General features: G+C 69.5%; 116 protein-coding genes (2 of these 116 only partly in view). 53 read left to right on the top strand and 63 right to left on the bottom strand.

The features are described from left to right. On the top strand, window positions 1–451 hold the 3' portion of the coding sequence (locus tag ACZ1DY_RS18240; RefSeq protein WP_465485057.1) for a dienelactone hydrolase family protein. 362 nt of this gene lie to the left of the window's left edge; only the last 451 of its 813 coding nucleotides appear in the window; its start codon lies off the left edge, out of view; the stop codon is at window positions 449–451. Between the two features lie 38 nt (window positions 452–489). Continuing rightward, window positions 490–984, top strand: a complete 495-nt coding sequence (locus ACZ1DY_RS18235; RefSeq protein ID WP_465485056.1) for a GNAT family N-acetyltransferase — start codon at window positions 490–492, stop codon at window positions 982–984. Window positions 985–1,144: 160 nt separating this feature from the next. Here the strand turns inward: ACZ1DY_RS18235 and ACZ1DY_RS18230 are convergent, their stop codons facing one another. Continuing rightward, window positions 1,145–1,921, bottom strand: a complete 777-nt coding sequence (locus tag ACZ1DY_RS18230) for an endonuclease I family protein (protein ID WP_465485055.1) — start codon at window positions 1,919–1,921, stop codon at window positions 1,145–1,147. Between the two features lie 160 nt (window positions 1,922–2,081). Between ACZ1DY_RS18230 and ACZ1DY_RS18225 the strand changes: the two genes are divergently transcribed. Beyond that, a complete protein-coding gene (locus ACZ1DY_RS18225) occupies window positions 2,082–2,513 on the top strand; it encodes a PPOX class F420-dependent oxidoreductase (protein ID WP_465485054.1) in 432 nt (143 codons plus the stop codon). Between the two features lie 401 nt (window positions 2,514–2,914). Next, a complete protein-coding gene (locus ACZ1DY_RS18220; protein WP_465485053.1) occupies window positions 2,915–3,337 on the top strand; it encodes a hypothetical protein in 423 nt (140 codons plus the stop codon). Here ACZ1DY_RS18220 and ACZ1DY_RS18215 read toward each other — a convergent pair. Both ACZ1DY_RS18215 and ACZ1DY_RS18210 read right to left on the bottom strand, forming a co-directional pair. Further along, window positions 3,334–4,515: an FAD-dependent monooxygenase gene (locus ACZ1DY_RS18215; protein ID WP_465485052.1), complete on the bottom strand. Its 1,182-nt coding sequence runs from the start codon at window positions 4,513–4,515 to the stop codon at window positions 3,334–3,336. The two genes, ACZ1DY_RS18220 and ACZ1DY_RS18215, sit on opposite strands and share 4 nt — an antisense overlap. 27 nt (window positions 4,516–4,542) lie before the next feature. Beyond that, complete coding sequence (locus tag ACZ1DY_RS18210; protein ID WP_465485051.1) at window positions 4,543–5,985, bottom strand: MFS transporter; 1,443 nt, start codon at window positions 5,983–5,985, stop codon at window positions 4,543–4,545. A 99-nt stretch (window positions 5,986–6,084) separates the two neighbouring features. Between ACZ1DY_RS18210 and ACZ1DY_RS18205 the strand changes: the two genes are divergently transcribed. Further along, a complete protein-coding gene (locus tag ACZ1DY_RS18205) occupies window positions 6,085–6,714 on the top strand; it encodes a TetR/AcrR family transcriptional regulator (protein WP_465485050.1) in 630 nt (209 codons plus the stop codon). 112 nt (window positions 6,715–6,826) lie between these two features. Beyond that, on the top strand, window positions 6,827–7,729 hold the full coding sequence (locus ACZ1DY_RS18200; protein WP_465485049.1) for an alpha/beta fold hydrolase: 903 nt from the start codon (window positions 6,827–6,829) through the stop codon (window positions 7,727–7,729). A 6-nt stretch (window positions 7,730–7,735) separates the two neighbouring features. Here ACZ1DY_RS18200 and ACZ1DY_RS18195 read toward each other — a convergent pair whose 3' ends face one another. Further along, window positions 7,736–8,398, bottom strand: coding sequence for a response regulator (locus ACZ1DY_RS18195; protein ID WP_465485048.1), 663 nt, complete (start codon window positions 8,396–8,398; stop codon window positions 7,736–7,738). Continuing rightward, the gene (locus ACZ1DY_RS18190; protein ID WP_465485047.1) at window positions 8,395–9,513 is read right to left on the bottom strand and encodes a sensor histidine kinase; all 1,119 of its coding nucleotides are present in this window, start codon (window positions 9,511–9,513) and stop codon (window positions 8,395–8,397) included. The genes ACZ1DY_RS18195 and ACZ1DY_RS18190 overlap by 4 nt, the downstream gene beginning before the upstream one ends. A gap of 369 nt (window positions 9,514–9,882) precedes the next feature. Here ACZ1DY_RS18190 and ACZ1DY_RS18185 point away from each other — a divergent pair, with 369 nt between their 5' ends. Together ACZ1DY_RS18185 and ACZ1DY_RS18180 are read left to right on the top strand one after the other, a co-directional pair. Continuing rightward, window positions 9,883–12,192: a PQQ-dependent sugar dehydrogenase gene (locus ACZ1DY_RS18185; protein ID WP_465485046.1), complete on the top strand. Its 2,310-nt coding sequence runs from the start codon at window positions 9,883–9,885 to the stop codon at window positions 12,190–12,192. A 161-nt stretch (window positions 12,193–12,353) separates the two neighbouring features. After that, complete coding sequence (locus tag ACZ1DY_RS18180) at window positions 12,354–12,932, top strand: hypothetical protein (protein ID WP_257487485.1); 579 nt, start codon at window positions 12,354–12,356, stop codon at window positions 12,930–12,932. A 2-nt stretch (window positions 12,933–12,934) separates the two neighbouring features. Here the strand turns inward: ACZ1DY_RS18180 and ACZ1DY_RS18175 are convergent, their stop codons facing one another. From ACZ1DY_RS18175 to ACZ1DY_RS18165, 3 genes are all read right to left on the bottom strand, one after another. After that, window positions 12,935–13,369: a VOC family protein gene (locus ACZ1DY_RS18175; RefSeq protein ID WP_257487486.1), complete on the bottom strand. Its 435-nt coding sequence runs from the start codon at window positions 13,367–13,369 to the stop codon at window positions 12,935–12,937. Beyond that, the gene (locus ACZ1DY_RS18170; RefSeq protein WP_465485045.1) at window positions 13,369–14,355 is read right to left on the bottom strand and encodes an aldo/keto reductase; all 987 of its coding nucleotides are present in this window, start codon (window positions 14,353–14,355) and stop codon (window positions 13,369–13,371) included. The genes ACZ1DY_RS18175 and ACZ1DY_RS18170 overlap by 1 nt, the downstream gene beginning before the upstream one ends. A gap of 62 nt (window positions 14,356–14,417) precedes the next feature. Then, complete coding sequence (locus tag ACZ1DY_RS18165; protein WP_465485044.1) at window positions 14,418–14,972, bottom strand: cysteine hydrolase family protein; 555 nt, start codon at window positions 14,970–14,972, stop codon at window positions 14,418–14,420. Window positions 14,973–15,033: 61 nt separating this feature from the next. On the opposite strand from ACZ1DY_RS18165, the gene ACZ1DY_RS18160 reads away from it, so the two are divergent. After that, on the top strand, window positions 15,034–16,875 hold the full coding sequence (locus ACZ1DY_RS18160; RefSeq protein ID WP_465485043.1) for a cellulase family glycosylhydrolase: 1,842 nt from the start codon (window positions 15,034–15,036) through the stop codon (window positions 16,873–16,875). A 7-nt stretch (window positions 16,876–16,882) separates the two neighbouring features. On the opposite strand, the gene ACZ1DY_RS18155 is transcribed toward ACZ1DY_RS18160, so the two are convergent. Together ACZ1DY_RS18155 and ACZ1DY_RS18150 are read right to left on the bottom strand one after the other, a co-directional pair. After that, a complete protein-coding gene (locus ACZ1DY_RS18155; RefSeq protein WP_465485042.1) occupies window positions 16,883–17,305 on the bottom strand; it encodes a VOC family protein in 423 nt (140 codons plus the stop codon). Window positions 17,306–17,310: 5 nt separating this feature from the next. After that, a complete protein-coding gene (locus ACZ1DY_RS18150) occupies window positions 17,311–17,868 on the bottom strand; it encodes a PadR family transcriptional regulator (protein ID WP_465485041.1) in 558 nt (185 codons plus the stop codon). Window positions 17,869–17,992: 124 nt separating this feature from the next. Here ACZ1DY_RS18150 and ACZ1DY_RS18145 point away from each other — a divergent pair, with 124 nt between their 5' ends. Further along, window positions 17,993–18,376, top strand: a complete 384-nt coding sequence (locus ACZ1DY_RS18145; RefSeq protein ID WP_257487492.1) for a nuclear transport factor 2 family protein — start codon at window positions 17,993–17,995, stop codon at window positions 18,374–18,376. A 256-nt stretch (window positions 18,377–18,632) separates the two neighbouring features. Here the strand turns inward: ACZ1DY_RS18145 and ACZ1DY_RS18140 are convergent, their stop codons facing one another. Continuing rightward, on the bottom strand, window positions 18,633–19,790 hold the full coding sequence (locus ACZ1DY_RS18140) for an IS30 family transposase (RefSeq protein ID WP_465485040.1): 1,158 nt from the start codon (window positions 19,788–19,790) through the stop codon (window positions 18,633–18,635). A gap of 102 nt (window positions 19,791–19,892) precedes the next feature. Then, window positions 19,893–20,549 (bottom strand): DNA alkylation repair protein, encoded by a 657-nt coding sequence (locus ACZ1DY_RS18135; protein ID WP_465485039.1) that lies wholly within the window; start codon window positions 20,547–20,549, stop codon window positions 19,893–19,895. Between the two features lie 194 nt (window positions 20,550–20,743). Between ACZ1DY_RS18135 and ACZ1DY_RS18130 the strand changes: the two genes are divergently transcribed. Beyond that, the gene (locus ACZ1DY_RS18130) at window positions 20,744–21,145 is read left to right on the top strand and encodes an STAS domain-containing protein (RefSeq protein WP_126730886.1); all 402 of its coding nucleotides are present in this window, start codon (window positions 20,744–20,746) and stop codon (window positions 21,143–21,145) included. Between the two features lie 22 nt (window positions 21,146–21,167). Next, window positions 21,168–22,406, top strand: a complete 1,239-nt coding sequence (locus ACZ1DY_RS18125; protein WP_465485038.1) for a PucR family transcriptional regulator — start codon at window positions 21,168–21,170, stop codon at window positions 22,404–22,406. A 4-nt stretch (window positions 22,407–22,410) separates the two neighbouring features. Here ACZ1DY_RS18125 and ACZ1DY_RS18120 read toward each other — a convergent pair whose 3' ends face one another. Further along, window positions 22,411–22,809 (bottom strand): STAS domain-containing protein, encoded by a 399-nt coding sequence (locus ACZ1DY_RS18120; protein ID WP_257487496.1) that lies wholly within the window; start codon window positions 22,807–22,809, stop codon window positions 22,411–22,413. Between the two features lie 92 nt (window positions 22,810–22,901). Here ACZ1DY_RS18120 and ACZ1DY_RS18115 point away from each other — a divergent pair, with 92 nt between their 5' ends. Beyond that, window positions 22,902–23,840, top strand: coding sequence for a universal stress protein (locus ACZ1DY_RS18115; RefSeq protein WP_465485037.1), 939 nt, complete (start codon window positions 22,902–22,904; stop codon window positions 23,838–23,840). Window positions 23,841–23,850: 10 nt separating this feature from the next. Here ACZ1DY_RS18115 and ACZ1DY_RS18110 read toward each other — a convergent pair whose 3' ends face one another. Continuing rightward, window positions 23,851–24,210: a hypothetical protein gene (locus tag ACZ1DY_RS18110; RefSeq protein ID WP_465485036.1), complete on the bottom strand. Its 360-nt coding sequence runs from the start codon at window positions 24,208–24,210 to the stop codon at window positions 23,851–23,853. Window positions 24,211–24,280: 70 nt separating this feature from the next. Between ACZ1DY_RS18110 and ACZ1DY_RS18105 the strand changes: the two genes are divergently transcribed. Next, window positions 24,281–25,384 (top strand): carboxylate-amine ligase, encoded by a 1,104-nt coding sequence (locus ACZ1DY_RS18105; protein ID WP_465485035.1) that lies wholly within the window; start codon window positions 24,281–24,283, stop codon window positions 25,382–25,384. Window positions 25,385–25,505: 121 nt separating this feature from the next. On the opposite strand, the gene ACZ1DY_RS18100 is transcribed toward ACZ1DY_RS18105, so the two are convergent. The 4 genes from ACZ1DY_RS18100 to ACZ1DY_RS18085 form a co-directional block, all read right to left on the bottom strand. Then, window positions 25,506–25,952 (bottom strand): DUF6098 family protein, encoded by a 447-nt coding sequence (locus tag ACZ1DY_RS18100; RefSeq protein WP_465485034.1) that lies wholly within the window; start codon window positions 25,950–25,952, stop codon window positions 25,506–25,508. Window positions 25,953–26,103: 151 nt separating this feature from the next. Next, window positions 26,104–27,027 carry an alpha/beta hydrolase gene (locus tag ACZ1DY_RS18095; protein ID WP_465485033.1) on the bottom strand — a complete coding sequence of 308 codons (924 nt, stop codon included), beginning with the start codon at window positions 27,025–27,027 and terminating at the stop codon, window positions 26,104–26,106. Next, window positions 27,014–29,038: a CocE/NonD family hydrolase gene (locus ACZ1DY_RS18090; RefSeq protein ID WP_465485032.1), complete on the bottom strand. Its 2,025-nt coding sequence runs from the start codon at window positions 29,036–29,038 to the stop codon at window positions 27,014–27,016. The genes ACZ1DY_RS18095 and ACZ1DY_RS18090 overlap by 14 nt, the downstream gene beginning before the upstream one ends. A gap of 3 nt (window positions 29,039–29,041) precedes the next feature. Further along, entirely contained in the window at window positions 29,042–30,340 is a 1,299-nt protein-coding gene (locus ACZ1DY_RS18085) for an ATP-grasp domain-containing protein (RefSeq protein WP_257487502.1), read from the bottom strand. Window positions 30,341–30,414: 74 nt separating this feature from the next. On the opposite strand from ACZ1DY_RS18085, the gene ACZ1DY_RS18080 reads away from it, so the two are divergent. From ACZ1DY_RS18080 to ACZ1DY_RS18070, 3 genes are read left to right on the top strand one after another with little or no spacing between them, the layout of a single operon-like run. Then, window positions 30,415–31,929: an FAD-dependent oxidoreductase gene (locus ACZ1DY_RS18080; RefSeq protein ID WP_457955568.1), complete on the top strand. Its 1,515-nt coding sequence runs from the start codon at window positions 30,415–30,417 to the stop codon at window positions 31,927–31,929. Then, a complete protein-coding gene (locus tag ACZ1DY_RS18075; RefSeq protein ID WP_465485031.1) occupies window positions 31,929–33,026 on the top strand; it encodes a carboxylate-amine ligase in 1,098 nt (365 codons plus the stop codon). Before ACZ1DY_RS18080 ends, ACZ1DY_RS18075 begins: the two co-directional genes overlap by 1 nt. Before the next feature lie 18 nt (window positions 33,027–33,044). Next, window positions 33,045–34,055, top strand: coding sequence for an iron-containing redox enzyme family protein (locus ACZ1DY_RS18070; RefSeq protein WP_257487505.1), 1,011 nt, complete (start codon window positions 33,045–33,047; stop codon window positions 34,053–34,055). Here the strand turns inward: ACZ1DY_RS18070 and ACZ1DY_RS18065 are convergent. Together ACZ1DY_RS18065 and ACZ1DY_RS18060 are read right to left on the bottom strand one after the other, a co-directional pair. Then, on the bottom strand, window positions 34,023–34,238 hold the full coding sequence (locus ACZ1DY_RS18065; RefSeq protein ID WP_034322975.1) for a CDGSH iron-sulfur domain-containing protein: 216 nt from the start codon (window positions 34,236–34,238) through the stop codon (window positions 34,023–34,025). The genes ACZ1DY_RS18070 and ACZ1DY_RS18065 overlap by 33 nt on opposite strands. After that, on the bottom strand, window positions 34,222–34,914 hold the full coding sequence (locus ACZ1DY_RS18060; protein ID WP_126730861.1) for a methyltransferase: 693 nt from the start codon (window positions 34,912–34,914) through the stop codon (window positions 34,222–34,224). Before ACZ1DY_RS18060 ends, ACZ1DY_RS18065 begins: the two co-directional genes overlap by 17 nt. Window positions 34,915–35,273: 359 nt before the next feature. Between ACZ1DY_RS18060 and ACZ1DY_RS18055 the strand changes: the two genes are divergently transcribed. Genes ACZ1DY_RS18055 through ACZ1DY_RS18045 form a run of 3 tightly spaced genes read left to right on the top strand, consistent with a single transcriptional unit; the run spans window position 35,274 to window position 37,946 of the window. After that, window positions 35,274–35,705, top strand: a complete 432-nt coding sequence (locus ACZ1DY_RS18055; protein ID WP_257487506.1) for a DUF4383 domain-containing protein — start codon at window positions 35,274–35,276, stop codon at window positions 35,703–35,705. Between the two features lie 28 nt (window positions 35,706–35,733). Further along, window positions 35,734–36,699 (top strand): glycosyltransferase, encoded by a 966-nt coding sequence (locus ACZ1DY_RS18050; protein ID WP_465485030.1) that lies wholly within the window; start codon window positions 35,734–35,736, stop codon window positions 36,697–36,699. 29 nt (window positions 36,700–36,728) lie between these two features. Next, complete coding sequence (locus tag ACZ1DY_RS18045; RefSeq protein ID WP_465485029.1) at window positions 36,729–37,946, top strand: glycosyltransferase; 1,218 nt, start codon at window positions 36,729–36,731, stop codon at window positions 37,944–37,946. Between the two features lie 446 nt (window positions 37,947–38,392). On the opposite strand, the gene ACZ1DY_RS18040 is transcribed toward ACZ1DY_RS18045, so the two are convergent. Genes ACZ1DY_RS18040 through ACZ1DY_RS18030 form a run of 3 tightly spaced genes read right to left on the bottom strand, consistent with a single transcriptional unit; the run spans window position 38,393 to window position 41,044 of the window. Then, window positions 38,393–39,298 (bottom strand): glycosyltransferase family 2 protein, encoded by a 906-nt coding sequence (locus tag ACZ1DY_RS18040; RefSeq protein WP_465485028.1) that lies wholly within the window; start codon window positions 39,296–39,298, stop codon window positions 38,393–38,395. After that, window positions 39,288–40,160, bottom strand: a complete 873-nt coding sequence (locus ACZ1DY_RS18035; RefSeq protein ID WP_465485027.1) for a glycosyltransferase family 2 protein — start codon at window positions 40,158–40,160, stop codon at window positions 39,288–39,290. The genes ACZ1DY_RS18040 and ACZ1DY_RS18035 overlap by 11 nt, the downstream gene beginning before the upstream one ends. Further along, the gene (locus ACZ1DY_RS18030) at window positions 40,157–41,044 is read right to left on the bottom strand and encodes a polysaccharide pyruvyl transferase family protein (protein WP_465485026.1); all 888 of its coding nucleotides are present in this window, start codon (window positions 41,042–41,044) and stop codon (window positions 40,157–40,159) included. The genes ACZ1DY_RS18035 and ACZ1DY_RS18030 overlap by 4 nt, the downstream gene beginning before the upstream one ends. 70 nt (window positions 41,045–41,114) lie before the next feature. On the opposite strand from ACZ1DY_RS18030, the gene ACZ1DY_RS18025 reads away from it, so the two are divergent. From ACZ1DY_RS18025 to ACZ1DY_RS17975, 11 genes are all read left to right on the top strand, one after another. Then, window positions 41,115–42,074 carry a UDP-glucuronic acid decarboxylase family protein gene (locus ACZ1DY_RS18025; RefSeq protein ID WP_465485025.1) on the top strand — a complete coding sequence of 320 codons (960 nt, stop codon included), beginning with the start codon at window positions 41,115–41,117 and terminating at the stop codon, window positions 42,072–42,074. A gap of 272 nt (window positions 42,075–42,346) precedes the next feature. After that, window positions 42,347–43,969 (top strand): carbamoyltransferase family protein, encoded by a 1,623-nt coding sequence (locus tag ACZ1DY_RS18020; protein ID WP_465485024.1) that lies wholly within the window; start codon window positions 42,347–42,349, stop codon window positions 43,967–43,969. 15 nt (window positions 43,970–43,984) lie between these two features. After that, window positions 43,985–44,548, top strand: a complete 564-nt coding sequence (locus ACZ1DY_RS18015; RefSeq protein ID WP_185926983.1) for an SIS domain-containing protein — start codon at window positions 43,985–43,987, stop codon at window positions 44,546–44,548. Next, entirely contained in the window at window positions 44,545–45,903 is a 1,359-nt protein-coding gene (locus ACZ1DY_RS18010) for a PfkB family carbohydrate kinase (RefSeq protein WP_465485023.1), read from the top strand. Before ACZ1DY_RS18015 ends, ACZ1DY_RS18010 begins: the two co-directional genes overlap by 4 nt. Further along, the gene (locus tag ACZ1DY_RS18005; RefSeq protein WP_126731341.1) at window positions 45,903–46,589 is read left to right on the top strand and encodes an SDR family oxidoreductase; all 687 of its coding nucleotides are present in this window, start codon (window positions 45,903–45,905) and stop codon (window positions 46,587–46,589) included. Before ACZ1DY_RS18010 ends, ACZ1DY_RS18005 begins: the two co-directional genes overlap by 1 nt. Continuing rightward, the gene (locus ACZ1DY_RS18000; protein ID WP_321183082.1) at window positions 46,586–47,524 is read left to right on the top strand and encodes a glycosyltransferase family 9 protein; all 939 of its coding nucleotides are present in this window, start codon (window positions 46,586–46,588) and stop codon (window positions 47,522–47,524) included. Before ACZ1DY_RS18005 ends, ACZ1DY_RS18000 begins: the two co-directional genes overlap by 4 nt. A 4-nt stretch (window positions 47,525–47,528) precedes the next feature. After that, window positions 47,529–48,827, top strand: a complete 1,299-nt coding sequence (locus ACZ1DY_RS17995; RefSeq protein WP_465485679.1) for a UDP-glucose dehydrogenase family protein — start codon at window positions 47,529–47,531, stop codon at window positions 48,825–48,827. Then, window positions 48,824–49,435, top strand: a complete 612-nt coding sequence (locus ACZ1DY_RS17990) for a flavodoxin family protein (RefSeq protein WP_126730846.1) — start codon at window positions 48,824–48,826, stop codon at window positions 49,433–49,435. Before ACZ1DY_RS17995 ends, ACZ1DY_RS17990 begins: the two co-directional genes overlap by 4 nt. 8 nt (window positions 49,436–49,443) lie before the next feature. Continuing rightward, complete coding sequence (locus ACZ1DY_RS17985; protein WP_465485022.1) at window positions 49,444–49,857, top strand: hypothetical protein; 414 nt, start codon at window positions 49,444–49,446, stop codon at window positions 49,855–49,857. Window positions 49,858–49,955: 98 nt separating this feature from the next. Further along, the gene (locus ACZ1DY_RS17980; protein WP_126730844.1) at window positions 49,956–50,630 is read left to right on the top strand and encodes a DUF6766 family protein; all 675 of its coding nucleotides are present in this window, start codon (window positions 49,956–49,958) and stop codon (window positions 50,628–50,630) included. A 62-nt stretch (window positions 50,631–50,692) separates the two neighbouring features. After that, window positions 50,693–51,256 (top strand): hemerythrin domain-containing protein, encoded by a 564-nt coding sequence (locus tag ACZ1DY_RS17975; protein ID WP_465485021.1) that lies wholly within the window; start codon window positions 50,693–50,695, stop codon window positions 51,254–51,256. 446 nt (window positions 51,257–51,702) lie between these two features. Here the strand turns inward: ACZ1DY_RS17975 and ACZ1DY_RS17970 are convergent, their stop codons facing one another. From ACZ1DY_RS17970 to ACZ1DY_RS17945, 6 genes are read right to left on the bottom strand one after another with little or no spacing between them, the layout of a single operon-like run. Continuing rightward, window positions 51,703–52,374: a phosphate signaling complex PhoU family protein gene (locus tag ACZ1DY_RS17970; protein WP_465485020.1), complete on the bottom strand. Its 672-nt coding sequence runs from the start codon at window positions 52,372–52,374 to the stop codon at window positions 51,703–51,705. Next, on the bottom strand, window positions 52,371–53,108 hold the full coding sequence (locus ACZ1DY_RS17965) for a metallophosphoesterase family protein (protein ID WP_257487520.1): 738 nt from the start codon (window positions 53,106–53,108) through the stop codon (window positions 52,371–52,373). Before ACZ1DY_RS17965 ends, ACZ1DY_RS17970 begins: the two co-directional genes overlap by 4 nt. Continuing rightward, complete coding sequence (locus ACZ1DY_RS17960; RefSeq protein ID WP_126730837.1) at window positions 53,105–53,914, bottom strand: nucleotidyltransferase family protein; 810 nt, start codon at window positions 53,912–53,914, stop codon at window positions 53,105–53,107. The genes ACZ1DY_RS17965 and ACZ1DY_RS17960 overlap by 4 nt, the downstream gene beginning before the upstream one ends. After that, the gene (locus tag ACZ1DY_RS17955) at window positions 53,911–54,966 is read right to left on the bottom strand and encodes an NAD-dependent epimerase/dehydratase family protein (RefSeq protein ID WP_465485019.1); all 1,056 of its coding nucleotides are present in this window, start codon (window positions 54,964–54,966) and stop codon (window positions 53,911–53,913) included. Before ACZ1DY_RS17955 ends, ACZ1DY_RS17960 begins: the two co-directional genes overlap by 4 nt. A 28-nt stretch (window positions 54,967–54,994) precedes the next feature. Continuing rightward, on the bottom strand, window positions 54,995–56,029 hold the full coding sequence (locus tag ACZ1DY_RS17950; protein WP_257487522.1) for an FUSC family protein: 1,035 nt from the start codon (window positions 56,027–56,029) through the stop codon (window positions 54,995–54,997). Next, window positions 56,029–57,393 carry an aldehyde dehydrogenase family protein gene (locus ACZ1DY_RS17945; RefSeq protein WP_465485018.1) on the bottom strand — a complete coding sequence of 455 codons (1,365 nt, stop codon included), beginning with the start codon at window positions 57,391–57,393 and terminating at the stop codon, window positions 56,029–56,031. Before ACZ1DY_RS17945 ends, ACZ1DY_RS17950 begins: the two co-directional genes overlap by 1 nt. A 106-nt stretch (window positions 57,394–57,499) precedes the next feature. On the opposite strand from ACZ1DY_RS17945, the gene ACZ1DY_RS17940 reads away from it, so the two are divergent. The 3 genes from ACZ1DY_RS17940 to ACZ1DY_RS17930 are packed head-to-tail and all read left to right on the top strand — an operon-like array spanning window position 57,500 to window position 62,155. Further along, window positions 57,500–59,605: a catalase gene (locus ACZ1DY_RS17940; RefSeq protein ID WP_465485017.1), complete on the top strand. Its 2,106-nt coding sequence runs from the start codon at window positions 57,500–57,502 to the stop codon at window positions 59,603–59,605. A 40-nt stretch (window positions 59,606–59,645) separates the two neighbouring features. Then, on the top strand, window positions 59,646–61,133 hold the full coding sequence (locus ACZ1DY_RS17935) for an HAD-IIIA family hydrolase (RefSeq protein ID WP_465485016.1): 1,488 nt from the start codon (window positions 59,646–59,648) through the stop codon (window positions 61,131–61,133). Beyond that, entirely contained in the window at window positions 61,130–62,155 is a 1,026-nt protein-coding gene (locus tag ACZ1DY_RS17930; protein WP_465485015.1) for a glycosyltransferase family 9 protein, read from the top strand. Before ACZ1DY_RS17935 ends, ACZ1DY_RS17930 begins: the two co-directional genes overlap by 4 nt. Here the strand turns inward: ACZ1DY_RS17930 and ACZ1DY_RS17925 are convergent. The 8 genes from ACZ1DY_RS17925 to ACZ1DY_RS17890 form a co-directional block, all read right to left on the bottom strand. Then, window positions 62,118–62,972 carry an SDR family oxidoreductase gene (locus ACZ1DY_RS17925; protein WP_465485014.1) on the bottom strand — a complete coding sequence of 285 codons (855 nt, stop codon included), beginning with the start codon at window positions 62,970–62,972 and terminating at the stop codon, window positions 62,118–62,120. The genes ACZ1DY_RS17930 and ACZ1DY_RS17925 overlap by 38 nt on opposite strands. 338 nt (window positions 62,973–63,310) lie before the next feature. After that, window positions 63,311–64,321, bottom strand: a complete 1,011-nt coding sequence (locus ACZ1DY_RS17920; RefSeq protein ID WP_465485013.1) for a TauD/TfdA family dioxygenase — start codon at window positions 64,319–64,321, stop codon at window positions 63,311–63,313. Continuing rightward, window positions 64,318–65,727 (bottom strand): cation:proton antiporter domain-containing protein, encoded by a 1,410-nt coding sequence (locus ACZ1DY_RS17915; protein WP_465485012.1) that lies wholly within the window; start codon window positions 65,725–65,727, stop codon window positions 64,318–64,320. The genes ACZ1DY_RS17920 and ACZ1DY_RS17915 overlap by 4 nt, the downstream gene beginning before the upstream one ends. A 12-nt stretch (window positions 65,728–65,739) precedes the next feature. Further along, window positions 65,740–66,552, bottom strand: coding sequence for a dimethylargininase (gene ddaH, locus ACZ1DY_RS17910; protein ID WP_465485011.1), 813 nt, complete (start codon window positions 66,550–66,552; stop codon window positions 65,740–65,742). Between the two features lie 23 nt (window positions 66,553–66,575). After that, window positions 66,576–67,829 carry an ATP-grasp domain-containing protein gene (locus ACZ1DY_RS17905; RefSeq protein ID WP_257487529.1) on the bottom strand — a complete coding sequence of 418 codons (1,254 nt, stop codon included), beginning with the start codon at window positions 67,827–67,829 and terminating at the stop codon, window positions 66,576–66,578. Beyond that, a complete protein-coding gene (locus ACZ1DY_RS17900) occupies window positions 67,826–68,977 on the bottom strand; it encodes an NAD(P)/FAD-dependent oxidoreductase (RefSeq protein WP_465485010.1) in 1,152 nt (383 codons plus the stop codon). Before ACZ1DY_RS17900 ends, ACZ1DY_RS17905 begins: the two co-directional genes overlap by 4 nt. A gap of 103 nt (window positions 68,978–69,080) precedes the next feature. Next, on the bottom strand, window positions 69,081–70,649 hold the full coding sequence (locus ACZ1DY_RS17895; RefSeq protein WP_126730814.1) for a carbamoyltransferase C-terminal domain-containing protein: 1,569 nt from the start codon (window positions 70,647–70,649) through the stop codon (window positions 69,081–69,083). An 87-nt stretch (window positions 70,650–70,736) separates the two neighbouring features. After that, a complete protein-coding gene (locus tag ACZ1DY_RS17890) occupies window positions 70,737–72,188 on the bottom strand; it encodes an NB-ARC domain-containing protein (RefSeq protein ID WP_465485009.1) in 1,452 nt (483 codons plus the stop codon). Window positions 72,189–72,376: 188 nt separating this feature from the next. Here ACZ1DY_RS17890 and ACZ1DY_RS17885 point away from each other — a divergent pair, with 188 nt between their 5' ends. Both ACZ1DY_RS17885 and ACZ1DY_RS17880 read left to right on the top strand, forming a co-directional pair. Continuing rightward, entirely contained in the window at window positions 72,377–73,069 is a 693-nt protein-coding gene (locus tag ACZ1DY_RS17885; RefSeq protein WP_465485008.1) for a hypothetical protein, read from the top strand. Beyond that, the gene (locus ACZ1DY_RS17880) at window positions 73,053–73,403 is read left to right on the top strand and encodes an MmcQ/YjbR family DNA-binding protein (RefSeq protein ID WP_257489708.1); all 351 of its coding nucleotides are present in this window, start codon (window positions 73,053–73,055) and stop codon (window positions 73,401–73,403) included. Before ACZ1DY_RS17885 ends, ACZ1DY_RS17880 begins: the two co-directional genes overlap by 17 nt. A gap of 428 nt (window positions 73,404–73,831) precedes the next feature. Here the strand turns inward: ACZ1DY_RS17880 and ACZ1DY_RS17875 are convergent, their stop codons facing one another. From ACZ1DY_RS17875 to ACZ1DY_RS17815, 13 genes are all read right to left on the bottom strand, one after another. Further along, entirely contained in the window at window positions 73,832–74,161 is a 330-nt protein-coding gene (locus tag ACZ1DY_RS17875) for an avidin-fold protein (protein ID WP_126730808.1), read from the bottom strand. Further along, window positions 74,158–75,402, bottom strand: a complete 1,245-nt coding sequence (locus ACZ1DY_RS17870) for a glutamate synthase-related protein (protein WP_465485007.1) — start codon at window positions 75,400–75,402, stop codon at window positions 74,158–74,160. Before ACZ1DY_RS17870 ends, ACZ1DY_RS17875 begins: the two co-directional genes overlap by 4 nt. Next, window positions 75,399–76,394, bottom strand: coding sequence for an asparagine synthetase A (locus tag ACZ1DY_RS17865; RefSeq protein ID WP_257487534.1), 996 nt, complete (start codon window positions 76,392–76,394; stop codon window positions 75,399–75,401). The genes ACZ1DY_RS17870 and ACZ1DY_RS17865 overlap by 4 nt, the downstream gene beginning before the upstream one ends. Then, window positions 76,391–77,701, bottom strand: a complete 1,311-nt coding sequence (locus ACZ1DY_RS17860) for a methylaspartate mutase (protein WP_465485006.1) — start codon at window positions 77,699–77,701, stop codon at window positions 76,391–76,393. The genes ACZ1DY_RS17865 and ACZ1DY_RS17860 overlap by 4 nt, the downstream gene beginning before the upstream one ends. Continuing rightward, window positions 77,698–78,162 carry a cobalamin B12-binding domain-containing protein gene (locus ACZ1DY_RS17855; RefSeq protein WP_257487536.1) on the bottom strand — a complete coding sequence of 155 codons (465 nt, stop codon included), beginning with the start codon at window positions 78,160–78,162 and terminating at the stop codon, window positions 77,698–77,700. The genes ACZ1DY_RS17860 and ACZ1DY_RS17855 overlap by 4 nt, the downstream gene beginning before the upstream one ends. Then, window positions 78,159–79,439, bottom strand: a complete 1,281-nt coding sequence (locus ACZ1DY_RS17850) for an ATP-grasp domain-containing protein (RefSeq protein ID WP_465485005.1) — start codon at window positions 79,437–79,439, stop codon at window positions 78,159–78,161. The genes ACZ1DY_RS17855 and ACZ1DY_RS17850 overlap by 4 nt, the downstream gene beginning before the upstream one ends. Beyond that, window positions 79,436–81,199 (bottom strand): ABC transporter substrate-binding protein, encoded by a 1,764-nt coding sequence (locus ACZ1DY_RS17845; RefSeq protein ID WP_257487538.1) that lies wholly within the window; start codon window positions 81,197–81,199, stop codon window positions 79,436–79,438. The genes ACZ1DY_RS17850 and ACZ1DY_RS17845 overlap by 4 nt, the downstream gene beginning before the upstream one ends. Window positions 81,200–81,343: 144 nt before the next feature. Next, window positions 81,344–82,600 carry an MFS transporter gene (locus tag ACZ1DY_RS17840; RefSeq protein WP_465485004.1) on the bottom strand — a complete coding sequence of 419 codons (1,257 nt, stop codon included), beginning with the start codon at window positions 82,598–82,600 and terminating at the stop codon, window positions 81,344–81,346. A gap of 6 nt (window positions 82,601–82,606) precedes the next feature. After that, window positions 82,607–84,226, bottom strand: coding sequence for a class I tRNA ligase family protein (locus ACZ1DY_RS17835; RefSeq protein WP_465485003.1), 1,620 nt, complete (start codon window positions 84,224–84,226; stop codon window positions 82,607–82,609). A 2-nt stretch (window positions 84,227–84,228) separates the two neighbouring features. Continuing rightward, window positions 84,229–84,594 carry a cupin domain-containing protein gene (locus tag ACZ1DY_RS17830; protein ID WP_257487541.1) on the bottom strand — a complete coding sequence of 122 codons (366 nt, stop codon included), beginning with the start codon at window positions 84,592–84,594 and terminating at the stop codon, window positions 84,229–84,231. 23 nt (window positions 84,595–84,617) lie between these two features. Continuing rightward, the gene (locus ACZ1DY_RS17825; protein ID WP_465485002.1) at window positions 84,618–85,931 is read right to left on the bottom strand and encodes a lysine N(6)-hydroxylase/L-ornithine N(5)-oxygenase family protein; all 1,314 of its coding nucleotides are present in this window, start codon (window positions 85,929–85,931) and stop codon (window positions 84,618–84,620) included. A 60-nt stretch (window positions 85,932–85,991) separates the two neighbouring features. Then, window positions 85,992–87,248 carry an ATP-grasp domain-containing protein gene (locus ACZ1DY_RS17820; RefSeq protein WP_465485001.1) on the bottom strand — a complete coding sequence of 419 codons (1,257 nt, stop codon included), beginning with the start codon at window positions 87,246–87,248 and terminating at the stop codon, window positions 85,992–85,994. Between the two features lie 103 nt (window positions 87,249–87,351). Then, on the bottom strand, window positions 87,352–87,837 hold the full coding sequence (locus ACZ1DY_RS17815) for a winged helix-turn-helix transcriptional regulator (RefSeq protein ID WP_192745046.1): 486 nt from the start codon (window positions 87,835–87,837) through the stop codon (window positions 87,352–87,354). Window positions 87,838–87,931: 94 nt separating this feature from the next. On the opposite strand from ACZ1DY_RS17815, the gene ACZ1DY_RS17810 reads away from it, so the two are divergent. Further along, window positions 87,932–88,480 carry a dihydrofolate reductase family protein gene (locus tag ACZ1DY_RS17810; protein WP_257487544.1) on the top strand — a complete coding sequence of 183 codons (549 nt, stop codon included), beginning with the start codon at window positions 87,932–87,934 and terminating at the stop codon, window positions 88,478–88,480. Here ACZ1DY_RS17810 and ACZ1DY_RS17805 read toward each other — a convergent pair. Together ACZ1DY_RS17805 and ACZ1DY_RS17800 are read right to left on the bottom strand one after the other, a co-directional pair. Next, a complete protein-coding gene (locus ACZ1DY_RS17805; protein ID WP_257487545.1) occupies window positions 88,477–88,821 on the bottom strand; it encodes a hypothetical protein in 345 nt (114 codons plus the stop codon). The genes ACZ1DY_RS17810 and ACZ1DY_RS17805 overlap by 4 nt on opposite strands. Before the next feature lie 144 nt (window positions 88,822–88,965). Further along, complete coding sequence (locus ACZ1DY_RS17800; RefSeq protein ID WP_465485000.1) at window positions 88,966–89,373, bottom strand: VOC family protein; 408 nt, start codon at window positions 89,371–89,373, stop codon at window positions 88,966–88,968. A gap of 160 nt (window positions 89,374–89,533) precedes the next feature. Here ACZ1DY_RS17800 and ACZ1DY_RS17795 point away from each other — a divergent pair, with 160 nt between their 5' ends. The 3 genes from ACZ1DY_RS17795 (at window position 89,534) to ACZ1DY_RS17785 (ending at window position 91,188) form a co-directional block, all read left to right on the top strand. Next, on the top strand, window positions 89,534–90,124 hold the full coding sequence (locus ACZ1DY_RS17795; protein WP_465484999.1) for a GNAT family N-acetyltransferase: 591 nt from the start codon (window positions 89,534–89,536) through the stop codon (window positions 90,122–90,124). A 378-nt stretch (window positions 90,125–90,502) separates the two neighbouring features. Continuing rightward, window positions 90,503–90,982: a DUF2975 domain-containing protein gene (locus tag ACZ1DY_RS17790; protein WP_192745050.1), complete on the top strand. Its 480-nt coding sequence runs from the start codon at window positions 90,503–90,505 to the stop codon at window positions 90,980–90,982. Beyond that, the gene (locus tag ACZ1DY_RS17785) at window positions 90,982–91,188 is read left to right on the top strand and encodes a helix-turn-helix domain-containing protein (protein ID WP_034319648.1); all 207 of its coding nucleotides are present in this window, start codon (window positions 90,982–90,984) and stop codon (window positions 91,186–91,188) included. Before ACZ1DY_RS17790 ends, ACZ1DY_RS17785 begins: the two co-directional genes overlap by 1 nt. Here the strand turns inward: ACZ1DY_RS17785 and ACZ1DY_RS17780 are convergent. Next, window positions 91,185–92,498 carry a cytochrome P450 gene (locus ACZ1DY_RS17780; protein WP_465484998.1) on the bottom strand — a complete coding sequence of 438 codons (1,314 nt, stop codon included), beginning with the start codon at window positions 92,496–92,498 and terminating at the stop codon, window positions 91,185–91,187. The genes ACZ1DY_RS17785 and ACZ1DY_RS17780 overlap by 4 nt on opposite strands. A 71-nt stretch (window positions 92,499–92,569) precedes the next feature. On the opposite strand from ACZ1DY_RS17780, the gene ACZ1DY_RS17775 reads away from it, so the two are divergent. Then, complete coding sequence (locus tag ACZ1DY_RS17775) at window positions 92,570–93,190, top strand: UdgX family uracil-DNA binding protein (protein WP_465484997.1); 621 nt, start codon at window positions 92,570–92,572, stop codon at window positions 93,188–93,190. A gap of 1 nt (window position 93,191) precedes the next feature. Here ACZ1DY_RS17775 and ACZ1DY_RS17770 read toward each other — a convergent pair whose 3' ends face one another. Then, window positions 93,192–93,383: a hypothetical protein gene (locus ACZ1DY_RS17770; protein WP_126730779.1), complete on the bottom strand. Its 192-nt coding sequence runs from the start codon at window positions 93,381–93,383 to the stop codon at window positions 93,192–93,194. A gap of 85 nt (window positions 93,384–93,468) precedes the next feature. After that, window positions 93,469–94,431 carry a TIGR03557 family F420-dependent LLM class oxidoreductase gene (locus ACZ1DY_RS17765; RefSeq protein ID WP_257487549.1) on the bottom strand — a complete coding sequence of 321 codons (963 nt, stop codon included), beginning with the start codon at window positions 94,429–94,431 and terminating at the stop codon, window positions 93,469–93,471. Between the two features lie 110 nt (window positions 94,432–94,541). Between ACZ1DY_RS17765 and ACZ1DY_RS17760 the strand changes: the two genes are divergently transcribed. From ACZ1DY_RS17760 to ACZ1DY_RS17750, 3 genes are all read left to right on the top strand, one after another. Beyond that, window positions 94,542–94,874, top strand: a complete 333-nt coding sequence (locus ACZ1DY_RS17760; protein ID WP_126730776.1) for a plasmid stabilization protein — start codon at window positions 94,542–94,544, stop codon at window positions 94,872–94,874. A 199-nt stretch (window positions 94,875–95,073) separates the two neighbouring features. After that, a complete protein-coding gene (locus ACZ1DY_RS17755; protein ID WP_225949858.1) occupies window positions 95,074–95,391 on the top strand; it encodes an ATP-binding protein in 318 nt (105 codons plus the stop codon). After that, window positions 95,388–96,176 (top strand): SigB/SigF/SigG family RNA polymerase sigma factor, encoded by a 789-nt coding sequence (locus tag ACZ1DY_RS17750; RefSeq protein WP_257487550.1) that lies wholly within the window; start codon window positions 95,388–95,390, stop codon window positions 96,174–96,176. The genes ACZ1DY_RS17755 and ACZ1DY_RS17750 overlap by 4 nt, the downstream gene beginning before the upstream one ends. 197 nt (window positions 96,177–96,373) lie before the next feature. Here the strand turns inward: ACZ1DY_RS17750 and ACZ1DY_RS17745 are convergent, their stop codons facing one another. From ACZ1DY_RS17745 to ACZ1DY_RS17735, 3 genes are all read right to left on the bottom strand, one after another. Further along, on the bottom strand, window positions 96,374–96,703 hold the full coding sequence (locus tag ACZ1DY_RS17745; protein ID WP_126730770.1) for a DUF3140 domain-containing protein: 330 nt from the start codon (window positions 96,701–96,703) through the stop codon (window positions 96,374–96,376). Window positions 96,704–96,732: 29 nt separating this feature from the next. Next, complete coding sequence (locus ACZ1DY_RS17740) at window positions 96,733–97,194, bottom strand: hypothetical protein (RefSeq protein ID WP_126730769.1); 462 nt, start codon at window positions 97,192–97,194, stop codon at window positions 96,733–96,735. Window positions 97,195–97,291: 97 nt separating this feature from the next. After that, entirely contained in the window at window positions 97,292–97,753 is a 462-nt protein-coding gene (locus ACZ1DY_RS17735) for an SRPBCC family protein (protein ID WP_465484996.1), read from the bottom strand. Window positions 97,754–97,889: 136 nt separating this feature from the next. Here ACZ1DY_RS17735 and ACZ1DY_RS17730 point away from each other — a divergent pair, with 136 nt between their 5' ends. From ACZ1DY_RS17730 to ACZ1DY_RS17705, 6 genes are read left to right on the top strand one after another with little or no spacing between them, the layout of a single operon-like run. Further along, window positions 97,890–98,303, top strand: coding sequence for a phage holin family protein (locus tag ACZ1DY_RS17730; RefSeq protein ID WP_257487553.1), 414 nt, complete (start codon window positions 97,890–97,892; stop codon window positions 98,301–98,303). Continuing rightward, the gene (locus ACZ1DY_RS17725) at window positions 98,300–98,605 is read left to right on the top strand and encodes a DUF3618 domain-containing protein (RefSeq protein WP_126730764.1); all 306 of its coding nucleotides are present in this window, start codon (window positions 98,300–98,302) and stop codon (window positions 98,603–98,605) included. The genes ACZ1DY_RS17730 and ACZ1DY_RS17725 overlap by 4 nt, the downstream gene beginning before the upstream one ends. Continuing rightward, window positions 98,602–98,868, top strand: coding sequence for a DUF4235 domain-containing protein (locus tag ACZ1DY_RS17720; protein ID WP_126730762.1), 267 nt, complete (start codon window positions 98,602–98,604; stop codon window positions 98,866–98,868). The genes ACZ1DY_RS17725 and ACZ1DY_RS17720 overlap by 4 nt, the downstream gene beginning before the upstream one ends. A 2-nt stretch (window positions 98,869–98,870) precedes the next feature. Then, a complete protein-coding gene (locus ACZ1DY_RS17715; protein ID WP_465484995.1) occupies window positions 98,871–100,166 on the top strand; it encodes an NAD(P)/FAD-dependent oxidoreductase in 1,296 nt (431 codons plus the stop codon). A 13-nt stretch (window positions 100,167–100,179) separates the two neighbouring features. After that, window positions 100,180–100,683, top strand: a complete 504-nt coding sequence (locus ACZ1DY_RS17710; RefSeq protein ID WP_257487555.1) for a hypothetical protein — start codon at window positions 100,180–100,182, stop codon at window positions 100,681–100,683. A gap of 29 nt (window positions 100,684–100,712) precedes the next feature. Further along, entirely contained in the window at window positions 100,713–102,503 is a 1,791-nt protein-coding gene (locus ACZ1DY_RS17705) for a thiamine pyrophosphate-requiring protein (protein WP_465484994.1), read from the top strand. 3 nt (window positions 102,504–102,506) lie between these two features. Here ACZ1DY_RS17705 and ACZ1DY_RS17700 read toward each other — a convergent pair whose 3' ends face one another. From ACZ1DY_RS17700 to ACZ1DY_RS17690, 3 genes are all read right to left on the bottom strand, one after another. Beyond that, entirely contained in the window at window positions 102,507–103,268 is a 762-nt protein-coding gene (locus ACZ1DY_RS17700) for an SDR family NAD(P)-dependent oxidoreductase (RefSeq protein ID WP_465484993.1), read from the bottom strand. Window positions 103,269–103,300: 32 nt separating this feature from the next. Next, window positions 103,301–103,900 (bottom strand): TetR/AcrR family transcriptional regulator, encoded by a 600-nt coding sequence (locus tag ACZ1DY_RS17695; RefSeq protein WP_465484992.1) that lies wholly within the window; start codon window positions 103,898–103,900, stop codon window positions 103,301–103,303. Between the two features lie 362 nt (window positions 103,901–104,262). Further along, window positions 104,263–104,631 carry a winged helix-turn-helix transcriptional regulator gene (locus ACZ1DY_RS17690; RefSeq protein WP_125674622.1) on the bottom strand — a complete coding sequence of 123 codons (369 nt, stop codon included), beginning with the start codon at window positions 104,629–104,631 and terminating at the stop codon, window positions 104,263–104,265. Between the two features lie 79 nt (window positions 104,632–104,710). Here ACZ1DY_RS17690 and ACZ1DY_RS17685 point away from each other — a divergent pair, with 79 nt between their 5' ends. Next, window positions 104,711–105,235 carry a GNAT family N-acetyltransferase gene (locus ACZ1DY_RS17685; RefSeq protein ID WP_192745067.1) on the top strand — a complete coding sequence of 175 codons (525 nt, stop codon included), beginning with the start codon at window positions 104,711–104,713 and terminating at the stop codon, window positions 105,233–105,235. Here ACZ1DY_RS17685 and ACZ1DY_RS17680 read toward each other — a convergent pair. Further along, window positions 105,232–106,308, bottom strand: a complete 1,077-nt coding sequence (locus ACZ1DY_RS17680; RefSeq protein ID WP_465484991.1) for a TetR/AcrR family transcriptional regulator — start codon at window positions 106,306–106,308, stop codon at window positions 105,232–105,234. The two genes, ACZ1DY_RS17685 and ACZ1DY_RS17680, sit on opposite strands and share 4 nt — an antisense overlap. A 106-nt stretch (window positions 106,309–106,414) precedes the next feature. On the opposite strand from ACZ1DY_RS17680, the gene ACZ1DY_RS17675 reads away from it, so the two are divergent. Both ACZ1DY_RS17675 and ACZ1DY_RS17670 read left to right on the top strand, forming a co-directional pair. Then, on the top strand, window positions 106,415–107,605 hold the full coding sequence (locus ACZ1DY_RS17675) for a cytochrome P450 family protein (protein WP_257487560.1): 1,191 nt from the start codon (window positions 106,415–106,417) through the stop codon (window positions 107,603–107,605). 26 nt (window positions 107,606–107,631) lie between these two features. Continuing rightward, window positions 107,632–108,489 (top strand): LLM class F420-dependent oxidoreductase, encoded by an 858-nt coding sequence (locus ACZ1DY_RS17670; RefSeq protein ID WP_465484990.1) that lies wholly within the window; start codon window positions 107,632–107,634, stop codon window positions 108,487–108,489. Here the strand turns inward: ACZ1DY_RS17670 and ACZ1DY_RS17665 are convergent. Further along, window positions 108,464–109,517 carry the 3' portion of a serine/threonine-protein kinase gene (locus tag ACZ1DY_RS17665; RefSeq protein WP_457955645.1) on the bottom strand. The gene runs 344 nt beyond the window's last position, so 1,054 of the gene's 1,398 nt are visible here — the last part of the coding sequence; its start codon lies off the right edge, out of view; the stop codon is at window positions 108,464–108,466. The two genes, ACZ1DY_RS17670 and ACZ1DY_RS17665, sit on opposite strands and share 26 nt — an antisense overlap.

Below are 109,517 nucleotides of genomic sequence, written 5' to 3'. Positions count from 1 at the left end.
CCCCGGGGTCGGCGCGATCGGCCTCTGCTTCACCGGCAACTTCGCCCTCACCATGGCGCTCGAACCCGCCGTCGTCGCACCCGTGGTCAACCACCCGTCGCTGCCGCTGGACGACCAGGGCGCGCTCGAACTCTCCGACGAGGACGCGACCGAGGTCCGGGACCGGATCGCGCGCGACGGCCTGAAGGTGCTCGCCTACCGCTTCGAGGGCGACCGCTGGTGCACCGGGCAGCGATTCGCCGCCTATCAGGCCCTCCTCGGCGACGCTTTCGACGGACGGGTGCTGCCGGACAGCGCCGCGAACACCGACCCGTCACCGTTCTTCCGTGACCTGGTCGGCACGCCGCACAGCGTCGTCACCGCGCACTTCGTCGACTCCGAGGGGCATCCCACGCGGCGTGCGAGGGACGAGATCCTCGCCTTCCTCGCCGACCGGCTGACGGCACGGTAGAAACGGGATGGCGTCAAGATCGTCCGAGAGGGGACCCCATGCCCGAACCGCGCCGAGCCCACGTCTCCGACCACAGCGCGATCGTCGACCGGGTCCAGCGATGGTGGGGCGACTCGCGCACCCCCGCCGAGGCCAGGGAGCTTTCCCTGTTGCTGCCCAAGCTGTTCTTGCAGTTCTTCTCCGGCACGAGCCTGGTCATGGAGGACGAAACCGGAATCAGGGCGTTCCTTGTCGGCTTCCACTCCCCCGACGACTCCGGGGCGTACATCCATTTCGTGGGCGTGGATCCGGAACTCCGCGGACAGGGGACGGCCCGCCGCCTCTACGAGACCTTCTTCCAGCGCGCCGCGGAGGCGGGCCGTACGGAAGTCCGTGCGATCACCTCGCCGGGGAACGCCGGATCCATCGCCTTCCATCGCGCCATGGGCTTCACCCTCGAACCCGGGGACCGAGAGGTCGGCGGCCTCCCCGTGCACAGCGACTACGACGGCCCCGGCCAGGACAGGGTGTGCTTCCTCCGGAAGATCGCCTAGGCCGTGTCCTGCAAGTCATGTTCGCGGTCTCCGCGCCCAGGTGGTCCCTGACGGTACGGGCGGGCTCGGCCGAGTACGACCCGGTACGAGGCCGGCCCGCCCGCACCGTCAGGAACCGCCTGGATCACGAAGCCCATCGAACAGACTTACCGGACACGGCCTAGCCGTAGATGGAGGCGGCCCATTCCGGGTGGTCGATGAACGGGTTGCGGTTGTGCTGGAACTGGTCGTGGATGACCTGGTTGCGCCGCTGCTCGGTGGCGTCGGGCGGGTCCTGGGTGTGCCAGCTCAGCAGTACCGAGATCCGGCCGATATTGGGTTTGGACCCGTTGTCGACGGCGTCGTTGGGTTCGAGATCGGGGAAACCGTCGGTGCCGTCGTAGCGGACGCCCATGTACAGGATCATGCGGGCGACGTCGCCCTTGACCGCGTCGCGCGGCTCGAACGAGTCGTCATCGGTCAAGCTGCCGGGCGCTTCTTCGACCGGGGAACCGCCGGCGTCGAAGTCCTTGTTCCCGCGCGTGCTGTTGACGGACGCGTCCTCCGCGCGCAGGTGGTGCAGGTCGGTACCGGGGCCGACCGCCGTGCCGAAGTCGCCGTGCGACTTGGCCCAGACGTGTTCCCGGTTCCAGTCGTCGACTCCCCCGCCGTTGGCCGTCTTCGCCTGCGAGCGGCCGCTGTAGAGCAGCACGACGTTCGCCTTGTTGGCCGGATCCTCGTCGGTGGCCCTGATCCCGTCCCACACCTGCTCGTACGTCAGTTTGGTGCCGGTGCTGATGATCTTGTGCAACGCCGCCTTGAGCTCGGGCCCGGTCTTGCCCAGCGCGTCCTGGTAGTAGTCGTCACCGGACGGACCCGCGAGGGTCGGCGACGCGAAGGCGATCCCCGCCGTGAGGCCGAGCGCGAGTACGACAGAGATCCGGCGGGCTGGCCGCATGGACTGTTCCTCTCCCCAGAGGCGCCGGCCCGGATCGTCGTCGTCCCGTCTGCCACAACCCCGGCAACGCACAAGTCGTATGGTTGGAAAAATACTTTCACGTGTGTCAAGGGGCGGCCCCAGGTGCGACAATCGTCGCCCCGACCCCCTGGAGGACCGCGTGGCCGAGTTGAGCGAACAGATCCGCGAGTGGGTCGCGGCACCGAGGTTCTGGCATCTGGCCACGGTGAACCCGGACGGTTCTCCCCAGGTGTCCCCCATGTGGATCGACGTCGAAGGCGACCACATCGTGTTCAACACCGCCGTCGGCCGGGTGAAGGAAGAGAATCTGCGCCGTGAACCCCGGGTGTCGTTGTCGTGCCTGGACACGGAGAATCCCTACGACCGGGTGGTCATCCACGGCCGGGTCGTCGAGTTCGTCGAAGGTGACGAGGCCGATCAGTGCATGGACCGGCTGGCGAAGAAGTACGTCGGGACCGACCGGTTCGAATGGCGGATCCCGGGCGAACGGCGGGTCAAGGTCCTCGTTGAGCCGACCCGTTCCCGTCATGTCGTCGGCGTCGAACCTTTCCGGCGTGGGCGGCAGCCGTAGAGCTCCGTCCTTTTTGGACGCGTGAGCGCTGTTCCGCAAGGGGTTGCGAATGGCGATGAGTTCTATTGACGCCGGACCGCGCCCCTCACCGTGTGGATTTCGGTGCGTTGGATGAACCGAAATCCACACAGCCCGGCGAGACCGTCCCTGACACAGGAGGGCGTGTGGAGATAGGGACACTCAACGTCCCGATCTCCACACCCCCAACCGACGCCACCTCTGCCTTACCCCTCGCCAAATCGGACATCGCGCCATCAATCAGGCGTTCGATCGGCGCCGATTATCCTTTGTGGACATTCGCGCGCGGGCAGTCCGTCTCGGGTCGCCGCGAAGACCGGAACGATATCGCTTCGAGACCCGGACGACGCAACCGCGAGCCGGACCCGCTACGTCCACCTCGCATGAGATGGATCGCGATATGCCTCCTCCTGGTCGTGGCGAGCTGTGGCACCGGTACGGCGCAGGCGGAACTGGAGGCGTTCACAAAGCTCGGCTCGGCCGGCGGCCTGGCGGGCTTGGAACCCGTGGAGCTGGGAACGGCCGGCGCTCCAGGGTTCCTGCGAACCCTGGAGCAGGCCAAGATCGCGAATCCGGCCGAAGCCCGTGCCGCGCTGGCGTACGCACCGCCGGCCGATCGGCGCGGTTTCGCCTTCGTCGTGCCCGGTTGCGCCGAGGACGGCGCCGAACTGACCGTCGAAGGCGGCACGCTGACCCCGGAGCTCACCGGCGGCGAGAACGTCAACTGCGCTACGGCGAACTACTTCCTCGCCGTCTTCTCCGTCGAACGCTACTCGATCCCGGCGGCACCGAAGTTGTCGCGCTAGCCCCGCTGCGGTGCCACGATCGCATCGGGCAGGACGAGCGCGGTGTGCGCGGGCCGCCCGGTCTCCGTCGGCAAGGTGGTCAGGCCGCGGAGCCGGCTGTCCCGTCGCGCGAGGGCTTCGGCGGTGACCGGGAAGAGCGCCGCTTCACCCACGCCGACCTGAGCTTGGTTCAGTTCCACGAATTCCCGCGTCTCCTTTTCGTAGGCGTCGAAGGCCGCGGTGGTGGCGAGCGACCTCGCCAGCATGTAGGCGCCGACGAGGGCGAGGCTGGAACCTTGCCCTGTCAGGAACGACGGCGCGTAGGCGGCATCGCCGACCAGCCCGATCCGGCCGCTGGACCAGCGCGGCAGGTGGATCTGGCTGACGGTGTCGAAGAACAGGTCGTCCGCTTCGCGCATGGCGCCGATCATGGCCGGGATTTCCCAGCCGTCACGGGCGAAAGTCGTGGCGATCAGGTCACGTGGCGCTTGCGGATCGTGAAGGACTTCGTACGGCAGTTCGGGGCGCGCGGCGACCAGGAAGCCGTGGACCTTCTCGCTTCCTTTGACCGCGTACAGCGCCGCGCCGCGGCCGGGCGCGTTCCAGATGATGCCTTCCCGCGACAGGCCGAGTTCGTTGGGCATGGTGAAGCCGGCGAAGCAATAGCCCAGATAACGGTGGTACTGATGCTCGGGACCGAAAACGAGTTCCCTGGTGCGAGAGTGCAGTCCGTCGGCGCCCACCACCAGGTCGAAACCGCGCCGCGCCCCGCTCCGAAAGGTCACATCGACACCGTTTTCGTGTTCGGTGAGCGCCTCGATCGAGTCGTCGAAGACGTACTCCACGTCGTCGCGCGTGGCTCCGTACAGGATTTCCGCCAGGTCGCCACGCCGCACCTCGAGGTCGTGCCCGTCGACTCCGCCGGTCACCGCCTGCGGGTTCACCGACGTCACCTCGCCGCCGTCGGCGTCGACGAAGGTGAGCGAGCGTGTCTCGATATGCGCTTCTTGAAGCCGCGGAAGGATTCCCATGCGGCGGGCCACTTCCAGGGCGGTGCCACGGATGTCGATCGGATAGCCGCCACCGCGCAGCGCGCCCGCCTTCTCCACCACCGTCACGGAGAATCCGTGACGGTGCAGCCAGAAGGCGACGGCGGGACCGGCGATACTCGCGCCGGAGACCAGAACAGTGCCTTTCACGATGTTCGTTTCCCTTCTCGGATTCCGTCAGAGAGTCGCCAGTGACGGCGTTTTGGTGCCGGAGCGCGACTTTCGCACCAGCAGGACGACGAGGACCGCGGCGATCGCGAAGGCGACGGACGCGATGGTGATGTAGGTGAAGACACCCGTTCCCGAATTCACCGTCTCGCCGCCGGCGGACACGGCGGTCGACTTGAGCACCGCGGCACCCACGAAGTCCAGCACCACCGAGCCGATCGCGATGACGACCATGACCAGGCTGGAGACGATGCCCTGCCGTTCGGCGGGCGCGAGGCCGCCCGCCAGGTTGAAGCCGGACGTCCCCAGCGCGCCGACCGTGAAACCCAGCAGGAAGGCGAAGAACACCGCGACGGGGAACTGCGAGACACCGAGGAACATCCCGAGGGTGGCCACGGTTCCGAGCGCGATTCCGCCGGCCAGGGTCATCGCCGGCCCGACGCGGGTGGCGAGCATCCCGGCCACCGGACCGCCGATCATGACGCCGATTCCGGGTGCCGCGAGCAGCAGCGCCAGCGTTCCCTGGCCCGCCAGGCCGTATCCGAGTCCTTGGTCCGCCGAGACATCACTGACCAGCGGAATGAGCTGGAGCATGCTTTGGTACGAACCGGTGCCGAGGACGAGCACGAGCAACGTGAGCGCCAAGGGCGCGCCGAGGTGCCGGACGTCGATCAGCGAATCGGGTTTCCGGCTCGAGACGAGGAACCACCTGGCCAAGGCCGCGGCACCACCGGCGAGCAGGACCACCGGGCCGAGGGCGACCCAGCCGAACTCCGAGCCGAGACTGATGTAGCCGAGCACTCCGGCAAGGCCGCCGCCGAGGAGCAGCGCCCCGCCGGCGTCGATCCGGCCCGGCGTCTTGACCACGGATTCGGGAAGGACGCCGCGGACGCAGATCGCCATCGCGATCGCCACGACGGCCGATATCAGGAACAAGATCTGGAAGCCGAACTCCGCGGCCAGTTTCTCGGTGAGGAAACGGGAACCGATGTTGAGCACCGCGGATCCCGACGTCACGATGCCCACCACGATCATCGCGATGCGGGGCGCGCAGATCTCGCGGACGATCGCGACGGACAGGAACAAGGCGGCCACGGCCGCCCCTTGCAACAGGCGCCCTGGCACGAAGACCCAGAGGCTGGGTGCGACCGCGCAGACGAGCGCGCCCGCGCAACTGAGCAGCAAGGTCAGCACGAGCACCTTGCGTTTGCCGTACACGTCGGCGCTCTTGCCTAGCAACGGCGCCCACATCACGCCCGCCAGCATCGCGCTGGCGTTGAGCCAGGCCGTCTGATCGGTGCCGAAGTGGTCGAGCATCTCCGGAAGGACCAGCAGCGGTGCGGTGATGGCCGTGTCGACCATGAAGTTGACGAGCACCAGCACCGCCACGAGGCCGATCAGCCGACCGTTCCAGCTCGCGTGCGGTCCTGCGCCGATCCTGCTCTCCTGCATGAAGGACTCCTTGTGCGGGATTCAGGGAAAGGCGGCTCACCCGCCTCAAAAACTACACTACACGGTGCAGTTTTCTACGGCTGAGAATACGATGAGAACATGGCGACCCCGAGAGCGACCGCGCTGACACCGGGCCGTCGGCTGCGAGCCGAGGCCAAACGAGCGGCGATCCTTGACGCCGCCGAGGCGTTGTTCGTGTCGGACGGCTACGAACTCACCAGCGTCGACGCGATCTCGGCGCGGGCCGGAGTGTCCAAACGCACCGTCTACGACCACTTCGGCGACAAGCAGACCCTCTTCCGCGGCGTGCTCGGCCGCGCCAACGACGCCGTGGTCGCGACCGTCCGCAAGGCGATCGACGAGGAGCTCGCCGACGACCGCGACATCCGCGACGCCCTGCTCGGTTTCGCGCGGCGGGTGACGACGGGGATGTTCCCGACTTCGGACTACGCGACGTTCCGGCGGTTGAGTTCACAGGCCCCCGTGGCGCCACGGCTGCCGGAAGCGGCACGGGACGAACCCGAACGGATGATGGAGGAACGGTTCGCGAAGTTCGCGGCCGACGGCAAGCTCCGGCTGACCGACCCGCGGCGTGCCATGCAGCACTTCGTCGCCCTGACCATGCGCTTGGTCCTCGACGTGACCGACGAGGACCAAGCGGTGGGCAAGGCGGAGATCCTCGAGATCCTCACCGACGGGGTCGACGTTTTCTTGCGCGCCTACGGCTGACGTCCTGTCCCCCGTGCGAGCTACACGCAAGTGCCCTCCGCATGGTGACGATTCCCGGCGGCCGGATCCGTAGCGTGCCGGGTGAATCGTTCCCCTGTACCAGGAGTTCACCATGTCCCGTAAGGCATCCGCTCTGATCGCACTGTGCTGCGCCGTGACAGGCGTGGCACTGTCGGCCTGCGACGAAGCCACGGAAGCGGAACCGGAGGCGCCCGCGAACAGCAGCGCCGCCACTCAGGATCGGGCCGCGTTCACCGGAACGCAGAAGATCAAGGTCGGCGAACGTTCGGTGAACGTGTCGTGCGCCGGTGAGCCGGTCGAGGGACGGCCGCTCGTCGTCCTGTTGCACGGCGGGGGCGACGACGTCACGAAACTGGCCGGGCTCCAGAACACGCTGGCCGCACAGGGCCGGGTCTGTTCCTACGACCGGCTCGGCGCGGGCGCCAGCGACCAGCCCGACGGGCCGCAGAGTTTCGAAACCACCGGCAAGATCCTGACCGGGGTACTCGACCGGGTCGCCGGCGGCGAGCCGGTCGTGCTGGCCGGGCATTCACTCGGCGGGCTGATCGCCGGCAGGTACTCCCCCGACCACCAGGACCGGGTCAAGGGCCTGGTGCTGATGGACGCCACCTCGCCGACCCAGGAGGCCGATCTTCGGCAGCAGATACCGGATTCGGCCACCGGGATGGCGGCCGAACTGCGCCAGCAGACCTTGGCGGTGTTCGCGGGTCAGGGTCCGGAGAAACTGGTGGTCACCGACGGCGAGGTCCGCTCCGCGGGCAACATCCCGGTCGAGGTGATCCAGCACGGCAAGCCGTACCTCACGGCCGTCCCCGAGTACGGCGCGGGCCTGGAGCGGGCGTGGTCGGAGGGCCAGCGGAAGTGGCTCGCCCTGTCCGGGCGCAGCAATCTGAGCACGGCCGCGAACAGTGAGCACTACATCTACGTCGACCAGCCGGATCTCGCCGTCCGCGCGATCCAGCGCGTCACCGACGAAGCCGCGAAGTCCAAATAGGACGGTTCAGGTGACGAGGCCGTGCCGGAAGGCGTAGATGACCGCCTGGACCCGGTCGCGGAGCCCGAGTTTGGCGAGCATGCGCGACACGAACGTCTTGACGGTCTCCTGGCTGATCATGAGGGTCGCGGCGATCTCGCTGTTGGAGAGGCCGTCGGCGATGAGGCGGAGCACCTCCAGTTCCCGGGGAGTCAGCGGACCGCCGTCCGGGTCCTGGTCCTCCGGGGGCCGGATCCGGGCGGCGTATCTGCCCACCAGCTGCCGGGTCACCTCGGGATCCAGGAGGGCCGCGCCGGCGGCCACGGTGCGGATCCCGTGCAGCAGCCGGTCGGGCGGGGTGTCCTTGAGCAGGAACCCGCTCGCACCGGCGCGCAACGCCCGGTAGACGTACTCGTCGAGATTGAACGTGGTCACCACCAGCACCTTGCCGGGCTCGGCCACACCGGCTCCCGCCAGCAGGCGGGTGGCCTCGATACCGTCGAGCACCGGCATGCGGACGTCCATCACCACGACGTCGGGGCGCAGCCGGGCGGCGAGGTCGACCGCGGTCCGGCCGTCGCCGCATTCGCCCGCCACCTCGAGATCGGGCTGGGCGCCGATGATGGTCACCAGCCCGGTGCGGACGAGCAGCTGGTCGTCGCAGACCAGCACCCGGGTCGGCGCGGTCACGACGGGTTCCCGGCGGGGATGCGGGCGCGGACGGAGAATCCGCCGTCACCTCGGCGGCCCGCGCTGAATTCGCCGTTCAGGACGTCGATCCGGTCGCGGAGCCCGGCGAGGCCCCGGCCGCCGCCCGTGGATTCCGGGGTGGACAAGGACTCCTCCGTGTCCACCGCGACGGTGATCTCCCCGTCTCCGTGGCGCACCAGCACCGAGGTACGGCTGCCGCGCGCGTGTTTCAGCGCGTTGGTCAGCGCCTCCTGCACGACGCGGTAGGCCACCGGACCGGCGTCCCCCGCCGCGGGCTCGCCCTGTTCGGAGAACTCCACCGGCTGCCCCGCCCGCCGGGTGCGCTCCACCAGGGTCGGGATCGCTTCGGCGCCGTGGCCGGGGTCGAGCACGTCGAGCAGGTGACGCAGGTCGGTGATGGCCCGCCGCCCGGTGTCGGCGACGGCGGTCAGGCTCTGATCGAGTGGCGCGTCGGTCAGGTACCGGGCCGCTTCGGCCTGCACGACCATCGCCGTGACGTGATGGGTCACGACGTCGTGGAGCTCGGCGGCGATCCGGGCACGTTCGGCCGCTCGCGTCTCTTCGGCGACGCGGAGCCGTCGTTCCTCCTCCGCGGCCCGGCTGGACCGCAGCCATGTCCCGATCCCCCACGCCAGCACCAGCGCGAGATAGAACGTCACGTAGCCAGAGACGGGCTCCGTCCCGCCGAGCGCGGCGAACGCGATCGCCGTCGCGAGGTAGACCGCCGAGAACGCGATCACCGCCACGCGACGGTGCCGCTCCAGCCGGAGCCCCAAGGTGAGCAAGGCGATCGGCAGCGCCGTGCCCGCGACCGAGTGGTAACCCCCGAACTGGTCGATGGCGAAACCGAGTGACACCAGCGCGAAACAGGCCACCGGCCACCGGGCGCACACCACGAGCGGGACGCACTGAAGGGCGATCCCGGCCACTGCCAAGAGGTCGTACGGGCGGTTCGGCATCCCGCCGAACTGCGTGCCGTGGCTCTGCAGCGCCGGGAGCAGCGATCCGGCGAAGAGGGTCAAGGCGACCGGCAGATACCAGACCGGGCCGAACAACCGACGCCACTGCTCCGAGACCCGCCTAAGGGAGACCACGAAGCGGATCTTATTCCGAACGGGTGAATGGTCCGTATGCCAGCACGGGTTATGCCGACGACGCCATCGTCGTCACCGTCGTGCCGCGTGGCGCCGTCCGCGCGCACTGGCCCGGCACCGATGACGGATTCGGCGCGCACGCCCGGCTGACCGGGTTCCCCGGCAGGAGCGCGTGGATCCCGCCGGCGCCGGAACGGGGATGTCGCGAAAGCCACTTTCGGGACATCAGATGTCCCGAAAGTGGCTTTCGCGACGTGCCCGGGCGCCCTCGCGTGCGTTTTCTGGCAGACGCGTAACAACTTCCGGCCTCCACACGGCATACCGGAGAGCCGTCTTGTTCCGGCCGGTCCCCGCGCAGGAGGAGTTCGTGTGCTGACTTCCCGTCGTTTCCCGTTCCCCCGAAGATCACGGCGCGCGCTGGCGGTGGGCGTGGTCGGCCCGCTGGCCGGCGCGCTCGCGGTCGGTCTCGTCACCGTCGCGCCCGCCGCGGCCGCGGTGCCGGCCGGATTCACCGACACGGTGGCGATCGGCGGGCTCAGCTCGCCGACGGCCACCGCGTTCGCGCCGGACGGCCGGGTGTTCGTCGCCGAAAAGAGCGGTCTGGTCAAGGTGTTCGACTCGCTCGCCGACTCGACGGCGACGGTGTTCGCCGACCTCCGTACGCAGACCCAGGACTTCTGGGATCGCGGCCTGCTGGGGCTCGCCGTCGACCCGGCTTTTCCCGCCAGGCCGTACGTCTACGTCTCGTACACCCTCGACGCCGAACCCGGCGGGACCGCGCCGCGATGGGGTGACACCTGCCCGGCCCCGCCGGGTGCGACGGACAAGGGTTGCGTCGTGACCGGCCGGGTCTCGCAGCTGACGATGGGTCCGGCGGGCACGGCCGTCAGCGAAAAACCTCTGGTCACGGGATGGTGCCAGCAGTATCCCAGCCACTCGGTCGGCGCACTCGCCTTCGGGCCGGACGGGGCCCTGTACGCCGGCGGCGGTGATGGCGCCAGCTTCACCTTCGCCGACTACGGCCAGGCAGGGAACCCGTGCGCCGATCCGCCTTCACCCGCCGGGACGAACCTCGCGCCACCGACGGCGGAGGGCGGCGCGCTGCGTTCGCAGTCGCCGCGGCGCCCGGCCGGGCAGCCGGTCCTGCTCAACGGCACGGTGCTGCGCATCGACCCCGACACCGGCGAAGGCGTCCCCGGCAACCCCTTCGCGAACAGCGCCGACGCCAACGCCCGGCGCGTGATCGCCTACGGCTCGCGGAACCAGTTCCGGTTCGGCTTCCGGCCGGGCACCGGCGAGCTCTGGGCGGGCGACGTCGGCTGGGACACCTGGGAGGAGATCAACCGCGTCGCCGACGTCGGTGACGGCGTGGCGGAGAACTTCGGCTGGCCCTGCTTCGAAGGGACCGCGAGGCAGGCCGGGTACGACGGCGCGAACCTCGACCGCTGCGAGTCCCTGTACTCCTCCGGAGGACATTCCGCCCCGTACTACGCCTACAACCACCGCGCCAAGGTGGTGGCGAGCGATCCCTGCCCCACCGGAGGCTCGTCGATCAGCGGGATCGCGTTCGAATCCGGCAGCAACTACCCCGCCGAGTACGTCGGCGCGCTGTTCTTCTCCGACTCGTCCCGTGGCTGCATCTGGGCCATGCAGACCGTCGGCGGCCAGCCGAGCCCGAGCCGTCTCGTACCGTTCGTGACCGGCGCCAACGTCCCGGTGCAGGTGCTCACCGGACCGGGCGGTGACCTGTTCTACGTCGCGCTGGGCAGCGGCGAACTCCGTCGCGTGAGCCACCCCGGCGGCACCAACCGGCCGCCTTCCGCGGTGGCGACGGCGAATCCGACGAGCGGGCCCGCACCGCTGACCGTGCGATTCGACGGCTCCTCGTCCACCGATCCGGACGCCGGGGACACCCTGTCCTACGCCTGGGATCTCGACGCGGACGGCGCGTACGACGACTCGTCGGCCTCCGACCCCACCTGGACCTACACCGCGGCCGCCGCCGTCGACGCCAGGTTGCGAGTGACGGACTCCCACGGCGCGAGCGCGACCACGACGGTGCGGGTGACCGTCGGCAACCCGGAGGGCCTCGACCCGGTGCCGGTCATCGACAGCCCGGCGGGCACGCTGACCTGGTCCGTCGGCCAGAACGTGTCCTTCTCCGGCCGCGCCGTCGACGCCCAGGACGGGCAACTCCCGGCATCGGCGCTTTCGTGGCGGCTCGCGATCCGGCATTGCGCGACCAACGGCACCTGCCACACGCACAACGTCCAGGACTTCCCCGGCGTCGCGGCGGGCTCGTTCGTCGCACCGGACCACGACTACCCGTCGTACCTGCAGCTGACGCTCACCGCGACCGACTCGACCGGCCGGACCGGCAGCAAGACGGTCGACCTCCAGCCGAAGACGGTGTCGCTGAACTTCACTTCCAATCCCAGCCAGGCGATGCTCACCGTCGGCGGCACGCAGCAGCGCACACCGTTCTCCCGGACGGTGATCGCCGGATCCACCAATTCGATCAGCGCGGACAGCCCGCAGAACCTGCCGCCGCTCAACCTGAAGTACGCCTACACCGGCTGGGCGCACGGCGGCGCGCGGACGCAGAACATCATCGCGCCGGGTACGTCCACGACCTACCAGGCGAAGTACCGGCTCTGCTGGCTGCTGCAACCCTGCTGAGGTCACGGCGGGTTCGCGTGTCACGCGAACCCGCCACAGCACGCTTTTCTCTGTCGCGGAACACCTTCCGCGACAGCCGTAAGACCCCTGAAAGGATCGGAACCCACCCCGGAAACACCTCGTCGGATCGCCCATCCAGATCCGCACGAAAGGTGAATCCGATGACCTATCCAGGACTGCCCGAGCAGCAGAACACCCAGTCGCCGACCATCAAACCCGGTGTCGCCATCGGGATCCTGGTCGCGGTGATCGCGCTGGTCGCCTTCTGTGTCACCGCGTTCGCCGCGCCCGGCTTCCTGCTCCGCAAGGGACCAGGGATCTCGCTGCCCGTCCCGCCCAGCAGCACGACGACCACCTCGTCACCCACGAGCACCACGGAAAGCCCGAGCAGCACCAGGGTCAGCCGTCCGAGGATCACCATCACCAGGCGCCCGGCCCGGCCGCCCGAAAAGGGCGTTCAGGTGATCGCGGACTTCCTCGCCGAGATCGCCGCCGGGGACAAGCCGTCGGCGATCGCGCTGGCCTGTGAGGCACAGAAGAGGTTCATGGACGACAAGATCGATTCCCTGCTCCCGCTGGGTTCACGCGTTCAAGTGACGACCACCAGCGGGACGGCCAAGTTCGTCCTTGCCGATGTCGCCGGAGTCGCCAAAGGACGGTCCGCCAGGGGCACCGTGATCGCGGATCGCACGGCGGACGGCGATTTCTGCGTCACGACGTTCAGTATTCGCGCCGCCTGAGATCAGTCGAGACAGAACTCGTTGCCCTCGATGTCCTGCATCACGATGCAGGACTCGTTCTCCCCGTCGGCGAGCATGACCCGCTCGCAGACCGCGCCGAGCGCCTCCAGCCGGGTGCGTTCGGACTGGAGGGCGGCGAGCCGCTCCTCCCCCACGAGCCCGGTGCCCGCCCGTACGCAGAGATGCACGCGGTTCTTGACGACCTTGCCCTCGGGGACACGCTGGAAGTACAGCCGAGGGCCGACGCCCGTCGGGTCACTGCAGGCGAAGCTGGCGTCCTGCTGCTCGGGCGGCAGCGTGCGGTTGTAGTCGTCCCAGGTGGCGAACCCCTCCGGCGGCGACGGCACGACGTAGCCGAGCACCTCGCACCAGAAACGGGCGAGACGCTCGGGTTTCGCGCAGTCGAACGTGACCTGGACCTGTTTCACCGACACCATCAGACCACCCTAATCGCTGTCGAACGGAGCAAACCCGCGGCCCGCAGATCGGCCCAGACCTGTGCGGGGACCTCCGCGGCGAAGGACTCCACGTTGCGTCGTGCCTCGTCGGCCGACCGCATCCCGACCGCGACGCCGGCGACGGCCGGATGCTGGAGCGGAAAGGCCATGGCCGCTTGGGGAAGTGTCACACCGTGCGCCTCGCACACGTCGGCGATCCGGTTCGCCCGCTCCACGACTTCCGGTGCGGCGGTCTCGTAGTCGCAGTGCGCTCCCTCGGCCGGCCGGGGCACGGCGAGCAGCCCGGAGTTGAAGACCGACGCCGCGATCACCGAGACACCGCGTTCCTCGCACGCGGGCAGGAAGGTGTCGAGCGCGCTGTGGTCGAGCAGCGTGTGGCGGCCGGACTGCATGATCACGTCGACATCGGTCTCCTTGACCAAAGTGGTCAGCATGGCCGTGTCGTACATGCCGGCGCCGATCGCGCCGACGATCCCCTCCGACCGCAGCTCCGCGAGGGCCGGATAGCCGTCGCGCAGCGCGTCGTCGAAGTGCTCCTCGGCGTCGTGCAGGTACAGCACGTCGATCCGGTCGAGGCCCATGCGCACCAAGGAATCCTCGACGCTGCGCCGGATCCCGTCGCGCGTGAAATCGCGTACCCGGCGGTGCGCCGCGGGGACGTGGAAGCCCGCCGGATCCATCTTCCCGGCCGGGTCCTGGGGTACCAGCAGACGGCCGACCTTCGTCGACAGGACGAACGAATCACGCGGCCGCGAGCGCAGGAACTCGCCGATACGGCGTTCGGAATGCCCGATCCCGTAATGCGGTGACGTGTCGTAGTACCGGATCCCGCCGTCCCACGCCGCGGCCAGCGCTCCCGCCGCGGTCTCGTCGTCCAGTGGCGCGAACAACCCGCCGAGCGGCCCGCCGCCGAAACCCAGCCGCGTCACCTCGACATCGGTGCGTCCGAGTCGCTTCGTCTCCATAGCCGCCCACTTGATCATGTCGGCGACCACGGTGCCACATCGGGGCCGTCCGGTCTCGCGATTTATCCGCCGTCGACGAGCCACTCCGCGCACGAGACGACCTCGAAGCCCCGGCTCGGGAACACCTTGTCGACGAAGAAGCCATGCATCGCCGGATCGCCGTCGGCGCAACCGTCGCGCAGCACTGTCACGCGATAGCCGCGGTCCGCCGCGTCGTAGGCCGTCGCGGCCACCATGGCGCTGGTCGCGACTCCGGCGATCGCGACCGTGTCGACGCCCCTCGCGCGGAGCACCAGATCGAGATCCGTGCCGGCGAACGCGCCGGCACGGCGTTTCAGCACGACGACGTCCTCGTCGGCGACCGGCAGATCGATCTCCGTCCCCGCCGAACCCTCGTGGAAGGTGTCCCCCGCGTCGTGGAACGACTCGAACAGCGCGTTCCCGGGCGGTAGATCGGCTCCGTTGCGCCGCAAGGCGAAGTGGACGAACACGACGAGCGCGCCGGCCGCCCGCGCACGCGGCAGCAGACTCCTGATCGGCGGCAGGACTGTTCCGGTGAACGGGTAATTGCCGGTGATGCCTCGCTGGAGGTCACCGATGATCAGCGCGGTGGTCATGAGCGGAAGTTACCCGATCGTCCGTATACAACCGGCCGCGTGACTGGCTAGCCTCCGCCGGGTGAGGATCAAGAGTGTGCTGCTCGCCGCCCTGACGATCGCCGGGATCGTGGTCCCCTCGCCCGCTGTGGCCAGTGCGGACCCATCGGGCTGGGTGGCGCCGCTGAGCACGCGCGGCCGCTACATCGTCGACGCGGCGGGCGACCGGTTCAAGCTGAAGGCCGCCAACTGGCACGGCGCGAGCGGCACGTGGACCGGCTCGGGCGACGTGAACGATCCGGCCACGCACCACGCCGGCGAGATCGCCTACCAGACCCCGCTCGGGCTGGACCGGGCCCCGATCGACACGATCATCGACGGGCTGGCGGAGCTGGGCCTCAACAGCGTCCGGCTTCCCTTCTCCAACGCGATGATCCACGACACCAGGCCGGTCCCCGATCTCCCGGCGAACCCGGAGCTGCGCGGCCTCACCCCGTTGCAGGTCTACGACCGCGTCGTCGCGCGGCTGACCGCACGCGGGTTCGCGGTGATCCTCAACAACCACACCACGACCTCCCGCTGGTGCTGCGGTCTCGACGGCAACGAGCGCTGGAACACCGCGCAGACCGAGCAGCAGTGGCAGGACGACTGGCTGTTCATGGCGCGCCGTTACGCCGCGAACAAACGAGTGGCCGGTGCCGATCTCTACAACGAGGTGCGCCGCGACGTCTTCGACGATCCCAACTGGGGCTGGGGAAACGGCACGGACTGGCAACGCGCGAGCCAGCGGGTCGCCGACCGTATCCTGACCGAGGCCAATCCCGATCTGCTGCTCATCGTCGAGGGCATCAACTGGACCGGCCTGCCCGTGGACGGCCTTCCCCACGGCAGGCCCACACTGGAGCCCGCCCGCACGTTGTCGCATACGCTCGTGGACTCCGGGAAACTGGTCTACGCCGCACATTTCTACGGGTACACGGGGCCGAACCATTCCGGGGCGACCGGCACCGGCGAGACCCACGATCCGCGCTACCGCGACCTTTCGCCGCAAGAACTGCGTGATGTCCTTTACCGGCAGGCGTTCTTCGTCTCGGCGGAGACCGGCAAGCATTACACCGCGCCGCTCTGGATCAGCGAGTTCGGCGAAGGGCGTCACACCACCGACGCGGCGAGCCGGGCCTGGTTCGAAAATTTCGTCGGCTATCTCGCGGAGACCGACACCGACTTCGCCTACTGGCCCGCTGTCGGGTTCCACGAGGGCGACACGGGCAACGGCTGGTCCTTGCTGTCGTGGGACACCGCGGGCCGACGCGCCGACGTGCTCGACGGCACGGACTGGCGTGGCCCAGCGTGGCGGCGGCTGGTGAGCGCTCCTTCCCGCTCCGGACGAATCCCCGAGGCCGAACGCTGGTCCATGCTGAACCTCGACTACGCGGATTTCCAGGCCTCGCGCAAGGTTCGCGCGATGACGGACTGGAATCCGGGCGCGCGCAAGGGTGTCTGCCCCGACGGCCAGCGGCTCGCCGGTCTTTCGCATACCGGGAACCGGGGATTGTGCACCGGCAGGCTCGCCGCCCCGGCGGGCTACGCCGTGGTCCGCGATGAGACCCATGTGGACACCGACTGGGCATCCGGTTACACCAAGGTGCAATGCCCGCCCGGGCACGCCGCGGTCGGCTACAGCGTCACCGGCGCGGCGTTCTCCGCGCTCCTGTGCGGCAAGTCGGCCACTCCGCTCGGCAAGACCGGCCGGACGGTCTGGTTCGACCGCGGCGACAACCGGCCGTCCGGGAGTCCCGGCGGTGATTTCGCGTCGGGCCGCTACAAGGGCCAATGCGCGCCGGGCGAATACGTCGCCGGTGTCGCGTACACCGGGCGCGTCGGCTCGAATCGCACTCCTGACGCGCTGCTGTGCCGCGCCTGAGCGCGTTTCAGGCCACGAAGATGCAGAACGGATGCCCCGCCGGGTCCGCGTAGACGCGCAAGGGTTCCACCGGGTCTTCGCTGCGGTCGTACCGGAGCCGCCCGCCGAGTTCGAGGACGCGGGCGTGCTGCGCGTCGAGGTCCTCGACCGAGTCCACGGTCAGGTCCAGATGCAGTTGCTGGGGCACCGGTCCGGGGTCCGGCCAGCTGGCTTCGTCAAGCCGGTCGACCCGCTGGAAGGCGAGTTGCGCCCCGCCGTCCGGGTTGCGCAGGACCAGCCAGTCCTTGTCCTCGGTGCCGGGCGGAGGCGCTTCGTCCCCCGGGCGGTAGTCCCACACCAGCAGCCGCCGGTAGAACTCCGCCAGCCCACGGACGTCCGTGCCGTCCAAGACCACCTGACGGAACTTCGGACCCGTTTTCCGCTCACCCAAGCCGATCACCCTCCATCACGCCGGTCGAGCACCGCGAGTACCCGTTCACACCAGCGAATATTCTCCTGTTCGAACGCGATCCCGCGCGCGAGGGTCAGATACGGCCCGACGCGGGGCGCCGTGGCAAGGAAATCCGCCTCGGCGGACTCGCCGAGCAGACGCTCACGAAGGCGCTCGAACCGCTTGAGTTTCGTCTCGGCGACGGCCATCCTCTCGGCGACCGCGCGCCGGACCGCCTTGCCGTCGCCTGCCTCCAGTGCCTGGACCTGGACCAGCAGCTCGTCGCGGATCGCGGTCGGCTTCGGCGCCCGCGTGGTGAATTCGGCGAGCTCGGCCGCACCCGCGTCGGTCAAGGAGAAGAGCCGCTTGTTGGGACGCCGCCGCTGTTCGACGACTCGCGCGGCCACGAGCCCCTGTGACTCCATCTTGTCCAGCTCGCGGTAGAGCTGCTGCGGTGTCGCGGTCCAGAAGTTGGCGACCGACGCGTTGAAGCTCTTCGCCAGGTCGTAGCCCGAGGACTCGCCGTCCAGGAGCGTCGCGAGGATCGCGTTCCGCAGCGCCATGGCGCGATGATAGTGCCGCGCGGATTAGTCGCAAAGTTGATTAGGCACTCTGGTGGACAGTGGCGTGGTGATCACCTACGCTCGGCGGCATCTACTCAACAAGTTGACTATGAGGAGATCGCCCATGCCCACGTTCCGTGAAGCGGTCGAAGCGAAGGACGCCGCCGCGATCGAGGCGCTGCTCGCCGACGACGTGGTCTTCACCAGCCCGGTCGCGTTCAAGCCCTACCAGGGGAAGGCGATCACCGCGGCGATCCTGCGCGGCGTGCTGCGCGTGTTCGAGGACTTCCGCTACGTCCGCGAGATCCAGGACGGCGCGCACCACGTGTACGAGTTCGAAGCGACCGTCGACGGGCTGGAGATCAACGGCTGCGACATCCTGACCTTCGACGGCGAGGGCAAGATCACCGACTTCAAGGTGATGGTCCGGCCGTTGCGGGCGGCCGAGGCGCTCGCGGCGCGGATGGGCGCCCAGTTCGAGGCCATCAAGGCGGACGCGCTCGGCTGAAGCAACCCCGATCGTCCACAAGGGACGCCCGATTTGGGCAGCCGGCGCGAGTGGGCGAACCGAGTCATCGACCAGTACGGGAGAGGTGGCGTGTCGCGAAAGCCACTTTCGCAACGTTGAAGGTTGGGAAAGTGGCTTTCACAACGTCAACGGGGCCTGCGCAAGCGACTTGGACGCGTGTCTCGAAAGCCACTTTCGAGACGTGTGATGTCCCGAAAGTGGGGCGGATTCATGCGGTGGTCGCAACGTGCTCTGTTTAGGACAGTAGCGTGGTGAGTTTTTCGAGTGGGGTGTGCCAGTCCAGTGTTTTGCGGGGGCGGCTGTTGAGTCGTGCGGCGACTGCGGTGAGGTGTTCTGCGGTGTGCTGGTGCAGGTTGGTCCCTTTGGGGAAGTACTGGCGAAGCAGGCCGTTGGTGTTCTCGTTCGTCCCGCGTTGCCATGGGGAGTGCGGGTCGCAGAAGTAGATGGCCAGGTCGGTGGCGAGGGTGATGTCGGCGTGACGGGCCATCTCGTTGCCCCGGTCCCAGGTCAGTGACCGCCGCAACTGGTGCGGGAGGGTCTGGATCGCGTCGATCATCGCGTCCCGGACCTGGATCGCGTCGTGGCCGTGGGGCAGGTGCAGCAGTATGACGAACCGAGTGGAGCGTTCCACGAGGGTGCCGATCGCGGACTTGTTACCGGCACCGGTGATCAGGTCGCCTTCCCAATGCCCCGGGACTGCCCGGTCCTCGGCTTCGGCCGGCCGTTCGCTGATCTCGACGAGGTCAGGGATCCGTGACCGTCGTGCCTGTGCTTGCTTGCGCGGGCGGCGCAGCGCCCGTCCTGTCCGTAAACACGCGGTGAGCTCGCGGCGCAGCGCTCCCCGGCTCTGCACATACAAGGACTGGTAGATCGTCTCGTGTGACACTCGCATCTCCGGCCGGTCGGGGAACTCCATCGCCAGCCTGGCTGTGATCTGCCCCGGAGACCACTCCTGCAGCAACCGCGCCTGCACATGATCCCGCAACTCGCGATTACCGGCCTCGGCCAGCTTCGCGGTCTTCGGCCGCCGGGCCCGATCCCGCGCCGCCGACTCCGCCCGATGTGCTCGATACCCGCCCCGGCCACCATTGTTCGTCACCTCCCGGCTGATCGTCGACGGGGCCCTGCCCAGCTGCCGAGCGATCTCCCGATACGAGAGATCCCCGGACAGACCACGAGAAATCTCCTCCCGCTCAGCCAAACTCAGATAGCGCTCACCCAACGAGCCAGGTGCGTTCCCGATCACCCCGCCAGCCTGCGCGAACCACCGCCGCCCGGTCTCGTGCGACACATCCACCAAACGGGCGGCAGGCTTGGGCAGACACCCCGCCCGCACCGCATCCCAGAACCGCACCCGCACCACACGCGGCAACACCAACCCACCAGCCACCACAACTCCCAGCTCACGAAGGATGTTGCAACGACCCCATGAATCCGCCTGGCTTTCGCGACACGAACGCCGACGAAGCCACGAGCGGGCCACCCACCCAGCGAGTCACGACTGCCGTCGCACCATCTCGGCGATCCAGACGGGCGCGAACGGCGAAGTGCAGTTCGGCGGGGTCGGATAGTCCTTGAGCACTTGGAGGCGCTCCCCGATGCCGACCGCCCGCGCGCGGTGCTCCGGGTGGTCGATCCCGATCTGCGCCAGGCAGTGGTTCATCGCCCACTGCAGGCGATCCGGCGCGGTCTTCATCTCCGCTTCGATGACGTCGAGCAGCCGGGCGAGGTCGAGCCCCTCGGGCTTCTTCGCCACGCGTTCGGTGGTCAGGGCCCAGCCGGCGCTCGCGACCACAGGATCCGGATCGGCGGACCAGGCCAGTCGCAGCTCCTCGGCGTGCGGGTTCTTCTTGACCACGTAGTTCACGAGCCAGTCGTGCACCTTCGGGGTCCGCGCCTCGCGCACCATGCGGTCCAGCTCGTCGCGGTCGAACGCCTTCGGGCGGCAGATCAGCAGTGCGAGCAGCTTCGCCGCCGTGTCGTCCGTTTCCCACAGCTCGCGCGCGAGCTCCTGCTGGGTTTTCAGCCGCTTCGCGAGCGCACGCAGCTTGCCGAGGTTCACCCCGTGGTCGTCGCCGTGTTTCTCGTTCACCTGCCGTGCGCGCGGGTCTTCGAGCGCGGCCAGTTCGGCCATCACCTCGGCTGTCGTCATTTCGGCCTCCCGTGGCGCCAGCCTACGAGGCGGAGGGGCTGACGACCTGCCGGACACCGCTCAACCGGCGTGCCGGGCCACGAGGCTGCTACGGTTGACCCGTCGCGGTTCAGACACCAGCCGCCGGGTCCCTCTTCCGGGTCCGGCATGCCCACCGGGCAGCAGCCGGCCCCCCAAACCGGCAAGGAGTCAACTTGACCGATTACCGCGCTCCCACTTCTTACCCGGCACGCTCGACGCGAAAATTCGTGTCCTCGCTCGACATCTCGATCACCGCTTCCGCCGAAGACACGGTGGTCACCGTATGCGGTGAAATCGATCTCGGCGTCTCGGACGACCTGCGCCGTGCGCTGGACGAGGAGCTCAGCTTCCAGCCGTCGGCGCTGATCGCGGATCTGTCCGCGGTCAGCTTCTGTGATTCGTCCGGTTTCACCGTCCTCGTCCAGACCCGGGCGAAGGCCGAAGAAGCGGGCGTCCCGTTCATCATGGTCACCCAGGAGCGGGCCCTGCTGCGGCCGATGTCGCTGCTCGGCCTCGACGCCGTCTTCACGGTGCACCCGACCCTCGATTCGGCACGGGACGCGCTCGCTCGCTGACCAGGTGTCATGATGGGCGGTTGTGACGGGTGACAAGGGTTCGGGCCTCCGCATCGGCGGACGTCCGCTGGCGGAGCGGCTGACCGAAGGCCTGCCGTCGCTCACCAGGACGGTACTCGCCGAGATCGTCTCCCGGATCCCGCAGTACGGTCTGCTTCCCGCCGAGGAACTCAGCGGCGATATCACGCGGGTGATCGAGCAGAACCTGCGCTCGTTCATCGACACTCTGCGCACCGGGTCCACGCCGACGCGGGAGGAGCTCGGCTTCCTCCGTGAGTCGGCGGCCCGGCGCGCGGAGGAGGGCATCCCGATCGACATCGTGCTCACCGCGTATCACATCGGCATCCAGGTGGTCTGGGCGTCACTGACGCCGGACGCCCGCCCCGACGAGGTCGCCGACGTTCTGGCCGTCAACGCCCTGACCTTGCGCTACCTCGAAGTGGTCACCCCCGCGGTCGGCGCCGGGTACCTCGACGAGCGGCAGACGATGTTCGACGACGAGCGGTCGGCGCGGCATACCGTGCTTTCCGCGCTGCTCGACGGCGACCCCGCGGAGGTCGCTGCGGGACAGGCCGGACTGCGCCTGCCGCCGTGCTACGTCGTCCTCGCGGCGTCGGTCGGGGCACATCCGGACGAGGTGATCGACGGGGTCGACCCGCTGGTCGCCGGGCGCCGGAAGCTCCGGCGGCTGCGGGTCGAACTGGAGCGCCAGATCCGGGGCACCGTCCTGACCTCACTCACCCCGGAAGGCGGAATCGCCTTACTGCCGCACGAAACCACGGCCGGCGAACTATCCACACGGGACTGGGAGCGGCTGGAACGCGTCCTCGCCGACGTCGCCCGTACCGCGGGCGCGGAGGTCGTCGCCGGGGCCGCCGTGGCGGAACCGGCCGGTGTGCCGGAGGCGGCGAAGCTCGCGCAGGACGTGCTCGCCGTCGCCATCAGATCCGGACGGCCGCCTGGGCTCTACCGGCTCGACGACGTCCTGCTCGAATACCAGCTCTCCCGCCCCGGGCCGGCACTCGACCGGCTGGCTTCCAGGCTGGCGCCGCTGGACGGCAACGAGGAACTCCTGCAGACACTGGAGACCTTCCTCCGCCGGGGAGGTCGCCGTCAGACCGCCGCGGCTTTGCACGTCCACCCCAACACGGTCGATTACCGGCTGCGCCGGATCGCCGACCTCACCGGACTGGATCCCACCCGGCTCGAACACGTCGCGCTGGTGAGCGCGGCGCTCGCCGCTCGGGCGACCCGGTTGTGACTCGTCACAGGGTGTGGAGATTGCCGCCCTCGTAGAGACCGAGCATCCGGCGTGCGGACCGGCATTCACCGGGGAAGACGAAGAGGCAGGTGTGCGTGTCGTCGGCCAGCAGCTGCGCACGTTCGAGGACCCGGATACCCGTCGCGCCGAAGAACTCGAGTTCGGACAGATTGAGGATGAGCGTGGTGCCGCTGCCGTGAAGCCGCTGGGAGAGCATGTCCCACAGGCGCGGCGCGGTCCCGAGATCGACCTCGCCGTTCGCCTTGACGACGGCGGTCCCCTTGGTCGGCCTGCTCACGTGCAGCCGGAGACGTCCCCGTGGGTCCTCGAGCGCTCGCAGCTCGGAGGCCACTGAGAAGGCGCGCTTCTCGTCAAGCGCGCGGGGCGTCGACAGGGAAGTCATACATAGAAGTACCCAGGTACGCGGTCCGGCGAAACGGATCGCTTGAAGACAGCCTGGAGCGGGTATCACCACCGCGTCGGAGGTGATGTCCCATGTCCGCTGCACAAAGCGGTACCGGGCCGGTCGTGACCGGTTTCGACGGGTCGCCCGAAGCGCGCCGCGCCGTCCGCTGGGCGGTCGCCGAGGCGAAGACCCGAGACCTCGGTCTGGTCCTGGCCTACTGCACCCGTGACCGGCTTCCGCCGCCCGGCTCGGACCCGGTCGCGGCACCGTTGAACGAAGCGGTCCCCCAGGCCGCCGACGACGCGGCGGACGTGGAACCCGCCCGTCGGCAACTCGCCTCGATGGCCGAAGCCCTCAAGCGCTCCGACCCGGGCCTCGACGTGCGCACGGTCGTCCGCGGCGGCACGCCGGAGGAGGTCCTGACCTCGGTCGCGGACGAGGTGGACGCGGCGATGATCGTGCTGGGTGAATCCCACACCGGGTTGTTCACCAGGGCGGTCCTCGGTTCGACCGAATCGGGCGTGACCAAGAACGCCGGACGGCCCGTCGTGGTCGTGCGCGGCGAAGAGCCTCCGCCGGGCGGACCGGTGATCCTCGGTACCGACGGCTCCGAGCAGAGCGCGCAGGCGGCGGGGTTCGCGTTCGATTTCGCGGCCCGGCACGGGCTCACCGTGCACGCGGTGCATGTCGCGCGGATGCCGATCTGGGGGCCGGCGAGCGAGCCCCTGCTCGGCGGTCCGGTACTGGATCCGGCACCCGGCCTCCCCCAGGAGGTCGCCGACGAACTCGTCGCCCGGCAGCTCGAACCCTGGCGGGAGCGCTATCCGGACGTCGCCGTGGAGATGGTGCACGGGGTGGGCCCGGCCGCTCAGGCGTTGACCGTGCAGTCCAGTGAAGCCGCGCTGCTGGTGCTGGGCCGGAGCGATCACGGTGATCTGCGACGCCTGCTGCTGGGTTCGGTCAGTGACGACGCGCTGCACCACGCGCACTGCCCGGTGGCGGTGGTCCGCGCTCAACCGGTCAGCTGAGCACGGAGCCTCACGAAGAGGCGAGCTCTCCGAGTGTCCGCTGGGAAACGCGCAGTTCGGCGGCCATCAAAAGGCCGCCGGTACGAGCCTGCGCGAGCGCGTAGCCGACCTCGGAGACCTTGGCCCATGCCTCGGCCGGCGTCTCCCCCGCGCCCACCTCGCCGGCCAGCAGGCTCGCTTCGAGTTGCTTCTGCAGGCCCGGCAGGACATTGGAGAGGTCGTCGGTGAGCCGCTGCAACGCCCCGATGGTGCGGCAGAGGTCGGCGGGCGAGGCGGGCTCGTCGTCCCGCAGCCTGGTGTACAGGTGGCGAACGACCGACCCGGCCTGTGCGGCCAGCAGGTACGGCGGCTCCTCCGGCTTCGGTGTCATGCCGTGAAATACCCCGTCCACGACCTGCGAAAACAAGTTTGTGCCGAGAGGGCCGGGGGTATCAGCGGTTGTGAACAAGGACGTACTCACCTTCGGGGTCGAGGAAGAGTTCTTCGTGGTGGACCGGGCCGGTCACCTCGCCCCGGCGGGCGACGCCGTCGTGGACGCCGCGGACGACGACGAGGAGCAGGGCGAACTCCAGCAGGAGCTCACCCTCTCCCAGGCCGAATCGGCCACCGGTATCTGCACGACCCATGACGAGGCCGAGCGGCAGCTGACGACGATGCGGGCGGAACTGGCCCAGGCCGCCGCCCGGCGGGGCTGCCGTCTGCTGCCCAGCGGGAGCGCACCGCTCGCCGAGACGGCCTTGCCCGCCATCACCCCGAATCCGCGCTACGAGCGGATGTCCGAACATTTCGGGGCGACCGCGCGGACGTCGCACACCTGCGGCTGTCACGTCCACATCGCCGTCCCCGACCGGGAAACCGGGATCCGGGTGATCAACCACGTCCGGCCCTTCCTGCCCGCGCTGCTGACGGTGACCGCCAATTCCGCGATCTGCGACGGGTACGACACCGGGTACGCCAGCTGGCGCTACCAGCAGTGGAACCGCTGGCCGTCGGCCGGTTCACCGCCGCTGTTCACCTCGCTGGACCACTACGAAAGCATCGTCGACGCCTGGCTCCGGGCGGGCGCCATCCTCGATCGCGCGATGGTCTACTGGGACGTGCGGCTTTCCGAGAAGCAGCCGACGGTGGAGTTCCGGCTCGGCGACGTCGCGGCCACCGCCGGCGAAGCGGTTCTGCTCGGGGTGCTGATCCGGGGGCTGGTCGGCACGATCCTCGCGACGGAGGAGGCTCCCTCCCTGCTGTCCAACGAGGTCCTGCGGGCGCAGATCTGGCGTGCGTCACGGGAAGGGATTTCCGGCCGCTGCCCGCATTTCCGGACCGGCGACCTCGCCCCGGCGAGCGACGTGCTCGACGATGTCGTCACCTTCGCGGCCGGTGCCCTCGAAGAGACGGGCGACCTCGATCTCGTCCGCGACGGCTGCGACCGGCTCACCGCCGAAGGCAGCGGGGCGGACCGGCAACGGGCCCGGTTCGAGAAACGGCGACGCGCGGAAGACGTCGTGGACCTCCTGGCGGTCCGGCCGGCGCCGTGCTCGAAGGCGTAACTCGCGTGATTGGAGCCGTAACTCACGTGCTTGAAGGCGTAACTCGCGAGTTACGCCTTCAAGCACGCGAGTTACGCCTTTGAGCACGCGAGTTACGCCTTTGAGCACGCGAGTTACGGCGTCAGGTCCGGCCCAGTTCGGGCGGGCGGCGTAAGGGACCCCAGTCCGCGTCGGCGCGGGCCCTGTCACGCAACAGATCGCGGGCTTCGCCGAGGACGGCGGTGGAGATCCTTCCGACGGGTTCGGGGTCGGTCAGGAGTGGCTCGTTGTCCGGACCCGAGCCCACGACCCGGCCCGCCAGTACCCAGGGCTTGGTCTCGCGACGGCGTTCGTGCCGGAGGTGGCAGTAGTCGTACAGCCGCCTGGCCAGCCAGAGTTCGAGGGGCTGCTCGCGCCACCACGGTTCCGGGTCGAGGGGGTTCACCGAGAGTCCGGGCAGTTCCGCGCCGGTGAGTTCGTCCAGGCTCGTACCGGGACGGTGCTCGGGAGTCGGCGCCCACCGCACGTACAGGCCCTTCCGGCGCCGGACCAGCGCGGCGAGCTCCCCCAGTGATTCCAGCTGTTGCATCGAGCGCTCCTGTGCGACGGATGGACACGGTGACCGGCGCGCCGGCGTCCCTGCCCCGCCGGGGTTGCCCACGCCGGTCCACCTCACGGCCGGCGGACGTACAACCTCGCTGCACCGGCCGTTGACCTCCGGTTACCCGCTCTTCACGCGGCTACACCATTTTCACGAGCGCCCGGTCCACGAGATGCGCGATCTCCTCCAGCGCCAGCTTGGCTTCCGGGATCGACGCCAGCATCCACGCGTGGATCATGCCCTCGTACTCGTGGTAGCTCAGGGGCACTCCCTGCTCGGTGCACAGTGTGTGGAGCCGCCGGGCGTCGGAGAGGAGGACGTCCTTGGTTCCGATGTAGACCGTCAGCGCCCCGAGTCCGGAAAGGTCGCCTGACAACGGCGTGAGCCGCGGGTCGGTACGCGGCAGCTCTCCGCTGTAGAGCCTCGCCGCCTCGTTCAGACCGGTGAGCGCGAGGTACGGGTCGCGCTCGTCCAGCGCGGGTTGCGCCGGATGGCTCATCGTCAGGTCCAGCCACGGCGACAACAGGACGGTCTCCTTGGGCACCGGCCTTCCTTCGTCCCGCAACGCCTTGGTGAGCGCCAGCGCGATCCCGGCGCCGGCGGAATCCCCCATCACGATCTGTTCCTCCGGCTCGGCACCCGCGGAGAACTCGTCGTAGGCACGGCGGACGAACGCGGTGGTCTCCGGGCACTGGTGGTCCGGCGCGAGCGGATAGATCGGCACGGTGACCGAGCAGCCGGTGCGGTCGATCAGCCGACCGAAGAACCGCCAGTGGTCGTGCTGGATCTGGTGCACGTACGCACCGCCGTGGAAATACAGCACCTTCTTGCCGTCCCCATCGCCGCGCGGGCGGATCGTGTAGCACGGCCGTCCGTCCACTTCGGACCGGCTGACGTCGAACCGGCGCTTGATCGAGCGGATCGGCCCCCGATCTCCCTTCGCCTGACTGCTTTCGATGCTCCGGCGGAACCGGTCGAGGTCGGCGTAGGTGCGCTTCCGGTTGGTAAGGCGCAGCCACGCGAGCAGCGCCGTCGCCGGAAGGCTCGTCTTAGACCAGATCACGGGGCACCGTCCGATGCCAGTTGCGGGAGAACGTCCTTCGCTCCCCTTCGTATGCGTCGAGCTGTGCGTCGATCACGAACTCGGTGGGAGTGCAGGAAACGCGGGTGCGGGTCTCGGACCTCGCTTCCCAGTCACCGCGGGCGAACGTCATCGACCAGGACGTCTCCGCCACCGGGGAACAGAAGTCGTCGGCCACCCACGAGTAGCGCTCGAAGACGTTCCTGGTGACGTCCAGATCGATGTCGTCGAACCGGACCTTGCCCTCGTTCTTGACGATGTCGAGCGCGGACCGGTAGTCGATCAGGTCACGCGAGACGGTCCAGCGCTGTTCGCCCGGCTCGATCTGGGTCGCGGGCAACGGTTCCGTCCCTTCGGGTTCCTCGAACGGGCGCGCCGGGACCTCGTCGGCTTCCGCCATCGGACGCACCGGCAGCATGACCGAACTCCGTCCCGTGTGGACGGTCACCATCGCCGGTTCCGGCGGCGGCCACGCCAGCGGCCAGTACGACGACGAGAGCGACAGCCGGATGCGGTGCCCGGCGGGGAACGCCTGCGCGACGGCGTTGAGTTCGACGCGCACCCGGTACCGCTTGCCCGGTTCGAGCGGCTCCGGTTCGTCGTGCCCGTCCCGATGGGTCAGGTTCAGCAGCCCGTAGGTCACCCGGGTGGCTCTGCCGTCGGGCGCGACGTCGGAAAGCCGGACGGCGACCTGCGCCACCGGCTTGTTCGCGGAGACCTCCAGATCCACCACCGGCGAACCGAGGATCTCGCACGGCTCGGTGAGTTCGTCGGTGTCGAAGACGAGCGAGCCGCCGTCCTCTTCCCGCTGGTCGTAGGGCAGATCCGGCGGAGCGCTGTAGGAAGCCCACTTCCCGGCGAACTGGCCGACCGAGAGCGGCGACTCCACCGACAGGTCCTCCTCCGGGACGTCCTCACCCGGCCGGGCTATCCGGTGCCGCGCGAGCCGGTGCTCGGACGGCCGCACGTGCGGCGAAGGCCAGGACGGCTCGCCCACCCAGCGGCCTGGACGGTCCTCGTACGAGGTCGACGGTGGCACGCTGTCCTGCATCCAGGTCTGGAGCATCGGCCCGTCCATGACGCCGTTCTCGACGTCCTTCAGCCAGTGGTCCCACCAGCGGACCAGCTCCTGCAGATAGCCGATGGCGGGACCGGGCCGCCCGAGATGCGGGTACTTGTGGGACCACGGGCCGATCAGCCCGCGCCGCGGCACGTCGAGATTCGCCAGCAGCCGCGAGACCGCGTTCGAGTAGCCGTCCGCCCAGCCGCTGGAGGCGAGGACCGGCACCTGGACGTCGCTGTAGTTCTCGCAGACCGACGCGTGCCGCCAGTAGTCGTCCCGGCGCTGGTGGCTCAGCCATTCGCCGGCCCAGAGACCGCAGTTCTCCAGCCGTTCGTGCCACAGCTCGCGCCACCGCTCACCCGCCAGCGCGGGGTCGGGCGGCAACGTGGCGTAGGCGAACATCGTGGAGGCTTCGGCGACGTTGTCCGAGAGCAGGCAGCCACCCATGTAGTGCATGTCGTCGGCGTAGCGGTCGTCGGTGAACGACGAGATCGCGATCGCGGTCAGGCTCGGCGGTTTCCGCGCCGCCACCTGCAACGCGGCGAACCCGCCCCACGAGATCCCCATCATGCCGGTCCGGCCGGAACACCACGGCTGCGCGGCGATCCACTCCAGGACGTCCTCGGCGTCGAGCTGCTCCCGTTCGAGGTACTCGTCGGCGAGAACGCCCTCCGACTCCCCCGAACCACGGATGTCGACGCGGACACAGGCGTAGCCGTGCCCGGCGAGGTACGGGTGGTGCACGGAGTCGCGCACCGAGGTCAGGTCGCGGTGGCGGTACGGGATGTACTCCAGGATCGCGGGGACCGGCTCACCGTCCGAAGCGACCGGCCGCCAGATCCGGGCCGACAGCCGGACACCGTCGGACACCGGAATCCAGACATGGTCCTCCTCGGTGATCTCGTACGGCAGCGAGGCCACCGTCCGCATGGGCTATCCCTCCTCGAAGTCGAACCGCAGCGCCTCGACGCACCGGCGGTATTTGCTCTCCATCTCCCGTTCGGTCTGCGCCGCGACGAAGATGTGCGCGAGCTCGTAGCTGTAGCTGTCCTGTTCGGGCAGGTCGGAGAGCCGGATCCCCTTTTCGGCCACCGGCTCGATCTTCACCCCGGGGATCTCCGCCTCCAGGTCCGCGATCTCCCCGCGGGTGGGCACCCGGGTGACCAGCCCGTCGCGGAAGCGGCGGTAGTACCACTTGCCCGCGATCCGGTAGTCGCCGCGGTTCCGCCGCGTCCGGGGATCCTGGCCGAGGCCCAGCTGGACCATGATCTGGTGGTTCGCCACCCCGTCGACGTATTCGAACAGCTCCGCGTGGGACTGCGAATGCCGCGGGTTGATCTCCAGCAGGCAGGCCTGCCCGGATTCGGGGTGACAGAAGAACTCGATGCTGAAGGTGGCGTTATCGAAGCCGATCTGCTCCATGACGCGGACGGAGATCTCCTTCATCCGCTCGACGGCGTCTTCGGGCAGCTGCGACGGATACTGGTGTCGCTGGAACGACGCGGTATCGGGGTAGTTGATCGAATCGAGCACACCGTAGACCGTGACCTGTCCTTTGTAGACGTAGCCTTCGGTCGCGGCCTGCACGCCGTTCAGCTCGCCTTCCGCGAGGCACGCGGCTCCCCCGGCGGCGGCCACCTCGGCCGGGAGGTCGACCGTGGCGAGGACGCGCTCGAAGGGCTTGCCGACCCGGTCGACGCCCGCCCGGATCTCGGCGACGGCCTTGTCGAACTCGTCCTCGTCGGCGACGTGGAAGGCCAGCTCCGACGAGAACGACTTCACCGGCTTGAGCCACATGGGGTAGTCGACGCCCTCAGGCGGACGGGGGTCGTCCTCGTCCAGGTCGACGATGCCGAACGCCGGCACCTCGTCGATCACCTTCGACTGTTCGAGCCTGCTCCAGTACTTGTGCTCGCATTTCAGCACGGCTTCCAGCGAAACACCGGGAAGGCCGTACTTCTCGCACAACATGGCCACCATCGTCGAAGACGGGAAGTCCCAGTAGCTGACGATGGCGTCGATCGAGCCGTCGAAGGCGTCCAGCTGCGCCTCGGCCTTCTCCACGAGTTCCACGATCGGGATCTCGCCGTGCTGAAGTTCCTCGGGCGACAGCAAGGCGTGGAAGCGATACCGGTCGGCGCCGGGGATTCGTCTCAGCACCTCGTCGTTGCTGTCGTCGAGACCGATGACGAAGATGTTCTTTTCCTCTGGGGACGTGGAGGATGTGGTCATAGGCCAGTGCTACCCGCTCCGAAGTTCCGGAAAACCCTGGTTTGTCCCTGTCGCCGCCCGGGAATCCGGCCGTCATGACGGAGTTGCCCGGAACGCGTTCACTGTGGCTCGACACCGCCCCCGCTCCCGACCGCACCGGGACACCGCTGCCGGCCGAGGTGGACGTCGCCGTGCTCGGCGGCGGTATCGCCGGGCTCACGACGGCGTACCGGCTGGCGAGGGCGGGCCGTTCGGTCCTGGTGCTGGAGGCGGGCCGCCTCGCGGCGGGGGTCTCCGGCCACACCACGGCGAAGATCAGCACCCAGCACGGGCTCAAGTACGCCACGCTGGCCAAGACCAAGGGTTCCGAAGCCGCCGCGACGTACGCGTACACGCAGGCGGCCGCGCTGGACTGGATCGCCGCGGCCACGGCCGAACTCGGCATCGACTGCGGTTTCACCCGCGCCGACAGTTTCGTCTACACGACCCACCCCGGGACGATCGAAAGCCTCGAACGTGAGGCGGAAGCGGCCGCCGAGGCCGGGCTCCCGGCCTCCTACGTCACCGAGGTCGACCTCGACGTGCCCGCTCTCGGCGCGGTGAAGTTCGCCTCACAGGCGCATTTCCACCCGCGCCGCTGGCTGCTCGCGCTGGCGGACGAGATCGAACGCGCGGGCGGGACGATCGTCGAAGGTGTGCGGGCGGAAGGCGTCGACGAACTCGGCGGCGTCAAGGTGCGCACCAGCTCCGGCGAGGTACGGGCGGGCGAGGTCGTGGTGGCGACCCACTACCCCGTTTTCGACCGCGGCCTGTTCTTCGCCCGGCTCGACCCGGTGCGCGACCTGGTCGTCGCCGGCCCGGTCGAAGGCAACCGCCCGCCGGAGGGGATGTACCTCGACGCCGACACCCACCACTCCGTGCGGAGCTACCTCAAGGACGGCGTCCCCTACGCGGTCGTGGGCGGCGAGCATTACCGTGTCGGCGACTCCGTCGACGTCGAGAGCCGCTACGAACGGCTGGCGAGCTGGGCGGGCGAGCACGCGGCCGTGCACCGGGTCACCCACCGGTGGTCCGCGCATGACCTGTCCACTTTGGACTCTGTTCCGTACGTCGGGCGTTATCACCCGGCGAGCCGCCACCTCTGGGTCGCCACCGGCTTCGGCCAGTGGGGTATGACCGGCGGCACCGCGGCCGGGCTCCTGCTCGCGGATCTCCTCACCGGACGCGACAACCCGTCCGCGGGGCTGTACGACCCGAACCGTTTCGACCTCCGGTCCGCGATCTCGTCCGTCGAGAACAACGCCACGGTGGCGAAGTTCCTGGTCGGCGACCATCTCAGCGCGCTGCGCAAACCCGCATCCGTGGACGAGATCCTGCCCGGCGAGGCGAAGGTGACCCGTGACGGTGGCGAACTCGTCGCCGCCTACCGCGATCCGGGCGGCGAACTGCACGCCGTCGGTGCCCATTGCACCCATCTGGGTTGCCTCGTGGCGTTCAACAACGCGGAGAAGACCTGGGACTGCCCTTGCCACGGTTCGCGGTTCGGCCTGGACGGGTCGGTGATCCAGGGGCCTGCCGTCCGCGCGCTGCCGAAGAAGCGGGAGCGGTGATGACCGGGATCGGTATCGAAGAGGAGTTCCTGCTGGTCGATCCCAGGACCGGGGTGAGCTGCCCCCGGGCCGAGGCGGTGCTCGAACGGCACCGGATCTGCTGCCCGCTGCCGGACGGCGCCGCGGTCCACCGCGAACTGCGGCCGACCCAGATCGAGGCCGCCACCGGGGTCTGCGAAACCGCCGACGAGCTGTACGAACACCTGACCGCCGGGCGCCGCACGCTCGCCGAAGCCGCCGCGGGCGAGGATTGCGCCATCCTCGCCTCCGGCACTCCCCCGCGTCCCTCACCCGAGCGCGACTACGGCGCCGACGACAGGTTCGGCAAGGTCGACGCGCTCTACGCGGGCGTGGTCAAGGCGTACGAAGCCTGCGGATGCCACGTGCACGTCGGCGTTCCGGACCGGGAGACCGCGGTCGCCGTCGTCAACCACCTGGGTGAATGGCTGCCCACGTTGCTGGCGCTGTCGGGCAACTCGCCCTTCGAGGGCGGCCGCGACACCGGCTACGAGAGCTGGCGGATGGTCGAGCAGAGCCGGTTCCCCGGTTCGGGCATCGCACCGTACTTCGCCGACGCCGCCGCCTACGAGGAGCAGGTCGGGCGGCTGGTCGACTGTGGAGTCCTCGTGGACGAGCACCAGACCTTCTGGCTCGCGAGGCCGTCCGCGCGGTGGCCCACGGTCGAGGTCCGCGCCGCCGACACCGCGTCCACTGTCGACGAAGCCGTCCTCCAGGGCCTGCTGACCCGCGCCCTGGTGCACACCGCCCTCACCGACTTGGACCGCGGGGTGGAGGCCACGCCGCTGGATCCGCAGATCGCCGCCGCCGCGGTGTGGTCGGCCGCGCGTCACGGCCTTTCGGGACCGGCCGTCGACCCGGCGGCGGGAAAGCCGGTCCCCGTCGGCGACCGGGTCGCCACGATGCTGGCGCACACCAAGCAGGCGCTGGAGGAGACCGGCGACGCGGAACTCGTCCGCACCCTTCTCGGGCAGCTGGAACGGGAGGGCACCGGCGCCGAACGGCAGCGCCGGGCCGCCGCCGACGGCGAGGTCGCCGTCTTGCGGATGCTGACCGAAGAGACGGTTCCGCACGCCTAGATCGGGTACTCCCGTGACATGACGACGATCGACCGTGAGGTGGCCGCGAGGCTGCCCGAGATCCGCGGCCCGCTCTCGGCCGCCGTGGTGGACACCCTGGCGGGCGGCCGCCGCGACGACTTCGACCTCGAAGCGGCGACCGACGCCGACCCGTTCGGGGAAGACCTGCAACTGGCGCTGTACGTCTGTTACGAGCTGCACTACCAGGGCTTCGACGGCGTCGACCCCGAGTGGGAATGGGACTCCCGCCTGCTCGGTTTCCGGTCCGTCCTGGAGCACGCGTTCCTCGACGGGATCCGCGCCGCCGTACCCGGCGGGGACGACGTCGCCGGGCTGCTGGACGAGTTGCTCGTCGAACCGCTCGACGGTGGCGGGGTCTCCCACTTCCTGCGTGACGAGGGCGAATGGTGGCACGTCGAGGAGTACTTCGCGCACCGGTCGATCTACCACCTCAAGGAGGCAGATCCCCACGCGTGGGTGATCCCGCGGCTGCGGGGCAGGGCCAAGGCGGCGCTGGTCGCGGTGGAATTCGACGAGTTCGGCGGCGGGCGGGCCGACCAGGCGCATTCCCGCCTGTTCGCGGATCTGCTCACCGCGGCGGGCCTGTCGTCCGGTTACCTCGCCTACCTCGATCACGTCCCCGCGCACATGCTCGCGACGGTGAACATGATGTCGCTGTTCGGGCTGCACCGGAGCCTGCGCGGCGCGCTCGTCGGGCACTTCGCCGCCGCCGAGATCACCACCGCGCCCGCCGCCAGGCGCATGGACCAGGCGCTGGAACGCCTCGGCGGGGCCGCCGAATGCCGGTACTTCTACACCGAGCACATCGAGGCCGACGCGGTGCACGAACAGGTCCTGCGCCACGACGTCGTCGGCGATCTGCTGGAGCGGGAACCTGGCCTGGCGGCGGACATCGCGCTGGGCATCCAGGCCACCGACCTGCTGGAGGGCCGGCTGACCGAGCACCTGCTGGGTGCCTGGTCGGCCGGCGAGAGCTCACTCCTGCGGCCGTTGCACCCCTTGGCGTGAACGGCGGCGGTGACTGGTGTCGCAGAACGGGTAGCGCTTGCTGCGGCGACAGGCGCAAAGGGCGACCACGAAGCGATCCGAGGTCACCGTCTCGCCGTCTTCGGTGACGATCTCGACCGGCCCCTCCACCAGGAGGGGCCCGCCGGGTTCGATCCGGACCCTGGTCTCACGGCCGGTCGGCACGGATCACCACCAGTTCCTCGTGCCGCTGCCCGGCGACGATCAGGCCCGCCGCTTCGAGGAACGCCGCCCGTGCCCGCATGACGGGCCCGAAGGGGATCGACCGGGTGGCGACCACCGAAGGCGTCAATCCCGCGGCTCGCAGCTGCTCCAGCGACTTGCCGGGGCCCGCGACCGCGGAGTGCACCATCATCAGGTAGCCACCCGGCGCCACCAGGGACGACGCCCCGGCGCACACCTGGTCGAGCACGATCCGGCCGTCCGGCCCGGCGTCCCACGCCCGGGCGGCCCCGGCCGCCGGCACCGGTGACGGCACGTACGGCGGGTTCGCCAGCACGACGTCGAACGGCCCGCCGCGCGCCGCTTCGGGCAGGCCGCCACGAAGCGGCCGCACCGGGAGCCGGCGCACCCGCGAATTGACCCACACCGCGGCCAGCGCCCGCCGCGAGATGTCGGCCGCCGTGACCGATCCCGCGCCGTGCGCCGCGGCCGCCAGCGCGAGGGCGCCCGTCCCCGTGCAGAGGTCCAGAACTCTTGCCCCCGCGGGCATCCCTGACTTGCTCAACTCGCTCGCCAGCATCCAGGTGTCGTGTTGCGGTCGGTACACCCCCGGCGGCCGCAGCAGCCGGGGGCGTGCCGGGGTGAGTGGAATCGCTGCTGCGTTGGAGATCGCGGTCATGTCCCCTCCGGATTCGCCGAATGTTGTTCCCGGCTACCCCGGTCGTGCGGTGCCAAACGTCCACAATGGCCGGCGATCCGAGGGTTGGAGGCGCCCGGAAGGGGGTAGCCGCAGGGACAAGCGACCGAAGGAGGCCCAAATGGAGAAGAAGGCCGACCCCGGCGAGAAACGAGACGAGGAAGAACGCGAAGAGGTCCGCGGGGAGCAGGGCACCTCGTCCGGTGATCCCCACGACGACACCGACCCGCAATCCGGCTGAGCCGGTGCGCGGGACTCTCCCGGCCCACCCCGCCGGGGGAGTTTCGCGGCGTCTCCACGGGGTATCCGACGGGCTTCTGGCGAAACAGGAGGCGTTTCCGATGAATCTGCGTACGACAGGCTTCCTCCTGCGACCGGTGGTGCTGGTCATCGCACTGGTCCATCTCGTCCTGGGGGTGCTCGGCTTCTTCTTCCTCCCCGAGGCGAACCAGGCGGGCGCGAACACGCTGTGGATCTTCAGCGCGACCGGGATGCTCGACGTCATCCGCACCGTGCTCGGGGCGCTCGGCGTGATCGCGTTCTTCAAACCGTCCGCGATCCCGGCCTACTGCTGGCTGGCTTTCGTGGCGTTCGCCGGGCTGACCGCGTTCGGTGTGCTCTCGGCGGGGACCGACATGTCCGGTGACGCGGTCAACTTCAGCTGGGCCGACAACGTCCTCCACGCGCTGACCTCGCTCGCGGCCCTCGTGATCGGTATCGCGGCCACCCGGGTTTCCCGGCGGAAGCAAAGTAAGACAACGGAAAACGTTTAGTCCGTCCACAACGGGCAACCTGGCGGGTATGACGAAAACGGCCCCGCTCCGGATTCTCTTGTGGCACGTCCACGGATCCTGGACCGAATCCTTCGTGCAGGGCGGCCATCGCTATCACTTGCCGCTGCTCGCCGAAGGCGGGCCGTGGGGACGCGGTCTCAGCGGCCGTGACTGGCCCTCCGCCGAGGAGACCCCGGTCGACGAACTGAAAGATCTCGACATCGACGTCGTCGTTCTCCAGCGACCCGAGGAGATCCACCTGGCGGCGCGCTGGCTGCACCGCCGTCCCGGCACGGAAATCCCCGCCGTCTACGTCGAGCACAACACGCCCCGGGAGCACGCGGCCACCACCCGGCATCCGCTGGCCGACCGGGACGACATCCCGCTGGCCCACGTGACCCACTTCAACGAACTGATGTGGGACTCCGGTCTAGCTCCCACGGTGGTCGTCCCGCACGGCATCCCCGATCCGGGTGAGCGCTACACGGGGGAACTCCCCCACGGCGCCGCCCTGATCAACGAACCGGTGAGGCGCGGGCGGATCACCGGAACCGATCTGCTGCCCGCGTTCGCGGAGATCGCGCCGGTCGACGTGTTCGGGATCGGCAGCGAAGAGCTGGAAGGCCGTCACCCCGCGGTGCGGCCCGGCGGCGACTTGCGCACCCGGGACCTGCACGCCGAGGTCTCCCGGCGCCGCGTCTACCTGCACACCGCCCGGTGGACGTCGCTGGGGCTGTCGTTGCTCGAAGCGATGCACCTCGGCATGCCGGTCGTCGCGCTGGCGACCACCGAAGCCGTTCTCGCGGTCCCGTCCGACGCCGGCGCCGTCTCGACGGACATCGACGTACTCGCGCGGGCGTACCGCGAATTGATCCATGAACCCGATTTCGCCGTCTTGGCAGGGAAATCCGCCCGCGAGTTCGCCTTGAGCCATTACGGGCTCGACGCGTTCCTCGCCCGCTGGGACGCCCTGCTGACCGAGGTGACCGTTTGACCACGCCGACCGCGGCGGGAAGGAGCCCGATGAGGATCGCGATGGTTTCCGAACACGCCAGCCCGCTCGCCGCCCTCGGCGGCGTGGACGCCGGTGGCCAGAACGTCCATGTCGCCGAGCTCTCCGCCGCGCTGAGCAGGCAGGGCCACGACGTCACCGTCTACACGCGCCGCGAGAACCGGCGCGTCGCCGCGACGGTCGAGACGCCGGACGGTTACCGCGTCGTCCATGTCCCGGCGGGCCCGGCGAGGAAGCTGCCGAAGGACGAACTGCTGCCGCATATGGGAGAGTTCGGGCGGGTGCTGCGCTCCCGCTGGGCCAAGGACCGGCCGGACGTCGTCCACGCGCATTTCTGGATGTCCGGCCTGGCTTCGATTCTCGCGGCGAAGGATCTCGGCATCCCGGTGACCCAGACCTTTCACGCACTGGGCGTGGTGAAACGGCGCTATCAAGGCAAAAAGGACACGAGCCCGCCCGAACGGATCCGGCTCGAACGGATGATCGCCAAACAGGCCGACCGGGTGATCGCGACCTGTTCGGACGAGGTCTTCGAACTCGTGCGGATGGGCCTGCCGCGCTCACGCGCCTCGGTCGTCCCTTGTGGAGTGGACCTGACCGAGTTCACCCCGGACGGTGAGACCGCTCCCCGCACGGCCCGGCACCGGATCGTCAGCGTCGGCAGGCTGGTGCCACGGAAGGGTTTCGACCTCGCCATCGCCGCGCTGCCCTCCCTCCCGGACACGGAACTGGTCATCGCCGGAGGCCCGGACTCGGGTCCACTCGCCGGGGCTCCGGAAGTGCGGCGGCTCCAGGCGATCGCCGACCGGGCCGGCGTCTCCGACCGCGTACGCCTGCCGGGTCTGGTGTCCCGTAAGAACATGCCCGCCCTGCTGCGCTCCGCCGACGCGGTGGTGTGCACGCCTTGGTACGAACCGTTCGGCATCGTGCCGCTGGAGGCGATGGCGTGCGGTGTCCCGGTCGTCGCGACCGCCGTGGGCGGGCTGACCGACACCGTCGTCGACGGTGTCACGGGCCTGCTGGTCCCGCCTCGCAGCCCGAAGGACCTGGCGGCGGCACTGCGGCGGCTCCTCGGCGACGCTTCGGCGCGCGAGTCGTTCGGGATCGCGGGGACCGACCGGGTGCGGGCACGGTACTCGTGGGACCGGGTGGCGGCGGATACTTTGCGCGCTTACGGGCGCGTTTCGAGCGGGGAGACGGAAGTGGCGACTGCCGCTTCGCCTTCTTGAGCGGCTTCCTCCGCCTGGTACGCGCTCGGTCGCGCCCCTCGGCGCGCGTGTCGCGAAAGCCACTTTCGGGACGTCTGATGTCCCGAAAGTGGCTTTCGCGACATCGCCCGACCTACCCACCCCGGCCGACGTTGCGAAAGTGGCTTTCGCAACGTTCAAGGTTGCGAAAGTGGCTTTCGCAACACCCGCGGCGAGGTGTGTGGAAATAGAGACGAGGTGTGTGGAAATAGAGACACTGAACGTCCCTATTTCCACACACCCACCACGCTCGGTCACTAAGCCCGCCCCGGTGCGCATGTCGCGAAAGCCACTTTCGGGACGCCTGATGTCCCGAAAGTGGCTTTCGCGACATCACCCGACCTACCCACCCCGCCCGACGTTGCGAAAGCCACTTTCGCAACGTTCAAGGTTGCGAAAGCCACTTTCGCAACACCTCAAGAACCCGCTCACCCCACATACCGTCGCGCGACCGAGTTCCGCTGTGACTCCTCCAGCAGCACCAGCCCCCGCTCCACCCCGGCCGGCACCACCGCGCGCTCCCGCAGCACCCACGGGATCCCCCGCACCGCTTCCGCCACCGCCGCGAACGTCGCCCGGTCGAAGGGCGCCGACCGCAGCACCGCGACCATCCGGCGCGTGATGCTGCCGAGCGGACGGCGCAGCCACAACGTCCACAGCGTGTTGCGGATGCCGAGCTGCCGTCGCCGCCGCGGATCGCGGACGGCCGAGGGGGCGTGGTGGATCACCATTTCCTCGTCCCAGCACATCCACCAGCCCTTGGCCGCGAGGTCGAGGGCGAACAGTTCTTCCTCTCCCCCGAGCCACATCCGGTCGGAGAAGCCGCCGACGTCGTGGAAAGCGCGCACGCGGACGGCCGACAGGCCCGCCATGACGCCCAGCAGCGCCGGGCCGGGAAGCCAGTCCGGGCCGGGGACCGGGGAGTGCCGCAGTTCCGGGGTGATCGGGTCCTCGGTCAGCGCCGGCTCCACCAGGCACCGCCCGGTCACCACACCCAGGCCGGGGTGGGCGTCGAGCTGCTCGGCGGCGCGCCGCAGCGATCCCGGCTGCCACCGGGTGTCGTCGTCGCAGAACGCCACATACGGCGTCTCCACCTCACGGACGGCGAGATTGCGCGCGACGGCGCCGAGGTTCCGCGGCGAGCGGATCACCCGGATTGACGGGAACCGTTCCTCGACCGCGTCCGCCGTGCCGTCACCGGAAGCGTTGTCCACCACCACGATCGGCGCCGCGTCGGGTAGCGCGGTCATCGAGTCGAGGGTTTCCAGCAGTTGCTCGCGCCGGTTGTGCGTGATCACCACGACCGTGATGCGGTCCGTCACTTCATCCTCCATGGGCGTGTTCCAGAACGCGGATGCGGCGCTCCACCGAAGCGGGCAGCCGTTGCCGGTCGGCGAGCGCGCGGGGCAGCCGCCGGAGCACGCCGGCGAGCGCGCCGAGCACGTGTGGCTCCCGCGGAACCCTTGCCAGCACACGCAATCCTTCGGCCAGGCAGCGGCGCACGGGCCGTCTCATCACCGTGATCAGCATCCGGTTGCGGAGTTCGGCGCGCTCACGCCACGACGGCGAAGGCCGCACCGGCGACGGATGATGGTGTGCCCGCACGTCCTCCGCGTAACAGAGCCACCAGCCGCGCGCCGCCAGGTCGTAGGACAACAGCCGTTCCTCGGCACCGAAATGCAACAACGGGTGGAACCCCGCGGCCTGCAGATAAGCGGCCCGCCGGACGACCGCGGAGCAGGCGAGGAATCCGAGCACCGCCGGTCCGGGAAGCCCGTCGGGCCTGCCGAGCGGGCTGGCGGCCATCAATGAGACGACCGGATCCTCCCGTTCCTCCTTCCCCACCAGGGTTTTCGCGGCGACGAGGGCCACGTCGTCGTGGGCGTCGAGGATGCGCTCGGCCTCGGCGAGGGCGTCGTCGGCCCACCACGAATCGTCGTCGCTGAAGGCGACATACGGCGTCCGCGCCACCGCGACGCCGAGATTCCGCGCGGACACGCCGATGTTGCGCGGCAACCGGACGACGCGCACGCCTGGGAAGGCGGCGGCCAGGTCCGCCGTGCCGTCGGACGAACCGTTGTCCACCACCACGATCGGCGGTGGGGGCCGCAGCGCCGTCAGCCGTCGCAACGTCCGTTCCAGTTCCGGTGCCCGATCGCGCGTGGCGATCACCACCGTCGTCGCGGGCGCGCTCATCGCACCGGCCTGGTCTTGAGCGCCTTCACCATGTCCCGCACGAGCCCGTCGTCACCGGGCAGCGCGCGCAACGCGGCCACCGCCCGGCCCTGCACCGAAGAACACCAGCGCCACCAGGAGTCGAGCACGTCCCGGTTGCCCGCCTCCTCGGCCGGGACGAGCGCGGGCCAGCCGAGCGCGTCCGCCTGCGCGGTGACCTTGCCGCCGCCCTCGACCGGGTCGATGGCCAGTGCGGGTACGCCCGCCTGAAGGCTCAGTGCCAGCCCGTGCAGCCGCGTCGTGATCACGACGTCGAGATGCGACAGGATCGAGGTGAACTGGTCCGGTGTCTCACAGCGTTCCCAATCCGATGCCGCCAGCCGCGTGTCGAGCGGCACCCGGGCACAGTCCACCCCGGCGATCCACTCCTTCACCGAGGCGTGCACCGCCGCGTGCCGGCCGGAGTCGCCGTATTCCCGCTGTTCGGGCGCCAGGATCACGCCGGTCACCAGAACCGTGTCGGTCGGCACGCCGAGGGAGAGATCCGGCGCGCCGACCCCGCCCCGGTCCCGCGCGAAGACCTCGTCGAAGGCCGTGACCGTGTCGTCCTCCGGATCGATCACCGAGACCCCGACGGCGATCCGATGGCAGTGGGCGAACCTGCGATGCACCTCGCGCACCTGCCTGCCGTGCGCGGGCCCGCAGACGAACACCACGTGGCTGTACCGCGCCGGATCCACCTCTTCGTAGTTCACGTCGCCCGGCCGGTACACCGGGCTCCACGCCAGGTCGTGCGGAAGCCCCATGGTCGACAGCGCTTCACCGACCCTGCGCATACTGAGAACGTCTCCTGCCGTCGCTTCGCCGTGCCGGAAGCTCGCCCAGCCGATCACCAATGCACGCATATCGGAGGCGTACCCGGCATCGCCGGATTCACACGGTTTTTCCGGCCCTCACCGCGGGTAGCCAGTCGCCATGGACAGAGTGCTGGTGACCGGGGGCGCGGGTTTCGTCGGCTCGCATCTGTGCGAACGTCTGCTCGACGCGGGCACGGAGGTCGTCGTGGCCGACAATTTCGCCACGGCCGTCATGGCCAACGTGGCCCATCTCCTCGACCGTCCGGGGTTCCGGCTCCTCTCCCGTGACGTCACCGGGCCGATGAGCGCGCCGGGCCCGTTCGACGCCGTCTTCCATCTGGCGTCCGCCGCCTCGCCCCGCGACTACTTCCGTCTTCCGCTCGAGACGTTGCGCGCGGGCTCGCACGGCACCGAGCGGGCGCTGGACATCGCCGAACGCGACGGCGCCCGATTCGTCCTCGCGTCGACGAGCGAGGTCTACGGCGATCCGCAGGAGCACCCGCAGCGCGAGGAATACTGGGGCCACGTGAACCCGATCGGACCGCGCAGCGTCTACGACGAGGCCAAGCGGTACGCCGAAGCGCTCACTTCGGCCATGCGCCGGGAGCGGGGCGTGAACACCGGCATAGCGCGGATCTTCAACACCTACGGCCCGCGGATGCGCCCCGACGACGGACGCATGATCCCGACGTTCATCGGGCAGGCGCTGGCGGGCGAACCGCTCACCGTGACCGGCAGCGGCGATCAGACCCGTTCCCTGTGCTACGTCGACGACACGGTCCGCGGGCTGATCGCGCTGGCGGATTCCGACGTGCCCGGCCCGGTGAATCTGGGCAATCCGCACGAACTCACCGTCCGGCGGATCGCGGAGGAGATCCTCGCGGTCACCGGCAGCGCGTCGCGGATCGAGTACGTCGAAGCGGCGGTCGACGATCCGGCCCGCCGATGCCCGGACATCTCCCGTGCCCGCCGCGAACTCGGCTGGGAGCCGGAAGTCCCGCTGGCGGAAGGGCTTCCGCGCACCGTCGCCTGGTTCGCGCGGCCGCGGTCCGGCCCGTACCCGGCCGCAGGAGCCTGAACTCGTAACTCACGTGATCGGAGCCGTAACACGCGTGCTTGAAGCCGGATCGGCTCTGATCACGTGAGTTACGGCTTCAAGCACGTGAGTTACGCGTCTGGACACGCGAATGGCGGATTGCGGCCCGCACCCCGAAATCCCCGGAGAGACGCTTCGCTGAGTAGCGACGTCCTGGGCTTTCGCGCCGCATCGTTTATCGCCGACCGCACCGGGTAGCGCTACGGGAGTAAGCGCGGGTCACGGCCCGCATCCCCGACCGGAGAGGTGGCCCGGTGCGCATACTCGGTGTCAACGCCGTTTTCCACGACCCGGCCGCGGCCCTCGTGGTCGACGGCGAAATCGTGGCCGCGGCGGAGGAAGAACGGTTCAGCCGTCGCAAGCACGGCAAGCGGCCGGTGCCGTTCTCCGCTTGGGAACAGCCGGCCGAAGCCGCCGCGTGGTGCCTGGCGGAGGCGGGGATCTCCGCGCAGAATCTCGACGCCGTCGGCTATTCGTACGATCCGGCGCTCGTCGAGCCGGGTCTGGCGGGGCACGACGGGAAGAACGAATGCCTCCGCACCGACTTCGCCCGCCGGGCGCCCGCGTTCCTCAAGGCGGCCTTGCCGGGACTGGATCCCGCGACCGTCCGGTTCGTGCGGCACCACGTCGCGCACGCCGCCTCGGCCGCGCTCGCCGCGCCGTTCGACGACTGCGCGGTGCTGGTGGCCGACGGCCGCGGAGAGAGCACGTCCTATCTCGCGGGTGAGTACCGCGACGGCAAGTTCGAGGAGCTGGCCGAGCAACGACTCCCCCATTCACTCGGGCTGATGTACGAGGATCTGACCGAGCACCTCGGATTCGCCCGCTCCAGCGACGAGTACAAGGTGATGGCGCTGGCCTCCTACGGGAAGCCCCGGTTCCTCGACCGGATCGCGGAAAGCGTGCACACCAACGGTCTCGGCTTCCGCACCGACGAGATCGACTGGACCTCGTTCGCGCCCGCCGTCGAGCCGGGGCAGGAACCCGGCCAGGTCCACGCCGACCTGACCGCGAGCGTCCAGCGCTGCCTGGAGGACGTGCTGCTCGAACTCGCGGCCAAGATCCACGAGCACACCGGGCACACCGACCTCGCGATGGCGGGCGGGATCGCGCTCAACTGCGTCGCCAACACCCGGCTCCACGCCGAGGGCCCGTTCGACCGGATCTGGGTCCAGCCCGCCGCCGGCGACGCCGGCACCGCGCTCGGCGCGGCGCTGCAGCTCGCGGCCGACTTCGGCGAACGCGGCCGCCCGATGACCGGAGCCGACCTGGGCCGCGGCTTCACGGACGACCAGCTGGAGAACGCGCTCAAGACCGCGAACGTGCGCTACGAACGTCCGGACGACGTCGCCGAGGCCGTCGCCGAAGCGCTGGCCGGGGACCGGATCGTGGCCTGGTTCCAGGGCCGGTCCGAATTCGGCCCGCGCGCGCTCGGCCACCGGTCGCTGCTCGCGCATCCCGGCCACGAGGCCAATCTGGAACGGCTGAACGACGTGAAGGGCCGCGAACAGTTCCGCCCGGTCGCCCCGATGGTGCTCGCGGAACGTGCGGGCGGCATCTTCTCCCGCGGTCCGCTTCCCAGCCCGTACATGCTTTTCGTGCACGACGTCGCGCCGGAGTGGCGGGATCGCATCCCCGCCGTCACCCATGTCGACGGCACCGCCCGGGTGCAGACCGTCGACGCGGGCGAAGAACCGCTCGTGGCGCGCATGCTCGGCGCGTTCGAACGGCGTACCGGGGTCCCCGCCGTGGTCAACACCAGCCTCAACACCGCGGGCAGGCCGATGGTCGATTCCCCGCGCGACGCGCTGGAGTGCTTCGGTTCGGCCCCCATCGACCTGCTCGCCCTCGGACCTTTCGTGGTCCGCCGTCCCTGACCTTGGAGGTGTGTCGTGATCGAAGAACACTTCGCAGCGTTGAGCGAGGCCGCCGGGAAGTCCGCTTCGTGGTCGCCGAAGATCCGTGACTGGGGTGGGCATCTGGCCACCGTGCTGTCCTCGGGCGGGCGGCTGCTCGCGTGCGGCAACGGCGGGAGCGCCGCCGAAGCCCAGCACCTCACCGGCGAGCTGGTGGGCCGGTTCCGCAACGACCGGCGGCCGTTCTCGGCGATCGCCCTGCACGCGGACACCTCCGCGGTGACGGCCATCGTCAACGATTACGGCGAGCACGAGGTGTTCGCCCGCCAGGTGCGCGCCCACGGCCGCTCCGGCGACATCCTCGTCTGCCTTTCGACCAGCGGGGGAAGCCAGAACGTCGTCGCGGCCGCGAAGGCCGCCCACGAACTCGGTGTGACCACCTGGGCGATCACCGGCCCCTCCCCCAACCCTCTGGCCGCTCTGTGCGACGACGCGATCCCGGTGGAGGCGCCGTCGACGGCCACCGTGCAGGAGGTCCATCTCGCGCTGGTGCACGCCCTGTGCACCGCGTTCGACGACGCGCTCGGGGTGCCCACGTGAGGCCGCTGGTCGTGCTGGGCGACGCTCTGCTGGACGTCGACGTCGACGGCACGTCGGACCGGCTCTGCCCGGACGCGCCGGTCCCCGTGGTCGACCTCGCCCGCGAATGGCGGCGGCCGGGCGGCGCCGGGCTGGCCGCGTTGCTCGCGGCCCGGTCCACCGCCGAGGTCGTCCTCGTCACCCCGCTGGGTGGCGACCAGGCGGGCCGGACCCTCGCCGGGCTGCTGGAGCGCGAGGTCCGGGTGGTACCGATGCCGTTGTGCGGCACCACCGTCACCAAAACCCGCGTGCGCGCCGCCGGGCAGTCGCTGGTCCGGCTCGACAGCGGTGACGGCAGGGCGGAGTACTCGCCGCTCACCGCAGACGTCCGTGAAGCGCTGCGCTCGGCGGGCGCGATCCTCGTCGCCGACTACGGCCGCGGCGTCACCGGCCATCCGGAGATCCGCGAGCTGCTCGCCGAACTGGCGGGCACGATCCCGGTCGTCTGGGATCCCCATCCCCGTGGATCGGAGCCGGTGGCGGGCATCCGGCTCGCCACCCCGAATCTCGCCGAAGCCGAGCAGCTCACCGAGTCCCGCGCCGACGCCGAGGACCTGGCGAAGCAGGTGCACTCGCTCTGGAAGGCCGACGCGGTCTGCGTCACCACGGGTTCCCGTGGCGCGGTGCTGACCGAGGGCGGCTCGTGCACGACGTTCCGGCCGCCGTCGGGCGTCGTCGCCAAGGACACCTGCGGCGCGGGCGACCGCTTCGCGTCCGCGGTCACCGCCGCGCTGCTCGACGGAGCGTCGACCGCCGACGCGGTGGCCACCGGGGTCGAGACGGCGGCGCGGTTCGTCGCCACCGGCGGCGCCGCCACACTGTCCACTGTGGACAACGAACCGCGGCCGGAGACCTCGTACCACGGTGCTTCGGCGTTCGACGTGGCCGCACGGGTCCGCGCGCGAGGCGGCAGGCTTGTCGCCACCGGTGGCTGTTTCGACCTGCTGCACCCTGGGCACGCGAGTCTGCTGCGGCAGGCGCGTGCCTTGGGCGACGCCCTCGTCGTCTGCCTCAATTCCGATGCCTCCGTGCGCGGCCTGAAGGGTCCGGGACGGCCGATCGTGACCGCCAGGGACCGCGCCCGGCTGCTCACCGAGCTCGCGTCGGTCGACGCCGTCGTGGTGTTCGACGAACCCGATCCCGCCGCGGTGCTGGACCGCCTCCGCCCGGACGTCTGGGTCAAGGGCGGCGACTACGCGGACACGGAACTCCCCGAAAGCGCCGTCGTGCGCAGGCACGGCGGCGAGATCGTCCTGATCCCGACCATCCGCGGCTATTCCACCACCCGGCTGGTGGCCGCGGCGGAAGGAGCATGATGCGCCCTCTCGGCAACGTCCTGATCACCGGCGGCGCCTCCGGACTCGGTGCCGCGACCGTCGAAGCCGTCCGCGAAGCGGGCGGTACACCCCTCGTCATCGACCGCGCCGAACCGGCGGCCGACGTCGCCTTCGTCCAGGCCGACCTGGCCGATTCCGCCGCGGCCGCGAGCGCCGTGGAAGAGCTCGCCGAACGGGCGGGCGGCATCGACGGCGTCTTCACCGCGGCGGGGACCGACGCGTGCGGCGCGCTCGACGAAGTGTCCACAGAGGACTGGGAGCGCGTGGTGCGGGTCAATCTGCTCGGCACGGCCGCGGTCGTCCGCGCCGCGCTGCCCCACCTGCGGCTGAGCCACGGCACGGTGGTGACCTGCGCGTCGACGCTGGGGCTGCGGGTGGCCGGGGACGCGAGCGCCTACTGCGCCTCTAAATTCGGTGTCGTCGGCTTCACCAGGGCACTCGCCATGGAGCTGGCCGGCCGGGTCGGGGTGACGCTGCTCGTCCCCGGCGGGATGCACACGGCGTTCTTCGACGACCGGGCGGAGCAGTACAAGCCGCCGCCGGACGCGAAACTCAACCAGCCCGAGCACGTCGCGGCTTCGGTGGTGTTCGCGCTCTCCCAGCCGCCCGGCTGCGAGGTCCGCGAACTCGTGGTGTGCGCTTCGGAAGAGGGGTCCTGGCCGTGACCGGGGGCATCCTCGTGCTGCGCGCCCTCGGCCTGGGGGATCTGCTCACCGCGATTCCCGCCCTGCGGGCACTGCGCCGCGCCTTCGACGGCGAGCGCCTGGTGCTCGCCGCGCCCGAGAAGCTGCGCGACATCGTCGAACTGATCGACGCGGTGGACGAGCTGCTCCCCACGGCCGGGCTCGGCGAACTGTCCTGGCCCGGCGAGCCGCCGCGGCTGGCGGTGAACCTGCACGGCCGCGGCCCGGAGAGCATCCACGACCTGCTCGCCCAGGACCCGCTCGAACTGATCACGTACCGGCATCCGGACTTCCCCGGCGTCGACGGGCCGGACTGGCCCGCCGAAGCGCACGAAGTCGACCGCTGGTGCCGTCTGCTCGAGGCCGCCCGCATCCCGGCCGACCGCACCGATCTCGCGCTGCCCCCGCCTCCCGGCCCCAGCCCGGCGGCGGGCGCGGTGGTGATCCATCCCGGCGCCGCGTACGCCGCCCGGCGCTGGCCGCCGGACCGGTACGCGCGGGTGGCGCGGGCGCTCTCCGGCGGTCACCGCGTGGTCGTCACGGGAAACGCGGCGGAAGCACCGCTCGCCCGCGAGATCGCCGAAGCGGCCGGGCTGCCGGCCGAGTCGGTGCTCGCCGGCGACGGGCTCGCCGAACTGGCCGCGACCGTGGCCGAAGCGCGGCTGGTCATCTGCGGCGACACCGGTGTCGGGCACCTCGCCACCGCATATGGGACACCGTCGGTCCTGCTGTTCGGGCCGACCCCGCCGCGGCTCTGGGGCCCGCCTCCCGAGGCCCGGCAGCACACCGTCCTCTGGGTGGGCGACGTCGGCGATCCGCACGGCGAAGCCCCGGACCCGGGGCTGCTGCTGTTACGCGAGGAGCGCGTCCTCGCCGCCGCCGAAGGCCTGCTGGCCGCGGGGGCTTCCCGTGGGTGAGCGGGTGGGGGTGATCGGCGCCGGCTACGTCGGGCTCACGAGCGCCGCGTGCTTCACCCGGCTGGGGCATCAGGTGGTCTGCGTCGACAACGATCGGTCCAAAGTGGACGGGCTGCGGCGCGGCGAGGTCACCATCGTCGAGCCGGGGCTCACGGAACTCGTCCGGGACGGCCTGGGCTGCGGACGGCTCCGGTTCACCACCGAGCCTGCCGACCTGTCCGAAGTGGACTTCGTGTTCCTCTGCCTGCCCACTCCGGAAGGTAAGGACGGCGCCGCCGACGTCCGGGTGCTGGAAGAGGTCGTTGCCACGCTTCCCGGCCTGCTGCGGCCCGGCTGTGCCGTCGTCACCAAGTCCACCGTCCCGGTCGGCACCGGGACCCGGCTGGCGAAGCTGCTCGGACGGCCGGATCTGCCCGTGGTGAGCAATCCCGAATTCCTCCGCGAGGGGCACGCCGTCGAGGACTTCCTGCAGCCCGACCGGATCGTCCTCGGCTCGCTGCCGGAGAATCGGAAACCCGCCGAACGGGTGGCCGCGTTGTACGGCGAGACGAACGCGCCGGTGTGGTTCACCGATCCCGCCAGCGCCGAGCTCGCGAAGTACGCCAGCAACGCGTTCCTGGCGCTGAAAGTGTCCTATGTGAACGTCCTCGCCGAACTGTGCGAGCACTACGGCGCCGACATCCGCGACGTCGGGCGGCTCATGGGGCTCGATTCCCGGATCGGCCCCGCCTTCCTCGTGCCAGGGCCCGGCTGGGGCGGCTCGTGCCTGCCCAAGGACACCGCCGCGCTGCTGCGGACCGCCGAGCACGCGGGCGTCGACTTCGGCATCCTGCGTGACGCCATGAAGGCCAACGCGCGCCAGCGGGCGGCCGTCGTGCGGAAGATCCGCCTCGCGATCACCGGGGTTTCGGACGGCTCGCTCTCGGGCATCCGTATCGGGCTGCTCGGACTGGCGTTCAAGGCGGGGACCGGGGATCTGCGCGAGTCCCCCGCGCTCGCGGTCGCGCGGGAGCTCGCCAGGAGCGGCGCGGTGCTGACCGCGTACGACCCCGGCGTCGAGGCCGTCGAACCGGACATCGTCCAGGTCGTCGACGACCCGTACCTGGTCGCGAAGGACGCGGCGGCGCTGGTGGTGCTCACCGAGTGGCCCGAGTTCCGCGAGCTCGACTGGGAACGGCTCGCCGCCGCCACCGAGCGCGCCGTCGTCGTCGACGCCAGGAATCTCCTGGATCCGGCGACCGTCGGCGAGGCCGGCTTCACCCATACGGGGCTCGGTACCGACCCGAACAGGAGGACAGGATGACCCAGCCGTTGAAGGCCCTCGCACTGGTGTGCTCGCTCAAACCGTCGCCCGCGCCGTCGAGCAGCGCGCTGCTCGCCCAGCAGTTGCTCGACGAACTGGCCGGGCACGGCGCCACCGGTGAACTCGTGCGCGTGGTCGACCACGACGTCAAACCCGGCGTGGAAGGCGACATGGGCGACGGCGACGCCTGGCCGGAGATCCGCCGGAAGGTCGCCGCGGCCGACATCCTGCTGATCTCCACGCCGACCTGGGTCGGCCACATGTCCAGTGTGGCCCAGCGAGTGCTGGAACGGCTCGACGCCGAACTGTCCGAAACGGACGAAGAGGGCAGGCCCGCGATGTTCGGCAAGGTCGGGGTCACCGCCGTCGTCGGCAACGAGGACGGGGCGCACAAGATCACCGCCGACCTGTTCCAGGCTCTCAACGACGTCGGGTTCACCGTGCCCGCCCAGGGCGGGACCTATTGGAACGGCGAGGCGATGAAGGGCGGCGACTACAACGACCTCGACGAAACGCCCGAAGCGGTCGCCTCGACCAACGCGACCCTCGCGCGCAACGCCGTCCACCTGGCGAACCTGCTACGGGAGAAGCAGTACCCCGCTTCCTGACTTTAGGTGTGAACGACGGCACGGCCGGGTACTCCCCTTCCGTGATCGTCAAGACGCTGGCGTTCGGTGTCTGCCTGCTGCTCGCCGGCTGCACCGGAGCGAGCGGGCAAGAGCCGGTGAAAGAGGCCGCCTCGCGGTTCCTCGGCGCGCTCGCGTCGGGTGATCACCGCTCGGCGTGCGCTTTGCTGGCGCCCCGCGCCCAGGAATCCTGGGCGCCGGAAAACTGCGAACGCGGCCTCGCGGGCGCGGACGTTCCGGGCGGCACGCCCGAGACGGTCTCCGTCTGGAGCGAAGAAGCCCAGGTGAAGACCGCCCACGACACCCTCTTCCTGCACGAATCATCCACCGGATGGGTGATCACGGGCGCGGGCTGCCGTCACCGGAACGAACAGGTCTACGACTGCGCGGTGGGTGGACCGTGAAAGCGCGCCCGGTGTTCACCGTCTACCTCGTCTTCGTCGTGGCCGTGCTCGGCTATTGCGTCCTACTGGGCCTGCTCCACCGGTGAAGGAGGCGGACGATGCGGCGCTTTCTCCGGGACAACGCCCTCTCGCTGGCGTTCGGGCTGCTGTTCCTGCTCAGCCTCGGCGGGCAGGCGTTCGCGGGCCTCGCCGCCTACAACGACAGGCGGCTCAGCCACGCCGCCGAACCGATCGGCCTGCTCGACTATCTGACGTCCGCGGATTTCGCCGTCGACGTCGCCGAAAACTGGCAATCGGAGTACCTGCAGTTCTTCCTGTATGTCTTCGCGACCGTGTGGCTGCTGCAGCGCGGCTCACCGGAATCGAAACCGGCGGGGCGGGCCGGGCTGGAATCGGACGAAGAGCAGCAGATCGGCAGGCATTCGACGGCCGATTCACCGAAATGGGCGAGAGCGGGCGGCTGGCGCACCGGGATTTTCTCGATGTCGCTCGGCCTGGTGATGCTGGGGCTGTTCCTGCTGTCCTGGCTGGCCCAATCCGTCGCCGGGATGAGCGCCTACAACGCCGAACAGCTCACCGAATTCGGTGATCCGGAGACGTGGTTCGGCTATCTGGCGTCGTCGGACTTCTGGAACCGCACACTGCAGAACTGGCAGTCGGAATTCCTCGCCATCGGCTCGATGGCGGTGTTCAGCGTGTACCTGCGCCAGCGCGGCTCCCCGGAATCGAAACCCGTGGGCGCGCCGCACCACGTCACCGACGAATCCGGGTGATTGGACCGCGGGGAACGGGTATCCGTGCGGCGTCGGACTGACGACCACGGACAGGAGTGTCCATGACCACCACCACGAAAAACGACCTCGTCTCGGTGATCACCGAGGACCACCGCGCCTTCGAACGGATCTTCAAGGAACTCGAATCCGGGAAGGGCGGCGATCAGCACCGGAAGGACCTCGCGGACCACGTGATCGCCGAACTCGTGCGGCATTCGATCGCCGAAGAGCAGCACATGTACCCCGCCGCGCGGAAACTCCTCCCGGACGGCGACGAGGTCGCCGACCACGAGATCGAGGAGCACGCCGAAGCCGAGCGCGTGATGAACGACCTCATCGGTCTGGAGCCGTCGGACAAGCGGTTCGACGAGCTGGTCGGCAAGCTGATCGAGGACGTCCGGCACCACATCGAGGAGGAAGAGAGCGACCTCCTGCCGAAACTGCAGGCCGCCTGCTCGCCGGAAGAACTGCGGGAGCTGGGCGAGAAGGTGTTGCGGGCCAAGGAGATCGCGCCGACGCGGCCGCATCCCGCCGCCCCGGACCGGCCGCCGGCGAACCGGATCCTGGCGCCGGGGACGGCGTTCATCGACAAGATCCGGGACGCGCTGGCGGACCGCGCGACCTGAGCCTGGCGTTTCGGTTTCGCGCGGGAAAGCGTGACGCGAAAGCCACTTTCGGGACACGTAACGTCCCGAAAGTGGCTTTCGCGACACCCCAATAGTCCTCAGCGCAACGCCCCTGCGCGGGAGAGCCTCGCTTACCGAGGTTGCGAAAGCCACTTTCGCAACGCCGGATGTTGCGAAAGTGGCTTTCGCAACATCCGGCGGCGATCCCAGCCAGAAAGCCTTCACGAAACGGTGGCCCGGAGCGGCTCCGTTGCGCTGGCGGCGGACGTCGCGAAAGCCACTTTCGGGACACGTAACGTCCCGAAAGTGGCTTTCGCGACGGCCCCGGAGCCCTCAGCACGACACCCCTGCAAAGGAGAACCCGAGGACCCACCGAGGTTGCGAAAGTGGCTTTCGCAACATCCAGCGGCTACCTCACCAGAAGCCCACCACACGCAGCGGCAGCCTCAAAGCGAAGCGTGCACATCCCGCACCGACGACTCGGGCAGCTCCCCCGTGAGCGCGAAGTCCACCCGCCGCGCCACGGAGACCACCTGGTCCGCGAACCGCTCGTAGAACCGCGCCAGCAGCGCCACCGAGATCGCCGGCGCGACACCGTGGGCCCAGCCCGGCTCGGTGACCAGCGTCATCAGCTCTTCGTACAGCGCGTCGACACGCTGGTCGGACCGGGCGAGCGAGTGGAAGACCTCGGCGGTCGGTCCGTCGATCGCCGCGCCGAGGTCGTCCGCCATCGAGCAGACGAGCCCGGCCATCTCACCGAACCGGCCGGCGACGGCGTCCGGGACGGCGAATTCCGGCGCCCGCGCGGCCTGGTCGGCGATGTGCTGGGCGAGGTCGCCCATCCGCTCCAGCCGGTCGGCGCAGTACACCGCCGCGAGCACGGTCCGCAGGTCACGCGCGACCGGCGCCTGCAGGGCGAGGAGTTTCTGCGCGGTGTCCTCGCACGTGGTCCGTGCGGCGTTCAGTTTCGCCTCGACCTCCGCGAGTTCGGCGGCGGCTTCGACGTCCCGGTCGAGGAAGACCCGGTTCGCGAGTCTCAGCTCTTCGCATGCCATCCCGCACATGCTCGACAGCAGCTCGCCGAGAACGCTCAGCTGACCATGGAATCGATCCCTCATGTCAGCACCTTCGCGGGTTCGAGGACGTACGTCGCGTACGCCGCCCGGATCACCGGCTGGGCGACGTTGCGCACGGGGACCCCGCCCGGGCTGACGCCTTGCTCGCTGCCGTAGTGCGCGTGCCCGTGCACGGCGAGCGCCACCTGCGCGTCGTCGATCGGCTCGCACAGCAGGTACGAACCCAGGAACGGGTGGATTTCCGGCGGTTCGCCGTGCAGGGTGCCGGGGATCGGCGAGTAGTGCGTCAACGCGACGGTCACGTCGGGCTGCTCGTGTTCGAGCCCCTCCAGCGCGGTGCGCAGCCGTTTGGCGGCGGCCATGGTGTGTTCGACGAAATCCTTCATCTCGCGTTCGCCGAACCGGCTCGCGCATTTGCCCGCGAACCCGCCGCCGAAGCCTTTCACCCCGGCGACGCCGAGCCTCCCGCCGTCCAGGTCCACGGTGGTGGCCGAACCCTCCAGAACGGTGATCCCGGCTTCCTCCAGCAGTCCGCTGACCGCTTCCGCCTGGTCCGAGTGGTAGTCGTGGTTGCCGAGCACCGCCACCACGGGGACGTCGAGCCCGGCGAACTCGTCGGCCACCACCCTCGCCTCTTCGACGCTGCCGTGCCGGGTGAGGTCGCCCGCGAGCAGCAGCACCTCGGCGTGTTCGGCGATGTTGTCCAGTGCCGGCCGCAGCAGGCCTCGGTTGTCCTCCCCGAGGTGGACGTCCCCGACCGCGGCGACCCGGATCACCGGATCTCCTCGGCGTGCGACGGCTCGCGGACGTCCGCCGTCCGGATGTCGTCGTGCACCAGCTCGGCCGCGATGTGTTCGCACACGACCGCCTCGATGTCGGCCTTGCGGTTGGCGCACGGGACCTCGCCGCTGAGCCGGACCTGGTCGCCGCGCACGGTGACGTGCACGCCGAGTTCGGCGGTCCTCGGATCCTCCGCCAGCGCCTTGGTCAGCCTGGCGACCAGGTACTGGGGCGCTTCCTGAGGCATCGGAAGCTCCTTTCCGTCGATGATGGACAGTGCCGCGAGCAGGGTCAGGAACGACCAGGCGTACGGCGATTCGGCGGTCTCCTCGGCCACACGGTGCCAGTCGACCTGCTCGCGGAGGTCACGGGCGATCCGCAGCAACGGCCCGAAATCGCAGCGGTGCGGGCTGAGCACGAGCGTCTTGTCGACGAGCAGGTCGGTCCCGTTGAGCACGGGTGCGGCGGTCGCCCCGACCCGCATCAGCGAAGCGCGGTCGAGCATCTCGTCGGTGACCGGCCGGTGGTTGGGCCGGAAGATGAGGTCGACGAGGCAGTCGCCGTCGTAGACCTTGGTGAGCCAGTCCTCCGGCGGATGCACTCGTCTCAGCCCCGCGGCTTCCAGCGCTTCCGCCGCTTCCTCGATGTCCTCGTGTTTCAGGAAGAGGTCGACGTCGTGGTCGGACGGCGGGCCGCCCCGCGCGTACACGGCGAGGCCGCCCGCGACGGCGAACCGCACCGAAGTGCCGTCCAAAGTGGACACCACCTTGGTCAGCGTGTGCAGCAGTTCCTTCTCGTTCACGGTCGCTCCCCCACCCCGGTGGCCAGTTCGTGCCACCGGCCGACGTCCGGTTTCAGCGGTTCGGTGGGAAGTCCGTCGCCTTCCCGCAATCCTTTGAGGAACGCTTCGATCGCGTCCTCCGACGAGTACCGCGGCGTCCAGCCCAGCTCGTCCCTGGCGCGCGTGCAGTCCATCACCGGGAGATGCAGCACGGCGTCGAACAGCCCCGGAGTGGCCGGGATCAGGTGCAGCGACCAAGCCGCGGCGAGGGCGCGCCGGACCAAGGTGGCCGGGACCTTCACCGGCTTGGCACCGAAGATCCGGGCGAGCGCGCGGGTGTCCAGCACCGGGTCGGCGGCGATGTTGAAGGCGCCCTTGACGTCCTGGAGCGCACAACGACGGTAGGCGTCGGCCACGTCTTCGGTGTGCGCGGTCTGGATCCTCAGTTGCGGGATGTCCGGAAGGATCGGGACGAGCGACGGCCGGACGAGCTTGCCTGGCACGAACGGCCCACCGAAAAGGCGGCGCTGTTCGGGTGCCGCGGCCTTCTGGAACAGGAATCCCGGGCGTACCCGAACCACCCGCATCCGTGGATGACTGCGGTCGAACGCCTCGAGAACCCGTTCCACATAAGCTTTTTCCCGGGTGTACGCCGCCTTGGGCGAGCCGTGCGTCGGCCAGTCCTCGGTCACCGGGTGGTCGTCGTCCCGCGGCGAGTACGCCCCGATCGACGACGCGTACACCAGTGACGGCACCCGCATCGCCTGCGCGGCCTCGAACACCCGGATCGAACCCAGCACGTTGGCCCGCCAGGTGACCTCGGGCCGGTGCGTGGGCTGGAAGAGCCAGGCCAGGTGGATCACCACGTCGGCACCGTCGAACACGGCCCGGAGGTCGTCGCGCGCGACATCGGCGGTGACGAACTCGGTCTTCGGGCTCTCCCAGCGGCTGGGGCGCCTCGCCAGCCCGACGATCGAACCGACCTCGGGGTCCGAACCCAGCGCGCGCACCACCGCCGTCCCGACGTTCCCGGTGGCGCCGGTGACCACGATCCGCTTGCCGCTGCTGCTCATGGGTACGGTTACCCGCCGCCGCCCCGGCTTAATCGGCGCGGAGCCGCTGGACGAGACGGCGGGCGGGCAGCGCCATCGCCCCCAGTCCGATCGACGTGGTGACCTCGTCGGTGGGCGTCACGAGCAGGTGGTCGATCTCGTCGAGCAGCCTGCGGCACCGGTCGAGTTTGTCCGCGTCACCCGAACGGGCCACCTCGGCGAGTGCTTCGAGCAGGTCGCCGACCACCCCGCGCGCGTGCTCGCCGGGATGCCGGAACGGCTGATCGCTCCGGGCGGCCTCGCTCACGGCGTCGATCAGCTGGGCGAGCGGCTGCCACAGGGAAATGAGGTTCGCCAGCGGTTCCTCCGGGGTCTCACGCCGTCCGCGCAGGTTCAGGTACCGGCCCTCGCGAGTCCAGCCGATCGCGTCCTCCGCCTCCGCGGCCAGGCTGCGGACGTCCTGCAGGCGGCCGTCGAGCCCGTCGGCCGATTCGCCGCCGCGGACCAGTTCCGCGGTCTCGTCGAGGACGTCGGCGATCGCCCCGGCCAGCCGGGAGGTCGCCTCCCGCAGACGCTGCCCGTGCAGCGGGGGCAGGATCACCGCGTTGAGGACCGCGCCGATCGCCGCGCCCAGCGCCGTTTCCAGCAGCCGGTCGGCGAGCAGGACGGGTTCGGTCGCGTTGCCGTAGGAGATCAGCAGCATGCCGGTGATCCCGACCCACACCCCCGAATCGCCGAAACCCCGCCATGAGCCGATCAGCAGTCCGACGAAGATGACCAGCCCGAGCGCCACCGTCACCGACGGGATGAGCTGACCGGCCCCCGCCGCGAGCAGCACCCCCACGCTGACCGCGCCGACCTGCTGCGCCCAGCCGCGCAGGGAGCGGTAGACGGTGGCCTGCACCAGGAACACCGCCGCGTACGGCGCGAGGAAGGGTTGCGGCAGCCGCAGCACCGCCGTCGCGACGATCCACGCGATCACCGCCGCGGCCGCGGCCTTCGTGGTCTGGATGAGACTCCGGCGCTCCTCCCCCGGAACCCGGAACGCCCGGGCGGTCCAGGCGAACGGTGCCGTCCAGCGCATCACGGCCCCGGGGGTGCCAGGTGGACGACCTTCGTCTGCGTCATCTCGTCGAGCAGTTCGGGCCCGTAGCCGTAGCCGCTGCCGCTGGCACCCCGCGGATGGGCGGCTCCGCCGGGCGCGCCGCCGAAGACGTTGTTGATCTTCACTGTCCCGACCGGGAGTTCGCGCCAGGCCCGTTGCGCGTGCGCCATCGAGGGGGTCAGCACCGTGGCGGCGAGACCGTATTCGCCCTCGGCCGCCCGGCCGAGCGCCTGCTCGAAGTCCGCGACCACCGTCACCGGCGCCACCGGGCCGAACGTCTCCTCGCGGAGGATCCGCATCCCGGAGGTACAGCCGGTGAGGACGGTCGCCGGATAGAAGGCACCGGGACCGTCCGGCACGACGCCGCCGACGAGCGGGTCGGCACCCTGCGCGATCGCTTCCGCGACCTGGGCGTGTACCCCTTCGCGGTGACGCCGGTCGACGAGCGGGGCCAGCTCACGATGACCCGCCTCGGCGACCAGCGCGGTGAGGAAGGCCTCCGCGACGTCCTGGTGCACCAAGATTCGTTCGACCGAGACACAGATCTGTCCCGAGTTGGCGAAGGCCCCGGTCGCCGCCTGACCGGCCGCCCAGACGGGATCCACGCCTGCGTCGACGACAAGCGGATCGTTGCCGCCGTTCTCCAGCAGCGCCTTGGCTCCGGTCTTCGCCGCGCTCGCCGCGATCGAACGACCCGCGACGGTGCTGCCGACATGCGCGACGACATCGACGTCCGCGTGGGCCGCGAGTTCGGCACCGACGCTCCCGTCACCCTGCACGGTTTGCAGCACTCCCTCGGGAAGCGCCTCCGACAGCACGTTCCCCAGCCAGGCGCCGGTGTGCGGGCAGCGTTCACTCGGCTTGTGCACCACCGTGTTCCCCGTGACCACCGCGGCTCCCAGCAACCCGCAGGCCACCGCCACGGGGTCGTTCCACGGCGTCAGTGCGACGACGACTCCCCGGGGTTCCGGCACCATCAGGTCGGTGGCCGACGGATCGCCCAGCAAGGACCGTCCACGGTGCACCGGCCCCAGTTCGGCGTACTGCTCCAAGGTCCCGGCTCCGGCGAGGACACCTTCTTCGGCCTCGTCGCGCGGTTTGCCGGTCTCGCTCTCGATGAGGACGGCGAGTTCGCCCGCCCGCTCTCGCAGCGACCTGGCCGCGTCCTTCAGCGCGATCCCGCGTTCGGCCGCCGGCGTGGCGGCCCAACCCGGCGCCCGCCTCTTCGCCGTGGCGATGGCCGTTTCGACACCATCGGGGGTCGCCGCCTTGACGCTGCCGACGAGCCTGTCGTCGGCGGGGTCGCGGATCTCCAGTACGGCCGGCCGGTCCACCGTCGTCATTCGCACCTCCTCGAAGTTTCCTGCGCGCCGGTTACCCGGTGTCGTTTCGCCGAAACAGTGCCGGGGTAGCCGCGAGGGAAACCACCACCGCGAAGGGGCGACACCAGTGGCACAGCATCGAGAAGACGCGAAGGACGAACAGCTGGGCGGAAGCCGGGTGGATCCGGAGCAGACCGTGCTGACGACGCAGCAGGGTGTCCGCGTCGATCACACGAACGACTCCCTGACCGCGGGATCCCGGGGACCCACGCTGCTGGAGGACTTCCACGCCCGCGAGAAGATCACGCATTTCGACCACGAGCGCATCCCCGAACGGGTGGTGCACGCGCGCGGCGCGGGCGCCTACGGCTTCTTCGAGGCCTACGACGACGCGCTGGCCGACTACACGGTCGCGGAATTCCTCACCAGCGGCGAGAAGATCCCCGTTTTCGTGCGGTTCTCCACCGTCGCGGGTTCACGTGGTTCGGCCGACACCGTCCGCGACGTCCGCGGCTTCGCGACGAAGTTCTACACCCGTCAGGGCAACTACGACCTCGTCGGCAACAACATGCCGGTGTTCTTCATCCAGGACGGCATCAAGTTCCCCGATTTCGTGCACGCGGTCAAACCCGAGCCGCACAACGAGATCCCGCAGGCGCAGTCGGCGCACGACACCTTCTGGGACTTCGTGTCGCTGCAACCGGAGAGCCTGCACATGGTGCTCTGGCTGATGTCCGACCGCGCGCTGCCGCGCAGCTACCGGATGATGCAGGGCTTCGGCGTCCACACGTTCCGGCTCGTCAACGCCGAGGGCAAGGGCACCTTCGTGAAGTTCCACTGGAAGCCCGTGCTCGGCACGCATTCCCTGGTGTGGGACGAATGCCAGAAGATCGCCGGCAAGGATCCCGATTTCAACCGGCGCGACCTGTGGGACGCCATCGAGTCCGGGCAGTACCCGGAATGGGAGCTCGGCGTCCAGCTGGTGGACGAGGACTCCGAGCACGACTTCGACTTCGATCTGCTGGACGCCACGAAGATCATCCCCGAGGAGCAGGTGCCGGTGCGGCCGGTCGGGCGGATGGTGCTGGACCGCAACCCCGACGACTTCTTCGCCGAGACCGAGCAGATCGCCTTCCACACCGCGAACATCGTCCCGGGTATCGACTTCACCAACGATCCGCTGTTGCAGGCACGCAACTTCTCCTACCTCGACACGCAGCTGATCCGGCTCGGTGGCCCCAACTTCTCCCAGCTCCCGGTGAACCGGCCGATCGCGCCGGTGCACACGAACCAGCGCGACGGGTACGGCCAGCAGAACATCCACAAAGGACGGACGAGCTACTTCCCGAACTCGCTCGGCGGCGGCTGCCCGGCGATCGCCGATTCCGGCGTCTTCCGGCACTACACCGAAGCCGTGGCGGGCCACAAGATCCGGGAGCGCAACGAGAGCTTCAAGGACTTCTACAGCCAGGCGACCCTGTTCTGGAACAGCATGTCCCAGGTCGAACGCGAGCATATCGTCGCCGCTTTCCGGTTCGAACTCGGCAAGGTCGAGGACCGGGAGGTCCGGGCGCGAACCGTCACGGAGCTCAACAACGTCGACCACGACCTGGCGGCCCGGGTGGCCGAGGGAATCGGCGTGAGCGTGCCCGCCGCTCCGGCCACACCCCATCACGACCGCACGTCCCCCGCGCTTTCCCAGCTCAACCAGCCTTCCGTCGCCCCGACCAGCCGCAAGGTCGCGGTACTCGCCGCCGACGGCGTGGACACGATCGGCGTCCGCCGCCTGGTCGAAGCGCTCACCGAGCAGGGCGCGATCGCCGAGGTCCTCGCGCCGGCCGAGGCCGAACTCCGGCCCGGCGGTGAAGGGGACCCGCTGCGGCCGGACCGGCAGCTCAACACCATGGCTTCGGTGCTCTACGACGCCGTCGCCGTCCCCTGCGGCCCGGGCGCGATCAACATCCTCGAACGCGACGGGTACGCGGTGCATTTCGTCGCCGAGGCGTACAAGCACGGCAAGCCGGTGGCCGCCTTCGGCTCGGGGTTGGACCTGCTGCGCCGGGCGGGGGTGACGTCGAAGCTGGCCGACGACACCGAAACCCTGATCGACCAGGGCGTCGTGACGACCACGGCGGCCGAGGCGACCCTGCCCGACGGCTTCTTCGCCTCGTTCCTCGCGCAACTGGGCGAACATCGCTCGTGGCTGCGGAAGACCGACGCGATCCCCGCGTGACCCGGAGTTTGCGGCCGTGGCACCCGGGTACCGGAAGAGGGTGAGCGACCTCGACTACACGATCGTGATCCCGACGACCGGCCGGGAGAATCTCCACACGCTCCTGGCCGGGATCGAAGCCGCCGGGGAGCCCCGGCCCGCGCGGATCGTCGTCGCCGACGACCGGCCCGGCGGCGAGGATCTGCGGCTTCCCCCGTCCAGTACGGAAATCGAAGTGGTCCGCTCCGGCGGACGCGGTCCCGCCGCCGCCCGCAACGCCGGCTGGCGGCGCGCGGAGACCGAGTGGATCGCCTTTCTCGACGACGACGTGGTGATCGGCTCGGACTGGCCGCGGAAACTCGCCGAAGACCTCGTCCCCCTCGGGCCGGAGACGGCGGCGTCGCAGGCGCGGCTCGTCGTACCGCTGCCGCCGGACCGCCGTCCGACCGACGACGAGCGCGGAACGGCCGGGCTGGAGACGGCCAGGTGGATCACCGCCGACATGGCCTACCGCCGGTCCGTGCTCGCCGAGGTCGGCGGCTTCGACGAACGTTTCCCCCGCGCCTACCGGGAGGACTCGGATCTGGCCTTGCAGGTGGCCAAGGCGGGCTACCTCATCGCGCGGGGTGAACGCGTCACCGTCCATCCGCCCAAACGGTCGGGTCCGCTGGCCAGCCTCCGCGCGCAACGGGGCAACGCCGACGACGCGCTCATGCGGCACAAGCACGGTGTCCTGTGGCGGCAGCAGACCGGAGCCGGACACGGGCGGCTCGAACGGCACGCGCTGGCCACCGTCAGCGCGGCCGGCGCCGCGGCACTGTTCGCGTTGGGCCGCCGGAAGGCCGCCGCAGCCGCGGCAGGACTGTGGGCGGGACTGACCGCCGAGTTCGCCGCGCGCCGCATCGCGGCGGGCCCGCTCACCCCGGGCGAGGTGTCGCGGATGCTCCTGACCAGCGTCCTCATCCCGCCCGCGGCCTGCTATCACCGGCTGCGCGGGGAACTGCGGCACCGGATGGCCCGGCGGCCGCAGGCCCTGCTGTTCGACCGGGACGACACCCTCATCGTCGACGTGCCCTACCTCGACGATCCCGACGGCGTCCGTCCCGTGCCCGGCGCCAAGGAACTGCTGCACGGCCTGCGGGCGGCGGGGATCAGGATCGGCGTGGTCAGCAACCAGTCCGGGGTGGCGAAAGGGCTGATCACCCCGGACCGGCTGGCCGCCGTGAACGGCCGGGTCGAGCAGATCCTCGGCCCGTTCGGCACCTGGCAGGTCTGCGTGCACGACGACGGTGACGGCTGCGCCTGCCGCAAACCCGCGCCTGGGCTGGTGCGCCAGGCCGCGGAGGCACTCGGGGTGGACGTCCGCCGCTGTGTGGTCATCGGCGACACCGGTGCCGACGTCGACGCCGCCCTGGCGGCCGGAGCCCGCGGCATCCTCATCCCGACCGCGCGGACCCGGCCCGAGGAGATCGACCGCGCCCGTCGCCGGGCGACAGTCGCGCGAGACCTCGCCGAAGCCGTCCACTTGGCCGTCGCGGGTACTCGATGAACGTCCTGGTCGCGAGGATGGACAACCTCGGCGACGTCCTGCTCGCCGGACCCTGCGTCCGCGCCGTCGCGGCCGGGGCGGACCGGGTGACCCTGCTGACCGGGCCGCGCGGCCGCGCCGCGGGCGAGCTGCTGCCCGGCGCCGACGAGGTCATCACCTGGTGCGCGCCGTGGATCGACCCCGAGCCGCCGCCGGTCACCCAGGAGGACACCGACGCGCTCGTCCGGCGTTTGCGCGAGTTCTCCTTCGACGCGGCCTTGATCTTGACGTCGTTCCACCAGTCCCCGCTCCCGCTGGCGCTGCTGCTGCGCCTGGCTGGCGTGCCGTGGATCGGCGCGATCAGCGAGGACTACCCCGGCTCGCTGCTGGACCTGCGGCACCGGGTGGAGGGTGATCCGCCGGAGCCGGTCCGGATGCTGTCCCTGGCCGAGGAGGCCGGCTTCTCGTTGCCGCCCGGTGACGACGGCGGCCTCGCCGTCCGCTGGCCTCTGCCGCCGGTGGAGGAACTGGTCGGCGACGAGGACTACGTGGTCGTCCATCCGGCCGCGTCGGTCCCGGCCAGGCAGCCGTCCGCCGAACGCTCGGCCGCCATCGTGCGGGCGCTGCAAGCCGCCGGGCGCCGCGTCGTCGTGACGGGCTCGCCGTCGGAAAGCGTCCTGACCAAGGAAGTCGCCGGGAAGGCACTCGACCTCGGCGGCCGCACGGGGCTGGCGGAACTGGCGGCCGTGCTCGCCGGCGCGGACGTCGTGGTGGCGCCGAACACCGGCCCCGCCCATCTCGCGGCCGCCGTCGGGAGCCCGGTGGTCTCGCTGTTCGCGCCCGTCGTGCCGGCGTCGCGCTGGGCGCCCTACGGTGTGCCGTCCGAAGTGCTCGGCGACCAGCACGCGGCCTGCAAGGACAGCCGGGCCCGGGTCTGCCCCGTGCCCGGCCATCCCTGCCTGGACCGCCTCGCGCCCGAAGCGGTCGTCGAAGCCGTGGCGCGCCTCAGCCGGGTGTGGTCTCACCGCCCAGCGCGGCGATGACCTCGCCGCTGTAGTACGACGAAAGCCGGTTGGACGCCAAGAAGACGTACGACGGCGCGAGGTCGTCGGGATGCGCCGCCCGCTCGAACGGGACCTGGAGGCCGAACTTCTCCACCTTCTCGGGCGGGAAGGTCGACGGGATCAGCGGTGTCCACACCGGACCGGGCGCGACGCAGTTGATCCGGATGCCCCGATCGGCCAGTGCCTGCGCCATGGCGTACGTCCACGCGTGCACGGCGCCCTTGGTCGCGGAGTAGTCGATCAGCGATTTGTTACCGCGCAGGCCGTTCACGGAGCCGGTGTTGATGATGACCGAGCCCTCACCCAGATGGGGCAACGCGGCGTTGGTCACCCGGAAGAAGCTGTGGATGTTCACGTCGAACGTGTGCGTCCACTGCTCGTCGGTCAGGTCTTCGGGGCTGTCGACCGGCCACTGCGTGGCGACGTTGTTGACCAGGATGTCCAGGCCGCCGAGCTCCTTCACGGTCCGGTCCACGATCTCGCGGCATTGCGCCGCCTCGGCGAGATCACCCGGCAGGAGGAGGCACTCGCGCCCTTCAGCGCGTACGCGTTCCTCGGTGTACTTCGCGTCTTCGTGCTCGTTGAGGTAGGCGATCGCCACGTCGGCGCCTTCCTTCGCGAAGGCGATGGCGACCGCGCGGCCGATCCCGGAGTCACCGCCGGTGATCAACGCGCGTTTGCCCGCCAGCAGCTCGCGGCCTTCGTAATCCTCCATGGAGTCGCGAGGCGGCGGGTCCATTTTCGACGTCACGCCCGGCGGTTCCTGCTGCTGCGGCGGCCGTAACTTGTCTGCCATCGGTTTCCCTCCCGTCGGGTGCTTTGGCGGAGGGTTACCCGGATGGCCGCTTTCTCGAACATGCCCGGCCGGGTGTCGCGAAAGTGGCTTTCGCGACGCGCTCGCCGGACGATCACTCGGTCCGAACGTTGCGAAAGTGGCTTTCGCAACCTCGGCCCGGTGCGGCTTCGCGTGACTGGACGGCCGCCTCTCGTGATTGGACGGACGTCACGGGCCGGACCCGGGCCGAACGTGAGTCGTCCGCCCAATCACGCGTGCCGTCCGCCCAATCACGCGTGTCGTCCGTTCAATCACGCGTGCCGTCCGTCCAATCACGCCGCGACCGCGGGCAGGAAGGCTCAGTGCACCCGCCGGTCCTCAGCCGTCCCCCGGTACCGGATCGTCCACAGGCTGCGCCGGATGTACGTGCGCTGCAGCCACCGGTCCCGCCCGTTGTGCCGCGCGAAGAACTGCGACCGCGCGTGCAGGCCCTTCCGGTTGTTGATCAGCAGCGCCGTCCCCGGCTCCAGTTTGACCTGGTGCGCGACCTCGCGGCAGACCCGCTGCAACTCCTCCAGCGCCTGTTCCGCCTCGACGGTCTCCCCCACCACACCGTTGGCCGAGATCGCCACCTCCGGCGAGTCCGCCGGCCCGGAGATGACCGCCACGAGGTCGGAGAGCACGTCGGCCCCCTTGGCCACGTCACGCACGTAGCTGCCGGGCGCGTTGAGCCGGAAGAGGGGGCGGCGCAGGACGTCGAGCACCTCGGGATCCAGCGCGGCCGAGATGTCCCTGCCGTCGGCGTAGTAGGTGACGGCCTCCTTGTTCCCGTCCTGGCGGACGCAGTTCAGCACCAGGAAGTCCGGATTGGACACGTCGTACCGACCGACGGCGTCGTGCACGATGTCGTTGTGGAAGTTCAGGAACACGTGCGAGCTCTGGTTCGTCTGGCTCCGCGCCCCCGCCGACACCGGGACGACGTCGTGCACGAGCCGCCCGCTCTTCTCGGTGGTGAACCCGACGGGCTCGCCGAGCAGCTGGCTCAGTCCCAAAAGGACGGTCTCGGCGACGAACGTCTTCTTGTCCTTGCTGGGTTCGCCGTCGATCGGCGTCTCCGGCAGCTCCGGGTCCACCGGCAGGTTGCGCACGAGCGCGACGCCGGGGGTGTCGACATGCCTGCCGAAGTCCAGGATCGTCTGCGACTGGTCGATCGGCAGCTTCGAGAACGCGACGCGGAGCATCGCCAGCGAGCGGTCGATGTCGTCGACAGGATTCGGGAAGGACCGCAGGTCGCTCCCGATGGTGTCTCGGACTTCGTCGTCGAGGACGACCTCGGCGAAGGTGCTGACTAGGGTTTCCTTGCTGGTCATGGTGTCCTATCCACTTTCCGCCGCCGCTGGACCGGCGGTCTCGTCTTGAACTTGGCGATGAGACTGAGTGCGGGGGCGGTCGCGATCGTCGACACGAGCGTCATGATCACGAGCATCGCGAACACCGCCGGGCTGATCACCTTCAGCTGGAGGCCGACGTTGAGCACCACCAGCTCAGTCAGCCCCCGGCAGTTCATGAGCGCCCCGAGCGAAAGCGATTCGCGCCAGCCGACCCCGGTCAGCCGGGCCGCCGTGGTGCTGCCCACCCATTTCCCGAACACCGCCACCGCCGTGATCATCACGGTCCACAGCCACAGCGATCCGGAGCCGAGCAGGCTGAACTCGGTGTGCAGCCCGGTGTAGGCGAAGAACAGCGGCAGCAGCAACGTGAGGGTCACGCTGCCGAGCTTCCCGGCCGCGCGGGTGACGACCGGATCGTTCCTCGGCGCGATCACCCCGAAGAGGAAGGCGCCGAAGATCGCGTGGATGCCGATCTCGTTGGTGGCCAGCGCCGACAGCATGATCCCGCCGAGCAGGATCGCGAGCACCGCGGACTCCGGCACGCGGGCGAGCGCCTTCGCCAGCAGCGGCCGGACGACGTAGAGCATGACCACGACGAACACCAGGGTCAGCCCGACGGTCAGGAACACCTCCGACGGTGACCCGCCCTGGCTCACGGCGACCACGACGGCCAGCAGGCACCACGCGGCGACATCGTCGACGGCGGCACACGTGAGCGCCAGCGCCCCCAGCGGCGTCTTCGACAGGCCGCGGTCGGTCAGGATCCGCGCCAGCACCGGGAACGCCGTCACGCTCATGGAGACCGCGATGAACAGCCCGAAAGCGAGGAAGCCGACGTCACCGCCGAAGGTCGGGTACATGCCGAGCGCGAGCACGATGCCGCAGACCATCGGCAGCGCGATGCTGACCTGGCTGACCGTCACCGCGGTGAACCCGCGCCTCCGCACCGCGCCGAGATCGATCTCCGAACCGACCAGGTACATGAAGAAGATCAGGCCCAGCTGCGAAAGGATGTTGATCGCCGAGACCACCCCGCCCGGGAACAGCCAGCCGAACGCGCCGGGCCAGACGAGCCCGAACAGCGACGGACCCAGCAGGATGCCGGCGACGATCTCGCCGATCACCGCGGGCTGGCCGAGCCGCCGGGCCAGGACGCCCGCCAGGTAGCAGGCGCCCAGGATCACCGGAAGCGCGACCAGCAGGCGCGCGTAGGTGTCGGGCCCGCCGCCCGCTGCCTTGGCGCCCGTGCTCGCGACGGGCGCGTAGGCCGACCCCAGGCCGAGCACCACGACGACGACCACCGCCGGAACCGCGATCAACGCCGTCCCGACGACGATCCGGCGCAGCGTGGTGCGCCCGCGCCGGTCCCGCACAGCCGAATCCATCGAGTTCTCTCCCTAACCGGCACGCAGTTCCAGCGTGCAGCATTTGACGCTGCCGCCCGCCTTCAGCAATTCGGACAGGTCGGCACCGATCGGTTCGAAGCCGTGTTCCCGCAGCCGCGCGGTCAGCTCGGTGGCCGCCTGCGGGAGCACGACGTGCTTGCCGTCGGAGACGGCGTTGAGCCCGAACACGGCGGCGTCGCTCTCGGAGGCCAGGATCGCGTCGGGATACAGCTCCTTCAGCAGCAGAAGGCTTTCCTCGGAGAACGCGCCCGGGTAGTACATGACCGTGTCCTCGTCGAGGACGGCGAGCGCCGTGTCGAGGTGGTAGTACCGGGGGTCGATGAGCGTCAGCCTGGTCACCGGGCGGCCGAAGAACTCGCGCGATTCGTTGTGCGCCTCCGGGTTCGTGCGGAACCCGGTCCCGGCGAGGATCGTCTTCCCCGCGACGAGGTAGTCGCCCTCCCCCTCGTTGACCCACTGCGCCTGCCGCACGTAGCGATATCCGTTGTCCCGGAACCATTTCAGGTACGCGGCGGATTCGCCGGCGCGTTGCACGTGATGGAAGCGCGCGACGAGCACCTGCCCGTCGACCACGGTGGCGCCGTTGGCCGCGAACACCATGTCGGGCAGGCCGGGCAGCGGATCGAGCAGCTCGACACGATGGCCGAGGTCGACGTACAGGTCGCGCAGCCATTCCCACTGCGCGATGGCCAGCTCGGTGTCCGTCGGTTTCTTCGGGTCCATCCAGGGATTGATCGAGTACTCGACGTCGAAGTACGTCGGTCTGACCATCAGGTAGTGCCGTTGGGTGGCAGTCCGTGACACGCTTCCTCCACACGATTTTGGTGCTACTTCTGGGTTTCGGAGAGTTTGACCTCGATCTTCCCTGCCAGGTCGTTCGCGTTGCGCATGGCTTCGTCGAAGGACGCGCCCAGCGCGCCGATGCCGCCGAAGATGTTGTTGCCGAGCGGCGGGCGCTTGATCAGATCACCCGGTTTGGCGAAGATCTTGAGGTAGTACAGGGAGTCCGATTCGTTCACCGCGGGCGGGACGTCGATCGAGGCGATCACGCCGCCGGGGCAGATCAGGCACATCGCGGCGGTGTGCAGCCCGGTCGGGCTGAAGTGCCGGACGTCCGGCCGAACCCCGCGGGAGACGTCCATGAGTCCCTTGATCGGGTCGTAGCCGGCCGAAAGCCGCGCCATGTGGTCGAGTCCCCCGCCGCCGGGGCGGACGGCGATCTCCAGCAGGAACGGTTTGCCCTGGTGGAACCGGACTTCGGCGTGCAGCGCGCCGCGGGTGAGCCCCTGTGCACGCACGCCGGCGGCCACCACCGCGTGCACTTCGGCCACCTGCTCGGCGGTCAGCGACGTGGGCGCGTGGTGCACGTCGTCGTCGAAGGTCTCCCCCTCCGACGTAACCCTGTCCACAATGGACCCGAGGTAGACCTCGTCGTCCCAGGCCACCGCCTCGATGAGATGCTCGTGACCGTCCAGAAAGGACTCGACGAGCAGGCCGTGCGGGCCGAGATCCAGCCCTTCGGCCTCCATGTTGTACCAGGACATCCCGTCGATGCCTTCGCGCGCCTGCGCGTAGCGCTCCCGCATCTTCTCTTCGTCGTCGACCCGGAAGACGAAGTTGCTGGCCGCGCCGAGGGTCGGCTTGAGGATCACCGGATAGCCGAAGTCCTCGGCCGCCTGAAGGGCCGAATCGAGGTCTTCGACGAACCGGAAGTCCGGATGCGCGGCACCGCCCTTCTCGTGCGCCTGCCGCATGATCAGCTTGTTCCGGCTGGTCCGCGCCGCGTCGACGCCGATTCCGGGCAGGCCGAGCGCTTCGGCCACCGCGGCGACCAGGACCACGCCGGACTCGGAGAAGGTGAGCACGCCGTCGAAGGACTCTTCGGCGTGCCAGGCCTTCGCGTGCCGGATCAGGTCGTCGATGTGGTTGCTGCCGGCGATCCGGTAGCGCTCGGACGGCCAGAGATCCTCGGTCCCGATCCCGTTGAGCACGTACAGCACCCCGCCGAAATCCTCGATCTGCTGATACCGGGGCAGGTAGTAGTAGGAGTTCTGGCTGGCTTCCAGCGCGAGCAGTTTCACGACACACCTCGCAGGGCAGGACGGATCGGGTGGGCACCGCCCGCTCGCACGAGCGGCCGGTCGAGCGGTTCGAGTCCGGTCGGGACCGGGCCGGCGCCGGTCAGGCGCGCGGCGAGGGACCGGGCGATCAGCGGGGCGAACTTGAACGACGAGCCGCCGCACGCCGCGTAGGTCAGCACCCGGTCGCCGAGGACGGCGAGCAGCGGGCCGAGGGTGGAGCGCCGGGCCAGGTAGTGACAGTCCCGGGTGTCGACCAGCCAGTCCCGGCGGAAACCCGGGATCAGCGTGGCGAACGTGTCGATCAGGTGCTCACGCCACCACGAGGGCACTGTGGCGCCGCCGATCTCGTCGACGACGCGGCACGCGCTCGCGGCGCTGAGCTTCAACGGCGTTCCGGCGACGGGCGGCACGAGCCACGCGCCCCCGTCGGAGCCGAGCGACGTGATCGCCGGGGTCGCAGCCCACGCGGCGGCGTCGGCGGGCGGCACGTCGCAGTAGAGCATCGTCTGCCGGTGCAGCACGAGTTCCCTGGACAGCGCGGGGGCCAGCAGATCCCGCGACCACGGGCCCGCCGCCGCCAGGACGGCGTCACCGCGGAGGGTCTCCCCGTCGGCCAGCCGGACCTCGGCCCGATCGGCGTCGATCCCGGCCACCCTGCGATGCGGATGGAGTTCCGCGTTCGCGTGCCACCGCAACCGGGTGGCGCACGCGGTCAGGACGCGATCGGCGAGCAGGACTCCCGCGTGCGACTCGAAGACCGCGCTCGTCCCCGGGACGAACCCGGCGTGCGGGAATTCCGCGGCGAGCTCGTCCGCGCCGAGCACTTCGGCCTTCGATCCGGCCGCCGTCAAGAGATCCCGCGCGGCCTCGGGCGCCGGAAGCGCGGTGAGCGCTCCGACCTGTTCGTAGAACGACGTGGACAGCCGGTTTTCGAGTTCGATCCACGCGTGATGCGCGCCGACGGCGGCCGCCGTGGCGGCCGGGTCGCCGGTATGCAACGCGCGCAGCACGCGGTGCCGGTCGAACGAGGTCGCGCCGGAGAACGGGATGTCCGCCTGGTCGGCGATCACCACTTCGTGCCCGGCGGACACGCATTCCAGCGCGGTCAGCAGCGCGATGACGCCACCGCCCGCGAACACGACTCGCATGGTCTTCCCCCTCCGGGCGAGACTTCGTTCGGGCAGCACGAGGTACCCGGATGCCACTGCTGGGTGGTGGCATCCGGGCCTTACCCCCGTCGGGCAAGGTTTCTCAGGAAGCGCGCGGGGTCACGAACGTGTCGTTGATGACGTAGCCGTCGAGGCCGTACGTCTCCCCGTACTCGATGAGATCGCTGGTGCGGTTGAGGAAACCGCGCCCGTTGTTGTTCAGCGACGTGTTGCACAGCACGCTGAACCCCGTCTGCTCACGGAACGCCTCGAGCAGATCGGTGATGCCGGCGTTGCGCTCCCGCGTCACCGTCTGGGTACGCGCGGTGCCGTCGACATGCGTGATGGCCTTCAACTCGTCGGAGGTGACGTGGTTGAAGTACAGCATGTACGGGTCTTCCACCGAGCCGACGAACCACTTGGGGGCGTCGGATTCCAGTGCGATCGGCGCGATCGGGCGGTAGTCCTCGCGGCGCTTGATCTTGTTGAGCCGCACGGTGGTGTCCACGGTGAACGGCGCAGCCAGGATCGACCGGTTGCCCAGCGCCCGCGGGCCCATCTCGTACCGGCCGCGCGCCCAGCCGATGATGTTGCCGTCCTTGAGGTACTTCGCGACCTCGCTCGCCACGAGCGGCCGCGTCTCGTACTTGGCGGGATCCGGGACGACGTCCTCGACGAAGTTCTCCCCCGCGTAGACGTCCCACTCGATGGTCGCCTGCCCGGTGTAGAACCATTGCGCGTCGATGGCGGTGCCCAGTGCGGAGCCGCTGTCGTTCGGGCACGGCGGCACGAACACCGAGGAGAACAGGCCGCTCTCCCGCCACAAGCGGTTCCAGTCGCAGTTCAGGCCGCAGCCGCCGGAGATCAGCAGCGGCAGGCCTTCGGTCAGGTTCTTCTCGGCGTAGTCGTAGAACCGGTTGAAGATCGCCTGCGAGTGCTTCGCCGCCGCGTTGCGGTATTCCTGCGACCAGACACCGGCGTTGTACAGATGGGACCAGGACATCTCCTCTTTGGACAGACCGAGGATGATGCCGTCGCGGTCGAGGATGAAGTCGATGGTCTTCTGCTCGTCCGGCGTGAGCGGGCCCGGCTCGGCGAACCCGGTCAGCGCCATCTGCTTGCCGGCGTCGTTGAACCGAAACTTCCCCTTGCCCAGCGGGAAACCCGGGTCGGCCAGCGCGAAGAGATACGCGTACTTCGCGCCCGGGTCGGTCAGGACGTGCTGCAGGTGGGTGGCCTCGCCGCGCTCGTCGATCCGGTAGAAGTCACCGATGTTCCCTTCCCACACCAGGGAGTAGTACGCCTGGCCGGGCGCCGCGGGGGCCATCCCGAGGGAGGTGTAGATATGCGAGCGCTCGTGGGTCGAGGAGAAGTACCGCACGTCCTTGCCGAAGAACTTGCCTGCCTCGTCGGAGATCGCGCCCTCGCCGACACCGAAGTATCCGGTGCGGGACGGCGGTTCCACCGAGAACTCCCCCTTGACCCAGCCGCCGAGCGCGACCACGTCGGGCTGCTTGTCGAGCATGCCCGCCGCGCGCGCCATCAGCTCGCCGGTGATCCGGTCGTAGCGCGGGTAGTTGTCCTTTTCCGACTCCAGCGCGAACAGCAGCTTGCCGTCCTCGATCGCCACGATCCCGCCATCGTGACCCTCTTTCATCGACAGAATCAGCATTGTGTCACCGAATTTCGCTCGCCTTCATTCGTCGACTCATTCAAGCCGCGCGGCCCGTTGACCGGAAGCGCCGCGCGGGGAGAACAATCAACCTTCGGACGAGCCGCCCGGCAGGGTGCGCACCGCCTCGTGACGCAGCGATTCGAACGCGTTCTTGCGTGTCCTTCGGCCGGCCATCGGGACGGCGGCGGCCAGCGGCCCCGGTTCCCGTCGCCGTTCGGCGGCGAACGCGCTGACCAACCGGGAGACCGCGTAGCGCCCGGCGACGTTGGCACGCTGGAGAAGTCCGGCGTCCACCACGGATTCGAGGAGTTCGTCGGCGGTCTCGATCATGATGCCCATCGCGGCGGCGACGCCGATCGACGTCGTCCAGCCCGCCCCGCTCTGCCCGAAGTGCTGGACGGCCTCCCGTTCGGTGGGCGACAGATGGTCGTACGCGGCGGAGAACCGGTCCCGCACGTTGACGTCGCCGACACAGAGACTGTCCATGAGCCGTTCGCGATCCGCGAGCTGGCCCGCGGTGTAGGCGATCGCCCATTCCGGGCGCGCGGCGATCTTGCGGCCGACGATGTTGACCGCCAGCGGAAGATCACCGCACAGTTCGGCGATCGTGTCGGTGGCGTCGTGTTCCGCCCGCACCCGGCCCGGTCCGGCGATCCGGCCGATCAAGGCCAGCGATTCCTTGCGGGAGAAAGTATCGAGCTCGATCCGGTTCGTGTCCTCCAAACCGAGCAGCCGGGCGCGGCTGGTGACCACGACCTGGCTGTGCGGGGCCTGACCGAGCAGCGGCCGCACCTGCCCCTCGTCCCGGACGCCCGTCAGGAGCACGAACAACCTGCGTTCCGCCAGCAGGGACCGGTAAAGCCCGATCCGCTGCATCGGATCGTCGGGCACGAGATGCGCCGGCACACCGAGCGCGCGCAGGAATCCGCGCACGATCCCATTGGCCGACCGGCCGCCGGAGCCGCTGTCGCCCAAGTCGGCGTACAGCTGCCCGTCCGGGAAGCCCGCCGCCACCTCTTCCGCCAGCCGCAGGGCGAAAGCCGTCTTCCCCACCCCGATCGGGCCGCTGACGAGCAACGGCACCTTGACCGGCCCGCTCGCGCCGATCATCTCGGCGGCGTCGGCCAGATCCCGTTCCCTGCCGACGAAAGTCCTCGACGCCATCGGCAGCTGGGCCGGACGGGCGAGGCGGATGACGCCGGATGCCGTCGCGTGCGCGCCGTCCGGTGGCGTGTCGGCCGCACGGTCTTCCCGGGTCTCGGCGCCGGTTCCCGGCTGTCCGGCGACGCTGCGCCAGCGCCGTTCCCACACCGCACGGTCCCCACCGCACGCGGAGACGAACGCCAACGTCACGGCGAGCGTCGGCAAGCGATGGCCGCTCGCCGCGCTGGACAGCACGGAAGGTGCGAACAGTGCGGTCCTGGCGAGTTCCCGGTAACTCGGGTTTCCCGCCCGGTTCCTCAAAACGCGCAGATCGTGAGCGAATGCGGCGATCGGACCAGTGGAGCCGTCCAACGGTCGCTCGGGTCTGCCCATGCCCTCTCCCTCCCCTGGATGGGGTAACGCAATCGCGCTGCGTGACCGCCATCCTTGTGACCTTCCTGGCCACAACCCTAAAGGACCAATGAAGGATGCAGCAGATACAAATAGGTGACTCAATGTACAAAGTCCAATAGTTGGACGCGGAAATTCACCCCCTTGGTGGCACCGGATAGGGTTCGCCCATGTCTGCCCCCCTGCCCCCGCTCGCCGAACTCAGGCGGGCCGCCGAAGTGTTCAACGGCTTCGCGAATGTGGACGCCTCTTGGCTTCGGTTGCTCGAGGAAACGCACTCCGCGATCGACCTGTCACAGCCCGCGCACCGCACAATTCTTCTTCGCTGGCTGAACTCGTGGGGATGCCGTATCCGGTACCCGCGGGACGGCGAACCCGCACCCTTCGACGACGGCGTCCGCGCCTGGTGGGAGACCTGGGGGACCACGCTCCCGTCGGCCGATCTCGCCGGCTTGACCGACGCGGAGATCGACGCCGCCGCGAAGGCCTACGCGGACCTCTCGGGTGTCGTCGTCTCAGCGGGACGGACCAGGCGTACGCTGGGTCCGACCGCCGCGGCCAAGGCACTGTATGCGTTGCGGCCCAACACGATCATGCCGTGGGACGCCGCCATCGCGGCCGCCCTCCACGGCGCCCGTGACGGCGCCGCGTTCGGCGCGCACCTGCGCCTCGGCCGCGCGTGGGCCGCCGCGGTGATCGCCGAGGCGGGGGTCGGCGGGGCGGAAATCCCCGCACTGGTGGGCAGGCCCGTGCCACTGGCGAAGATCCTCGACGAATACCTTTACGTCGCCTTCACCATGGGCGCCACGGGTGACTGGGGAACACACAGCGGAGAATGGTGGAAAAATGGTAACCGGGGATGACGTCAGACGGATCGTTTCGGACCTTCCTCGTGCCTATGAGGCACTGGTCCGTGACCGGGCGAAGTTCCGCGTGGGGCGAATCGTCTTTCTTTCGCTCTCACCGGACGAAACCGTGATGGGATTCGGCTATCCCAAAGAGGAGCGGGAAGCGCTCGTGGCGGGCGAGCCGGAGAAGTTCATGATGCCGATTCCGTCTGATATGCGCTATCAGTGGGTCCGCGTCCGGCTGTCCGCGATCGATTACGAAGAGTTACGAGAGCTGATCGTCGACTCGTGGCGAATGTGCGTTCCGAAGAAGGTCTGGACGGAATACCTGGAAAAGAACCCGACCTGAACTGCTCCTTTCGGCGTGCGCCGTTCAGCCCCGTCGCTTGCCCTTTTCGGTCGCGTGAATTCGCCTTTCGGGCGAGGAACGCCGGTAGAAATCCCCTTCCGCCCGAGTCGATGTCCGTGAAGGCCTCCTTCCCTACCCTGAAGGTAGGCAAGGAGGCCTTCACCACCTGCCGGGGCCCTCGCGCGGCGCCAGCCCCCGCACGCGTCGCGAAAGCCACTTTCGCGACGTCTGATGTCCCGAAAGTGGCTTTCGCGACATGATCGCCGGGTTCGCGCTGGGTCGAGCGGGTCGTGAGTGGCGTTTCGGGTTAGAACCCGAAACGCCACTCACGACCCGCTCGACCCAGCTCCTGCCGCACCCCGGACGCGCGTGAAGGCCCCCTTCCCTCGGCTGAGCCGAGGGAAGGGGGCCTTCACGCGCGAAACGACCTACTCGGTCACCTCTTCGATGGCGGAGGTTCCACGGGAGCCGGGGTTCCCGTACCGCTCCCACACCTCGTTCAGCCGGATCCGCCCGTCCGGCAGGAACTCCGGCGTGTTCGTGCTGTGCCCCGCGATCACCTGCCCGCTGGCCAGCACCATCGTGTAGGCCATGTCGATCGTGCCGTCCTCGCCGCACTTCCCGGTCAGCGAGCCGAGCCGCACCCCGCCGCCGCTCAGCTCGGCCCACACCAGATCGTCCTTCTGCCGGTACAGGGTCACCGGCGCGTTCGGATCCGTGCTGACCTTGCGGAACCGTTTCCCGTCGTAGTTGATCATCCGTCCAGCTCCGTCCGAGTCGGGAACCAAAGGTCGTCCGTGGTCAGGTCCGCGAGGTCGTACTTCCCGAGCGCGCTGGCGAGCAGCCTCAGTTCGAGTTCGAGACAGCGCACCAGCCGCACGAGCCCTTCGTCCGCGTCCTCGTCGACGGCGAGCAGCGCCGCCCGGCCGAGGCCGACCGCGGAAGCGCCCATCGCCAGGCACTTCAGCGCACGGGCCCCTTCCCAGATCCGTCCCGACACCAGCAGCGACGCGTCGTGTTTGCCGACCCGGCGCAGGCATTCCACCAGCGGCAACCCCACCTGGTCGAGGAACACCGACGGCGCCCAGCCGGTGCCGCCCTCGGCACCGTCCACGGTGACGGCGTCCGCTCCCGCCGCCCACGCGACCCGCGCCGCCTCGCCGACGTCGCGGCCGGGGTGCAGTTTCACCCAGGCGCGGGCCCGCGGGTAGTTGTTGCGCATCAGGTGGATCTGCTGGCGCAGGATCTCGCCGGTGAAGGTGCCGGGGCTGCTCGACCGCAGCACCATGGCCTGATCCCTGCCGAAGGCTTCGTCCACTGTGTACTGTTCGGCGATCTCGCCCGCGGCCATTCGCGAGAGCACGGTCATCCCGCCGAGCCCCGGCTTCGCACCCTGCCCCACCTTGAGCTCGAACGCCAGCCGCCCGGTCTCCAGCAGTTTCGTCGCGGACGGGTCGCTGTAGACGAGGTTCCACACCTCCGCGTCGGCGTCTTCGGTGCTCTGCTGCACGACGACGCCGCCCAGACCGTCGGGCACGGCGCCGGCGTACGCGCGAATCCGGCCGAGCAGGCCGTCTTCGGCGCTTTCGCCCATCCGGCCGTACCCGTGCATCGGCACGACGTTCTCACCGATCACCATCGGCATCCCGAGCCTGCCCGCCTGCTCGCTCGCGGCGATTCCGAGCCCGCTGCCCGCGACCTGCGTGGACCCGAACGCGCACAGGAACACCGGCGACGGCGCGGTGAACCCGCCGAGCACGGTCGACAGCCCGACGTCGCCGTACACCGGCTCACGCGCGAGGTCGAACATCTTCTCCAGCCGCCGAGGGACGAACACCGGCGGCACGATCCGCGCGCGGTCGAGTTCGTCCGGCGGAGCGCCGGCGTCCGCGCCGAACAGCGACCGGCCGTATCCCGCGACGTCGGGGAAGATCGCCGCGCTGCCTTCCCGTGCCCTGGCCCGGATCGCGTCCTCCGGGAGCTGCCGCGCGGTGATCACGGCGTCGCGATCCCGGGCAGCTTCGGGTACGCGTTCGCCTGCCAGATCGCGTCCAGCCCGGCGATGTACCGCGTCACCCGCTCCAGCCCCATCCCGAAACCGGCGCTCGGCGGCAGGCCCTCGCGCGCGAGGTCGAGGTACCAGGCGTACTTCGCCGGGTTCTCCCCCGTCTCCCGCATCCGCTCGATCAGCCGCCGGTACTCGTGCGTGCGCTCACCGCCACTGCACAGTTCCCCGAACCCGTCCGAGGCGATGAGGTCGAAGTTTCGCAGCACCCCCGGTTCCGTGCTGGACTCGCCATCGGTGAATCCGCGCGACCCCTTGGGGTAGTCGACGATGAAGAACGGCCGGTTCGTCTGCTCGGAGATGATCCGCTCGCCCTGCCAGTCGATCTCCGCGTCGGCGCTCTGCCCGTGCCGGAGACCTTGCAGCCGCGACACCGCCTCGCGGTGCGTCATCCGCTCGAAGTCCTCCTCCAGCAACGCCGTGAACGCCTCCTGGTCCCGGCCCAGCGTGGCCAAGTCCACTTTGGACTCGCGCAGCGTGTGGGCGACGATGTGCCGCAGCAGGCCCTGCGCGATGTCGAGGACCTCCTCGCGGCTCGCACGGGCGACCTCGACGTCGATCTGGGTGAACTCGACCAGATGCCGTCCGGTGGTCGAGGTCTCCAGCGGCTCCAGCCGTACGTTCGGAGCGACGTAGAAGATCTTGTCGAACGCGAGCAGCGAGGCCTGTTTGTACAGGATGACGCTGGTCATCATCTTGTACTTGTGCCCGTAGTAGTCGACGTCGACCTGTTTGGCACCGCGGCAGCCCGGGTCGGTGACCGGCCCGATCAACGGCGGCTGCAGTTCGACGAACCCGTTCATGCCGAGATATTCGCGGGTGCCCGCGGTGATGCTGTTCTGGATGCGCAACGCCGCCTGCGTCACCGGTGACGTCAGATGCTCGCGGGTGCCCGGCGGCAGCGCCGCCTCCGATGGTCCGGTCATGTCCTACTCCCCTGTGTCGGTCGGTTCACGGTCTCGATTCCCGGCAGCCCGTACTTCTCGTCGAACGACCGCTCGACGTACCGGAGCGCGTCCAGCAGATCGCCCGAGGTCATCCGCCGTTCCGCGGGCAGGTCGACGAGGTCGCCCAGCGGCATCGCGCCGATCCGCTGCCACTCCAGCCGCCCGCCCGCGTCCAGCCGTCCACGCGCGCGGCCCGCGTTGTCCGGGTGCAGGCAGAACGGGACGTCCAGCTGCCCCCGCGCGAACGCGGTGACCAGCGCCCGGCCGAGGTCGGTGTCGAGCGAAAGAACGTTGTCCACCAACGCTTTCGCCTGCGCGTGGATCCCGGTGTCGCCGAGCCTGCCGATGCGGGACACTCCCCGCGCGGACTCGGCGGCGTGTTCCAGCGCGGTCACGTTCTCCGCCACGGTCGGCAGCCGGTGCGCCTCGGCGGTGGTCTTGACGATCAACCTGCTCGCGCCGGTGCGGGCGGCCAGCCGCGCGGACTCCGCGATCAGCTCCAGCGCGCCGCCCGGTGTCCTCGGGTGGACGCCCATGTAGCCGTAGATCACCACATGCGTCCGCGCGTGCGGCACGTATTCCCTGATCAGCGCGTGCAGCGCGGCCACGGCCTCCTCGTCCTGCCCGGCGTGGGTCTGCTGCGCGTAGCTGAAGGACAGGCAGCGGATCCCGTGCCGCCAGAAGAACATCCCCTCCAGCACGCTCAACGCGACCAGCAGCGCCGGCGGGCACAGCTGGCCCATCATGCAGCCGCCGAAGGTCTCCAGGTGCGGTTCCAGGTCGGGGCCGCGGGCCTCGGCCAGCGTTTCGCACGAGCGCCGCCAGTTGTCGACGGCCGCCGAGAGCGGCATCCGGCTGTACGGCAGGCAGTACGACACCGGGCCGCCCTCGGTCGCGTGCAGCCCGAAGTCCAGCAGCGCCCGGACGATCCGGCGGGGATCCGCCGAACCGTGCCGGACCTGCACCGGGAAGTCCCTGGTCAGCACGCCGTCGAGCAACGCCGTCGTCGTCGCGGGATCGTGGTCGACGAGCGGGTACCCGTTGAGATCGGCACCGGCCGCCAGCGCCGCGCGAGCCGCCTCGTGGTCGCCGACCCTGGTGTAGCTGTCGATCGTGATCGTGCCGACCGTCGCGGCCCGCGCCGCCCTGGTCGCCAGCAGCCCGCGGGTCATCCGGCCCGGATCGGCGAACCCCATCCGGGGCTGGACGACCAGATCCCCCCTGGCGTGGTGGCGCGCGACCACCTCGCCGAACGAATGTCCCCGACGTGGGGTGAGCACGCTCATCCGGCGCCCAGCGGGACGCCGGGGGCACGCACGGACAGGGTGTGGAGGAACGTCCGGAACGGGGTCAGCCCGCCGGAGTCCTCGAACACCGCGTCGAAGCCGGCCTCCAGCAGCCGCGCGGCGTTGCTGCCGCCCGTGACGTCGAGCTTCCCGCCGATGACGACCGGCATCGTGACCAGCTCCGCCCGCGCGCGGAAGGATTCCATCAACCGGACCCCGTCCTGGCGGCCGTGCCCGTTGAGACTGCTGATCACCAGCAGATCCGGCCGCCGGGTGACGCATTCACGCACGATCGTCGCGTCCGGGACGCAGGCGCCGAGGTTGGTGACCCGGCAGCCCAGTTCCTCCAGCAACAGCTCCAGGTACACCAGGTTCCAGGTGTGCGCGTCGGACGAGAGCCCGGTGACGAGCACGTCGAGACCGGCGTCCGGGAGCGTGGGCTGGACGGCTTCGATGGTCATGGTGCGGCGTTCTCCCTCTCTCCTCGGCCCGGCCGCACGTCGATCTCGATCAGCGCGACCGCCTCTTCGGCAAGGCGCGACGCCTCCGCCGGGCTGTCCGCGGTCACCATCAGGTCGCCGACGCGGTCCCACGAACTGCGCAGCCCGTCGAACCGGTCGCCCGCCGAGACGCTGACGTCGCACAGGAACACGCCCTCGGCCTGCGACGCCTTCTCCACGCCGCGCACGTCCTCGATCAGGCCGGGCTCGATCGAGAGGAACCGGACCGCGGCGCCGCCTTCGGCCTTGCGCGGCAACAGGTCCACGACCGGTTCGTCCTTCATCACCGAGAAGTAGGCGCGGTTCAGCTCCACCGGATAGGCACGCTGGATCAGCTCGATGATGCCGTCGCCCGCGAACCGGCCGGCGCATTCGACCAGGTACGGGACGCCGTCCGAGACGATCCACTCACAGTGGACGATCCCGGTGCGGAACCCGGCCGCCGAGGTGAGCCGCCGGGTCTCCTCGGTCAGCGTCGCGGTCAGCTCGTCCGGGATGTCGGCGGGGACGATATGCGCGAGCTCGATCGGGCGCGGGCCGGGGAACAGCCGCTTGCCGGTGACGTTGGCGAACAGCGGCTCGCCGTCCCGCAGCAGCATCTCGACGCTGAACTCGTCTCCCTCGACGAAGCTCTCGGCCAGCATCTTCAGTTCCATCGCGCGGTCCGGGACGAAGATCCCCTCGTCCTGCACCACGCAGTTCGTCCACGCCTGCTCGGCCTCCGCCGGGTCGGTGAGCACCTGCGTCCCCACCGACGCCTGCCGGTTCGCGGGTTTCAGCACGGTCTTCCCCGGATGCCGGGCCATGAACTCGCGGACCTGCGCGGGGCTTTCGACCCGCGCCGACGCCGGATTCGCGATCCCCGCCGCCCGGCTGACCAGGCGCAGCACCGCCTTGTCCCGCAGGATCTGCGCCGCACCGAATCCCGCGCCCGGCAGGCCGTAGCGCTCCGCGAGCCGGGCCGCGAACGGGGTCGCGTACTCGGTCAGCGGCACGACCGCGGCCGGGTCCAGGTCGTGGTGGACGTGGTAGAACTCGTCCGCCTTGCCGGGCAGGTGGAACTCCCACTCGATGAGCTCGCGCACCAGCGCCGAACCGGCCACCGTCTTCCGCGCGTCGCGTTTGCGGACGACGTCGGGCTCTTCGACGAAGATGACCGAGCCGTCCGGCTGGAAGTCCTTGATGGACGAACCCAGCGCCGCGGCCACGAACCCGACCAGCACCACCGGCCTCGTCATGACCCAGCCTCCACTGTGTTTTCGATGTAGTACCAGTTCTCCGGGTTGATGAGCCCGTACGGGTTGATCGGCGAGAAGCCGCGCAGGTTCCCCGCGACCTCGAACAACCGCCGCGGGAACGTCGGCATGAAGATCACCGGTGCCTGCTCGGCGATGTACTCCTGGTACTCGTACAGCGCTTCGAGCGAGTCGGTGGTGACCGTCTTCGCGATCAGCTCGTCCGCCTTGGCGTCGCGCCAGTTGCTGAAGTTGCAGGCGGCACCGCTCTGGAAGAGGTTCTCCCCGGTCGGATAGTTGTAGACCCAGCCGCCGCCCCAGCAGGACAACTGCCACATCCGCTTCTCGCCGGGACCGTCCTCCGCCACCAGGACCGACCCCATCACCTCTTCGAGGCGGATCTCGATGCCGGCCTTGGCCGCGTCGTCCCGGAACTGCGCCATGAGCCGCGCCAGCGACGGCCGTCCTTCCCAGTAGCGCAGGGAGAAGCTCAGCTCCGTGCCCGCCGGGATGCCTTCGCCCGCTTCACCGGGGCCGGTGCCGGGACGCACGCACACCGCGGGCGAAGCGCTGACGTCCCAGCCGTTGTCCGAGAGCAGCTGCCGGGCCTTCTCCAGGTCGAACGGCCAGAACCCACCGCGCTCGGCGATCTTCGGCGACACCAGGTCGCTCTTGGGCAGCACCGGGATCGACCCGGTCTGGCTCCAGCCGTACCCCTGGTAGACCTCGCGCGCCCCGTACTCCTGGTCGAAGCAGCTCTGAAGGGCCTGCCGGATGTACGGCTGCCGGATCATGTTCCCGGCGACGGTCGGGTTGCTGAAGTTGACCGCCATGAAGTTGATGTTGAACAGGATCTGCGGTTCCAGCTGGAAACCGTCGCCCAGCGGGTTCGGCCCGCCCTTGGTCGGGTCGCCGTCCGGCTGGACACCCATCCCCGGCGGCAGGAAGCCGACCTGGACGTCACCGGACTGCAGCAGTTCGTACTGCTGTTCGTCCGACGTCGTCGAGACCTGGCGCAGCTCGTCGAGATGCGCCGGATTGGGGCCGCTGTAGTGCTCGTTCGGGACGAAGGTGACGACGCCTTCCTCGGTGTAGCTCTTGAGCCGCCACGGCCCGTTCACCACACTCCACACAGGACTGTCGGCCCAGCGTGTGCGGTGCGAGTTGTCCTCTTCGACGACGTCGCCGTTCTCCGCCATCAAGAACTCGTAGACCGCTTCCGCCTGCCCGATGTCGTGCGTCGCGTCGGCCGGGCCGTCCGCGGTGCGGTCCCACGCCTTCGGCATCGGCGTGATCATGGTGAGCTGGTTCAGCAGCACCCAGTTCTTCGAGTACGCCTTGTCGAAGGTGAAGCTCACCGTGTCGTCGGCGACCTTCCCGAACGACACCAGGTTGTCCGGGAAGTAGCCCTCGGAGTAGGCGCCGAACCTCGGCCCCTTCACCTTCAGCATGTTCATCCAGAAGATGACGTTGTCCGCGCAGAGCGTCTCGCCGTTGGACCACTTCCACGGTTTGATCCGGACCGTGCAGGTGCGGCCGGTCTCGTCCCACACCGGCTCCTCGCCGACGCTGAGGTCCCAGTCGATCTCCGGCGCGCCGTCCCGGCCCAGCCAGTAGAGCGGCCGGTACATCAGCATCTGGAACTCGTAGAGGCTCCGCACGCCGAAGCGCTCGCCCGGGGTGAAGGGGAAGATCACCGCGGGCGGGAACCCGGGAAGGCAGGCCCAGGTGGCGACGCCACCCTTGATCGGCTTGTCCGTCATGACTTTCGTTTCCTCCGCATGTCGGCCGCGCTTAGTGGTTGCCATCGGATGTCCTTCGGGGGTATTCGGCGGATCCAGGTTTCCGCTGGGCGTGCGGTCGTGAGGTCCTCGTACCGGGGTTGCTCTCGGCCCGATGGTGACCACTTACGCGGCGGTCGCCTCGAGAACCTCGGCCGGCCGCTTCTCCTGCGCCGACAGCGGTTTCGCCAAGCTGAAGTAGGTGCCGATCACGATCGCACCCTGCAGGATCGCCAGCCCCCAGAAGGCGTAGGGCACCGTCGTCGCGTCCGCCAGTGAGGACAACGCGACCGTCGCGCCGACGCCGAGCCCGAGACCGAGGGCCTGGGTGCCACCGAAGATCCGGCCGACGCGTTCCTCCGGGCTGGCCCGCATCAGCAGCGTGCGGGCCGCGATCCGGCCCTGCGCGAAGCAGAACCCGGCGAACGGGATCGCCGCCATCAACGCGATGTAGTGCAGGGGCTGGATCGCGAGGCAGATCAGGTTGCCGAGCGTGCCGAGCACGGCCAGATGGATGCCCTTGAACCGTTTGCTGACCTTGCCGTACGCGGCGGCGCCGACGATGAACCCGACGCCTGCCAGCGCGTCGACCACGCCGATCATCCACGCGCCCTGGTTGAACGTCTGCAGGATCAACGTCGTCAGGATGACGTTGGCGACCATCAGGCCGATGTTGCCGTTGGCGTACAGCAGCGCGAGCCGCTTGATCGGCTGCCGCACGGGGACCTCGACCGGCACCGACGGGTCGGTGGCCGTGATCTCCTCGACCACCGGGGCCTTGGCGGGTTTGCGGCCGATCGCGTAGACCAGCACGGCCGAGAGGACGAAGCTCAGCGAGTTGAACACGAACAGCGGCGTGGCGCCGAACCAGATCACCAGGAAGCCTGCCAGCGAAGACGCCAGCAGCATCCCGGAGTTGCTCGCCATCTCGAAGTGGGAGTTGAACTTCCCGAGCCGCTCGTCGCGGATCCGTTCCTTGATCAGGCCGTTGCTGGCGGGCATGAACAGCGCCGCGGTGCACGCGAGCATGAAGTTCGCTATGTAGGAGCCGAGGTTCGCCGGGCCGCCGATCCACAGCCACACCGGCAGCGCGAACGCGGTCATCGCGCTCACGAGGTCGGCCGCCACGCACAGCATCCGGCGGTCGACCTTGTCGACCAGCTTCCCGAACATGACCGCGAGCGCGACCTGCGGGATGGACACCGCGATGAACAGCCAGCCGACTGCCAGGGTGGTCTGCTCGGCGTGGAAGACCAGGATCGCGGCGGCGGTGATCTGGAACGCGTTGCCCGCCGTGGTGATGAAGCCCGCCGGGACCAGCAGGCGTTCGGCGAGCCGGGAACTCCGGACCGCGTCGGCGGAAAGGGTGCTGTCGAGTGACATGGGGTCTCAGACCTCGCTCGTCGGAGGGAATTCCAGTGGGGGCACGGTGAAGGACGTGGTGTGCGTGACGTCGAAGGCGTCCGCGGTGATCCGGAGCTCGAAGCCGCCCGCTTCGGCGGCGCGTTCGGCGAGGTCGATCAGGATCGGCGAGGCACAGCCGATCAGCGCCCGCAGTTCGAGGAAGAGGTCACCGAGCCGCGCGCGGAGCATCTCCTGATCGAGGTTGCCCTTCAGCGTGCGTTCCGTCGCCGCGCGCAGGCGTTCGACGTGCTGCACGATCAGATCGGCGGCACGGCTGAGGCTGAAGTCTTCGAGCTCGTAGTTCAAGGCGAACCGGGACACCATCGCCGCGGCGCGTTCCGTGGCTTCGGTCGACACCGGGAGCGAGCCGTTCTCGCCACCGACCTCGGCGGTGAGTTTCGCCAGGGTTTCGGCGAATTCGTTCCAGGGCGCGACCAGCCGCTCCCCCGCGACCTTCTCCAGCGCGGCACGGGAGAAGTTGGTCCGCGCGAACTCCGGAGCGGTGAGGTTGAGGTGGAACCGCGCGATGTCGCGGGGCACCTCGGCCGCCAGGTCGCGGGCCCAGACCACGTGTCCCTTGCTGGTGGAGAACTTCTCGTTCTCCAGCTCGTAGAACTCGTTGACCAGCAAGGTGTCCGGGAGGACGTAGCGGCCTTCGAGGGCCATCAGCTCCGCGACGTGGACGACTCCCCAGGTGAACAGGGGATCGAAACCCATGAACACCACGACCCGCGCGTCGTTCTCCGCGAGCCAGGCGTCGTCGTCGGCGACCTTCGGCTTCCCGTTGCGCCGCAACGCGTACTCGGTGCAGTACATCGAGGCGGGCATGCCCTCGACCCAGGCGTTGAGGCGTTGCCCAGGTGTCTGGAGGAACGGCGCCGGCAGGCCCCACTTCACCGGATACGTGATCGCGAAATCGGGCAACGGCCCGGCGAGCAGTTCCCGCATCAGGCCGAGCACGTGCGGCCGCCACGCGGGACCGCGTTCCTCGTAGTAGGCGAGGAGCTGCTCGCGGTACTCCGAAACCGGGAAGACCATGATCTCGGTTTCGCGGTAGGTCACCTCGTCGGCCGGGTCGAGCACCGAGTACGGCTCGATGAGCGCGTCGAAGTCGATCGGATGCCCGCAGCCCTCGCAGAATCCGCCGCGGCTGTCGGCGAGGCACGTCGGGCAGCCACCGCCGACGAAACCCTCGACCAGGAACTCGCCCTTGCTCTCGCTGTAGGGCAGCCGCACCTTGCGCAGCCGGAGTTTCCCCTTGTCGTACAGGCGTTTGACGTAGTCGTAGACCAGCGCCTTGTAGCCTTCGTCGGTCGGCGAGAAGCCGTCGACCTCGACGCCCATCGCCTTGAACGTGAGCTGGATGTTCTCCGTCGACTGCTCCACCAGTTCGGGCGGTGTCAGCCCGACCCTGGCCGCGCTGGTGACGAGGTAGGTCTGGCTGTCGTCGGTGCAGGAGGCGAACACGGCCTCGCGGCCCGCCGCGCGCAGGTACCGCCGGTGCACGTCGGCACCGAGGTACGGGCCGGCGATATGCCCGATGTGCAGATCCCCGTTGGACGTCGGCGGGCCGCCGATGATCACCACCGGTCGCTGGTCGGTCATGCTCACGCCTCCGCCTCGTGCCGGGCGGCGAACTTCACCGACATGTCCGAGTCCCACCAGATCGCGTACATCTCGAAGTCCTCCGCACCGTCGTTGAGGATGCGGTGCTCGGTGCCGGGCTTGTGGAACTCGATGTCGCCGGGACGGAAGGCGCGGCGCTCTCCCCCGGACTCGACGACCGCCTCGCCGCTGACGGCGATGAAGATCTCGTACTCGTGGTGGGAATGCGCACCCGTCGCGCCGTGCGCCGGCACCGTGACCCAGGCGCCTTCGAACGGCGCGTTCAGCGCCGCCCACGGCAGCAGCCGCTGGCCGTAGGCACCGTTCTCGAAGACCATCTTTTCCCGCTCGAGCGGACGGATCTCCATGACTTCCTCTTCCTTCTCGTGGGTCAGCGGGTGACGGCGATCGGGGCGGTCCCCGAAGTCGGCTGCGGTGGCACCGAAGGGTTCTCGCCGCGGTGGGCGAGGAGGTCCTGCAGGATGTCGTTGGCCCGCGGGGCGAGGACGCTCAGCAGCGAGTCCGCGATCCCGTGCGTGGCCTCGTTGACGCCCTGCAGGTAGACGGCCGCGGTGGCGGGCTGGTCGATCTCCAGCCGGTAGTCGCGGGTCACCTTGATCTCCGACAAGCCGATCGACTTCGCGATCTCCTGGACCGTCCTCGGCATCTCCGGGGAGAAACCGGTGCCGAGCAACACGAGGTCGGTGCGCAGTTCCTGCGTCTCGCCGGTGCGCCGGTCGGTCAGCTCCAGCACGATCTCCTCGCCCTCGTCGCGGGCGTCGGTGATGTCGTTCATCGTGATCATCTTGAGCCGGGAACGGCCGGACAGACGGTCCAGGTAGATCGAGCGGTAGAGCGCGTCCATCGTCCCCGGCGCCAGCCCGGAGTAGTTCGTGTGGTGCATCTCCTTGAGCATCTGCTCGCGTGCTTCCGGCCGCGAGCCGAAGAAGGTGTCCACATGGGACGGGAAGAACAGCTCGTTGTTGAACTTGCTGCTCTCGTAGTAGTTCAGTCCGATCGAACGCATCACCATGGTCGGCTTGCATTCGGGCAGATCGTGCTGCACCGAGCTGAACAGCTCCGCCGCGCTCTGCCCGGCGCCGATCACCGCGACGCGGTACGGAAGGTCCTTGCGCAGCTTCGCGATCCTCGGCAGGTACTGCGTGCTGTGGATGACGCGCTCCTGGTTCACCGTCCGGAGCTGATCCGGGATCCGCGCGTCCCGTCCGGCGCCGACCACCAGGTACCGGCTGCGGATGACCTCGCCGTCGGCGACCCGGGTGTCCCAGCCGGTCAGCGTCCCGTCCGTCCACACGGGAGTGATCTCGCGACATTCCCGGCCACGCTGCAGATCCACCAGTGACAGCGAGTCGGCGGTCCACTTGAGATAGTCGGCGAGCTCCACCCGGTACGGGACGAAACTGCCCATGTTCACGAATTCGTTGAGCCGGTTCGTGGCGTGCAGGTAGTTCAGGAACGAGAAGCGGCTGCGCGGGTTGCGCAGGGTCACCAGGTCCTTGAGGAACGAGACCTGCGACAGCGCCTCCGGCAGGAGCATGCCCCGCTGCCAGGAGACCTCTTCGTCCCGTTCGAGCAGGACCGATTCGCGGGCCAGGCCGGGCGCGAGCTCTTCCAGTGCCACTGCGAGCGCCAGGTTGGACGGTCCTGCTCCGACTGCGAGCAGCTCGACATCACGGTTCGCCATTTGTTTGCTCCGCCATCGTTTGAGAGTGCTGGGAAGGTGTGGTGCGGTGCCGGTGCGCCGTCAGGCGCCGGCGGCCACCGAAGGCAACAGGGGGTGCGCGGTCAGCCGGACCTGGGCCATGGCCTTGTCCAGCACCGCTTCGCAGTCTTCGGGATCGGCGCCCGCGCAGATCACGTACGCGTGCCGCGAGATGAACTCCGCCGGCGGCAGCCGCAGGCGCCCGCCCGGCTCGACGAGCACGTCCGCGGCGAGGATCCCGTTGTTCCGCAAGGTATCCGGAACGGACACGGACTCGACGACACAGTCCTGTTTCGGGTAGCCGAACCGCACGCCGACCCACCGGGGTTCGGCCTCGTGCGGGATGTGCGGACGCATGCCGAGCGCGACGTCGACCGCGGCCGCGCCCGGGTCGACCCCGGTCGCGAATTTGGCGAGCAACGGGATCAGGTCGCCGCCGAGCCTGCCGTTGATCTCCACGATCACCGGCCCGCGTCCGGTGAGCTTGAGCTCGGTATGCGTGATGCCGTACCGGAAGTCGATCGCGCTGTGCGCCCGGGCCAGCGTCGAACGCAGGACCGGGTCGGCGAGCAGTTCGTCCGCGGAGCTGACCAGGTGGCCGAGTTCCTCGAAGTACGGATGCATGCCGACCGTCTTGTGCGCCACGAACATCGGTGTGTACTCGCCGTCCACGACGGCACCGTCCACGCTGATCTCGGGGCCGCTCAGGTATTCCTCGACCAGCGCCCCGCCCTTGTAGGCGGGAGAGCCGCCGAAACTGGCGTCCTCCGCGGTCCGGAACGCCTTCCGCACCGCATCGGCGTCTTCCGCGAGGCTGACGCCGATACTGGCCCCGCCCCCGCGCGGCTTGACCACGACCGGGTACCCGATCCGTTCGGCCACGCGGACGGCCTGCTCGTCGTCGTGCACGAACCCGAAATCGGGCTGCGCGACGCCGGCCGCGGTCAGCGTCCGGCGGCTGAACCACTTGTCACGGCAGCCTTCGATCGCGGAGATCCCGGCACCCGGCACCCCGAGTTCGTCCGCGACATGCGCCGCCGCCACGATCAGCGCCTCGTCCCAGGACACCACACCGAGCACCGGCGTCGTGGCGTGGAGCGCGCGGGCCGCGGCCAGCACGGCGTCCTGGTCCTGTGTGTCCAGCACCGTCGCGCCGGTGATGTAGCGCTCCTGCCAGGTCGGTTCGGTCCCGTTGAACAACCACAAGGGATGCCGGCGCCCGGCCGACGCCAACAGGTACTCCCGGTACGGCCGCATCCCGCAGCCGATCACCAGGACAACACCCTCCGCTGAGCTCATTCCCTCTCCCCACCAGCCCGTCGCTCCGTCGCGGGCTACTACATCCCGGGGGCGGGTTGACCGGAACCCTTGATTCGGGAAGAACAATCAACGGGGCGTGGTGTCAGAGGGCCGCTTCGTAGGCGGCGGCGAGGCGCTGCAGCACGCCGGGGCCGTCCTTCTCCGGTGCCGGCGCGCCGAGGTGGACGACCCGGAGTTCGGCCATGAACTCCGACCACAGTTCCGGCCCGCCCGCGGCGAGCAGTTCGGCCCGGACCCGCAGGCGCTCGGTCGTCGGACGATGCTCGAGACCCCAGGCCCCGAGGTGCGCGAAGACGGGCACCAGCTGGATCGACGCCTCGGTCAGGCTGTACGCGGCCCGTTTACCGGGCCCGGCGTCCTCGCGGGTCAGCAGACCGGCTTTGACCAGCCGCTTCAACCGGTCGGCGAGGATGTTGGACGCGATCCCCTCTTCGGATCCGGCGAGCAGTTCCCGGAAATAGCGCCGGGTGCCGAACATGATGTCCCTCAGCACGAGCAGGCTCCAGCTGTCGCCGAACGCCTCGACCGCGGCGTTGATCGGGCAGCCGGAACGGGCGGGTTCCGCCATCCCTTCACCTCCAACCAGAAGTGGTTGCAATCTACCATCGCTCACTTTATCGTGGGCTGACCGATTGCATATCGCAAGCACCAGGGAGGCCGGGATGCCCGAACCACAGACCGCCGACGGGAAAGTGCTGTGGCATTTCACGATGTCCCTCGACGGCTTCGTCGCGGGCCCGGGGCATGGCATGGACTGGATGACCGGGATCACCGCCAGGCCGGACCTGATCGACGAATACGCCACGACCACCGGCGCCGTCCTCGGCGGCCGCGACGGCTGGGACGCCTACCCCGACCCGAGCGGGATCTACGGCGGCGCCTGGAAAGGCCCGCTGTTCGTCCTGACCCACCACCCCGAAGACGCCACCCCCACGGACGGGGTGACGTTCCTGAACTGCGGCGCGGACGAAGCCGTCCGGATCGGGCTGGAAGCGGCGAACGGGAAGAACCTCGAGGTGTTCTCGCCGGACATCGGCCGCCAGCTGCTCGCGCTGGGGTTGATCGACGAGATCGACCTGCACATCGCGCCGGTCCTGCTCGGCGACGGCGTCCGGCTGTACGACAACCCCGGGGGCGCGCCGATCCACCTGCGCGGACTCGGCCGGGAAGATCCGCGAGGCGTGCTCGACGTCCGCTTCCGGCCTCTCTAGTTCCGGTTCCCGTACGACTGCTCGCACGGATACCCGTCGCGATCGGCGTCCCAGCTCAACGGGCGCCCGGCGTTCACCCAGGCCTCGAACGCGTACGTGTACGAGAATCCCTCGGCCAAGAGGCGCTGGCACGACGTGCGGGAGGGCGCCCGCGTGACCGTCACCGGCGGCTCGACCACGACCACCGAGGTGGCGGGCGGCGCGACGACGGCGGTGGTCGTCGACGGCGGCACGATCTCCCGCACCACCGTGACCGGTGTCCCGGCCGTCGTCGTCCCGCAAGCGCCCAGTACCGCGACGGCACTCGCCGTCATCAGCAGTGCCGTGACCATCCTGTTCATCTGCCCGCCTTCCGGTGAAACCGCCGAACCCTCACGGGAGGAGAACGGCGGTTTCACGGGCGGCATAACGAGTTTCGCGCGATCGGAGCCGCAAGTCCCCGGAAGTCGGGAGCTTCGGCACGGACCGGGCAGGGCCGGAAGACCCTAGGACAGAACGACGTTCACCATCCACGAGATGCCGAACCGGTCGATACAGGCGCCGAATTCGTCGCCCCACATCTGCTTTTCGAAGGGAATCGAAACGGTGCCGTCGGCGGAGAGCTTCTCCCAGTAGCCGCGCAATTCCTCGCCGTCTTCACCACTGAGACTGATCGACACGTTGGTGCCCGGATTGTGCTCCATTCCCGGCGGCGTGTCCGAGGCCATGATCGTGTAGCCGCTCGGGGATTCGAGCTGGCTGTGCATGATCTGGTTCTCCGCCGGCGTTCCGGCCATACCGGACTCGCCGAACGTATTCAGCGTCAATTCTCCGCCGAACACCGACTTGTAGAACTCCATGGCCTGCCGGGCGTCGCCGGCGAAGCTGAGGTAGGGATTGAGACGGGAAGCCACTGGAACGCTCCTTCTGGTCGGGTCACGAGCATCCTGGCAGACGCCTCCCGGCGCGACAACGGCTCGACTACGGCCGGGTGAATTCCTTCGCACGACGAAAATTCAACGCCGTCTGCCGAATGCGGTGAGCGATTTCCCGAATACCCCTTAGGGTCCCCGTATGCCCCCGTTCCGGATCCACCCCGCGACGGCCGACCGGTTCGGCGACGTCGCGACCATCCTCAATCCGAACGGGAACGACCGCGCCTGCTGGTGCCTCGCCTACCGCGCGAAACCCGCGGACTACAGCCGGCTGCGCGGCGACGAACGCGCCGAACACGTCCGCGGCCTCTGCGCGGCGGACCCCGCGCCCGGTGTCCTCGCCTACGACGGCGCCACGCCGGTCGGCTGGTGCGGCGTCGGCCCGCGCGCCCAGCTGCATCGCCTGACGCGTTCCCGCACGATGCCGCCGATCGACGACATTCCGGTGTGGACGGTCATCTGTTTCGTCGTCCGCGCCGGGCATCGCCGCCAGGGTGTGGCGCACGCGCTGCTGGACGGCGCGGTCTCCTACGCCAGGTCGCACGGCGCGCCCGTCGTCGAGGGCTACCCCGTCGATCCGGGTGCGGGACGGATCAACTCCTCCGCGGCGCACGTCGGGACCATCGGGCTGTTCGCCGCCGCGGGGTTCGAACTCGTGGAAGAGACCAAGGCGCGCTCGGACCGGAAGCCGCGCTGGCTGATGCGGCTCGATCTGCGCTCTGGCTCGTGAGCCCCTCGGCCATGTCGCGAAAGCCACTTTCGGGACGTCTGACGTCCCGAAAGTGGCTTTCGCGACATCCTCCGGGGCACCCGGCCGCACCGGCACGCACCCGACTTCCGCGCGGGGTGAGCCGGGGTTGCGAAAGCCACTTTCGCAACGTTGAAGGTTGCGAAAGTGGCTTTCGCAACCCCCACACCACCCACCGCGCCCAGCCACGCGCGACCTCCGCCCGGGGTCGGCGGCGGGGTTGCGAAAGGGGCTTCGACACCCCAAAGGGCCCCACCCCCACGCCAGACGCGGCGAAGGACGCTTTCAGCCCACCACCCCCACACTGAAACTCGATAGCAACCGATTGACTTTCGATAGATAACGCGCGAAACTCGTTGCATGATCACAGGGCAACGGGCGGTCGCGCCTCTCCGAGTGTTCCTCGTGCTGCTGTTCGGGGTCCTCGTCCTCTTCCAGACCATGTCCCTGCCGGGGCAGTTCGCGCATATGGCCCGGCAGGACCCCGAGATGGCGTATCTGCGCTGGCCCGCGACGGCGGTCTCCATCTTCTGGGTGCTGTGCGTCCAGGTCGTGGTCGTCGCCACCTGGCAACTGCTGACGCTGGTCAAGAAGGACCGGATCTTCACCGAGGCGTCCCTGAGATGGGTCGACGCCATCGTCTGGGCGATCCTCGCCGGCTGGGTGGTGCTGGCGGGCGTGTTCCTCTACGTCGGCTTCAACGCCGAAGACCCGGGTCTGCCGCTGCTGCTGTTCCTGGGATTGATCGGCGTGGCCGTGCTGGGCCTGCTCATGGTCGTGATGCGCACGTTGCTGCGGCAGGCCACCACCCTGCGGTCGGACATGGAACAGGTGATCTGATGCCGATCGTCGTCCGCATCGACGTCGAACTGGCCAAACGCAAGATGAGTGTCGGTGAATTCGCCGAACTCGTCGGGCTCACCCCGGCGAACGTGGCGGTGCTCAAGAACGGCCGCGCCAAGGCCGTCCGGTTCAGCACCCTCGAAGCGATGTGCCGGGTGCTCGAATGCCAGCCCGGTGACCTGCTCGAATGGGTCGAAGACTAGGCCACCGAGAACTTCAGGTGGAAGTTGTCGAGTGTCGCGGGCAGCGGCCGCTCCGGCCCGAGGACGGCACCGGAGGCCAGCTCGAAGCGCCGGTCCTTGATCAGGTGCGCCAGCATCGTGCTCGCGCAGAACAGCACGAGATCACGGCCGGGGCAGATGGCCGGTCCGGCGCTGAACGGGACGAGCGCCGGATTGGCCGCCGCGCTGCCGTCCAGCCAGATCCCGGGTTCGAACCGGTCGGCGTAGGGCAGGGATTCGGGGTCACGGTGGAAGAACGGCGTGAAGATCAGCACCGTGGTCCCCGCGGGTCCCCAGGCGGTTTCGGCCGTGCTCTCGCGCAGCAGCGCGGGTGTGGTCGGCCACAGCCGGACCGATTCGAGGGCACAAGCGCGCAGGTAGGGGAACTGACCGGGCACGGTCAGGTCGGCGGCCGCGACCTCCTCGTCGGCACGTTCCCGCACGTCGGGGTGCGTGGCCAGCAGCGCGAGCGCGCGGAAGGTGACGATCCCGGCGGCGTCGAACGCGAAGAGCCAGTGGGCGACCTGGTCCGCGACGACCTCCATCGTCCGCTCGCCCGACGGGCCCGCCGACGCGATGGCTTCGGCGAGGCTCCCCGCCTCCGCCCGTTCCAGATGGCCGATGAGCCGGGTACGGAACTGATCGTGGAGCCGGTCTCGCCGAGGGTGCGCGTACGCCCAGTTCGCGTCCTTCCGCAGCCGGGCGAGCGCGTCGGTGAGGCCGTCGTCGCCCGCCGCGGACTCGCCGAGCGTGACCCGCCGGACCATCCGCCACCAGGCCACGTTGAAGGTGTCCCAGTCCAGCGTGCCGCCGTCCCAGAGCGACGCCGCCTCCTCGGCGATCGCCGCGGCGAAGGGCGCGGCCAGGTCGTGCAGCGGCTTCCCCGGTTCGAGAACTTCTTCGTTGAACGTGCGGCGCGGCGCACGCTCCACCGCGTCGGAGATCAGCACGCCGTGCGGCTGGAAGTGCCCCAGCGCCGCCCGCTTCTCCTTGGTCGACGGGCTGAACGGCACCGGCGCCGCGGCGAGCACCTCGCCGACGTCTTCCCCGGACAACGCCAGGTCGATCGTGCGGCCGGGCACCCGCAAACGCAGCGGGCCGGGACCGTACTGGGAGCGAAGCCGCCCCAGCAGCCGCACGGCGGTGCGGTCGAACTGGAGTTTCTGTGCCGCGGCCATTCCCAGCGGCCGCCGTTTGATCACCCCGCCCGCGAGGGTGGGCAGGACGACCCGCAGCGCGACACGCACGGTGTCCTGGACGGAAGCGGTGGCCGGTTCGGTCGAAATCGCCATACCCGTTGGCTACCCGGCGCGGCGCGCGCGTAACCCGTTTGTCCCACGACCGGGCGGGGAATCCGGCCGCCATGGCGACCAAGGCACCCGGGGCGGATCCGCCGGAAACCGTGGATCTGGACAGGCTTCGTTCGGCGGCGTCCGGCTGCCGCGGCTGCGACCTCTACCGCGACGCCACCCAGACCGTCTTCGGCGAAGGCTCCCGCAAGGCGGAGATCATGGTGGTCGGCGAACAACCCGGCGATCAGGAGGACCGGCAGGGTGCCCCGTTCGTGGGGCCCGCCGGGCGGCTGCTCGACCGGGCCCTCGACGAGGCGGGCTTCGACCGCCGGAAGATCTACGTCACCAACGCGGTCAAGCACTTCAAGTTCAAACGGGACGAACGCGGCAAACGGCGCATCCACAAGACGCCGTCCAAGACCGAGATCGTCGCCTGCCGTCCGTGGCTGCACGCCGAACTCGCCGCGGTCCACCCGGAGCTGCTGATCTTCCTCGGCGCGACGGCGGCGAAGGCGCTGCTGGGCGACGACTTCCGCATCACCCGCAGCCGTGGTGAGCGGATCGACCTCACCGAGTTCGACACCACCGCCGTCGCCACCGTGCACCCGTCGGCGGTGCTGCGCGCGCCGGACCGCGACGAGGCCTATCGGGCCTTCGTCGCGGATCTCGTGGCGGCGCGCGGCGACCGCTGAATCACGCCACTTCGGAGCTGCGGCCGCTGTCGTGCAAGCCCAGCATGTCCAGCAGGGTCGCGCAGTCTTCGGGGCTCCTCGCCCGCGAAGCGACGGCGATGGCCGCCTTGCGCCGGATCGCCTCCTGCTCCGGTGTGTCCTGGCCTTCCGGCAGCAGGTCCGGGACGGGATGGAGTCCGAGTTCGTTGTTCATCTGTCCCCCTTGGCTGTGAAGGATGTGTCGCATTGGTACCCGCGGCTCGCGGGTTTGAACACGGGTGACCCCGATCGGGGGTGAATCAGCTCCGCAGCGCCGGCAGGAGCGTGTCCTGGGCGAAGCGGAGGAAGCCTTCCTGCTGGTCGCCGCCGATCTGGATCAACGCCAGATCGGTGAACCCGGCCGCCTCGAATTCGCCCACCTGTTTCACGATCCGGTCGACGTCCGGCCCGCACGGGATCGCCTCGGCGACGTCCTCGGGTTTGACGAACTGGGTGGCCCCGGCGAACCCCGCGGGTCCCGGCAGTTCGGCGTTGACCTTCCAGCCGCCGGCGAACCAGCGGAACTGCTCGTGCGCGCGCCGGATCGCGGCGTCGCGATCCTCACCCCACGACACCGGCAGCTGGGCGATCTTCCTGCTGGGCGGGCCGAGTTTGGTGGCGTCCCACTCCCGGCTCAGCGCCTCGTCCGGTTCCACCGCGATCATCGCGTCGGCGATCGGCGCGAACCGGGTCACCGACTGCGATCCGGACACCGCGACCGCGATCGGCACCCGCTGCTCGGGCAGGTCCCAGAGTTTCGCGGAGTCCACCCGGAAGTGGTCACCCTTGTAGTTGAAGTAGCCGCCGTCGAACAGTCCGCCGATGATCTGGACCGCTTCGGCGAGCATCTCGTGCCGGACGTTCGCCGGCGGCCAGCCGCGGCCGACGACGTGCTCGTTGAGGTTCTCCCCCGCGCCGAGCCCCAGGGTGAACCGGCCGTCCGACAACGCCTGGACGGTCGCCGCCTTCTGCGCCACCACCGCCGGGTGGTAGCGCATGATCGGGCACGTCACGAAGGTCATCAGTTCCACCCGTTCGGTGCTCTGGGTCACCGCTCCCAGCACGCTCCACGCGTACGGCGAATGCCCCTGCTCGTCCAGCCAGGGCGAAAAGTGGTCGCTCATCACCTCGAAGTCGAAACCCGCCTTCTCGGCCCCGGCGGCGTACTCCACCAGGTCTTTCGGCCCGGCCTGTTCGGTCATGAGGGTGTAGCCGATGCGCATGTGATCCTCCTTCGCGTCGACCCCCGCGTACCCGCCCGGCCCCGGGCTCAACCGGACGTTTATCCGGCGAATCGAACGGGGTACCTGACCGGGGAAAGGAAGGAGCCGCGATGCCGCAGCAGGCTTGGAGCGACAAACGAGAACGTCAGTACGAACACATCAAGGACTCGGCGAAGGAGCGGGGCGCGAGCACCGACCGGGCCGAGGAGATCGCCGCCCGCACGGTCAACAAGAACCGCGCCCAGGCGGGCGAATCCCGGGAAGCGAGCCGCACGTCCCTCGAGGACATGTCCCCTCAGCGGCGGGGTGGCAAGCGGTCGGGGAACCGGCTGGGCCCGAACGGCCCGACCAAGGACCAGCTCTACAACGAAGCGAAACAACGCAACGTCGAGGGCAGGTCGAAGATGTCCAAAAAGGAGCTTCAGCGAGCCCTGGGCCGTTGATCACGCGTCACGCGGCGGAGCACCGCCGCGGTCACCCCACGGCCACGGACGGATGGGTTTCGTAATGGATGCACACGGACGGGGCGGTCTCACCCCCCAGACCCGGTCTCAGTCGGACGGTCTGTCCGACCGGGTCGAACTCCGCCTTCCCGCCGAAGCGGAGCAGATCCCTCTCGTCCGCACGCTCACCCATGGTGTGGTGGCGCGTGCGGACTTCGGCTTGGACGCCATTTCAGACGCGAAGATGGCCGTCGACGAAGCCTGTTCCCAACTTGTCCAGCCCGCTGAACTGGGAGCCGTTCTTTGTTGTGTCTTTCACGAGATACCGGAAGGAATCGCCGTCTCGATCTCGACGCGGACGAACCGGCCTTTCCTGCCGAGCGAGACGACGTTCGGCTGGCACGTCCTGACGACCTTGACCCACTCGGTGCGGGCGCGGTGCGAGCCGATTCCCGGCGAAACAGGGGGCACGACGACGATCGATCTCGTGTTGGCCCCGGGAACGAGCGACGGGTGAGTGGGGAGCGCAAGACTCTCACCCGGCAGGCGGACGACTACGCCCAGTGCGAACCGCTCTTCGAGGAGCTGTCGTCGCTGCCGGAGGATTCCCCGCGCCGCCGGGAGGTGCGCGCCCGCCTCGTCACCGAACTCCTGCCACTCGCCGAGCACATCGCCACCAGGTTCTCCGGACGGGGTGAGCCTCGCGAAGACCTGGTCCAGGTGGCGCGGATCGGCCTGATCAACGCGGTCGACCGATTCGATCCCGGCCGCGGGCACGACTTCCTCTCGTTCGCCGTGCCCACCATCATGGGCGAGGTCCGGCGGCATTTCCGGGACACCGGCTGGTCGGTCCGGGTACCGAGGCGGCTCAAGGAACTCCACGTCTCGCTCAGCCAGGGCACCGCCGCGCTGTCCCAGCGGCTCGGCCGCGCGCCGACTCCGACCGAGCTCGCCGAACACCTCGGGCTCGAAGTCAACGAGGTGCGGGAAGGACTGCTCGCCGGCCAGGCGTACCAGACGTTGTCGGTCGACAAACCGGTCCACGACAACGCCACCGAGGCCCTCTCGCTCGCCGACACAATCGGCGAGGAAGACCACGAGATGGCGCTGGTGGAGAACCACGAGGCGCTGCAACCGCTCCTGCGGGAGCTCCCGAAGCGGGAACGCGCGATCCTCGTGATGCGGTTCTTCGGGGGTTACACCCAGACGCAGATCGCGGAACGGATCGGCATCTCGCAGATGCACGTTTCGCGTCTCCTGTCGCAGACGCTGGACCAGCTGCGCGGGAAGCTCTCGGAGTAGCGGCCGCCTTCCAGGCGTAACTCGCGTGATCGAACACGTAACTCGCGTGATTGAAGGCGTAACTCTCACATACGGCCTCAATCACGCGAGTTACGCCTGCGATCACGCGAGTTACGTGTTCGATCACAGAACCAGAAGTACGTGAAGGCCCCCTTCACCGCGTCCAGCGCGGTGAAGGGGGCCTTCACGTACCTCGGTCACACGGGTTTCAGCGGATCGTGCCCCATCGACATCAGCTTGTGCCGCCAGTGCGCCTCGCCCGCGACCGGTTCGAGGTCGTCACGCCGCTGGTCCCCGACCCGCCGGACGACCGAGCGCATCACCCGTTCGTCCTCGGCGGTGAGGTCGGTCCTGCGCTTGCCGAGGATGCCCAGCACATGCCGCCCGGTCGGCGTACCCGCCTGGTCCGGCAAGGCTTCGTCCTCGTCGTCGGCCGACCTCGTGCGCAGCCAGTCGGCCAGTTCCCGCGAGGTCATGTTGACCACGCGATGGAACTCGTCCCACAGTTCGTCATCGATCTCGTGCACGGCGAAACCTCCTGCCAGCACTCGATTTCTTACGGCGTCGTGTACGGCGCCCGCTGTTCGATGGACGGGCTCGCGGCCGGGTAACGGCCGTCCTGCCCGGGCACCGGCGTCACCGTCGTGCCCTGTTGCTCGGGCTCGACGCGCCTCGGCCGGTTGATGACCGCTTCGGCCTCCTGCTCACCACGGATCCGCGAAAGCACGCTGAGCGTGATCGCGTGGGCGACGGCCAGCACCAGCAGCAGGACACCCAGCCTGCCCACCACGCCAGGAAGGTCGCTGCCCCCGATGTCGACGGTCGACAGCAACGCCAGGACGCCCAGCGTCGCGAGATGGAACAACACCGTCACGAGCCACGTCATGGAAGCGCCCGCGGCCGGATCGCCGTGGGAACCCCGCAGGTAGCGCTTGCCGCTCTGGTAAATGATCAGACCGTCGAGCATGACCAGCGCCACCCCGATGACGAGGAAGGCCACGTATGCGTTGGTAGTCATGCCGGAACGCTCCCTTCGTTATGGACCTCACCCCAAGAGATACCCGGGACCTCCCCCGGGAAAACGCCGTCTTCCAGGGGAGGTCCCGGGTCACCGGTCAGCTGCCGGGACGGTCCACGTCACCGCGCCAGGCGCCGGACTCGTGGCCACGGCTCTCGATGAACTCCTTGAACCGCTTCATGTCGCCCTTGACCCGGCGGTCGAGCACGCCGAGCTTGTCGGCGACGTTCTCGGCGAAGCCTTCCGGATCGATCTCCATCTGCGCCGTGACCCGGGTCTTGTTGTCGCTCAGGCGATGGAACGTGATGACGCCCGCGTGGTCGGGACCGGAGTCCGACGTCCACGCGACGCGCTCGTCGGGATGTTGTTCGGTGATCGTCGCGTCGAATTCCCGGCTCACCCCACCGAATTTGGTCACCCAGTGGGTGTGGGTCGCGTCGATCTGACGGATCTCCTCGACCCCTTCCATGAACTGCGGGAAGCTCTCGAACTGAGTCCACTGGTTGTACGCGGTCTTCACCGGGACTTCGACGTCCACCATTTCGGTGATCGTGCTCATGCATCCTCCTGTCGGTTGGGTGCTTTTCGAACCGGTACTCCCCGGCTACCCGGCGCTCAGCGGGGCGAAACACGCTGTGATTGACCGGCCGGGTCGCCGGGTACCCGCCGGGCAGAACGCTCCGAGGAGGTGCCCCATGATCGAAGAGACCCACCGGAAGCCGGCCGCAGAGAAGTCGGTCGGCGAACTGGTTTCCGATCTCAGCGACGAGGTCAAACACCTCGTCCGCGACGAGATGCGGCTGGCAGTGTTCGAGTTGCAGCGCAAAGGGAAGAAGATGGGCTTCGGTGCCGGATTGTTCGGCGCCGCCGGTGTTTTCGCGCTTTTCGGGCTGGCGACCCTGATCGCCGCGGTGGTGCTGGCCCTCGCGCTGGTGATGCCCGCCTGGCTGGCGGCCGTGGTGACGGGCGCGGCCCTGCTCCTGATCGCCGGCCTTTCGGCCGTCGTCGGCAAGAAGGAGGTCTCCAGCGCGACCCCGCCGGTGCCGGAAGAGGCCATCGAAGGTGTCCGTGAGGACGTCGACACCGTCAAGCAAGGAGTGCGGTCATGACCGATTTCCCCAAGAACGCCGAAGAGGCCCGCGCCGATCGCGACGTGACGCGGGAGGAACTCACCGAGACCCTTGACGCGCTGGGCAAGAAGATGGACGTCAAGGCGAGGGTCAACGACAACCTCGACGCCAAGGTCGACGAGGCGAGCGCCAAGATCTCCGAGAAGGTCTCCGAGCCCGCGGCGCAGAAGTTCCGTCAGGGCACCGAAGTCGTCCGCGCGAACCCCGTGCCGATCTTCGCCGGGCTCCTGGCGTTGCTCGTCACCATCCGGCTGATCATGCGAAAGAGGTCTTCATCGTGAACAAGGTTCTCTACAAACCGCTCAGCATGGTCGTGAGCGCCGCGGGCGGTGTGCTCGCCGGGATCGCGTTCAAGCAGATCTGGAAACGCGTGAGCGGCGACGAAGAAGCACCGGAGGCCACCGACCGGGACTTCACCTGGACCCAGGTGATCGTCGCGGCCGCCGCGCAGGGCGCGATCTTCGGCGCGGTGAAGGCCGCCACCGAACGGGCGGGCGCGGTCGGCTACCGCAAGGCGACCGGCGACTGGCCCACGGAGGACTGACCATGCGCGTGGTGATCGTCGGAGGCGGGTTCGCCGGCTACAACGCGGCCAAGACCCTCCTCAAGTCGGTCGGCGACGACACGGAAGTCGTCGTGCTGAACCCGACCGACTACTTCCTCTACCTCCCCCTGCTCCCCGAAGTCGCCGCCGGGATCCTCGAACCGCGGCGGATTTCGGTGTCCATCCCCGGCACGTTGCGCGGTGTGCGACTCGTGCTCGGCACCGCCAAGTCCGTCGATTTCGACGACCGCAGCGTGAGCTACACCGACCCCGAGGGCCGCGAACACTCCCTCGGCTACGACCGTCTCGTCCTCGCCGCGGGCAGCGTCAACAAGCTGCTGCCGATCCCTGGCGTGCCCGAGTACGCCCACGGCTTCCGCGGGCTGCCCGAAGCCCTCTACCTGCGGGACCACGTCACCCGGCAGATAGAACTCGCCGCCTCGGCGCAGGATCCGGCCGAACGCGACGCGCGCTGCACGTTCGTCGTGGTCGGCGCCGGCTACACCGGTACGGAGGTCGCCGCGCAAGGACCCGCGTTCACCGCCGCGCTCGCCGCCCGGCATCCCGAGCTGAAGGACCAGAAGATCCGGTGGCTGCTGCTGGACGTCGCCGAGCGGGTCCTGCCGGAACTCGACCGGCGGCTCGGCGCCACGGCGGACGAGGTGCTGCGTGAACGCGGCGTCGAGGTGCTGATGAAGACGTCGATCGACGACGCCGGTGAAAAGGGCGTCACGCTGACCTCCGGTGAATCCGTGCCCACGCACACCCTGGTGTGGTGCGTCGGTGTCCGGCCGGATCCGCTGATCGAGGACCTGGGGCTGAAGACGGCCAAGGGACGGCTCGTCGTGACGGCGCAGCTGAACGTTCCGGGACGGCGCGACGTCTACGCGTGCGGAGACGCGGCCGCCGTCCCCGATCTGACCCGGCCCGGCGAATACACGCCGATGACGGCCCAGCACGCCGAACGGCAGGGCAAACTCGCCGGGCGGAACGTCGCCGCGTCCCTCGGGCACGGCTCGCACGGCACCTACCGGCACCACGACCTCGGCTTCGTCGTCGACCTCGGCGCCCGCCGGGCCGCGGCGAACCCCTTGCACATCCCGCTTTCCGGGTTCGCCGCCAAGGCGGTGACCCGCGGCTACCACCTGCTGGCCATGCCGGGAAACCGGCTGCGCACCGCCACCGACTGGGCGCTCGAAGCGGTGACGAAGCGGCAGACAGTCCAATTAGGACTCGTACGATCGGGTTCGGTGCCGCTGGACACGGATTCCCCCGAACTCCCCCGCACGAACTGCTAGAGGAGAGACGCCCATGACCACCGAATCCGATCCCGTCCGCGCCGAAGGCCCCTCGGTCGTCACCGACGGCGGCTCCGAGGGGGCGAAGCTACTGGTCCTCGACCCGGCGGGCGAGGGCAAACACGGCGAACTCCCGGCGACGTGGCGCCCGCTCGCGGCCCAGCGTCAGATCATCTGGTGCAGGCTGCCGGTCGACGGCGCGCTCAGCCAGGCCGAAGACGTGCTCGGTGACGCGGAACCCGGTGGCCCGCCGATCGACGTCGTGGCCGCCGGCGACGCGGCCGCGGACGCGCTGCGGCTGGCCGAACGCCATCCCGGCTCCGCGTCCCATGTCCTGCTGGTCGACCCGGTGCCGGACGAATCGTCCGACCTCGCCGAACGGGTGCGTTCGGCCGGGACCGCGGTGGACGTGCTCCCCCACAGCACCGGTGAGCCGTACAACCGGGTGCCGCCGCCGCTGCCGCTCGGACATCCGGACGTCGTCGCCGGGATCACCAAGATCCTCGAGGACGTTTAGCCGCCGGAGGGCGGCGGTATCCGGCGACCATGAGCGAAACCGTTGCGGACCATGTTCTGACCAGGCTGCGCGAATGGGACGTGGAGCAGGTCTTCGCCTATCCCGGGGACGGGATCAACGGGCTGGTGAGCGCGTTCGGCGCGGCGGGGAACAAACCCCGTTTTGTGCAGACGCGGCACGAGGAGATGGCGGCGTTCGCCGCCGTCGGCTACGCGAAGCTGAGCGGACGGCCCGGTGTCTGCATGGCGACGTCCGGCCCGGGGGCGATCCACCTGCTCAACGGCCTCTACGACGCCAAACTCGACCACGTGCCGGTGGTGGCGATCGTCGGGCAGACGGCGCGCAGCGCGATGGGCGGCAGTTACCAGCAGGAGGTGGATCTGCAGGCGTTGTTCAAGGACGTCGCGAGTGAATACCTCGTCGAGGTGAACGTCCCGGAACAGCTGCCGAACGCGCTCGACCGCGCCCTCCGCACGGCCATCGCGCAGCGCGCGCCCACGGCGGTGATCATCCCGGCGGATCTGCAGGAGGAGACCTACCAGCCGCCGCAGCACGAGTTCAAGCACGTGCCGTCGTCCCCGCCCGACCATCCGCGGGCCAGCGTCATCCCGCCCTCGGAAGAGGTCGCCCGCGCCGCGGAGGTGCTGAACGCGGGTGAGAAGGTGGCGATCCTGATCGGGCAGGGCGCGCGCAACGCCGTCACCGAGTTGCGCGAGGTCGCCGAACTGACCGGCGCCGGCGTGGCGAAGGCGTTGCTGGGCAAGGATGTCCTGCCCGACGACCTGCCGTACGTCACCGGCTCGATCGGCCTGCTCGGCACCCGGCCGACGTACGAGATGATGCGGGACTGCGACACGTTCCTGATCGTCGGCTCGAACATGCCGTACGCGCAGTTCCTGCCGGAATTCGGCCAGGCCCGCGCGGTCCAGATCGACATCGATCCCCGGTTCCTCGGCCTGCGCTATCCGACCGAGGTGAACCTGCTCGGCGACGCGAAGGGCACGCTGCAGCAGCTGATTCCGTTGCTGGAACGCAAAACCGACCGCGGCTGGCGCGAAAAGATCGAGAAGAACGTCGGCCAATGGCAGGAGACCCTGACCCGCCAGGCGATGCTGGAGGCCAACCCGGTCAACCCGATGCGGATCGTGCACGAACTGTCCGAGCGGATCCCCGAGGACGCCATCGTCACCGCCGACTCCGGTTCGGCCACCAACTGGTACGCCAGGAACCTCCGGATGCGCGGCCGCATGCGGGGCACGCTCTCCGGGACCCTGGCGACGATGGGCTCCGGCGTGCCGTACGCGATCGGCGCGAAGTTCGCCCATCCCGACCGGCCGGTGATCGCCCTGGTCGGCGACGGCGCGATGCAGATGAACGGGATGGCGGAACTGCTGACCATCGCCCGCTACCGCGAACTGTGGTCCGATCAGCGCTGCGTCGTCTGCGTCTTCCACAACGGCGACCTGAACCAGGTCACCTGGGAACTGCGCGCCATGGGCGGCTCGCCGAAGTTCGAGCCGTCGCAGAGCCTGCCGGAAGTGTCCTATTCGGACTTCGCGCTGGAGGTCGGCCTCGGCGGGATCGCCGTCGACGATCCCGCCCAGCTCGGCGAGGCGTGGGACGTCGCGCTGTCGGCCGACGTGCCGACCGTGCTCGACGTCCGGTGCGATCCCGAGGTGCCGCCGATTCCCCCGCACGCCACCTTCGAGCAGGTGAAGGCCATGACCGAAGCCGTCCTGAAGGGCGAGCCCGACGCCTGGCACCTGGTGACGCAGGGGATCAAGACGAAGATGCAGGAGCTGCTGCCCTCGCGCCGCTGAGGCTCAGGCGCTGGCGCCGCCGTCGAGGACGATGTCGTGCCCCACGACGTACGCGGACTCGTCCGAAGCCAGCCAGAGCACGGCGGCGGCGATCTCCTCGACCGCGCCGATCCGGCCGAGCGGGATGACCGACCCGAGCCGCTCGGCGCGGTCGGCGTCGGATTCACCGGGCCGGAACGACATGCCGGTGTCGGTGGCGCCGGGGCTGACCGCGTTGATCCGGATGCCCTCGGCGATGTGGTCGCGCGCCGCGGTGCGGGTCAGCACGTCCACGGCGGCCTTCGAAGCGGCATAGGCGGCCATGCCCGGCAGGCGGTGGTGCGAGCCGATGTTGGACGACATGTTGACGATGACTCCCCCACCACCTGTCCGCATCTGGGCGATCTCGTGTTTCATCGACAGCCAGGTGCCCGTGAGGTTCGTCCGCACGACGGCGTCGAAGTCGTCTTCGTCCAGATCCGCCGCCGGCGCGGGGCTGCCGAGCACACCGGCGTTGTTGAACGCGATGTCGAGTCTGCCGTGCCGCCGCACGGTCTCGGCCACGAGACGCTCGACTTCCGCGCCGGTACTCACGTCGGCGGTCACCGCGTCGGCGGTTCCGCCGTCGGCCTCGATCTCCTTCACTGTCTGGCGGAGCTTCTCGCCGTCCCGACCGGACACGACGACCTGAGCGCCTTCGCGCGCGAAGGCCGCCGCCGTGGCGCGGCCGATCCCGGAACCTCCTCCGGTGACCAGGACGACCTTGCCGCTGAATCGCTTCCCCACAGTGTTCTCCACTTTCTGGTCCGATCGTTCTATTATGAGCGCGTGCGAGCGGCTTCGAGCACCGCGATCGCCTGCTTCGCCGTCGCCTTGGCGCGCGCCGCGGGATCCGGCCCCTTGCTCAGCACCCGCATTCCCTGCAGGACGGTGAGCAGGAAGCCTGCCAGCTCTTCCGGGTCCGCGGCGGCGTCGAGTTCGCCCTGCGCCTTCGCGCGGCTCAGCGCCATCCGAACGGCCAGCTCGAGCGCGTCCCAGCTGCGCTCGACCACCCGCGCGACCTCGGGATCCCTCGGCATCATCTCCATGGCGGCATTGACCACGAAACAGCCTTTACGACCGGATTCCCCCAGTATTTCGGCGAGATACCGGTCGATGAGCCGCCGCACACCCGCGAGCGCCGGCCCCGGGCCGGCGAAGTCCTCGACGAACCGCTCGTTGCCCCGGGCGATGTAGCGGTTCAAGGCCGTCAGGTACAGCTCGTGCTTGGTGCCGAACGTGGCGTACAGACTCGCCTTGCCGATACCGAGCTCGGCGACCAGGTCACTGACCGAGGTGGCCTCGTACCCCTGCCGCCAGAACAGTTCCAGCGCGGCTTCGCAGGCCGCGTCGACGTCGAATTCTTTCACCCGGGACACGAGAGGAGCTTAGCCGCATCTGGACCGATCGGTCAAATAAGTGCCGGTCTGGTCTTGGGTCCCCTACCCGGTCGATGAAGGCTCGGGGGCGGCGGAGGTGGTGTCGCGAAAGCCACTTTCGGGACACCAGACGTCTCGAAAGTGGCTTTCGCGACATGCTCGCCAGGGCGGCGCCGGGCCCGGCCATGGCCGACGTCGCGAAAGCCACTTTCGCAACGTTGAAGGTTGCGAAAGTGGCTTTCGCAACCTTCGAGCAGGACGAGGTGGCGGATTCAAGGAGGCGGCGAGGGAGCCGGTGTTCCCAATGCCTCAGTTGAGACGCTGAGCGCCTCAACTGAAGCATTGGGAACACCGGCGGCGGCTCAGGAAGCGGAGTCGTAGGCCGACCGGGCCTCTTCCACCTTCGGCAGGTTCTCGGTCGACCAGTCCGCGAGGGTCGCGAAAAGCGGCGCCAGGCTCCGGCCGAGGTCGCTGATCTCGTACTCGACCCGCGGCGGCACCTCGGCGTGATAGGTCCGGGTGAGCAGGCCGTCGCGTTCCAGCTGCCGCAACCGTTGCGTCAGCACCTTCGGCGTGATCGAACCGATGCGCCGCTCGAGTTCGACGAACCGCTGCCTGCCGAATTCGTTGAGCGCCCACAGGATCGGCGTGGTCCAGCGGCTGAAGACGAGGTCGACCACCGGGGCGATCGGGCAGGCCTGTTCGGGGGTCGTCGAGGCGTCGGCGCGCATGACGCCAAGGTACGCCGGGTTGCCGAGTTGTCATGATCCGGACACCCCACGGCCGCGCCGGGGCGCGTAACGTTCTGTTATGGACTTGACCACCGAAAGGCTCGTCGTCCGTGAGTGGTCCGAGGACGACGCCGAAGCCGCGCTGGCGATCTACGGCACCACCGACGTGACCCGCTGGCTCACCCCGGCGATGGACCGCGTGACCGACGCCGCGGCCATGCGTTCGGTTCTGCAGGCCTGGCAACAGGCGCAGCCGAATCTCGTGCCGCCGCGCGGGAGATGGGCGGTGCAGCGCAAGGAGGACGGCGTGGTCGTCGGCGGGCTGGGCATCCACCTGCTGCCACCGTACGAAGAGGACCTGGAGATCAGCTGGCAGCTGCATCCGGACGCCTGGGGCGAGGGATACGCCTCCGAGGCCGCCCGCGCGCTGATCGGCTGGGCGTTCACCCAGGACACGGACGAACTCTTCGCCGTCGCGCGGCCGAACAACACCCGCGCCATCGCGACCGCGAAACGGCTCGGGATGGTCTGGGTCGGGGAAACCGACAAGTACTACGGGCTTCGCCTGCAGGTGTACCGGATCCGACACACGGACACGGTCTAGGCGCTGTCCACACGGGACACTTCGCCCGAGACGGCGTGTCCCGCGCCGCGCCCGTCCGCCGTGGCGACGACGCGGCCCCGGTCGACCCGGATCGCGGCCTCGGTCTCGTCGCTGACCGCGAGCACCCCCGCGGCCGCCGCCAGTGTCCCGGTCACGTCGCACACCACGCGCAGGCGCGGCCAAGACGGCTCCGGGAAGGCCTGCCGCAGACCGCCGCACACCTCCGCGACGGTCAGCCGGGTCAACGGCACCAGCTCGGCGGGCTCACTGGTCACGACGACGACGGTGACATCGCCGTCGTGCGCCCGGACGGCCTCTTCCGCGGCGCCCAGCCGATGCGTGCCCAGGACGACGACCACGCCGTCGGCGGGTACGAAGGTTTCCCCGCGCACGAGGTCCACGGCTCCTGGCGGTGACCACGGCCGGTCGGCCGCCTGCGCCGCGGGCACGATCACCGGCGGCGCCCACCAGTCGTTGAAGGCCAGCCCCGCCAGCCGTTCACAGGCGCTCACGACGTCGAAGGGTTCGACGAGGCCCGGCGCGGCGGCCGCCAACTGGCCGGCGCCGTGCAGCGTGGTCAGCACGGTCTCCGCGAGCCGGACCCGGCGCGGGATCGGCGACCCCGGCGGCCGCACCGGCGGGTCGAGCCGTTCCAGCGCGATCCCCAGCAGCAGGCCGTTGAGCTTCACCAGCTGAGCGAACGGCCGCCGGACGCGCTCGTCCGCGAGCACCTCCGGCATCAGGTCTCGCGCGAGGCCCGCCTGATCGTCGTTCAGGGGAAACGCGGCCACTCTCACCCTGGCCAGAGCGCCCAGCGCGTCCTCGAGCGTCTCACCGGGCGCCGCGTGCGGCGCGCCCGCGGACCGCTCGGCCAATTCGGCCAGGACGGCGAAGTACAGCGCGCGTTTTCCCGGGAAGTTCGAGTAGACCGCGCCGCGGGTGAGTTCGGCCCGCTCGGCGATGACGTCGATCTTGGCGTCCCGGAAGCCCTGCTCCGCGAACTCGTCGCGCGCGGCGGACAGCACCTTCGCGCGATTGCGCTCCTGCGTCTCCGCCCTGCTCAGCCGGACCATCGGCCTCCCGTCTGCCGGCACGTTGCCCTCGGACCCGGATCAAGATACCTTGACCATTCAGATGATGAGAACATCTGATTTGAACATCCGAACTGGGAGAGCCGCTTTGTCCGAAGTTCCCGAGATCCTCCTGACCGACCCCGAGGTCCTGCGCGACCCGTTCACCGCCTACGGACCGGCCCGCGAGCGCTCCCCGATCGCCAAGCTCAGCGCCCCCGGGTTCTCCATGTGGGCGGTGCTGCGCCACGAAGAGGCGCGGAAGATGCTGAGCGACCCGCGATTCGCCTTGAGCGCGAACAGCTATCAGCACATGGACATCCCCGACCACTGCCGCCCGTACATGCGGACGATGCAGGAGGTCGAGGGGCCCGAGCACCTCCGGCTCCGGCGGCTCGTCGCCCCCGCGTTCACCCCGCGCAAGGCCGCCGCGCTCCGCCCGGGGATCGAGCGGCTCGTGGACGACCTCCTCGACGAACTCGCCGGGGAAGACCGCATCGACCTCGTCACCGCCTTCGCGCGGCCACTCCCGGTCGACGTGATCTGCGCACTGGTCGGTATCCCCGCGGCCGACCGCCCGCGATGGCGCGAATACGGCGCACTGGTCTCGGCGGGCGACGGCGCGGGGCTCGCGAAAGCGGTCCCCGGGATCGTCGAGGGCGCGCTCGCCGCCATCGCGGACCGGAAACAGGACGCGGGCGAGGACGTCGTCTCGCAACTGCTCCGGATACAGGCCGAAGACGGTGACAGGCTCAGCGAAACCGAATTGGTCGCCCTGGTCTGGCAACTCGTACTGGGCGGCCAGGTGCCCGGCAACCTCATCGCCAACGCCGTCGAAATCCTCCTCACCCACCCCGAGCAGCTGGCCCAGCTTCGCGAGAACCCGGCGCTCATGCCCGGCGCGGTCGAGGAGGTGATGCGCTGGCAGAGCCCGCAGCTGCTGACGATCCCCCGGTTCGCGACCACGGACGTCCGGATCGGCGACGTCCTCATCCCCGAAGGAGAACCTGTTACCGTCGCGATCGCGGCGGCGAACCGGGACCCGCGGGCCTTCGGGGACCCGGACGTCTTCGACATCCGGCGCGCGGCGGGACCGGCGTGGCATCTCGCCTTCGCACACGGGCCGCACTTCTGTCTCGGCGCTTCCTTGGCCAGGGTTCAGGTCGAGGTCGCGCTCACCGCGCTGCTGCGCAGATTCCCCGATCTCGCTCTCGCCGACGGCCTACTGCGGATCCCGGACCCCGGCACCTGGCGGCTGAACGCGCTGCCGGTCACGCTACATGCCACGGTTGCAAACTGAAACACGTTCTAATAACGTGAGCGGCTGTGAGACACGGGATAGTGCTGTTCACCAGTGACCGGGGGATCAGTCCGGCGGCGGCCGCCCGGGCGGCCGAAGCGGCGGGCTTCGACACCTTCCACGTGCCGGAACACACGCATATCCCGGTCAAACGGGAGGCTCCGCATCCGCGGACCGGCGACTCCTCGCTGCCCGACGACCGCTACCTGCGGACGCTGGACCCGTGGGTCGCGCTGGCGACCGCGGCCTCGGTGACCTCCCGGATCCGGCTCGCGACGGCGGTGGCCCTTCCGGTCGAGAGCGATCCGATCACGCTGGCGAAGACGATCGCCAGCCTCGATCACCTTTCGGCCGGGCGGGTCACCCTCGGCGTCGGCTTCGGCTGGAACGTCGACGAACTGGCCGATCACGGCGTTCCCGGCGGCAGACGGCGAACGGTCCTGCGCGAATATCTGGAGGCGATGCGCGCGCTCTGGACGCAGGACGAAGCCTCGTACGCGGGCGAGTTCGTTTCGTTCGGCGCCAGCTGGGCGTGGCCGAAACCGGCCCAAGCCCATATCCCGGTGATCGTCGGCGCGGGCGCGACGGAGAAGACGTTCCGCTGGATCGCGAAATCGGCCGACGGCTGGCTCACCACGCCGGGCGACACCGACATCGAGGACAAAGCCCGGCGGCTCCGCGAGATCTGGCGCGAGGCGGGCCGATCCGGTGAGCCGGAGATCTCGGCGCTCGGCGTCCGCCCCGATCCGGAGAACCTGGCCAGGCTGGAGGCCGCCGGAGTCACCGAAACGATCTTCGGTCTCCCGGACCGCTCCCCCGACGAGGTCGAGGCCTGGCTTCGGCGCCTCGCCGGGAAACTCAGCCTGCCCGCTGGGAGTCGATGAGATACCGGCCGTCCTTCTGGACCAGGACGAAGGTCTCCCTGCCGGTCGTGGTCCCGCCGGAGGCCCGCACGTAGGTGAGTGTCGCCGTCACCGTGTTGCCGGATTCGGTCACGTTCGACACGGTCACCGCGCTGAACTGCTTCCAGTAGTTCGAATACCTCTCGAAGCTCTGGTTCCTGGTCTGCTTGAAGTTGTCGCTCAGCGTCGCGAACCCGGCCTCGAGGTTCCCCGGGATGAGCGTGTAATACGCCGCGAGCGCCTGCCCCGGCGTCTGTGCCGGAGGCGGGGCGGCCGAGGACGACGAAGACGGTGTCGAGGGCGGCGCGGAAGACGGCGAAGGCGACGGCGCGACCGGCTCCGACGAGGTCGGGACGGCGGGCTGCGACTGGGAGGCCGGCGGCGGCGCCTGGCCGGACGGGGTGTCCTCGTCGCGGTTGAGCACCACGACCACGGCCGCGGCGGCCGCCGCCGCGAGCACGAGGAACACGGCGATCACGCCGACCAGCATCCCCTTGCGCGCCTTCGGCGGCGGCTCCTCGGCGACGAGTGTCGTCGGCTCCCCCGCCGCGAGCGCCCGCAACTCACGCTCGGTCTCGGCCATCGTCGGCCTGCTGTCCGGCCGGACGTCGAGGAGCCGGTTCAGCAGCGGCGTCAGGATCCCCGACTTGACCGGCGGGGTGATCTCGCCGCTCGACGCGCGGTACAGCAACGCGATCGGGTTCTCGGCCGTGCCGTAGGGCGTGCCGCCTTCGAGAGCGGTGTACAGCGTCGCGCCGAGCGAGAACACGTCGGAGGCGGAGGTGGCGTCCTCGCCGCGAGCGACCTCCGGCGCCAGGAACGCCGGCGTCCCGGAGATCTCGCCGGTCGCGGTGAGCTGGACGTCGCCCATCGCCCGCGAGATCCCGAAGTCGGTGATCTTGACGGTGTCGTCCTCGCCGAGCAGGACGTTGCCGGGCTTGATGTCACGGTGGACGATCCCGGCCCGGTGCGCGGCCGCCAGCGCCGAGCACAGCTGGATGCCGAGACGG

The organism is Amycolatopsis sp. PSD-21 (assembly GCF_055561455.1).
The sequence above is the reverse complement of the archived record's forward strand: the minus strand, read 5'-3'. Positions and strand labels throughout refer to the sequence as shown.

Bases quoted from the DNA above. Each gene is read 5' to 3' on its own strand.
- ACZ1DY_RS17865 (WP_257487534.1), bottom strand. From the start codon at position 76,394: ATGACCGGACCATCGGAGGCGGCGCTGCCGCCGGGCACCCGCGAGCAT.
- ACZ1DY_RS17920 (WP_465485013.1), bottom strand. From the start codon at position 64,321: ATGACCAGCAAGGAAACCCTAGTCAGCACCTTCGCCGAGGTCGTCCTC.
- ACZ1DY_RS18235 (WP_465485056.1), top strand. From the start codon at position 490: ATGCCCGAACCGCGCCGAGCCCACGTCTCCGACCACAGCGCGATCGTC.
- ACZ1DY_RS17955 (WP_465485019.1), bottom strand. From the start codon at position 54,966: ATGAGCAGCAGCGGCAAGCGGATCGTGGTCACCGGCGCCACCGGGAAC.
- ACZ1DY_RS17680 (WP_465484991.1), bottom strand. From the start codon at position 106,308: ATGGTCCGGCTGAGCAGGGCGGAGACGCAGGAGCGCAATCGCGCGAAG.
- ACZ1DY_RS17900 (WP_465485010.1), bottom strand. From the start codon at position 68,977: ATGCGAGTCGTGTTCGCGGGCGGTGGCGTCATCGCGCTGCTGACCGCG.
- ACZ1DY_RS17825 (WP_465485002.1), bottom strand. From the start codon at position 85,931: ATGGCGAACCGTGATGTCGAGCTGCTCGCAGTCGGAGCAGGACCGTCC.
- ACZ1DY_RS17855 (WP_257487536.1), bottom strand. From the start codon at position 78,162: ATGACCATCGAAGCCGTCCAGCCCACGCTCCCGGACGCCGGTCTCGAC.
- ACZ1DY_RS18115 (WP_465485037.1), top strand. From the start codon at position 22,902: ATGTCCGCTGCACAAAGCGGTACCGGGCCGGTCGTGACCGGTTTCGAC.
- ACZ1DY_RS18230 (WP_465485055.1), bottom strand. From the start codon at position 1,921: ATGCGGCCAGCCCGCCGGATCTCTGTCGTACTCGCGCTCGGCCTCACG.
- ACZ1DY_RS17860 (WP_465485006.1), bottom strand. From the start codon at position 77,701: ATGAGCGTGCTCACCCCACGTCGGGGACATTCGTTCGGCGAGGTGGTC.
- ACZ1DY_RS17725 (WP_126730764.1), top strand. From the start codon at position 98,300: ATGACCGATTTCCCCAAGAACGCCGAAGAGGCCCGCGCCGATCGCGAC.
- ACZ1DY_RS18085 (WP_257487502.1), bottom strand. From the start codon at position 30,340: ATGACCACATCCTCCACGTCCCCAGAGGAAAAGAACATCTTCGTCATC.
- ACZ1DY_RS17880 (WP_257489708.1), top strand. From the start codon at position 73,053: ATGGTAACCGGGGATGACGTCAGACGGATCGTTTCGGACCTTCCTCGT.
- ACZ1DY_RS18175 (WP_257487486.1), bottom strand. From the start codon at position 13,369: ATGGTGTCGGTGAAACAGGTCCAGGTCACGTTCGACTGCGCGAAACCC.
- ACZ1DY_RS18135 (WP_465485039.1), bottom strand. From the start codon at position 20,549: ATGACGACAGCCGAGGTGATGGCCGAACTGGCCGCGCTCGAAGACCCG.
- ACZ1DY_RS18055 (WP_257487506.1), top strand. From the start codon at position 35,274: ATGAATCTGCGTACGACAGGCTTCCTCCTGCGACCGGTGGTGCTGGTC.
- ACZ1DY_RS17915 (WP_465485012.1), bottom strand. From the start codon at position 65,727: ATGGATTCGGCTGTGCGGGACCGGCGCGGGCGCACCACGCTGCGCCGG.
- ACZ1DY_RS18100 (WP_465485034.1), bottom strand. From the start codon at position 25,952: ATGCAACAGCTGGAATCACTGGGGGAGCTCGCCGCGCTGGTCCGGCGC.
- ACZ1DY_RS17875 (WP_126730808.1), bottom strand. From the start codon at position 74,161: ATGATCAACTACGACGGGAAACGGTTCCGCAAGGTCAGCACGGATCCG.
- ACZ1DY_RS18025 (WP_465485025.1), top strand. From the start codon at position 41,115: ATGGACAGAGTGCTGGTGACCGGGGGCGCGGGTTTCGTCGGCTCGCAT.
- ACZ1DY_RS17790 (WP_192745050.1), top strand. From the start codon at position 90,503: ATGATCACAGGGCAACGGGCGGTCGCGCCTCTCCGAGTGTTCCTCGTG.
- ACZ1DY_RS17780 (WP_465484998.1), bottom strand. From the start codon at position 92,498: ATGGCGATTTCGACCGAACCGGCCACCGCTTCCGTCCAGGACACCGTG.
- ACZ1DY_RS17815 (WP_192745046.1), bottom strand. From the start codon at position 87,837: ATGGCGGAACCCGCCCGTTCCGGCTGCCCGATCAACGCCGCGGTCGAG.
- ACZ1DY_RS18075 (WP_465485031.1), top strand. From the start codon at position 31,929: ATGACCGGGATCGGTATCGAAGAGGAGTTCCTGCTGGTCGATCCCAGG.
- ACZ1DY_RS17925 (WP_465485014.1), bottom strand. From the start codon at position 62,972: ATGGCAGACAAGTTACGGCCGCCGCAGCAGCAGGAACCGCCGGGCGTG.
- ACZ1DY_RS17685 (WP_192745067.1), top strand. From the start codon at position 104,711: ATGGACTTGACCACCGAAAGGCTCGTCGTCCGTGAGTGGTCCGAGGAC.
- ACZ1DY_RS17760 (WP_126730776.1), top strand. From the start codon at position 94,542: ATGCCGCAGCAGGCTTGGAGCGACAAACGAGAACGTCAGTACGAACAC.
- ACZ1DY_RS17775 (WP_465484997.1), top strand. From the start codon at position 92,570: ATGGCGACCAAGGCACCCGGGGCGGATCCGCCGGAAACCGTGGATCTG.
- ACZ1DY_RS18165 (WP_465485044.1), bottom strand. From the start codon at position 14,972: ATGACCACCGCGCTGATCATCGGTGACCTCCAGCGAGGCATCACCGGC.
- ACZ1DY_RS18040 (WP_465485028.1), bottom strand. From the start codon at position 39,298: ATGGAGGATGAAGTGACGGACCGCATCACGGTCGTGGTGATCACGCAC.
- ACZ1DY_RS17770 (WP_126730779.1), bottom strand. From the start codon at position 93,383: ATGAACAACGAACTCGGACTCCATCCCGTCCCGGACCTGCTGCCGGAA.
- ACZ1DY_RS18180 (WP_257487485.1), top strand. From the start codon at position 12,354: ATGACCTATCCAGGACTGCCCGAGCAGCAGAACACCCAGTCGCCGACC.
- ACZ1DY_RS17980 (WP_126730844.1), top strand. From the start codon at position 49,956: ATGCGGCGCTTTCTCCGGGACAACGCCCTCTCGCTGGCGTTCGGGCTG.
- ACZ1DY_RS17830 (WP_257487541.1), bottom strand. From the start codon at position 84,594: ATGGAGATCCGTCCGCTCGAGCGGGAAAAGATGGTCTTCGAGAACGGT.
- ACZ1DY_RS17785 (WP_034319648.1), top strand. From the start codon at position 90,982: ATGCCGATCGTCGTCCGCATCGACGTCGAACTGGCCAAACGCAAGATG.
- ACZ1DY_RS17840 (WP_465485004.1), bottom strand. From the start codon at position 82,600: ATGTCACTCGACAGCACCCTTTCCGCCGACGCGGTCCGGAGTTCCCGG.
- ACZ1DY_RS18005 (WP_126731341.1), top strand. From the start codon at position 45,903: ATGCGCCCTCTCGGCAACGTCCTGATCACCGGCGGCGCCTCCGGACTC.
- ACZ1DY_RS18080 (WP_457955568.1), top strand. From the start codon at position 30,415: ATGACGGAGTTGCCCGGAACGCGTTCACTGTGGCTCGACACCGCCCCC.
- ACZ1DY_RS18170 (WP_465485045.1), bottom strand. From the start codon at position 14,355: ATGGAGACGAAGCGACTCGGACGCACCGATGTCGAGGTGACGCGGCTG.
- ACZ1DY_RS17945 (WP_465485018.1), bottom strand. From the start codon at position 57,393: ATGACGACGGTGGACCGGCCGGCCGTACTGGAGATCCGCGACCCCGCC.
- ACZ1DY_RS18120 (WP_257487496.1), bottom strand. From the start codon at position 22,809: ATGACTTCCCTGTCGACGCCCCGCGCGCTTGACGAGAAGCGCGCCTTC.
- ACZ1DY_RS18030 (WP_465485026.1), bottom strand. From the start codon at position 41,044: ATGCGTGCATTGGTGATCGGCTGGGCGAGCTTCCGGCACGGCGAAGCG.
- ACZ1DY_RS18035 (WP_465485027.1), bottom strand. From the start codon at position 40,160: ATGAGCGCGCCCGCGACGACGGTGGTGATCGCCACGCGCGATCGGGCA.
- ACZ1DY_RS17715 (WP_465484995.1), top strand. From the start codon at position 98,871: ATGCGCGTGGTGATCGTCGGAGGCGGGTTCGCCGGCTACAACGCGGCC.
- ACZ1DY_RS17690 (WP_125674622.1), bottom strand. From the start codon at position 104,631: ATGCGCGCCGACGCCTCGACGACCCCCGAACAGGCCTGCCCGATCGCC.
- ACZ1DY_RS17740 (WP_126730769.1), bottom strand. From the start codon at position 97,194: ATGACTACCAACGCATACGTGGCCTTCCTCGTCATCGGGGTGGCGCTG.
- ACZ1DY_RS17890 (WP_465485009.1), bottom strand. From the start codon at position 72,188: ATGGGCAGACCCGAGCGACCGTTGGACGGCTCCACTGGTCCGATCGCC.
- ACZ1DY_RS17930 (WP_465485015.1), top strand. From the start codon at position 61,130: ATGAACGTCCTGGTCGCGAGGATGGACAACCTCGGCGACGTCCTGCTC.
- ACZ1DY_RS18070 (WP_257487505.1), top strand. From the start codon at position 33,045: ATGACGACGATCGACCGTGAGGTGGCCGCGAGGCTGCCCGAGATCCGC.
- ACZ1DY_RS18110 (WP_465485036.1), bottom strand. From the start codon at position 24,210: ATGACACCGAAGCCGGAGGAGCCGCCGTACCTGCTGGCCGCACAGGCC.
- ACZ1DY_RS17765 (WP_257487549.1), bottom strand. From the start codon at position 94,431: ATGCGCATCGGCTACACCCTCATGACCGAACAGGCCGGGCCGAAAGAC.
- ACZ1DY_RS18210 (WP_465485051.1), bottom strand. From the start codon at position 5,985: ATGCAGGAGAGCAGGATCGGCGCAGGACCGCACGCGAGCTGGAACGGT.
- ACZ1DY_RS17990 (WP_126730846.1), top strand. From the start codon at position 48,824: ATGACCCAGCCGTTGAAGGCCCTCGCACTGGTGTGCTCGCTCAAACCG.
- ACZ1DY_RS17835 (WP_465485003.1), bottom strand. From the start codon at position 84,226: ATGACCGACCAGCGACCGGTGGTGATCATCGGCGGCCCGCCGACGTCC.
- ACZ1DY_RS17950 (WP_257487522.1), bottom strand. From the start codon at position 56,029: ATGCGCTGGACGGCACCGTTCGCCTGGACCGCCCGGGCGTTCCGGGTT.
- ACZ1DY_RS18050 (WP_465485030.1), top strand. From the start codon at position 35,734: ATGACGAAAACGGCCCCGCTCCGGATTCTCTTGTGGCACGTCCACGGA.
- ACZ1DY_RS17705 (WP_465484994.1), top strand. From the start codon at position 100,713: ATGAGCGAAACCGTTGCGGACCATGTTCTGACCAGGCTGCGCGAATGG.
- ACZ1DY_RS17810 (WP_257487544.1), top strand. From the start codon at position 87,932: ATGCCCGAACCACAGACCGCCGACGGGAAAGTGCTGTGGCATTTCACG.
- ACZ1DY_RS18045 (WP_465485029.1), top strand. From the start codon at position 36,729: ATGAGGATCGCGATGGTTTCCGAACACGCCAGCCCGCTCGCCGCCCTC.
- ACZ1DY_RS18060 (WP_126730861.1), bottom strand. From the start codon at position 34,914: ATGACCGCGATCTCCAACGCAGCAGCGATTCCACTCACCCCGGCACGC.
- ACZ1DY_RS17895 (WP_126730814.1), bottom strand. From the start codon at position 70,649: ATGCTGATTCTGTCGATGAAAGAGGGTCACGATGGCGGGATCGTGGCG.
- ACZ1DY_RS17845 (WP_257487538.1), bottom strand. From the start codon at position 81,199: ATGACGGACAAGCCGATCAAGGGTGGCGTCGCCACCTGGGCCTGCCTT.
- ACZ1DY_RS17710 (WP_257487555.1), top strand. From the start codon at position 100,180: ATGACCACCGAATCCGATCCCGTCCGCGCCGAAGGCCCCTCGGTCGTC.
- ACZ1DY_RS17795 (WP_465484999.1), top strand. From the start codon at position 89,534: ATGCCCCCGTTCCGGATCCACCCCGCGACGGCCGACCGGTTCGGCGAC.
- ACZ1DY_RS17885 (WP_465485008.1), top strand. From the start codon at position 72,377: ATGTCTGCCCCCCTGCCCCCGCTCGCCGAACTCAGGCGGGCCGCCGAA.
- ACZ1DY_RS17735 (WP_465484996.1), bottom strand. From the start codon at position 97,753: ATGAGCACGATCACCGAAATGGTGGACGTCGAAGTCCCGGTGAAGACC.
- ACZ1DY_RS17820 (WP_465485001.1), bottom strand. From the start codon at position 87,248: ATGAGCTCAGCGGAGGGTGTTGTCCTGGTGATCGGCTGCGGGATGCGG.
- ACZ1DY_RS18200 (WP_465485049.1), top strand. From the start codon at position 6,827: ATGTCCCGTAAGGCATCCGCTCTGATCGCACTGTGCTGCGCCGTGACA.
- ACZ1DY_RS18205 (WP_465485050.1), top strand. From the start codon at position 6,085: ATGGCGACCCCGAGAGCGACCGCGCTGACACCGGGCCGTCGGCTGCGA.
- ACZ1DY_RS17975 (WP_465485021.1), top strand. From the start codon at position 50,693: ATGACCACCACCACGAAAAACGACCTCGTCTCGGTGATCACCGAGGAC.
- ACZ1DY_RS17805 (WP_257487545.1), bottom strand. From the start codon at position 88,821: ATGAACAGGATGGTCACGGCACTGCTGATGACGGCGAGTGCCGTCGCG.
- ACZ1DY_RS18220 (WP_465485053.1), top strand. From the start codon at position 2,915: ATGAGATGGATCGCGATATGCCTCCTCCTGGTCGTGGCGAGCTGTGGC.
- ACZ1DY_RS17730 (WP_257487553.1), top strand. From the start codon at position 97,890: ATGATCGAAGAGACCCACCGGAAGCCGGCCGCAGAGAAGTCGGTCGGC.
- ACZ1DY_RS17850 (WP_465485005.1), bottom strand. From the start codon at position 79,439: ATGACGAGGCCGGTGGTGCTGGTCGGGTTCGTGGCCGCGGCGCTGGGT.
- ACZ1DY_RS18090 (WP_465485032.1), bottom strand. From the start codon at position 29,038: ATGCGGACGGTGGCCTCGCTGCCGTACGAGATCACCGAGGAGGACCAT.
- ACZ1DY_RS17970 (WP_465485020.1), bottom strand. From the start codon at position 52,374: ATGAGGGATCGATTCCATGGTCAGCTGAGCGTTCTCGGCGAGCTGCTG.
- ACZ1DY_RS18145 (WP_257487492.1), top strand. From the start codon at position 17,993: ATGCCCACGTTCCGTGAAGCGGTCGAAGCGAAGGACGCCGCCGCGATC.
- ACZ1DY_RS18150 (WP_465485041.1), bottom strand. From the start codon at position 17,868: ATGGCGCTGCGGAACGCGATCCTCGCGACGCTCCTGGACGGCGAGTCC.